Raw genomic sequence first — 112,711 nt, 5'->3', positions numbered from 1 at the left:
CATCAGCCGGCGCGCCTCGCTCATCCGGGTGGACGCCTGGTCCAGATAGATCCGGCCCCGGTCGGCGTCGCCGTCCGCCATCTCCAGCTTGAGGTCTTCCATACCGCGCTTGAACCCGTAGAGGGTGTCGCCCGGCAGCGCGTTCGAGCTGGCCGCGGCGACGCCGCCGAACGCCCCCGCCGCCACGCCGACCGTGAGCCCCCCGGCCGCGAGCCCCTTGGACCAGCGGGAACGGGGGCGGAATCTTGCCACCGGGGGTTTGGCCCGGTGGGCGCCACTGGGGCGGCGGCGCTGCTCGGGCACGCGCGGCGCCCCCTCGGCGAAGGCCGCCTCCATGGCGGCGAGCAGCTGCGCCCGCTGGGTGGCGCGGACCTCCGGGTCCAATGTCGGCGCCGGCAGCTCGCCCAGCCCGCTCGCCAGGGCCAGCAGCCGTCTCCGCTCGGCGCTCTCCGCCGATGGGGAACCTGGCTGTTGCTGCGGCGTCTCGTCCCGGGCGGCCCGGTGGTTGCTCTCCAGGGCCTCCAGGGCCTCCAGGGCCTTGGCGAAGGCGTTCGCCCGCCGGTGTGCCGATACGTTCGCGATCACAGGCGGCACCTCCTCTCGTCGTGACGGTCGACTCCCCAGGACACCCGAGGGTTCCGTGCCATGCGCGCGTCCACCCGATCGAGTGAGTGGATCACGGGCAGGGTACGACCACAAGGCGCCTGCATCCCCCACAACGAGCGGCGCAGCACCCGGGTTACGCCCTCCCCGAGGGCCCTCCCGACGGGCGGACGGACCGTGGCGGGGAGGCTACGGGCGGTCAGCGGGCGTCGTCCGGAAGGAGCCGGGCCAGGGTGCGGACGGCCCGGTACTGAAGCGTTTTGATCGCGCCCTCGTTCTTCCCCATGACCCGGGCGGTCTCGGCGACCGAGAGGCCCTGGAGGAAGCGGAGCGTCACGCACTCCTGCTGCTGCGGGTTGAGTTTTCGCACCGCTTGCAGCAGGGCGGCGTTGGACAGCGATTCGAGGACGGAGTCCTCGGGGCTGCGCTCGACCTCGTTGGCGTCCAGCATCTCGCCGGTGGTGACCTCCAGCCGGAAGCGGCTGGACTTGAAGTGGTCGGCGACGAGGTTGCGGGCGATGGTCACCAGCCAGGCGCCGAAGTCGCGGCCCTGCCAGGTGAAGGTGCCGATGCGGCGCAGGGCGCGCAGGAACGTCTCGCTGGTGAGGTCCTCGGCCGTGGCCCGGCCGCCCACGCGGTAGTAGATGTAGCGGTAGACCGTGTCGGCGTACTGGTCGTAGAGCCTGCCGAACGCCTCGGCCTCCCCGGACTGGGCGCGCTCGACGAGGTCCATCATGCGGCGGCTGTCGCTGTCGGCGCCGGGGCGCCGGGCGGTGGGGGTGGAGCCGCGGGAGCGTCTGCCGACCGCGGCGCCGCCGTCCGCCAGTGCGTAGCACGGGTCGGCCCGGCCGGGGCGGTCGACCGTGCCGACGGCTTGGCTGACGGGCTGGGGGGTGGCGAGGGCGGGGACGGCATACGCGGTGGGGACGAAGCCGCGCAGACAGTCGAGGACCGTTGCGCGCAGCGTAGCCAGGCCCGAGGCGTCAACCCCGACGTGTGGGTACACGGGACTCCCAGAGGCAGAGCTTCCATCACGTGCAGTACGGGACCGTCACCCGCCGTAGGGACGCGTGGGTACCGGTTTGCGTCTAAGGAGAATAACGCTTCGTACAGGCGGCACTACACCCAGTTGCTCAAATCATCGTTTCCGTTCGCTCTGTTATGGATTGATGACGCATCAAGTATCGAACGTGTACCGCCAATTGATCGGAACCGTTCGTGGGTTGTGCGATTGTGTGGCGTGTTGTGACAAAGCGGCGGTAAGGGGACTGGCGGGGGCGCTGTGGGGTAGGAAGCGCGGAATGACCGAAACAGGGCGGGCGCGTTCGGTTGGTCACGCTGTGTATCGATGAGCGCGTCGTCACGGAGCGCGATCGGCGGTCAGCCTTGACCGTCCTCGGTCACGGTCGTGCGCAGGCGGTCAGCGCCGCCCGAACGGGGCACTCCGGAAAGGGCTCAGCGGGAGGTCAGGGAGGGGGTCGGGGGTGACGCCGGGGGCCGGAACGGGCCCCGGCCGCCGGTGGTCAGCGGCGCCGGCGGTGCAGGGCCACGGCGGCCGCCGTGCCGCCCGCCACCGCGCCCACCCCGGCCGCCGCCGGGATGCCGATCTTGGCCGCTTTACGTCCGGTGCGGTAGTCGCGCAGCCGCCAGCCCTGCTCACGGGCGTGCCTGCGCAGCCGGGTGTCCGGATTCACCGCGTACGGATGGCCCACGATCGACAGCATCGGGATGTCGTTCGCGGAGTCGCTGTAGGCCGCGCAGCGGGCCAGGTCCAGCCCCTCGGCCGTCGCCAGCGCCCGTACGGCCTCGGCCTTGGCCGGGCCGTGCAGCGGTTCGCCGACCAGCCGGCCGGTGTAGATGCCGCCCACCGATTCGGCCACCGTGCCCAGCGCCCCGGTCAGCCCCAGCCGCCGGGCGATGATCGTCGCGGTCTCCACCGGCGCGGCGGTCACCAGCCAGACCCGCTGCCCGGCGTCCAGATGGGCCTGGGCGAGGGCGCGGGTGCCGGGCCAGATGCGGTCGGCCATGTACTCGTCGTAGATCTCCTCGCCGATCGACATCAGCTCGGAGACCCGGTGGCCCTTGACGATGGACAGGGCGCTGCTGCGCACGTCCTCCATGTGCGCCGGGTCCTCGACCCCGGCCATCCGGAACCAGGTCTGCTGCCAGGCGAAGCGGGCGAGCTCGCGCTTGCGGAAGAAGTGCCGCTTGTAGAGGCCGCGGCCGAAGTGGAAGAGCGCGGCGCCCTGCATGACCGTGTTGTCCAGGTCGAAGAAGGCGGCGGCCCGCTCGTCCCCGACGACGGGGAACTCCGGTTCGGCGGGGGGCTGCGGTGCGGGGGGTTCGGCCGATGACTTGCGCGCGGCCTCGGCCGATGCCTCTCCGGCGAGGACACTCCGCTCGGTGGCGGGTCGTCGACGTCGGGTGAACCATCCCAGTGCGGCCATGGGGCGAGCATAGCCAGCGCTCCGGCGCATCCCGCTTACGCCCGGGTGTCGGGCCGATTCAGGTTGAGCGAAAGGGAGGCGCGCGAGGGGGAACGGGCCCGGTGCGGGGGCCGGGGTCAGCCGCCGAGCGCGGCGCGCAGCCGCTGGGGGTTCACCCGCCAGAAGTCGTGCTGCTCGCCGTCGATCAGCACCACCGGGATCTGCTCCCAGTAGGCGCGGTACAGCTCCTCGTCCTGGGTGATGTCCTTCTTCTCCCAGGGGGTGCCCAGCTCGCCGCAGACCTCCTCGACCACGGCCTCGGCGGCCTCGCACAGATGGCAGTCGGGCTTGCCGATCAGCGTGACCGTGCGCTCGGTGGGCTTCTTGCGCGGGGCGCGGCGCAGCAACGGACTCATGCCCACAAGTGTGCCCCCCTTTTTCGGGGCTCGGTTCGCCTCCGGGGCGCTCGAGTCGCTGTCGACGGTCGACCGTGCTCGGTCGCCCACGCGGCGGAGCCGCATATCGATCGGAGCCCTCGCTCCCTGTGCGCGCTCTCCCTTTCGGCAGCGACGCGCCCCTTCGGCTCGCCCCCAGCTACCGCTGGGAGGTGCCCCCAGCCGGAAGACCCCGGCGCTCCGATGCGTGATGGCGCCCAAGCTGGTTCCGACGGGTTCGTAAGTGGGCTCTCGGTCGATTACGATCGTGGGCGTTTTGTTGCTGTCCGGGGGTAAAAGGTGAGGAGTGAGGGCCTGTGCTCCCGTCGGCGGCCCAGCGGGGCGAGCGTGCCCGCGGGGAACGGTGCGACGCAGGTAGTGGTTCCGCGGCTGGCTCGATAGGACGCGTGACACCGGTCACTTTGCTCGGACAAAGCGGACACCATCTTTGTGCACGCGTTCACAAAGACATAGCCTGCTGTCGATGGGGCGGTCATGAAACACCCGGCCGCCCGCAGCCTCGCTCTACCCGCAGGAGCACCGTGGCAACTGGCCGAACTCACCGACCGGCGACCCGCAGCCGAGGGATCCCCGAGGCCACCGTCGCCCGGCTACCGCTGTATCTGCGTGCGCTGACCGCTCTCTCCGAGCGCTCGGTGCCCACGGTGTCCTCGGAGGAGCTGGCCACCGCGGCCGGCGTCAATTCGGCCAAGCTGCGCAAGGACTTCTCCTATCTCGGTTCGTACGGCACCCGCGGTGTCGGCTACGACGTGGAGTACCTCGTCTACCAGATCTCGCGGGAGCTCGGGCTCACCCAGGACTGGCCGGTTGTGATCGTCGGCATCGGTAACCTCGGCGCCGCGCTCGCCAACTACGGCGGCTTCGCCTCCCGCGGCTTCCGGGTCGCCGCGCTGATCGACGCCGACCCCGCGATGGCCGGGAAGCCGGTCGCGGGCATCCCGGTGCAGCACACCGACGAGCTCGAGAAGATCATCACGGACAACGGGGTCTCGATCGGCGTCATCGCCACCCCGGCGGGCGCGGCCCAGCAGGTCTGCGACCGGCTCGTCGCCGCCGGGATCACCTCGATCCTCAACTTCGCGCCCACCGTGCTGTCCGTTCCGGACGGGGTGGACGTGCGCAAGGTCGATCTCTCGATCGAGCTCCAGATCCTCGCCTTCCACGAGCAGCGCAAGGCGGGCGAGGAAGTCGGCGCCCCCGAGGAGGCCGCGGGGGCCGCGGGGGCGGTTCCACCGCCGCCCGTGGCGCCGCATCGCGCGCCCCCCGGCGCCCCCGGCGCCCCCGGCGCCGACAGCGGCCGGCAAGGACCTGACGGGGACGTGCCCGCCGTGATGCCCGCATGAGTCTCCTCGTCGTCGGACTGAGTCACCGCAGCGCGCCCGTGAGCGTGCTGGAGCGCGCCGCCCTGGTGGGGGACGAGCAGGCGAAGCTGGTGCAGGACACCCTCGTCGCCGAGCCCGCCACCGAGGCCGCGGCGCTGGCCACCTGCAATCGCATCGAGCTCTACGCCGACGTGGACAAGTTCCACGCCGGGGTCGCCGAGCTGTCCACGCTGCTCGCCCAGCACACCGGCGTCGGACTGGACGAGCTCACCCCGTACCTCTACGTCCACTACGAGGACCGGGCCGTCCACCACCTGTTCTCGGTGGCCTGCGGGCTGGACTCGATGGTCGTGGGCGAGGGCCAGATCCTCGGCCAGATCAAGGACGCGCTGGCGCTCGGGCAGGAGCTGCACACCGCCGGGCGGCTGCTGAACGACCTCTTCCAGCAGGCGCTGCGGGTCGGCAAGCGGGCCCACAGCGAGACCGGGATCGACCGGGCGGGCCAGTCGCTGGTCACCTTCGGCCTGGAGCAGCTGGCCCAGGGCGCGCCGGTGGCGGAGTGGGCCCGGGGCAAGCGCGCCCTGGTGATCGGCGCCGGTTCGATGTCCTCGCTGGCCGCTGCGACGCTCGCGCGCGCCGGTGTATCAGAACTGGTGATCGCCAACAGGACGTTGGAGCGGGCGCTGCGCCTGGCCGAGTCCCTGGCCCAGCAGCACGCCGCCACCCCGGTCGCGATCGCCCCCGCCGATGAGGGCGCCTCCACCGGTGCGGAAACGTTGCGCGAGGGCCTGGTGGCCCGCGCCGTGCCGCGGGACCGGGTCTCCGCCGAGCTGCCGCACGCCGACATCGTCGTGTCCTGTACGGGCGCGACCGGGCTGGTCCTGACCGCCGCCGAGCTGCGCACCGCGCTCGCCCAGCGCGCCGCCTGCCCGCCCGGGGCGCACCCCGCGGGGACGGACGTCTCGCTGCTGGATCTGGCGATGCCGCGCGACATAGACGCGGCGGCGCACCGGATCGAGGGGCTGCACCTGGTCGACATCGAGTCCCTCGCCGAGGCTGCCGCCGAACCGTCCGGCGCGCCGGGCTCGTCCGCCGGGGCGATGGCCGCCGACGTGGACAAGGTGCGGGCCATCGTCTCCGAGGAGGTGGCCGCCTTCGGGGCGGCCCAGCGCGCCGCGCACATCACCCCGACGGTGGTCGCGCTGCGTACCATGGCGGCGGACGTCGTCGCCAGTGAGATCGCCCGCCTCGACGGGCGACTTCCCGATCTGGACGACAAGCAGCGGGCCGAGATCACGCAGACCGTGCGCCGGGTCGTCGACAAGCTGCTGCACGCGCCCACCGTGCGGGTCAAGCAGCTCGCGAGCACTCCGGGAGGCGCCGGTTACGCGGACGCGCTGCGGGAGCTCTTCGACCTCGATCCGCAGGCGGTCGCCGCCGTCAGCCGCGCCGACGGCTCGGCCCGCACCGCAGAACCGAACGACCCGAAGGGAGGCCGGGCATGAACGCCACCCCCTCACCCGCCGCCTCCGGCGGCGCTCCGCCGCTGCGTCTGGGCACCCGCCGCAGCGCGCTCGCCATGGCCCAGTCCGGGCTGGTCGCGGACCTGGTCCGCGAGGTCACCGGGCGCCCCGTCGAGCTGGTCGAGATCACCACGTACGGCGACACCTCGCGGGAGCACCTCGCACAGATCGGCGGCGCCGGCGTCTTCGTCTCGGCGCTGCGCGAGGCGCTGCTCAGGGGCGACATCGACCTGGCCGTGCACTCGCTGAAGGACCTTCCCACCGCGGAGCCGGAGGGGCTGACGCTGGCCGCGGTCCCGCGCCGCGAGGATCCGCGCGACGCGCTGATCGCCCGGGACGGGCTCACCTTCGCCCAGCTTCCGCCGGGGGCCCGGATAGGCACCGGATCCCCGCGCCGCGCGGCCCAGCTGAACGCGTGGGCCCGCTCCTTCGGCCTCGACATCGAGACCGTGCCGATACGCGGCAATGTCGACACCCGCATCGGCTACGTCCGCTCGGGACGGCTGGACGCCGTGGTGCTCGCCGCCGCCGGTCTGATCCGGCTGGGACGGATCGGCGAGGCGACCGAGCTGCTCGATGCCGACCATGTTTTGCCCGCCCCCGGCCAGGGGGCCCTGGCAGTGGAGTGTGCCGCGTCCAGCGTGGCGCTCGCTGCCCGGCTCGCCGAGATCGACGACCCGTCCACACGGGTCGCCGTGACCGCCGAGCGATCCCTGCTCGCCGCCCTGGAGGCCGGCTGCAGCGCACCCGTGGGGGCGTTGGCCGACCTGTTGGGCGACGGTCAGGCTGTCACCGAAATGCGCCTGCGCGGCGTCGTCGGCACGCTCGACGGCACGACGCTGGTGCAGCTGTCCACCACCGGTCCCGTACCCGCGTCGCCCAGTGGGGCCGCGGACCTCGGTCGCGTACTCGCTGCCGAGCTGCTCGCCAAGGGTGCGGCCGGTCTTATGGGGGAGCGAGCACTTTGAACCCCACCGCCCCGAATCACCCCGGCTGCGGACACGTCACCTTCCTCGGTGCGGGCCCCGGAGATCCGGGCCTGCTGACCTTGCGCGCCGTGGAGGCACTCGCCTCCGCGGACGTGTTGATCGCCGACCCTCAAGTGCTCGACGTGGTGCGCAAGCACGTCAGGCCGGGCGTGGCCGCGGAGGCTCAGGGCACGCCGCGGCAGGCGGACGCTGATGGGTCGTCAGGCACCGCCACCGTCCCGGTACTCAGGGACAGTGCCAATCTTGTCATGACGGCCGCGCGCGGCGGCAAGCGGGTCGTGCGCGCGGTCGCGGGCGACCCCGGCCTCGACGGATACGCCGCCGACGAGATGCTCGCCTGCGCCGCCGAGGGCATCGTCTTCGAGGTGGTGCCCGGTGTGGCCGCCGCGGTGGGCGTGCCCGCCTACGCGGGGGTGCCGCTGCGGGACGCCCACAGCGCCGATGTGCGCTTCGTGGACGCCCTGAGCGCCGACGAGCGCTGCTGGAGCGAGATCGGCTCGTCCGACGCGACCGCCGTGGTCTCCGCGACCCTGGAGACGGTGGCCGCCGCCGCGGGTGAGCTGGTGGCCGCGGGCCGCAAGCCGGACACCCCGCTCACCGTCACCGTCGCCGGCACCACCACCCGCCAGCGGACCTGGACCGCGACGCTGGGGACCATCGCCCAGGTGCTGAAGGCGGCCAAGGTGCTGCCGTCGCCGCAGGGCGCGCAGCCGGTGATAGCCGTGGTCGGCGAGCAGAGCGCGGCCGGCCGGCGCGATCAGCTGTCATGGTTCGAATCCAAGCCGCTGTTCGGCTGGAAGGTCCTGGTGCCGCGCACCAAGGAGCAGGCCGTCTCGCTCTCCGATCAGCTGCGCGGCTACGGCGCGGTGCCCAGTGAGGTGCCGACCATCGCCGTGGAGCCGCCGCGTACCCCGCAGCAGATGGAGCGCGCGGTCAAGGGCCTGGTCACCGGCCGCTATGAGTGGATCGCCTTCACCTCGGTCAACGCGGTCAAGGCGGTGCGCGAGAAGTTCGAGGAGTACGGGCTCGACGCCCGCGCGTTCGCCGGGATCAAGGTCGCGGCGGTGGGCGAGCAGACCGCGAAGTCGCTGGTCGACTTCGGGGTGAAGCCGGATCTGGTGCCCAGCGGTGAGCAGTCCGCGGCCGGGCTGCTGGAGGACTGGCCGCCGTACGACCCGGTCTTCGACCCGATCGACCGGGTGTTCCTGCCGCGCGCCGACATCGCCACCGAGACCCTGGTCGCCGGGCTGATCGAGCTGGGCTGGGAGGTCGACGACGTGACCGCGTACCGCACCGTGCGCGCCTCGCCGCCGCCGGCCGAGACCCGTGAGGCCATCAAGGGCGGCGGGTTCGACGCGGTGCTCTTCACCTCGTCGTCCACCGTGCGGAACCTCGTCGGCATCGCGGGCAAGCCGCACAATGTCACTGTCATCGCCTGTATCGGCCCGGCCACCGCGAAGACCGCGGAGGAGCACGGGCTGCGGGTGGATGTGCTGTCGCCCGAGCCCTCGGTGCTCAAGCTGGCCGAGGCGCTCGCGGACTTCGGGGCGGCGCGGCGGCAGGCCGCGATCGAGGCCGGGGAGCCGGTCACCCGCCCGAGCGAGCGACGGCCAGGTTCGCGAAGGAGGGCACGCTCTTGAGCACCACGTACGGCAGCTTCCCCGGTACCCGGCCGCGCCGGCTGCGCACCACGCCCGCGATGCGGCGCATGGTCGCGGAGACCCGGCTGCACCCGGCCGAGCTGATCCTGCCCGCGTTCGTCCGCGAGGGCGTGAGTGAGCCGGTGCCGCTCCAGTCGATGCCGGGCGTGGTCCAGCACACCCGGGACACGCTGCGGAAGGCGGCGGCCGAGGCGGTCGCGGCGGGCATCGGCGGGATCATGCTGTTCGGCGTGCCGGAGGAGTCCAAGAAGGACGCCGTCGGCACCCCCGGTACCGACCCCGACGGAATTCTCCAGGTCGCCATCCGCGATGTGCGCGCCGAGGTCGGCGACGACCTCGTGATCATGTCCGACCTCTGTCTGGACGAGCACACCGACCACGGCCACTGCGGCGTCCTGGACGCCGAGGGCCGGATCGACAACGACGCCACGCTGGAGCGGTACGCGGAGATGGCCCGCGTCCAGGCCGACGCGGGCGTCCACACGGTGGGCCCCAGCGGGATGATGGACGGGCAGGTCCGGGTGATCCGCGAGGCCCTGGACGGCGCCGGGCACCAGGACGTGTCGATCCTCGCCTACACCGTGAAGTACGCCTCCGCCTTCTACGGTCCGTTCCGCGAGGCGGTCGGCTCGTCGCTGAAGGGCGACCGCAAGACCTACCAGCAGGACTCGGCCAACGCCCGCGAATCGCTGCGCGAGCTGGAGCTGGACCTGGCCGAGGGCGCGGACATGGTCATGGTCAAGCCGGCCCTGCCGTACCTGGACATCGTGCGCCAGATCGCCGACGCCGTGGACGTGCCGGTGGCCGCGTACCAGATCTCCGGTGAGTACGCGATGGTCGAGGCGGCCGCGGCCAACGGCTGGATCGACCGCGACCGCGCCATCATGGAGACGCTGACCTCGGTGCGGCGCGCGGGCGCGGGGATGATCCTCACGTACTGGGCGACGGAGGTCGCGCAGCGGCTGAACCGCGGCGAGTAGCTTTTCTGAGGCCGACAGCGGGCCGGACGCGCACCCCGCGCCTCCGGCCCGTCGTGGCGTCGTGGTGCTGCTACGGCGTCTCGCCCAGCGCCGCACGAAGCCAGTCGTCGTACTCGCCGACCCAGCCCCGTACCACGGACGCGAGACCTTCAGGCATACCGTCGGTCTGGTCCGTGGTCACCGCTCGCGGGTCGGCACTGGGTGCGTTGACAGCCGACTTCTCACATCCTGAGCCGGTGTCCATGCGGCTGGGCGTGGTGTGCGCCAAGAATCAGCGCACGACGCGACCACGTTCAGCCCACGTCGGCCGAGTCCTGAGTACCGGTTGAGGCCGGATCGGCGGGTGCCGGGGCGAGGAGGCCGTGGAGAGCGTAGTCCACCAGTTTGCGCGTCTCGTCGGGGGCGAGTGAGCCGTGGCCGGACATCAGGCGGAAGACGAGTGCGCCCAGGAGGATGTCCGTGGCCGCGGCGGCGTCCACGCCCGGGCGGGTCAGGCCCGCTTCGGCGGCGCGGTCCCAGAACGGCTCGAGGGCCGCCCGGCGGGGCATCAGGAAGAACTCGTGGAAGTACGGCGCCGCCTGCGGTTCGGTCGCGCAGGCCGCCAGCAGCTGACCGAAGAGGGCGCCTTCCGGGCTGGTGTAGTGGGTCAGCAGGTCGGTGGCGTACGTGACCAGGTCGTCGATGGGGCGTCCGGTATCGGGGAGCGCCACCACCTCGGCCGTGTCACGGCCGAACGCCTCCGCGATGATCGCGGCCTTGCAGGGCCAGTGCTTGTAGATGGTGGCCGTGCTCACACCGGACCGTGCGGCGATGCGGTCGATGGTGATCGCGGTGATGCCGTCCTCGCGCATGAGGGCGCTGGTGGCCGTGAGTACGGCGTCGTGGGCCCGGGCGCTGCGGGGGCGCCGGGGGCGGTCCAGGGTCACGGGTGGGCCTTTCCTCCGGGCTTGCCGTTCAAAGTGAAGTGATGTTTCACTTTAGTTTGAGGCCGGGCGATGACGCAACGCCGTCGCCGCCGGACGGCCCCGGGAACAGCGAAAGGAACCGCCATGCCGCACTTCGTCGTCACGTACGTCCACCGCGATCCCACCGGCTGGGCGCGCCATCTCGACGCCCACCTGCGGTGGCTGGTCGAGCGCGTGGAGTCGGGGGAGCTGCGCGCTTCGGGACCGACCACCGGGGCGGAAACGCGGGGTGAGGGGTGGGAGCGGACCGCGTTGCTGGTGTTCGCGGCGGCTGATGAGGAGGCGCTGCGCGCGGTTGTCGACACCGACCCGTACATGGCGGAGGGCCAGGTGCAGGAGATGACGGTCACCCGGTGGGACCCGATCTTCGGGGTGCTCGCCGAGGAGTCGAGCCGGGCCGGTACCGGTGACGCGGAGCTGCTCGAGCACCTCGCCGGGCTGGCCCGGTAGGGAGGGATCGACGATGCTCTACGAACTCGCGACCCTGTCGCTCAAGCTGTACTCCGTCCCCAAGGCGCTGTCCGCCCTGGAGACCTACACCACGCGCGATGCCATCGGCGGCCGGCTGCTCGGCTGCTGGGAGCCCGAGCACGGCGAGATCGTCGGGCGGCTGCTCCTGCTGCGCGGCTTCGAGAACGCCGAGGAGCTCACCGAGGAGCGCGGGCGCGTCCTCACCAGCTCGGACCCGTTCGGCATCGGGAAGCACCTGACCGGGTTCGAGGTGGAGAGCTACGCTCCGTTCCCGTTCCTGCCACCGGTCGAGCCGGGGGAGTACGGCTCGGTGTACGAATTCCGCACGTACCGGCTCAAAGTCGGGGGGCTCGTACCCACGATGGCCGGGTGGGAGGCCGCGGTGCCCGAGCGCACCCGGCTCCACCCGCTCACGACGGCCATGTACGGTCTGGACGGCGCGCCGCGGATCACCCACATCTGGCCGTTCCCGGACCTCAACGCCCGGCTGGAGATCCGCCGGGAGTCCTACGAACGCGGGATCTGGCCGCCGGAGAACGGGCCGGAGAACATCGCCCACGCCACCTCGACGATCGCCCTGCCGACCCCGATCTCGCCGTTGCGCTGACCGGCCGAAGGGGCAGCCCCCGGGGCTCTCCCCGGGGGACGAACGGCCGCCGTCTCAGGACTCTTCGCGGTCCTGCGGGGACAGCTTCGCCCAGAGGCCGAACGCGGCGGCGACCACCAGCAGGCCGATGCCTATCCAGAGGTTGATGCGGATGCCGTCGGCCTTGGCCACCTCGGCGGGGCCGTCGGTGATGCCGAGGACGGTCAGGACGGCGCCGTACAGGCCGAGGAGTGCGGCGATGAGCCGGCGGACGTCGAAGGTCTTGCCCGGGGTCATGGGGTCCTCGCCCCGCTTCATGTCGCTCATACGGCTATCACCAGCCAGACGCTCAGAGCCGCTGTCAGGGTCAGGATGACGCTCCCCAGCACCACCGGGGACTTCCACCACGGCTGCCGTACGGAGGCCTCGTGGGCGTCGGGGGAGTCGGGGTCGGGGAGGCTCCAGACCAGGCCCCGCAGTTCGGACTCCGGCTTCGGCTTGGTGACGAGGGTGACCGCGACCGTGACGACCGCGTCCACGACGAAGGCGAAGAGCGCGCCGTAGAAGTTGGCCATCTGGGCGTTGATCGTGTCGTGCGGGCCGACCTCGCCGCCAGGGTAGAACCAGCCGATGTGGTACGCCGAGAGATGGGCCGCGGCCGCCGCGACCGTACCGGACAGCATGCCCCAGAAGCCCGCCCACGGGGTGACCCGCTTCCAGAACATCGCCAGCAGGAAGGTCGCGAACAGCGGCGAGTTGAAGAACGAGAACAGCAGCTGGATGTAGTTCTGGATGTTGTTGTACTCGGAGGCGACGAACGCGGCGGCCACGCTCACCGCGATGCCCGCGACCGTGGCGTAGCGCCCGGCCGTGAGGTAGTAGCGGTCCTCGCGCCCCTTGACCACGTACGGCTTCCAGATGTCGTAGGTGAACACCGTGTTGAAGCCGGAGATGTTGGCCGCCATGCCCGCCATGAAGGCCGCCAGCAGCCCGGTGAGCGCGATGCCGAGCACGCCGTTCGGCAGGAAGCGCTGCATCATCTCGGGGATCACGTCGTTGTACGTGGGCCCGCCGGGCTTCCCCAGCTTGGGGATGATGACCAGCGCGATCATGCCGGGGACCACGGTGAACAGCGGCAGCGCCATCTTGGGGAAGGCCGCGATCAGCGGGGTGCGGCGGGCCGCGTTGAGGTCCTTGGCGGCCAGGGACCGCTGCACCTCGGCGAAGTTGGTGGTCCAGTAGCCGAAGGCGAGGACGAAGCCCTCGCCCATCGCCAGACCGATCCAGTCGCCCAGCGGATTGGTCCAGTGGCCCGGGGTGGTGCCCTGCCAGGTGTGCAGCAGGCTGGGGTCCTGCACGGCCTCCCGCAGCCCGCTGAAGCCGCCCACGGAGTGCAGTCCGATGACGACGATCGGGATCAGCCCGGCGAGGATCACGAAGAACTGGAGCACCTCGCCGTAGATCGCGCCCGCGAGCCCGCCCAGCGTGATGTACGCGAGCACGAAGACCGCCGACAGCAGGATGGACAGCCACAGCGGCCAGCCGATCAGCAGCTTGACGATCAGGGCGAGCGCGAAGAGGTTCACCCCGGCCAGCAGCATCTGCGCCACGGCGAAGACGACGCTGTTGAGGAGATGGGTCTGGTTGTTGAAGCGGCGGCGCAGATACTCCGAGACGCTGTGGACCCGCGTCGAGTAGTAGAACGGCATCATCACGACGCCGAGGAAGACCATCGCGGGGATGGCCCCGAGCCAGTAGAAGTGCACCGCGGCGGCCCCGTACTGGGCGCCGTTGGCCGCGCCGCCGATGATCTCCAGGGCGCCGAGGTTGGCGGATATGAAGGCCAGACCGGTGATCCAGGCGGGCATCGAGCGCCCAGCGAGGAAGAAGTCACCGGTGGTGTGGACGGCCCGCTTGGTGGTGAGGCCGATGGCGATGATCGCGCCGAAGTAGACGGCGAGCAGGAACCAGTCGACGGCTCCGAGGTCGAGGGTGCCGGTCATGTCCGGGTCTCTCCCGCGTCGCCGGGGCGCGGCGCGTGACCGGCGGCGAAGCCGACGACGAGGTCGGCGGCCTCGCGACCGGGGGCGACGAGGCGGGCGTTGGCCTCGTCGGAGGTGAGGACCCAGCGTTCGGCCTCGGCGGGCTCCTTGCCGAACCGCTCATGGCGGTCGATCAGTCGCCGTACCCGCTCCTCGGTGTCCAGCTCGACCCACCAGGTCTCGTCCAGCAGGTCGCGGACCGGGCGCCAGGGCGCGTCGTCCAGCAGCAGGTAATTGCCCTCGGTGATGACGAGCGGGACCTCGGGATCCACCGGGATGGAGCCCGCGATGGGCTGCTCCAGCTCGCGTTCGAAGCCCGGCGCGTACACCGGCTCGCCGGGGCGCGGCTCCTTGAGGCGCCGCAGCAGCGCGGCGTAGCCGTACGGGTCGAACGTCTCCGGGGCACCCTTGCGGCCCAGCAGGCCGAGGCGGCGCAGCTCGACGTCGGCGAGGTGGAAGCCGTCCATCGGGACGAGGACGGCGCGGTCGGGGCCGAGCGCGCCGACCAGGTACTCGGCGAGGGTGGTCTTGCCGGCCCCGGGCGGTCCGGCGATGCCGAGCAGCCGGCGGCGGCCGGAGCCGGAGCCGGGGTCGGAGCCGGAGCCGGAGCCGGAGTCGGCCAGGCGCCGGGCGCGCTCGAGGAGTTGCTGGGGAGTCATGGCAGGTCTTTCGGGGAGTTGGTCTTTCGGGGAGTCCGGGCGGGTGCGGGGTCAGGCCGCCGCGTGGGCGTGCGCGGCCTTGAGCTGGTCGGCGATGTAGGAGCGGGCGTGGGCGGCGAGGTCGGCGCCGTCGGCCCACAGATCGCGCCAGACGGCGAGGTCGTGGGAGAGGCCGGGGGCGACCACGGCGGAGGAGAAGGACTCGAAGGTGATCGGGCCCTGGTAGCCGATGTCCGCGAGGGCGTGGAAGAAGGCGGGGAAGTCCACGGTGCCGGAGCCGAGGTAGCCGCGGTGGGACTCGCCGATGTGGACGTAGCCGAGGCGGTCGCCGCAGGCGCGGACGGGGCGGGCGAAGTCCTGCTCCTCGATGTTCATGTGGTACGTGTCGAGGTGGACCACCACATTGGCCGCGCCGATCTCGTCGATCAGCTCCAGGGCCTGCCGGGCGGTGTTGACCAGGTTGGACTCGTAGCGGTTGACGACCTCCAGGCCGAGCGTCACCCCGAGCCCGTCGGCCTCGGCGGCGAGCCTGCGCAGGGTCTGGACGGCGTGTTCGCGGCCCTTGGGGGTCGGCGGGTGGCCGTACTTGCCGAGCGCGCCGTAGAGCACCCCGCCGAAGTAGTGGCCGCCCAGGTCATGGGTGAGGTGGAGGGCTTGGCGCAGCAGCGCCTCGCCCCGGGCGGCGGTCGCGGGGTCCTCGGAGGAGACGTCGGAGTCGAAGGCGAGGCCGCGGGAGCAGGCGACGCCCAGCTCGTGGGCGGCGAGCACCTCGCGGGTGGCCTTCACATCGACGATCCCGGGGTCGTGGAGGGAGATCTCGACCAGGTCGTAGCCGGCCTCGCGGCTGCGGGCGGCGGCGGTCCGGGCGCCCTCGGGCGTCCAGTCGCCGGTCCACACGAGTGCGTGCACTCCGAGGTCGTTCATGGCGATCCCTTCTCCTGCCTGCCCTTCGGGCGTGCTGTGCGGCGTTGCCCGCCCGATGTTACGCATCTTTTGCGTAAAGGCAATACATAAGTCTTCTTGGGGTCGGTCGTAAAGGGAGGTACGGTGTGGGCGGTACCGAACAGAGCGTGAACAGTGGAGGACAGGGCCCAGTGACGGAGGCGGTCTCGGCAGGTCAGCCAGCGCAGGCGCATCCCACGGGCCCCGGGGCGGTGCTGGCGCTCATCCGCGGCGGCCGGGCCACCACCCGCGCCCAGTTGATGGCGGCCACCGGGCTCTCCCGGTCCACCATGGCCACCCGGCTGGAGGCGCTGACCGAGGCGGGCTATCTGGAGGCGTCCGGCGCGGCCGACTCCACCGGCGGCCGCCCGGCGGGCTCCTTCCGGCTGCGTCCCGACTCCGGAGTGCTGCTGGTGGCCGACATCGGCGGCAGCCATGTGCACACCGCGCTCGCCGACATGGCCTGTGATGTCCTCGGCTCGCACCGCCGGGACCTCGATGTGGCCGAGGGGCCGGAGGCGGTGCTCGGCCAGGTGGCCGCCGACTTCCGGCGGCTGCTGAAGGAGGCGGGCGAGCCCGCCGAGCGGGTGCGCGGCATCGGCGTCGGCGTGCCGGGCCCGGTCGAGTCGGGCACCGGCCGGGTGGTCAGCCCGCCCATCATGACCGGCTGGGACGGCTATACGGTGCCGGACTTCTTCCGCGACACCTACGACTGCCCGGTGCTGGCCGACAAGGACACCAATCTGATGGCGCTGGGCGAGCACCGGGTCAACTGGCCCGACGTCCAGCATCTGCTCTTCGTCAAGGCGGGCACCGGCATCGGCTCCGGTCTGGTCCTCGGCGGGCGGCTCCACCACGGCTCCCAGGGCGCGGCGGGCGACATCGGTCACATTCCCGCCCCCGGGCTCGACGAGACCTCCCCGGACGCGCCCCTGTGCCGCTGCGGCAACTCCGGCTGTCTGGAGGCGGTGGCCGGCGGCTGGGCCCTGGTGCGCGACCTCACCGCCGCCGGGCACGAGGTGGCCACCACCGACGATGTGGTGGCCCTGGTGCGCTCCGGCAACGGCGACGCCGTACGGCTGCTGCGCCACGCCGGGCGTCTGCTCGGCCAGGGTGTCGCCGACGCGGTCAGCCTCCTCAACCCCTCGATCCTGGTGGTCGGCGGCGGCCTCGCGCATGCCCAGGAGCATCTGATCGCCGGTATCCGGGAGGTCACCTACCGTCGCTCGCTGCCCCTGGCCACCCGGGACCTGCGGGTCGTCCTCTCCCCGCTGGCCACCCGCGCGGGCGTCACCGGCGCGGCCCACATGGTCGCCGACGCCCTCTTCGACCCGGCGACGGTCGACTCCCGGCTGCGGTGAGTGCACTACCTGGCCCGACGCCCCGACGCCCCGACGCCCCGACGCCCCGACGTCCCGATGCCCCGACGCCCCGGCGCATCGGCGCACGCGGGGGAATTTCCAGGAAATCTCGGCAGAGGGCACATCCATCGGGCCCTCTCGGACGTCTGACCAGGGAGCGGCCCTGTGATGCGGCCGCAGGCCAGGTGCATTTGGAGATATTCACGTTGAAAACCGGCATGAAGGGTCTACGTCGCGTATCCGCGGTCGCGATCACCGCTGGAGCCGTGCTGACGGCGGGGGCGTTCACCGCCTCCGCGCAGGCCGCGACGACCGCAAGTCCCACGATCGCCGCCAAGGGCGGGTTCGTGATGAACAACGCCACGGGGAAGAGCCTGTTCACCAAGGCCGCGGACACCCGGCTTTCCACCGGCTCCACCACCAAGATCATGACCGCCCGGGTGGTGCTCGCGCAGCCGAACCTCAACCTGGACGCCAAGGTCACGGTCCAGAAGGCGTACAGCGACTACATCGTCGACAACAACTGGGCCTCCTCGGCCAAGCTGATCGTCGGCGACAAGGTCACCGTCCGCCAGCTGCTGTACGGGCTGATGCTGCCGTCCGGCTGTGACGCGGCGTACGCGCTGGCGGACAAGTTCGGCACCGGTTCCACCCGGGCCGCGCGGGTGAAGTCGTTCATCGGCAAGATGAACACCACCGCCAAGTCCCTCGGGCTGACGAACACCCACTTCGACTCGTTCGACGGCATCGGACACGGCGCCAACTACTCCACACCGCGCGACCTGACCAAGCTGGCCAGCAGCGCGATGAAGTACTCCACGTTCCGCTCGGTCGTGAAGACGAAGTCGACCAAGCAGAAGGTGACCACGAAGAACGGCGGCTACCGCTACATGTCGTGGACCAACACCAACAATCTGCTGGGCAGCTACTCGGGCACCATCGGCGTCAAGACCGGCTCGGGTCCGGAGGCCAAGTACTGCCTGGTCTTCGCCGCCACCCGGAGCGGGAAGACGATGATCGGCACCGTCCTCGCCTCCACCTCGGTGGACAACCGCACGGCGGACGCGAAGAAGCTGATGGACTACGGCTTCAGCAGGTAGCCGTCGCCCGCGGCACAGTGAGGAGCCTGCCCCGCGCACCCATCGGGTCGCGGGACAGGCTCTTGTCGTGGCGCCGGCGCCGTGCTCAGCGCACCGCGTTCCAGGAGTGCGCCACGTCCACCACGACGTGCCCGTCGGTCTGGAAGGCCCGGAACGGCAGCCGTGCGCGCACGCCGAGGCCGACCTGGGTCTCACCCTCGAAGCTGGCGCCGAAGCGGGTGTCCCGGAACGTCTGGTAGCCGGAGATGTCCACCCCCGGCAGCGGCTTGCGCGCCCGCCCCGGGTACGACTCCGCGCCGCTGCCCGGGTCGTAGCTCGGCGCGGACACATGGATGTCCAGGATCGCGCCGCCGCGGACCGGGATCTCCTCGCCGGAGCCGTCTTGGTACAGGGTGTTCACATACCCCACGCGGTAGCCGACGCGATCGGCGGCCGTGGCCCCCTTCACGTCGAACACGATGCGGTCGTAGCACGCGTGCCGGCCCGTCCTGATGTTCCCCAGCGGTGCGTGTCCCGCCGGCCGGGCCGTCTTCTCGCCGCTGCCCCAGCCGGTCTCACAGGTCGTCGCCGCCTTGGCCGCGGTCGGCGTGACGGCCCCGGCCGTCCCCGCCGTCGCCACCAGCGCGCCGCCCGCGAGCGCCGTCGCCGCGAGTGCGGTCCCCCACCGTCGCATGGTCAAGCCCCCAATGGTCTGTTGTCGGTTGATGACAGGTGATTCACGGGGTTGGACGGTCCGGGGTGGTGAGAGGTTGTCCCGGTCCGGGAAATGTGTCCCAAATGCTACGTGCGCGGGGTGCGGCGGTACGTGCGTGGGGCGGCGGTACGTGCGCGGAGGTGCGGCGGTACGTGCGTGCGGGCGGCGGTACGCCTGACGGTCCCTCGGGGGTTTTCCCCCGAGCGGGTCGGCCGGTTGCCCGGATGGGACGGGAAGGCCGGTTCGACAAGGCTGGTGCGCATGAGACCGACGACCGGCAGAACCGCCGCACTGGCCCTCGCCACCGCCGCCACCGCATCCCTCCTCGGGGTCGCGTCCGCGAACGCGACCCCGGGAGCTCTGGCCGACCCCGGCACCGCCGCGCTCGACTGGGGCGCCTGTGCGGGGAGCGGGCTCGACCCCCGTCAGGAATGCGCCACGCTCAAGGTGCCGCTGGACTACCGCGATCCCGGCGGCAAGCGGATCTCCCTCGCCGTCTCCCGCATCCCCGGCGAGCGGCCGCGGGCCCGCCGGGGCACCCTGCTGCTGATCCCGGGCGGCCCCGGATCGCCGGGTCTCGACCGGCCCAGCACGCTCGGCAAGCGGCTGCCGAAGTCGGTGCGGGACGCGTACGACATCGTCAGCTTCGACCCGCGCGGCATGGGGAAGTCCACGCACGCCGGATGCGATCTGAACCCCGCCGATCTGTCGCTGCTCGCCTCGCGCCCCTGGCCCGCCCCCGACGGGGACATCACGCGGAACATCACCACCGGCCGCCGCATCGCCGACACCTGCGCCCGCAACGGCGGCGAACTGCTGCGCACCATCAGCACCGTCAACGAGGCGCGGGACATCGACAGCGTCCGCCGGGCGCTCGGCGAGCGGAAGCTGTCCGCGTGGGGCGTCTCGTACGGGACGTATGTGGGCTCCGTCTACGCGCAGATGTTCCCCGAGCACACCGACCGCTGGGTGCTGGACAGCAATGACGACCCGAACCCGGAGCGGGTGGAGCGCGGCTGGCTGGCCAACTACGCCGTGGGCGTCGAGGACACCTTCCCCGACTTCGCGGCCTGGGCCTCCGCGCCCGACAGCCCCGTCCGGCTGGCCGAGACCCCCGACGGGGTGCGGCGGCGGGTCCTGGACCTCGCCGCCCGGCTGGACGCGAAGCCGCTGCCGTGGCCCGGCGCCAACCCGCCCGAGCTGAACGGCAACGCACTGCGCCAGAGCATGCTGAACGCCCTGTACTCCCGGGACCGCTTCGAGGGCCTGGCCCAGCTGATCGTCGACGCGGACGCGGGCAAGGTGCCCGCCGAGGCACCGGCCGACCCGCCGCAGGACGCCGCGGCCGTGTCCCTCGCGACCATCTGCAACGACGTGGAGTGGCCCACCTCCCTGCCCAACTACGCGCGGGATGTCGCCGCCAGCCGCAAGAGTCACCCGCTCACCGCGGGCATGCCGGTGAACGTCACCCCGTGCGCGTTCTGGCATGACGCGCCGCGGGACAAGCCGGTGCGGATCACCGACCAGGGGCCGTCGAACGTCCTGCTGGTGCAGAACAAGCGCGATGTGGCCACCCCGTACGGCGGGGCGCTGGGCCTCCGGCGGGCCTTTGGCGACCGGGCCCGGATGGTCGGCGTGGACGCGATGGGGCATGGCGCGGCGTACGTGGAGAACGGCAGCGCCTGCGCGGACCGGTGGGTCACGGACTTCCTGCTGACCGGTGAGCGGCCGAAGCGCGATGTGCTCTGCCGGTGACGCGGTGACGCGGTGACGCGGTGACGCGGTGACGCGGTGACGCGGTGACGCGGTGACGCGGTGACGCGGTGACGCGGTGACGCGGTGACGCCGTGACGCCGTGACGCGGTGACGCCGTGGCGCTGGTGACGCCGGTGACAAGCCACCGATGAACGCGTCAGAGCCCCTGAACGCGTCAGAGCCCCTGAACGCGTCAGAGCCCCGCCCCGGGAAGCCGGGGCGGGGCTCATGCGGTGGCCTCAGAGGCGCTCGGGGGTGCGGATGCCCAGCAGGGACATGCCCTGCCCCAGCGTGCGCGCCGTGATGTCGCACAGGAAGAGGCGGTTCTCCACCTGGGCCGGGCCGCCCTCCGCCTTCAGGACCGGGCACTGGTCGTAGAAGGTCGTGTAGAGCGAGGCCAGCTGGTAGAGATACCCGGCCAGCTTGTGCGGCTCGTAGCCGGCGGCCACCTCGCGCAGCGTCTCCCCGAACTGGTCGAGGTGCAGGCCCAGCGCCCGCTCGGCCGGGGCCAGCGGAAGCTCCGGGTGGGCCAGCGGCCGCTGCCCCTCCTCGGCGCGGCGCAGGATCGACTGGATCCGGGCGTACGCGTACTGGAGATAGACCGAGGTGTCCCCGTTGAGCGAGACCATCTGGTCGAGGTCGAACTTGTAGTCCCGTGAGGCGGAGGTGGACAGATCCGCGTACTTCACCGCGCCGATGCCGACCTGGGCGCCGCGCTCGAGGATCTCCTCCTCGGTGAGGCCGAGCTTCTCGCTCTTCTCCCGGACCACGGCCGCGGCCCGCTCGGTGGCCTCGTCCAGCAGGTCCTCCAGCCGCACCGTCTCGCCCGCGCGGGTCTTGAACGGCTTGCCGTCCTTGCCCAGGACGGTGCCGAAGGCGAGCTGCACGGCGTGCACCTGGTCATTGAGCCAGCCGATCCGGCGGGCGGTCTCGAAGACCATCTTGAAGTGCAGCGACTGCCGGGCGTCCACCACATACAGCAGGGTGTCGGCCTTCAGGTGCTGCACCCGGTCGCGGATCGCGGAGAGGTCGGTGGCCGCATAGCCGAAGCCGCCGTCGGACTTCTGGACGATCAGCGGCACCGGATTGCCCTCGGGACCCTTGATGTCGTCGAAGAAGACGCACAGCGCACCCTCGGAGCGCACGGCGACGCCGGACTCCTCCAGCAGCCGGCAGGTCTCGGCCAGCATGTCGTTGTAACCCGACTCGCCGACCACATCGGGGTCGTGGATCTCGATGTCCAGCTTGTCGAAGACCGAGTAGAAGTAGATCTTCGACTCGTCCACGAACTTCCGCCACAGGGCGATGGTCTCCTCGTCGCCCGCCTGGAGGTCCACCACCCGCCGCCGGGACCGCTCCTTGAACTCCGCGTCGGAGTCGAAGAGCGCCCGCGCGGCCTTGTAGAGCCGGTTGAGGTTGGACATGGCCTCCTCACCGGAGGAGGCGTCCTTGTGGTCCAGCTCGTGCGGGTGCTCGATCAGATACTGGATGAGCATGCCGAACTGGGTGCCCCAGTCGCCGATGTGGTGGCGGCGGATCACCTTCTCGCCCGCGAACTCCAGGATCCGCACCACCGCGTCGCCGATCACCGCCGAGCGCAGATGGCCGACGTGCATCTCCTTGGCCACATTGGGCTGGGCGTAGTCGATCACGGTGGTGCCGGGCGCCTGCGCGTACGGCACGCCGAGGCGGTCGTCGGCGGCGCGGGCGGCGAGGGTCGCGGTGATCGCGGAGTCGGCGATCGTGATGTTGAGGAAGCCGGGGCCGGAGACCTCGATGTCGGCGATCACCGGATCGGGGTCGGCCGAGGTGGCGGCGACCGGAAGGTGTGCCACGACCTTGGCGGCCAGCTCACGGGGGTTTCCCTTGAGCTGCTTGGCCAGCGCCAGCATTCCGTTGGCCTGGAAATCGGCCCGGTCGCTTCGTCGCAGCAGCGGGTCCGCGGAGCCGGCCTCCGGCAGGGCAGCCGAGAGGGCGTCCGCGACGCGCTGATGGACCGTAGCGGCGAGGGAAGGGACCGAAGCCATGGAGTGCCATTCCGGTAGTGGTGGTATGGGCAACCCAGTATTTCACGGCGGGTCCAACGATTTCCCCGGCCTGTGGATAACCCGGGCCCGCCCGGCGGGCCCTGTGGGCAATTCCGGAGGGGCCTGTTCCGTCTGGGACAATGGGCGGTGCCATGACCGCTAGGAAGGAAGTGCCGACCGTGGCTCAGAGCACCGAGACCGACTGGGTCTCCCGATTCGCCGACGAGGTCATTGCCGAGGCGGAGCGCCGCGCCCCGGGCAAACCTGTCGTCGTCGCCTCGGGTCTCAGCCCGTCCGGCCCGATCCACCTCGGCAATCTGCGCGAGGTCATGACCCCGCACCTGGTCGCCGACGAGATCCGGCGCCGGGGCCACGAGTGCGTTCACATCCTGTCCTGGGACGACTACGACCGGTATCGCAAGGTCCCGGCCGGGATCGACCCCTCCTGGTCCGAGCACATCGGCAAGCCGCTCACCTCGGTCCCGGCCCCGCCCGGGTCCCCGTATCCGAACTGGGCGGAGCACTTCAAGGCGCCGATGGCCGAGGCGCTGCGGGAGATGGGCATCGAGTTCCACCCCATCAGCCAGACCGAGATGTACACCTCGGGGGCGTACCGGGAGCAGATCCTGCACGCGATGCGCCACCGCCGGGAGATCGACGCCGTCCTGGACCGGTACCGCACCAAGGACAAGCCCGGCGCCAAGAAGCCCAAGCAGCAGCAGAAGCCGGTGGACGAGGCCGAGCTGGCCGCCGCCGAGGGCTCGGGCGCGGCCGCCGAGGACGACGGCAGCGCGGGCGCGGCGGGTTACTACCCGTACAAGCCGTACTGCTCGGTCTGCGAGCGCGATGTGACCACGGTGACCTCGTACGACGACGAGACCACCGAGCTGAGTTACGCGTGCGCGTGCGGCCACGGCGAGACCGTCCGCCTGAGCGAGCACAACCGCGGCAAGCTGGTCTGGAAGGTCGACTGGCCGATGCGCTGGGCGTACGAGGGCGTGGTCTTCGAGCCCTCGGGCGTCGACCACTCCTCGCCGGGCTCGTCCTATGTGGTCGGCGGCCAGATCGTCCGCGAAGTCTTCGGCGGCGAGCAGCCCATCGGCCCGATGTACGCGTTCGTGGGCATCAGCGGCATGGCCAAGATGTCCTCCTCCAAGGGCGGTGTGCCCACCCCGGCCGACGCGCTGGAGATCATGGAGGCGCCGCTGCTGCGCTGGCTGTACGCCCGCCGCCGGCCCAACCAGTCCTTCAAGATCGCCTTCGACCAGGAGATCCAGCGGACCTACGACGAGTGGGACGCGCTGGAGCGGAAGATCGCCGAGGGCGTGGCCCAGCCCGCGGACGCGGCCGCGTACAGCCGCGCGACCCGCACCGCCACGGGCGAGCTGCCGAGCACCCCGCGCCCGCTGCCGTACCGCACGCTGGCCTCGGTGGTGGACATCACCACCGGCCATGACGAGCAGACGCTGCGCATCCTCAGCGAGCTCGACCCCGACAATCCGGTGAAGTCCCTGGAGGAGACCCGGCCCCGGCTCGACAAGGCCGAGCGCTGGATCACCACCCAGGTCCCGGCCGACCAGCGCACCCGGGTCCGGGACGAGCCGGACACCGAGCGGCTGGCCGCGCTGGGCGACACCGAGCGGGAGTCGCTGCGGCTGCTGCTGGACGGCCTGGACGACCACTGGTCGCTGGACGGCCTCACCACGCTGGTCTACGGGGTGCCCAAGATCCAGGCGGGGCTGTCGCCGGAGGCCAAGCCGACGCCGGAGCTGAAGGTCGCCCAGCGGTCGTTCTTCGCGCTGCTCTACACCCTGCTGGTCGGCCGGGACACCGGCCCGAGGCTGCCCACGCTGCTGCTGGCGGTGGGGGCGGACCGGGTGCGCAAGCTGCTCGCGGCCTGACCTCTCCGGCTCCCGGGCGCCGGGCGGACGGCCTTACGGCTGCCGCCCGGCGTTCCGGCTGTGCGGGACGGCCAGGGGCGGCTCTCGGGTGGCCACGGGGTGGCTACGGGATGGCCTCGCGCTCCAGGCGGACGCGCTCCTTGAAGTCCTCGACGTATCCGGCCAGCTCGCTGTTGCTGAGGTCGTTCACGCCGTAGGTCTCCCGCAGCCGCTGCCCGAACTGGTAGGCGGAGGGGTACTTGCTGTGGTCGGCGAGGAACTGGCGGAAGGTCGCGTAGTAGACCTCCTCGCGCGGGACGTCGTCCGGCAGCTGGTTCAGCCGCTGCTCCGGCTGCGGCTCCTCGTACGCGTACCGCTCGGGCTCGCGCTGCTCCGGTACGTAGACGCCCTGATGGCTCCCCACGCCCTCACCGCCGAGCGGCCGCACCCGGCCACCGGGCCCGACCGGCACGGTCAGCTGGTGCTGCGGGGGCTGGGGCTGCTGGAGTTGCTGCGGCTGCTGCTCGGGCTGCGGCGCCTGGCCCGGCACCTGCTGGTCCTGCGGCTGGAGCTGTTGCGGCTGCTGTGCCTGCTGTAGCTGCTGTGCCTGTTGCTCGACCGGCGCGGGGTGGGCGGCCGCCGGGTCGAAGGGCACGGCGTTCCGGCCGTCATGGCCCTGCCCGGCGGGCTGCTGGTACACCGGCAGGGGCAGCGAGAGCGGCAGCTCCTGCGTCTGGGGCTGCTGGGGGTGCTGCTGCGGGCCCGTGTCCGCCACGGCCCCCGGCGGGCCGTACGGGCCCTGCTGGGCCTCCAGGGACGCGCTCTTGGGCCCCGTCTCGTCCGCCGCCGCCGAACGGCCCGGGGGGAGCGCGGTCGCCGACACCGTGGACGGGTCCAGACCGGCCGCCGCGAGCCCCGCCGGGGCGGTGTCCGCCAGCGGCACCCCGAACCGCGCCAGCCGCAGCGGCATCAGCGACTCCACGGGCGCCTTACGGCGCCAGGACCGCCCGTAGCGGGCCCGCAGCCGGGCCTGGTAGACCAGCCGGTCCTGCTCCAGCCTGATGACCTCCTCGTAGCTGCGCAGCTCCCACAGCTTCATCCGGCGCCACAGCCGGAAGGTGGGCACCGGCGCGAGCAGCCAGCGGGCGATGCGGACCGACTCCATGTGCCGGTCGGCGGTGATGTCGGCGATCCGGCCGACCGCGTGCCGGGCGGCCTCGACGGAGACGACGAACAGGATCGGGATCACGCCGTGCATGCCGACGCCGACCGGGTCCGGCCAGGCGGCCGCGCCGTTGAAGGCGATGGTGGCCGCGGTCAGCAGCCAGGCGGTCTGGCGCAGCAGCGGGAAGGGGATGCGGATCCAGGTGAGCAGCAGATCCAGCGCGAGCAGGACCACGATCCCCGCGTCGATGCCGATCGGGAAGACATTGGCGAACTTGCCGAAGCCCTTGTCGAGGGCGAGATCGCGCACCGCGGCGTAGGAACCGGCGAAGCCGATCCCGGCGATCACCACCGCCCCGGTGACGACCACTCCGGCCAGTATTCGGTGCGTCCGTGTCAGTTGCATCGCGGCCACCCGCGACCCCTCCCCGTCCTCAACAACAGCCGCATCAGCGTCGCATACACGTCAAGGCTCATGGGCGGGAAGGGGTCGTGTCGGCGAGTCAGGCGCCGCTCTTGGCGCCCTTACCGATGGCGCCGACGGCCTCCTTGGCGGCGGACTTGGCGTCCTTGAGCAGGTCGGCCGGGTCCGGGGTCTTGGCGGTCTCATAGCCCGCGCCGTCGTACTGGAGGGTGATGACGACATTGGCGGTGCGGGCCACGACCGTCTGGTCGCGGAAGTCGTCGCCGTCCTTCTTCTCCTTGGTGCTGACCGTGGTGGCCTCGTCGCCGATGCCCGTGACCTTTTCGGTCTTGGGGTCGGTCACCTTGCCGGCGGTGGCGGCCCTGCTCGCCTGCTGGGCGGCGTACTCCCCGGCGCGCTTGTCGCCGGAGCCGAGCCCCGGGTCGGAGTGGAACAGCTTGAGGGAGACGGTCAGCGAGCGGTAGTCGAAGTCGTCGAGGCCGCTCCACAGGCAGCTGGCCGAGGTGTTGGTGTCGGCCGAGGGAAGGGCCTTGCCCTTCTTGTTCTGCGCCTTGGGAACGAGATCGTCGATCGTCTTCCCGGAGAGCGTGGAGCACACATCGGGCAGCTTGCTGAACTTCGCTGCCGCGACGGTGGGTGAAGCGCTGGGCGAGCCGGGTCTCGCTGAGCCACCGGCGTTCTTGTCGTCCTTCTTGTCCGAGCCGGAGGAGCAGCCGGCGACGAGCACCACCGGTACGGTCGCGCAGGCGAGTATTCGGGCGAGTCGCGGGGCTGAACGGTGCATGGGTCCTTCGCTCATTCTCTGTCGATGGGCGGACGTGCCGCCCGCGTCATTAGTCGGCACGGTACGCGGCCGACGCGCGGGCGTCCCAATTTCCGAGGTCTCCGCGGGGTGGGGACGGGGCGCTCGCGGGGGTGCGGCGAGGGCCCGTTATTCGTTGAGGCGACCGGTCAGTTCATCGGCCAAGTCCTGGGCGTTTTCCTGCAGTTCCTGGCTGCTGGGAATGTGCTTCTTGTCGGTCGTCCACTGGTCGTACTCAATGGTGGCAATCACATTCGAGGACCGGAACACGACGGTGATGTCGCGGTGGATACCCGAGTCCTTGGTGATCAGTTGGTCGTTGAGAAAGGCGTCGTCACCGAGGTCGTCCAGCCGGCGCGGGGCGGTGTCCTCCGAGGCGGTGTCACTTTCGTCACTTCCGCCGCTCGCGTCGGCGCCCGTGGAGGGGCTATCGGTGCTTTTGCCCCCCTCGTCGGTCTTGTCGCCCTTACCGGCTTCGTCGCCCTTGCCGCCCTTGCTGCTCTTACCGGGCTCATCGGAGCTCGAACTGGCGGAAGCGGAGGAGTCGCTGCCGGCGCTCTCCGACCCGCTCTCCGACCCGCTCTCCGAGCTGGAGGGGCTCGAGGGAGGACTCGTGGCGTCCGGGATGTCGGCGGCGGCGGCCTTCTTCTCGTACGTCTCCTGGGCCCGGTCGTCGTCGCTGACCGAGGGGTCGTACGAGACCACCCGCTGGAAGTCGATCGTGAGGTAGCGCGTGCCGCTCGCGGTCTCGACCTTCCAGCGGCAGCCGTCCCGGCGGTCTATGTCATACGTCACGGCTGCCTGGCCGTCGTACACCTTGTCGTCCTGCTCGGCGCCGGGCAGCAGCGCCTGGAGGGTCTTGCGGCTGACCGCGCCGCACGCCTCGGGCAGGGTGCGATAGCGGCCGGGCTCGGCCGAGACGGCCGTCCCGGAGTCGCCGGAGGCGCCGTCGTCCGGGTCGGTCGTCGAATCGGAGCCGGTGCATCCGCCGAGCCCCGCGGCGGCGAGCACGGTGATGAGCACGGCGACGGCCGGGGTGGCCCGCCGTCCGTACGCCCTTCGCTGCGCTGGCTGCACTGTCCGTGTCCCTTCGAGCGACGGAAAACTCCTTGCCGCCCGGAGGCGGTGGCTGGACACAATGTCTACCGCACGCACTGCCGTGCCTGCCGGTCGCCCGCCGTCTATGGGGCATTGGCCCGGTTTTTGCGTTTTCAGTCTTTTACGGGGGAATGAGTACATCATGTCGTATGTCGAGGTGCCCGGCGCGCAGGTGCCGATCCGGATGTGGACCGACCCCTCGACGGTCGAGGGCGTGGCCATGCAGCAGCTGCGCAATGTGGCCACCCTGCCCTGGATCAAGGGCCTCGCCGTGATGCCGGATGTGCATTACGGGAAGGGTGCCACGGTCGGCTCGGTGATCGCGATGCGGGGCGCGGTGTGCCCGGCGGCGGTCGGGGTGGACATCGGCTGCGGGATGTCGGCCGTCAAGACGTCGCTGACCGCCAACGACCTTCCGGGGGATCTCTCGCGGCTGCGCTCCCGGATCGAGCAGGCGATCCCGGTGGGGCGCGGTATGCACGACGACCCGGTGGACCCGGGGCGGCTGCACGCGTTCCCGACGGCGGGGTGGGACGACTTCTGGACCCGGTTCGGGGAAGTGGCCCAGGCGGTCAGGTACCGCCAGGAGCGGGCCGTGAAGCAGATGGGTTCGCTCGGATCCGGTAACCACTTCATCGAGTTCTGTCTCGATGACGAGGGCTCGGTCTGGCTGATGCTGCACTCCGGCTCCCGCAACATCGGCAAGGAGCTGGCCGAGTACCACATCGGCGAGGCCCGGAAGCTGCCCCACAACCAGAATCTGGTCGACCGCGACCTGGCCGTCTTCATCGCGGACACCCCGCAGATGGCGGCGTACCGGCACGATCTCTTCTGGGCGCAGGAGTACGCGAAGTACAACCGCGCGATCATGATGGCGCTCTTCCAGGACGTGGTGCGCAAGGAGTTCAAGAAGGCCCGCCCGGTCTTCGAGCCGGTGATCAGCTGCCACCACAACTACGTGGCCGAGGAGCGCTACGGGGGCATGGACCTTCTCGTGACCCGTAAGGGCGCCATCCGCGCCGGGAGCGGGGACTACGGGATCATCCCGGGCTCGATGGGCACCGGTTCGTACATCGTGCGCGGCCTGGGGAACGAGGCGTCGTTCAACTCGGCCTCGCACGGAGCGGGCCGGAAGATGAGCCGTAACGCGGCGAAGAAGCGCTTCTCGACCCAGGATCTGGCGGAGCAGACGCGGGGCGTCGAGTGCCGTAAGGACTCCGGCGTCGTGGATGAGATCCCGGGGGCGTACAAGCCGATCGAGAAGGTCATCGACCAGCAGCGGGACCTCGTCGAGGTGGTGGCGCGGCTCAAGCAGGTGGTGTGCGTGAAGGGCTGAGACACAGGCCTTGTCGGGTGAGGTCGCTTGAGGCGGCCTGGGGTCGGCTTGGCCGCCTGGGGTCGCTTGGGGCCGCCTGGGGTCCCTGGGGTCGCTTGAGCCGCTCCGGAGATCTCGCCGCACAGGTCGTGGACCCGCCGGGGCGCGTGCCCGCCCGCGTGCCTCCGCGAGGTGTCACCGCGAAGACCCTCCGCGAGGTGATCGCTACGGCAGGGGGCTGTGAGGAGCCGTGGAGGACGAGGGCGGACGAGGGCGGACGGGCTCAGCGCTCGCGGTGGACCTTGTGCTGGGCGGCCTGGGCGCGGGGGCGGATGACCATCATGTCGATGTTCACATGCGAGGGGCGGGTGACCGCCCATTCGACCGTGTCGGCCACGTCGTCGGCGGTCAGCGGCTCGGCCACGCCCTCGTAGACGGCCGCGGCCTGGCTCTCGTCGCCGCGGTAGCGGTTCACCGCGAACTCGTCGGTCCTGACCATGCCCGGGGCGATCTCGATCACCCGCACCGGCTCACCGCACAGCTCCAGGCGCAGGGTGGCCGCGATGGCGTGGGCGCCGTGCTTGGCGGCCACGTAACCGCCGCCGCCCTCGTACGCCACATGGCCCGCCGTGGAGGACAGCACGACGATCGTGCCGTCGCCGGAGGCGGTGAGGGCGGGCAGCAACGCCTGGGTCACCTGGAGCACGCCCACCACATTGACCTCGTACATCGCCCGCCAGTCGGCCGGGTCGGCGGTGGCCACGGTCTCGGCGCCGATCGCGCCGCCCGCGTTGTTCACCAGGACGTCGCAGCGGTCCAGACCGGCGGCGAAGGACTCCACGGCGGCGCGGTCGGTGACGTCCAGGACGTATGCCTCGGCCTCGTGCCCGGCCTCGGTCAGCTCGGCGGCGAGCGCGTCGATGCGCTCCTTACGGCGGGCGGCGAGGACGACGCGGAATCCGGCGGCCGCCAGGCGGCGCGCGGTCGCGGCTCCGATCCCGCTGCTCGCGCCGGTGATGACTGCGGTACGGGTGGTCATCGGTCCTCCAATGGCGACGTGGCGCAAACGGTGGTGCGTGCGCATGATCCATATGCAGGATATGACGGCCCGATTTACCTCCAACCGGGGGACTGAAGATAGGAATCCGCTAGGGGCTCTCGGGCTCGGGGAAGGGTGCACTGCGTCCGGCGCGGCGCCGGTAGTTGGAGCACCCATGCCCAAGGAGTGAATTCAGGTAATGACCCAGCAGAGCAGATTCCTTCAGCGGTCTCGTCGTTCTTTCCGGCGCTGGGGCGTGGCCTCAGCGGGCGCCATCGCGGCGGCGGCCCTGGTTGCCGGTGCTCCGGGAACCGCATGGGCCTCGGGCAGCACCCCCGACCCGCACTCGTCGCAGAGCAACCACTGTGCCCAGGACCGGGCGCACGGCGACAACAAGGGGAACCACGAGAAGGACAACAAGGGGAACCACGAGAACGGCCGTCACGACGACAAGAAGGGCCACCACGAGCACGGCCGCTACGAGGCGAAGGACCCCAACGGCCGTCACGAGGACAACGGCCACGAGCACGGCCGCTACGAGGCGAACAGCTACAAGGACTCCAACGGCGGCCGCCACGATGACCACGCCCGTGACGACCAGGACGGCCGTCACGACGAGAGCGGGCGGTACGAGGAGAAGGAGAACGGCCAGCACGAGGAGTACGGCCAGCGCGAGGAGAGCGACCAGCGCGAGGAGCACGGCCGGTACGACGAGAAGAAGGACAGCGGCCGTAAGGAGGACAGCCGCAAGGAGGACAGCCGTAAGGAAGAGAACGGCAAGGAGGAGAACGGCAAGGAGGAGAACGGCAAGGAGGAGAACCGCAAGGAGCAGAACGGCAAGGAGGACCACGGCCAGCGCAAGGAGTACGGCAAGCGCGAGGACCAGAGCCGTCCGGACCTGACCCGCTACTTCCCCACTGGCAAGTACTGGCCCGGCATCAAGGGCCGCAGCGCGGCGCGCCCCGAGCAGGCCGCGCAGCCCGAGCAGGTGGCTCAGCCGGAGCAGGCGGCTCAGTCCGAGCAGGCGGCCCAGTCCGGTGAGGAGGCCCAGGACCGCGGTGCCGTCCGTCCCGTCACCGTTCCGGTCCACGAGGACGACCAGGCGCGCCACGACCAGGAGCACAAGGAGCAGCAGGAGCAGAAGAAGTACGACACGGTGACGCTCGCCGAGGCGGTCGAGATCGCCGAGTGCGAGGTCGGCGGCCAGGCGGTCAGCGCCGAGCTGGTGGACTGCCCCGAGGACGACCAGCACCACAAGGGCAAGTACGAGGACGGCCGTAAGGACGACCGCAAGAACTCGCGCCACCACGACGACCAGCGCAAGGACAAGCAGCGCAAGGACGAGCACAAGGACTCGCACAAGCAGGAGGTCAAGCAGGTGTGGGTCGTGGAGGTCGAGTGCGACCACACCATCACGACCGTCTTCATCGACCCGGACACCGGCTGCGTCCTCGGCACGGAGCGGGAGCAGGACGACCACCAGGGTGACCACGGCAAGCAGGGCAAGCAGAACAACCACGGTGACCGTGAGGGCAAGGGCGGCCACGGCCGGTCGATGGTTACCTCCTAGGCACGTACATGATCACAGCGACTCCGGCCAGACAGATCAGCGCTCCGATGACATCGAAGCGGTCGGGCCGGTAGCCGTCGGCGACCATGCCCCAGGCGAGCGATCCGGCGACGAACACGCCGCCGTACGCCGCGAGGATGCGGCCGAACTCCGCGTCCGGCTGGAGCGTGGCCACGAACCCGTAGGCGCCAAGAGCGATGATCCCGGCGCCGATCCACGCCCATCCCCTGTGCTCACGCACGCCTTGCCAGACGAGCCACGCGCCGCCGATCTCCAAGAGCGCGGCCACGGCGAACAGAGCAATGGAACGTGCGATGAGCATGGGGGAAGGGTACGGCCCGCCCATGAGAGGCCCCGCAGCGGAGCGAGGCCGTCTGGAGCGTGACCATCGACCACGCGGAGGGACGCGGGCCGAGGGAGCGGACCGACGTCAGCTGGCCCGGCGACGGTAAGGCGGCCATCGAGTGGCTGCGCGGTCTGCGGGCGGAGTGGACGGCCGTACTGGACCGGCTCACCGAGCAGGACCTGGACGCCGTCGCGCCCTTCCCCTGGGACCGGGACCCCGAGCACACCATCGCTCACATGGCCGCCTGGGTGAAGGCCGAGCTGATGAAGAACGCCACCGAGATCGGCCAACTCCGCCTGCTGCGCGCCGCCTCCGCGCCGTAGGGGCCATGACCTCAGGGCCACGGCCCGGGCCCTGAGCTACGGCCCCGGCTCAGGGCCACGGCCCCGGCTCAGGGCCAGACCAGGCAGTACGGCTGGTGGCCCGCCTCGTGCAGCCGGTGGCTGAAGTCCTGCCACTCGTGGAGCAGCTGATAGACCGTGAAGGCGTCCCGAGGGCCGCCGCGGTCGGGCACCGTGGACCAGATGAAGGCCGCGGCGCCCACGGCTTCCTCGCCCACACCGCGCAGCGGATCGACGGCGGTCATAGGGAGTTTGACGACGGCGTAGTCCGGATGGAGAACGACCAGTTCGAGCGGGGGGACCTTGTGCAGCGGGACGCCCTCGATGCCGGTGAGGACCATCGCCGCCACCGTCTCCGGCTTGATCTTCGTGAACATGCCGTGGCCGAGCTCGTCGCCGCCGAGCTCCTCGGGGCGCATGGAGATGGGGACCCTGGCCGCAGTGGCACCGTCCGGCGCACCGAAGTACTTGTAGGTCACCCCCATGCGGCCCCCGCTTCTGCCTGCCCTGCCCGCCTCGTCCCGCCGATGGCGTCCGGGCCGGGCACGCTCGGGGCCTCGGTCGTCAGTCCCTTCACCCAGTTCGCCACCGCGATGCATATCTCCACCCGACCACTCGCGGCCACTACCGCGCAACCCGATCTCTGTTACAGAGACCTCCCCCACCATAGAGCTGTGAAACGCCCGGCCGCGGGAGTACGTCCGCCTCTGACAACATGGCTTGCGTGAGCTATCCGTACGCAGCCCCAGTTTCGCAGACGCTTTTCGATCGCGCGGCCGCCGTGACGCCCGGCGGCGTGAACTCTCCGGTGCGGGCGTTCCGCGCCGTGGGAGGTACGCCCCGGTTCATGGTGTCCGGGGACGGTCCGTACCTCACCGACGCCGACGGACGCGAGTACGTGGACCTCGTGTGCTCGTGGGGACCGATGATCCTCGGCCATTCCCACCCCGAGGTCACCGCGGCCGTGCAGGCCGCCGTCGCCCGCGGTACGTCCTTCGGCACGCCGGGCGAGGGCGAGGTCGAGCTCGCCGAGGAGATCGTGGCGCGGGTCGCCCCGGTCGAGCAGGTGCGCCTGGTCTCGTCCGGCACCGAGGCGACGATGTCGGCGATCCGCCTGGCCCGCGGGTTCACCGGGCGGCCAAAGGTGATCAAGTTCGCCGGTTGCTACCACGGGCATGTGGACGCCCTGCTGGCCGCGGCCGGGTCCGGAGTGGCGACCTTCGGGCTGCCGGACACTCCGGGGGTGACGGGAGCGCAGGCGGGGGAGACCCTGGTGCTGCCGTACAACGACCTGGAGGCGGTCCGGGCGGCCTTTGCCGCGCACCCCGGGGAGATCGCCTGTGTGATCACCGAGGCGTCGCCGGGCAACATGGGCGTGGTGCCGCCGCTGCCCGGGTTCAACGCGGGCCTCAAGCAGCTCTGCGCCGACCATGGCGCGCTCTACATCTCCGACGAGGTCATGACCGGCTTCCGGGTCTCCAGGGCCGGGTGGTTCGGGCTGGACGCCGTGGAGCCGGACCTGATGATCTTCGGCAAGGTCATGGGCGGCGGCTTCCCGGCCGCGGCCTTCGGCGGGCGCGCCGACGTCATGGAGCGCCTGGCCCCGGCCGGCCCGGTCTACCAGGCGGGCACCCTGTCCGGAAACCCGGTCGCCACGGCCGCGGGCGTCGCCCAGCTGCGGCTGCTGGACGACGCGGCGTACGGACGGGTCGACGCGGCCTCCGAGCGGCTGCGGGCGATGGTGACGGAGGCGCTCTCCAAGGAGGGCGTGGCGCACCGGGTCCAGGTCGCGGGCAACATGTTCTCGGTCTTCTTCACCGGCGACGAGGTCACCGACTACGAGAAGGCCAAGGCGCAGGAGGCGTTCCGCTTCACCGCCTTCTTCCATTCGATGCTGTCCCAGGGCGTCTACCTCCCGCCGTCCGTCTTCGAGTCGTGGTTCGTCTCCACGACGCACGACGAGAAGGCGCTGGAGCGGGTGGCGGCGGCTCTGCCGGGGGCGGCGCGGGCCGCCGCCGAGGCCACTGAATGATGGGTGACATGACACAGAGCGAGAACGACATCACCGTCGTCCATGTGATGCGCCACGGCGAGGTCCACAACCCGGAGGGCGTGCTCTACGGCAGGCTGCCCGGCTACCACCTCTCCGATCTGGGGCGGCGGATGGCCGACCGCGTCGCCGAGCACCTCGCCGACCGTGACATCACCTATGTGGTCGCCTCCCCGCTGGAGCGGGCCCAGGAGACGGCGGCGCCGATCGCCAAGGCGCACGGCCTGGACGTGGCCTCGGACGAGCGGCTGATCGAGGCGGCGAACGTCTTCCAGGGCAAGACCTTCGGTGTCGGCGACGGCGCGCTGCGCAAACCGGGCAACTGGCGCCATCTCACCAACCCGTTCCGCCCGTCCTGGGGCGAGCCCTATGTCGACCAGGTGGTGCGGATGATGGCGGCGCTGGGCCGGGCGCGGGACGCCGCGCGCGGGCACGAGGCGGTGTGCGTCAGCCATCAGCTGCCGATCTGGATCGTGCGCAGCTTCGTGGAGCGGCGGCGGCTGTGGCACGACCCGCGCAAGCGGCAGTGCACGCTGGCCAGCCTCACCAGCTTCACCTACCGCGGCGACCGGATCGTCTCGGTGGGCTACAGCGAGCCGGCCCGTGATCTCGTTCCGCCCCATCTGCGCGCGGGCGCCAAGCCGGTGAAGGGGGCCTCCAAGGGCTACGGCGCCTGAGTGGCCTCCCGGAGCGACGGCGCCTGAGCGGTGCGCCCGACCGGGGTCGGGCCGGGGGTGCGGGCCGCCGTGTGCGGCCCGCGATGTGCGTGACGGGCGCATGGCCGTGGGATGACCGACGGGCCGTGCGGCGTGCTACCGAATGGAGACATTGTGTCCACCGTGTAATTGACCGCGTCCTTTCGGAACCTCGCTATTCGCCTCGCCATCTCCAGGGTTGTCCGGACACCCCGGGCAATCAGAACGGCGAGTGCGAATTGAGGGCGTTATGCGTGAGGTCAGCCGAAGGGGGATCCTCGGTCTGGGTATGGGAGCGGCGGCATCACTGGCCGTCGCCGGCTGTTCCTCGGGGTCCGGATCCGGTACGCCGAAGCCCGCGAAGACGACCCAGGCGAAGCCGATCGGTGACGGCTCCACTTCGCACGGTGAGCGGCGCAAGGAGGCCCCGAAGCCGGAGCGGCTGGAACGGGGGCAGAAGCCGCCGCAGTTCGTGGTGTTCTCGTGGGACGGTGCGGGAGAGGTCGGCAACGGTCTCTTCCCGCGGTTCCGCAAGGTGGCCGAGGACCACGGCGCGACCATGACCTTCTTCCTCTCCGGTATCTACTGCCTTCCCGAGTCCAAGAAGTCGCTCTACCGGCCGCCGAACAACCCGGTGGGCGCCTCCGACATCGGCTATCTCACCGATGAGCACATCAAGGCCACGCTGCGGAACGTGCGCGAGGCGTGGCTCGAGGGCCATGAGATCGGCACCCATTTCAATGGCCACTTCTGCTCCGGAAGCGGCTCGGTGGAGAACTGGACGCCCGCGCAGTGGAAGTCCGAGATCGACCAGGCCATGTCCTTCGTCACGGAGTGGCGGACGAATACGCGCTTCACCGATGTGGATCCGCTGCCCTTCGACTACCACAAGGAGCTCATCGGCGGCCGCACTCCGTGTCTGAAGGGCCAGACCAATTTGCTGCCGACCGCCCGGGAACTCGGCTGGCGCTATGACGCCAGTTCGCCGGGCGGACTCCAGGTGTGGCCGTCGAAGAAGCAGGGCCTGTGGGACTTCCCGCTGCAGCAGATTCCCTTTCCGGGGCACACCTTCGAGGTGCTCTCGATGGATTACAACATCCTCGCGAACCAGTCGAAGAATTCCACCAATGCCCCGCCCGCGAACTACCCGGGCTGGCGCAAGCAGGCCACCGAGGCGTACATAGCCGGTTTCAAGCGGGCCTATGAGACCAATCGCGCCCCGTTCTTCATCGGAAACCACTTCGAGCAGTGGAACGGCGGCATCTATATGGACGCCGTCGAGGAAGCGCTCAAGCACATGGCCGACGAGAAGCACAAGGACGTCCGGCTGGTCTCCTTCAAGCAGCTCACCGACTGGCTGGACGCGCAGGACCCCGCGGTCCTGGCCGATCTGCGCGGGCTCGGCGTGGGCCAGGCGTGGAGCGCGAACGGCGGCTGATGGCGCCGGTGGGCGCGGGGCGAGCCAGGAGTGAGCCGGGGGCGAGGCCGCGCGGAGCCCGGCAGGGTGCCCGGAGGGGGGTGGCGAAGATCCCCAAAAGGGCCATGCGAAACTTTTCACATGAGTGCCTGCCGTGCCCCTCGGGGCCTCGCGACCCGTCGTCGCGCAACCGTGCTGGCCATCGCGGCCACGGTTGCCGCGCTGTCCCTGACCGCCTGCGGCGGGGGCGGCACTTCGGGCGGCTCCGCCGACACCAAGTTCGTCCAGGGCAAGGGCGGCGTGGACACCGTCGCCAAGGAGAACCGCAAGGACGCACCCCAGCTCTCGGGCAAGACCCTGGAGGGCAAGCCACTGGACGTGGCGGACTACAAGGGCAAGATCGTGGTCCTGAACGTCTGGGGCTCCTGGTGCGCCCCCTGCCGGGCCGAGGCGTCGAACCTCGCCAAGGTGGCCAAGGACACCAAGGCCAAGGGTGTGCAGTTCATCGGGATCAACACCCGTGACTCCAACCGCGCCCCCGCGCTCAGGTTCGAGAAGGAATACGGCGTCGACTACCCGAGTCTGTACGACCCGATCGGGAAGCTCATGCTGCGCTTCCCCAAGGGCAGCCTCAACCCGCAGGCCATCCCCTCGACGATCGTGCTGGACCGGGAGGGCAGGATCGCGGCCCGCGCTCTGACGCCGCTCAGCGAGGAGCGCCTGCGCTCGATGGTCACCCCGCTGATCGCGGAGAAGTGACCTTTCGTGAACACGCTGGCCGCCGCGACCGATCCCAACCAGACCGTCCTGACCGGGGCGCTGCTGCTGGCGCTTCCGATCGCCCTGCTCGGCGGACTGGTCTCCTTCTTCTCCCCCTGTGTGCTGCCGCTGGTGCCGGGCTATATGTCGTACGTCACAGGGGTCACGGGCACGGATCTGGCCGAGGCCAAGCGCGGCCGGATGGTCGCGGGCGCCTCGCTCTTCGTCCTCGGCTTCACCGCGGTCTTCGTCTCCGGGGGCGCGCTCTTCGGCAACTTCGGCTGGACGCTCCAGGAGCACAAGGAGACCATCTCCAAGATCCTCGGGGTCATCACGATCGTGATGGGTCTCGCCTTCATGGGGGTGCTGGGGGGCTTCGGACAGCGGGAGTTCCGCTTCCACATCAAGCCCACGCTGGGGCTCGCGGGGGCGCCGGTGCTGGGCGCCCTGTTCGGCGTCGGCTGGACGCCGTGCCTGGGGCCGACGCTCACCGCCGTCAACGCCCTGGCGTTCAATGAGGCGAGTGCGGGGCGCGGGGCCCTGCTCACCGCCGCGTACTGCGTGGGGCTCGGGCTGCCGTTCGTGGTGGTCGCCGTGGCCTACCGCCGGGCGCTGGGTGCCTTCGGCTGGGTCAAGCGGCACTACGTCTGGGTGATGCGAGCCGGGGGCGGCATGCTCGTCGCCCTGGGGGTGCTGCTGCTCACAGGTGTCTGGGACACCATGATGGGCTCCATGCAGACCTGGGCTCAGGGCTTCAACGTTGGGATCTGATCGATGTCCACCACCGATACCGACACCGCGCCCGGCAAGGAGGCCGGCACGCCGCCCGAGGGCGGCGCGCATGCCGAGGAGCGCGAGCTCGGCGCCGCGGGGTCGCAGCTGTCCACCGCCCCGGCCGAGGAGATCAACGTCCCCTCGCTGGGGCCGCTCGGCTGGGCCCGGTGGTTCTGGCGGCAGCTGACCTCGATGCGGGTGGCGCTGCTGCTGCTCCTTCTGCTCACCCTCGCCACGATCCCCGGCTCGCTGGTCCCGCAGACCAGCATCGACCAGCTCAAGGTGCAGGACTTCCAGGATCGGCACCCGACGCTCACCCCGATCTACGAGAAGCTGCAGCTGTTCCACGTCTACAGCTCGGTGTGGTTCTCGGCGATCTACCTCCTGCTGTTCATCTCGCTCATCGGCTGCATCGTGCCGCGCACCTGGCAGTTCATCGGCCAGCTGCGCGGCCGCCCGCCGGCCGCGCCGCGCCGGCTGACCCGGCTTCCCGCGTACACCACCTGGCGCAGTGAGGCCGAGCCGGAGCAGGTGCTGGCGGCCGCCCGGAAGATCATGAAGGGGCGCCGCTTCCGCATCGAGGCCTCGGGTGACGCGGTGGCCGCGGAGAAGGGCTATCTGCGCGAGGTGGGCAATCTGCTCTTCCACACCGCGCTGATCGTGCTGCTGGTGTCCTTCGCCGCCGGGCAGCTGTGGAAGACCGAGGGCAGCAGCCTGATCACCGAGGGCGGCGGCTTCTCCAACAGCCTCACCCAGTACGACGACATCAAGACGGGGCAGCTGTTCAACAGCGACGATCTCGCCCCCTTCGGCTTCCAGCTGGACCGCTTCACCGCGACCTATGAACGCAGCGGTCCGCAGATGCGCACCCCGCGCACCTTCCGCGCCGATGTGACCTACTGGGACGGCGCGGACGGCGTCAGCCGCAAGACCTCGATCAAGGTGAACGAGCCGCTGGAGATCGCGGGCTACAAGGTCTTCCTGCTGAACCACGGCTACTCGCCGGTCGTCACCATCCGGGACGGCAAGGGCAATGTGGTGCACAAGGGCCCGGTGGTCGGGCTGCCGATCGACGGGGCCAACCTCACCGAGAGCATGGTCATCAAGGTTCCGGACTACCGGGACAAGAACGGCAAGAAGGATCAAATCGGCTTCCAGGGGCAGTTCCTGCCGACCTGGGTGCGCAGCAAGGGCATGTTCTCCGTCTTCCCGGCGCTGGACAACCCGACGCTGGTCCTGACCGCCTACCACGGCAGCCTCGGCGTGGACGGCGGCACTCCGCAGAGCGTGTACCAGCTGGACAAGTCGCGGATGAAGCAGTTCCTGGAGTCCGACGGCAAGACCAAGTTCGCCCGGGCGCTCAAGGTCGGCGACACCATGAAGCTGCCGAACGGCGGCGGAACGCTGTCGTTCGACGGCGTCAAGGAATGGGCCAGCTTCCAGATCTCGCACAAGCCGGGTGACCAGGGCGCCCTGATCGGTGCCGTGGCCGCGCTGGTGGGCCTGGCCGCCTCCCTGTTCATCCAGCGCCGCCGGGTGTGGGTGCGCGCGGTGACGGGCGACGACGGCACCACCGTGGTCGAGATGGCGGGGCTCGGCCGCAGTGAGTACGCCAAGCTGCCCGAAGAACTCGCCGATCTGGCCGTCCGTCTCCAGGCGGACGCACCCCCGGCCCCGGAAGCGGAACCCGACCCGGAGCCCGACCGGAACTCCACCGAGGACTCCGGTAAGGACTCCGCCAAGGAATCCACCGAGGAGTCCACCGAGGACTCCGCCTCGGAATCCGCATCCGACACCGCAGATCCCGCAGATCCTGCCGAAGGAGCGCGCGCGTGAACCTCGCCGCCGAAGTCAACGAGAACCTGGCTCATTACAGCAACGTGCTGATCTACTCGGCGATGGCGGTCTACACCCTCGCCTTCCTGGCGCATATCGCCGAGTGGGTGTTCGGCAGCCGCAGTGCCGTCGGCCGCACCGCCGCCGCGATCACCGCCGACGCCGAGACCGCCCAGCGCGCCGAGGTGACCGTGCGGGTCGGGGGGCAGGGCGGCGGCACCGCCGTCCTGGACCGGCCGAAGATCGTCACCCGCTCCGCGGTGGGCAGCCGCGACGTCCCGGACGGGCCGGGCGCGGCGGGCGGCACCGAACAGGGCGATGTGTACGGCCGGATCGCGGTGGGCCTGACCGTACTGGCCTTCCTCTTTCATGCCGTGGGTGTCCTCTTCCGCGCGCTGTCGGTGCGGCGGGCGCCGTGGGGCAACATGTACGAGTTCTCCACGACCTTCGCCATGGTCGCGGTGGCCACGTATCTGGTGCTGCTGGCGCTGAAGAAGAATGTGCGCTGGATCGGGCTGCCCCTCGTCACCACGGTCCTCCTCGATCTCGGTCTCGCCGTCTCTGTCTTGTACACCGCGAGCGACCAGTTGGTTCCGGCCCTGCACTCGTACTGGCTGTGGATCCACGTCAGCTGCGCGATCGTCTCCGGCGCCTCGCTCTACATCGGGGCCGTCGCCACGCTGCTCTACCTCTTCCGCGACCGCTACGAGGTCCAGCTGGAGAACCCGGAGGGCAAGCAGTTCGGCCGGTTCGCCAAGTCCGTTCTCCAGCGGGTGCCCTCGGCGGCGTCGCTGGACAAGTTCGCGTACCGGATCAACGCCACGATCTTCCCGCTGTGGACCTTCACGATCATCGCGGGCGCGATCTGGGCCGAGGCCGCCTGGGGCCGCTACTGGGGCTGGGACCCCAAGGAGGTCTGGTCCTTCATCACCTGGGTCGCCTACGCCTGCTACCTGCACGCCCGCGCCACCGCCGGCTGGAAGGGCCGCAAGGCCGCCTACCTGGCGCTGATCGCCTTCGGCTGCTACCTCTTCAATTACTACGGCGTCAACATCTTCATCACCGGCAAGCACTCCTACGCCGGGGTCTGACACCGCACAGCGCGACGGCCGGTTCCCCCGACCCAGGTCACGGGAACCGGCCGTCGCCGCGTTTCTCCGGCCGCCTGACCGCCCTTCAGGACGCGGCGGGCGGGGTGTCCTCCGGACCGGACCCGGAGCCGGAACCCGAACCGGAGCCCGGCCCCTCGCCCTTGCGGCGCAGCTCCTCCTCGCGGCGGCGGAGGTCGGCCTCCCAGTCCCTCAGGCGCTCCTCGTCGCTCCCGCGGTCGCCGGGCGTGTCGGCCGGTCCGCCCCCGTCGTCCATACGGCCCTTGTCATCACGGCCCTTGTCGTTCAGGGACTTGAGGAACTCGGGGTTGTCGTCCGGCGCGACCCAGCCGCCCCCGCCGCGGACGCCGGGCCGGCCTGCGCCTCCGGGGACGGCGCGCTTGCGGCCCGCGATCAGCCAGGAGACGGAGCCCACGACGGGGAACAGCAGGACGAGGATCGCCCAGACGGGCTTGGGGATATAGCGGATGTCCTGTTCGTCGGTGGTGATGCAGTCGATGAACGCGTAGATGCTCAGTGCCAGCGGCACCAGGATCATCAGCACCCGTAGCATGAGGCGATTCCCCCTGCGTGTGGTGTTCGGGGCGGTGGCTCGGGCCCCCAGTTACGGGACCAGGGTAGTGCGTACCGGATACTGGGACGTATGGCTTATGACGATCTTCGTTCCTTTCTGCGGGCGCTCGACAGGGAAGGCGACCTCAAGAGGGTCAAGGCCGAGGTCGATCCCCATCTCGAGGTCGGGGAGATCGTCGACAGGGTCAACAAGGCGGGCGGCCCCGCGCTGCTCTTCGAGAACGTCAAGGGCTCGGCGATGCCGCTGGCCATGAATGTCTTCGGCACCGACCGCCGCCTCCTGAAGGCCCTGGGACTCCGCTCGTACGACGAGATCAGCGAGAAGATCGGCGGGCTGGTCAAACCCGAGCTGCCGCAGGGGTTCGTCGGGTTGCGCGAGGCGTTCGGGAAACTGGGCTCGATGGCCCATGTGCCGCCGAGGAAGGTGAAGGAGGCGCCCGTCCAGGAGGTGGTCCTCACCGGCGAGGACGTCGATCTGGACCAGCTTCCGGCGCTGTTCACCTGGCCCGAGGACGGCGGGTCGTTCTTCAACCTCGGCCTCACTCACACCAAGCACCCCGAGACCGGGGTGCGCAACCTCGGCCTCTACCGCCTCCAGCGCCATGACCGCCGCACCATCGGCATGCACTGGCAGATCCACAAGGACAGCCGCAACCACTACCAAGTGGCCGCCCGGCGCGGGGAGAAGCTCCCGGTGGCGATCGCCTTCGGCGCGCCGCCCGCCGTGACCTACGCCGCGACCGCGCCGCTGCCCGGCGACATCGACGAGTACCTCTTCGCGGGGTTCGTCCAGGGTCGGCGGGTCGAGATGGTCGACTGCAAGACGGTGCCGCTCCAGGTCCCGGCGGCCGCCGAGGTCGTCATCGAGGGCTGGCTGGAGCCCGGGAAGACGCTGCCGGAGGGCCCGTTCGGCGACCACACGGGCTTCTACACGCCCCAGGAGCCGTTCCCGGCCCTGACCATCGACTGTGTGACCATGCGGCGGCGGCCGCTGCTCCAGTCGATCGTGGTGGGCCGTCCGCCGACCGAGGACGGGCCGCTGGGGAGGGCGACCGAGCGGTTCTTCCTCCCGCTGCTCAAGATCATCATCCCGGACATCGTGGACTACCACCTGCCCGAGTCCGGCGGGTTCCACAACTGCGCGATCGTCTCGATCGACAAGAAGTACCCCAAACACGCGCAGAAGGTGATGCACGCCATCTGGGGTGCCCACATGATGTCGCTCACCAAGCTGATCGTCGTGGTCGACGCCGACTGCGATGTCCACGATCTGCACGAGGTTTCCTGGCGCGCGCTGGGGAACACCGACTACGCCCGCGATCTGACCGTGGTCGAAGGCCCCGTCGACCATCTCGACCACGCCTCGTACCAGCAGTTCTGGGGCGGCAAGGCGGGCATCGACGCCACCGCGAAATGGCCCGAGGAGGGCTATACGCGCGACGGCGGATGGCCACGCATGGTCATGTCCGATCCGGAGACCGCCGATCGGGTGACAAAGCGATGGAAGGAGTACGGGCTGTGAGCGCCGATTCCGCGACCCCCGATCTCTTCGGCCCCCAACCGGCGCCGCCCGGCCGGGTGCGCGCCTTTCTGCGGCTGGTGATGATCGAGCACTCGGTCTTCGCGCTGCCCTTCGCCTACATCGCCGCGCTGACCGCGATGCACCTGTGGGACGGCACCGTCCACTGGACGCGGCTGCTGCTGATCACGATCGCCATGGTGGGCATGCGCACCTTCGCCATGGCCTGCAACCGGATCATCGACCGCGAGATCGACGCCCGCAACCCGCGCACCGCCGGCCGTGAGCTGGTCACCGGCGCCGTGTCGGTGCGCACCGCGTGGACCGGCGCGCTGATCGCGCTCGCCGTCTTCCTGGGCTCGGCGGCGCTCCTGAACCCGCTCTGCCTGGCGCTGGCGCCGGTCGCGGTGGTGCCGATGGTGGTCTATCCGTACGGGAAGCGGTTCACCGACTATCCGCACGCCATCCTGGGCGTGGCCCAGGCCATCGGCCCGGTCGGCGCCTGGATCGGGACCACCGGCGAGTGGTCGTGGGACGCGGCGATCCTGGGGCTCGCGATCGGCATCTGGATCGGCGGCTTCGACCTGATCTACGCCTGCCAGGACGTGGCGGCCGACCGGGCGCACGGGGTGCGGTCGGTGCCGGCCCGCTTCGGCATCGCGGGCGCCCTCTACGGCGCGCGCGTCTGCCATGTGGTCACCACGGCCCTGCTGGTCTGGTACGCGCTGGCCACGGACGCGGGGGCGTTCTTCTGGGTCGGGCTGGCGATCGTCGCGGCGGCGTTCGCGTACGAGCACACGATCGTGCGGCCGGGCGATCTGTCCCGGCTGAACCGCGCCTTCTTCACGGTCAACGGCTTCATCGGGATCGCCCTGTTCTGCTGCGCGCTCCTCGACCTCGTGGTGCGGGGCCTCGGCCTGTGAGACCCGCCGGATAGGCTCGGTGACGTGGAGACGCCGCACGAGCCTTACGGGCCGCATGAGCCGTACGGGCCGCACGAAGAAGTGAGCGGGCGCCGTCCCTGGGTGGTCGGTGTGTCCGGCGCGTCCGGGACGCCGTACGCCGCCTCGGTGCTGCGCGCGCTGCTGGCGGCGGGGGAGGCGGTCGACCTGGTGATCAGCCGGGCGTCACGGCTGACGCTGCTGGACGAGACGGGGATCGGGTTCCGGGACGCCCACTGGCGCGACGATCTGCGCCGCTGGCTGGCGCGCGGCGCGGACGGCACGCCCGACGCCTTCGATGTGCCCGCCGAGGTGGCGGACGTGGCCCACTGGTCGCCCGGGGACCTGGCGGCCGGGCCGTCCTCCGGCTCGTATCCGGCCAAGGGGATGCTGATCGTCCCGGCGAGCACCGCGTGTGTGGCCGGGGTCGCGCTCGGGTTGTCGAAGGACCTGCTCCAGCGGGCCGCGAGCGTCACGCTCAAGGAACGGCGCAAGCTCGTGGTGGCGGTGCGCGAGACACCGCTGAGCGGACAGACGCTGAAGGCTCTGGTGGCGCTGGACGAGGCGGGCGCGGTGGTGCTGCCCGCCTCGCCGGCGTTCTACGCGGGGGCGACGCACATCCAGGATCTGGTGGACTTCGTCGCGGGGCGGGCGCTGGACGCGGCAGGGGTGCCGCACAAGCTGTACCGCCGGTGGGAGGGGGAGCTCGGTGGGGACCGGGACCGGGGAACGGCCTAGGGTCTGTCGTCAAAGGGGGCGTCCGGCCGCGAGCGGCGTCTGGTGCGGTCGATCGCAAGGCGGAGCGTCGCCCTCGTACTGGGCGTACTTGGGCGACGCGACAACGCAGCGAGCGGCCGTGCCAGGCGTCGGGAGCAGGATGCCCCCTTTGACGACAGGCCCTAGCGGGTCCAGCGCCGCCTGGTGCGCGCCGCGCGGGCCGCGACGACGGCCGCGCGGCGGGCCGCACGGGAGACGGGCCGGTCGGTGGGGCGGGCTGCACGCGAGCGGTTGGCCAGGTCCCGCAGCTCGAGCATGCGGGCCTCAAGGCCCTCGATCGTGTACACGGTGAGTCTCATCTCCTGAGGGATGGTCGATCGCCTAAAAGATTTACAGGGCTTGTGGCCCTGATGCCTTAGATTCTACATGTAATCCCGCTCAAACTTTGAATAATGGAAGGCGTACGTGCTTATGGACGCGGTGGACAGGCAGCTCATCCAGGCCCTGCGGGAGAACGGCCGGGCCTCCTACGCGGAGCTCGGCAGGCTCGTCGGCCTCTCCGGGCCCAGTGTCACGGACCGGATCAACCGCCTGGAGGCCGCCGGGGTGATCACCGGCTATCGCGCGACCGTGGACGCCGCCTCCCTGGGGCTCGGCGTCACCGCGCTGATCGGCATCCAGCTCTCGGACGCCACCGACCACGAGGAGGTGGCCCACCGGTTGCGCGAGCTCGCCGAGATCGAGGACTGCTGGTTCATCGCGGGCGACGACTCCTACATGCTCAAGGTGCGCGCATCCGACGTGGACGGCCTGGAGCGGACCATCCGCCGGCTCTCCGGCACCAAGGGCGTCTCCCGCACCCGGACCACGATCGTGCTGTCCACGAAGTGGGAGAACCGGGTCGGCGAGCTTCCGGAGGACATCGAGGCGTAGTGTCGGCGAGGGCTGACATCAGCAGACGTATTGGGAGGCGACCGGGGTGACGGGGACCACACACGACGCGGGTTTCAAAAGGGAATTGGAGCAGAAGGTCCGCGCGGGCGAGCGGCTCTCGCGGGAGGACGGCATCGCCCTTTACGAGTCCGACGATCTGGCCTGGCTGGGCGGTCTCGCCCATGAGGTGCGCACCCGTAAGAACGGCGACGTCGTGCACTTCAACGTCAACCGCCACCTCAACATGACCAACGTGTGCACCGCGTCCTGCGCGTACTGCTCCTTCCAGCGCAAGCCCGGCGAGAAGGACGCCTACACGATGCGCATCGAGGAGGCCGTCCGCCTCGCCAAGGCGATGGAGAACGAGAACCTCACCGAGCTCCACATCGTCAACGGCCTGCACCCGACCCTCCCGTGGCGCTACTACCCGCGGTCGCTCAAGGCGCTCAAGGAGGCCCTTCCGCAGGTCTCCCTCAAGGCGTTCACCGCCACCGAGATCCACCACTTCGAGAAGATCTCCGGCATGCCGGCCTCGGAGATCCTCGACGAGCTGATCGACGCCGGGCTGGAGTCGCTGACCGGCGGCGGCGCCGAGATCTTCGACTGGGAGATCCGGCAGCACATCGTCGACCACGAGACCCACTGGGAGGACTGGTCGCGGATCCACCGGCTCGCGCACGAGAAGGGGCTCAAGACGCCCTGCACGATGCTCTACGGGCACATCGAGGAGCCCCGCCACCGGGTGGACCACGTGCTGCGGCTGCGCGAGCTCCAGGACGAGACCGGCGGCTTCCAGGTCTTCATCCCGCTGCGCTACCAGCACGACTTCGTGGACATGAAGGACGGCAAGATCCGCAACCGCCTTCAGGCCCGCACCACCATGGCCACCGGCGCGGAGGCGCTGAAGACCTTCGCGGTCTCGCGGCTGCTCTTCGACAACGTGCCGCACGTCAAGGTCTTCTGGGTGATGCACGGCGTGCAGACCGCACAGCTCGCGCTCAACCACGGCGCGGACGACATGGACGGGTCGGTCGTGGAGTACAAGATCACGCACGACGCCGACGACTACGGGACGCCCAACAAGCTCACCCGTGACGATCTGCTCGACCTGATCCGGGACGCCGGTTTCCGGCCGGTGGAGCGGAACACCCGCTACGAGGTCATCCGCGAGTTCGAGGGCCCGGACCCGGCCCGCCGCGAGACCCCGCAGCCGATGCGGGTGTGATCCGTACGGCGGACGTGACGCGTATCGCGGGCGTACCGCCGGTGTGACCCGTGTCGCGGGCGTACCGCCGGTGTGACCGACCCGTGTCGCCTCCGCCCGGTGGCGCTGTCTAACGGCCGCCGAGCGGGGCACTCGGGGGTCATGGCCGGTACGAAGAGTCCCGAGGACGCGTACACCGCCGCCCCCTTCGTCCCGGAGGGCGCCGACCTGGGCGCGCTCCGGGAGGCGGCGGCCGGATGCCACGGCTGCCCGCTGCACCGCGACACCACGCAGACCGTCTTCGGCGCCGGGGACCCGGACGCCCGGGTCGTGCTCGTCGGCGAGCAGCCGGGCGACCAGGAGGACCGGCAGGGCAAGCCCTTCGTGGGCCCGGCGGGCAGGGTCCTCGACCGGGCCCTGGGCGAGGCCGGGATCGACCCGGACGAGACGTACATCACCAACGCGGTCAAGCACTTCAAGTTCACCCACGTCCCCGAGCGCGGCAAGCGGCGCATCCACAAGCCGCCGAGCCTGCGCGAGCTCTCCGCCTGCGGGCCGTGGCTCGAGGCCGAGCTGGAGCTGATCGAGCCCGAGGTGGTCGTGGCGCTCGGCGCCACGGCGGGGAAGGCGCTGCTGGGTTCGTCGTTCCGGGTGAGCAAGCAGCGCGGGACGCGGCTGGAGGGCGCCCCGTCGGGACCGGCGCGCGGCGCCCTGATCGTCCCCACGATCCACCCCTCCGCGGTGCTGCGGGCCGATGACCGGGAGGCGGTGTACGAGGGGCTGGTGGCCGATCTGAGGGTCGCGGCGGAGGCGCTGGGCTGAGCCCGGCCCATGGTCGGGTACGAGGCCGACAGGAGACCGCGGCCGGGTACGGGATCGGGGCGCGCGGGGCCGCTGACAGACCCCCTGGGTATCGTCGATCGCATGCCCCTGCGCTGTGAACTCGACCCCGAGACCACCCCCGAGCTGCTCGACTCCATCTGCGCCCTCTGGGCCGATGTCTCGAACGCGGGCGGCGCCGTCGGCTTCGTACCGCCCGTGGTCAAGGACGACATACGCCCCGAGCTGCTCAAGCACCTCGCCGCGATGACGGAGGGCCGGACCCGTCTGCTCCTCGGCCGCGACGAGGACGGCGCCGTGGCCGCCACCGCCTTCTTCACCTTCAACACCCACCGGCTGATGCGCCACTGGTGCTGGCTCTACACCGTGATGGTGCACCCCTCCCACCAGGGCAAGGGATACGGCCGCGCCCTTATGGCCGCCGCCGAGGACGCCGCGCGCACTATGGACGGCATCCGGGGGATACGGCTCACCTGTCGCGGCGGCACCGGGGCGGATCTCTTCTACGGGCGGTGCGGCTACAAGGAGGTCGGGCGGGTGCCCGGCGCGATCAAGGTCGCGGACGACGACTTCCGGGACGACGTCACCATGTGGCTGCCGCTGAATTGATCGGAAACCGGCCGTGGTTCACTGGGAGGACAGGTCCTTCCGGTGGAAGCCCCCGGAAGACCCCGCAGCAGAACTCCCCACAGAACTCCCAGGAGAGAGAGGACGAGTCGTGTCCTTCACGCCGAGCGCCGCGTTCCGCTACACCCTCATGCGCCTGGGAATCTTCGTCGGCTCGTTCCTGGCCATCTGGGCCCTGGTCTACTTCCGGGTGCTGCCCTCCGGCCTTGGCAGCTCCAATCTCTTCTGGGTGATGCTGCTCGCGCTGGTCGTCTCCGCGCCGCTCAGCTGGGTCGTGCTGCGCAAGCAGCGGGACGCCTTGGCCGTCGAGGTCGCCGAGAAGGTGGACCGCGCCAAGGAGCGGCTGGCGGCGAACCAGAGCCAGGAGGACGGCGTCTGACCGGCGCTGGACTGTAACTCTCCTCACACCACCCCGCACACTCCACCGACGCCCCTTGGGCCAGCTTCCGCTGGCGCAAGGGGCGTTGATGTCTTTCGGCCCCTCAGATGACCTCAGATGCCCTCAGGCGTCCTGGCAAGTCAAAGATTTCCTTTGGGTTCCCCAAAGCGGCGGTGTTAACGTACTTGTCATGAAGACAGCAGCCGCGCCCCACATCGCAGCGAGCGTTCCGCTCGTGGCGCGCCTGCACATCGATCTTTGCCGCTGCCTGTCCGCGGCCTGTCGTCGCCGCTGATCCACCTCGCGCACAGCGGCCGGAGATCCGGTACGGACTCCTGGCTTTCTCCCGCCCTCTTGACCTCCACCGGAGTGTGTCCGTTGTCGTCCGCCCTCAAGGCGTCCCCCCAGGGGTCGTCCTCCTTCCGCCTGCCCAAGGTGCCCTTCTGGGCGCAGATCCTTCTGGGCCTCGTCCTCGGTGTGGTGCTCGGCTGGATCGCCCGCAGCGGTGATGTCGGCTGGCTGGTCACCACGCTCGACAAGATCGGCAGCATCTTCGTCCAGTTGCTGAAGCTGGCCGTCGCCCCGCTGGTGTTCTTCGCGATCCTGATCTCGATCACCAATCTGCGGAACGTCAACAACGCCGCCAGGCTGGCGACCCGCACCCTGCTGTGGTTCATGGCCACCTCGCTCATCGCCGTCGCCATCGGCCTGGCGATCGGCCTGGTCACCAACCCGGGCGCCGGGACCGACCTGACCCCCAAGGACGGCGCCAAGCCGGACCACGCGGGCTCCTGGCTGGACTTCCTCACCGGCATCGTGCCGACCGATGTCATCACCCCGTTCACCGAGCTGAACGTCCTCCAGATCGTCTTCATCGCCGCCGTCGCGGGCGTCGCCGCCCTCCAGCTCGGCGAGAAGGCCCAGCCGATCCTCACCCTGAGCCAGTCGGTGCTCGAACTGCTCCAGAAGGCCCTGTGGTGGGTCATCCGCCTCGCTCCGCTGGGCACCCTGGGCCTCATCGGCACCGCCATCGCCGACTACGGCTGGAACCTGATCGGCAAGTACGCGACCTTCACCGCCGACATCTACATCGGCTGCGCGCTGGTGATGTTCGGCGTCTACCCGCTGCTGCTGGCGACGGTCGCCAAGGTCAACCCCCTGAACTTCTTCAAGGGCGCCTGGCCCGCCATCCAGCTCGCCTTCGTCTCCCGCTCCTCGGTCGGCACCATGCCGCTGACCCAGAAGGTCACCGAGCGGCTGGGCGTCCCCAAGGAGTACGCCTCCTTCGCGGTGCCCTTCGGCTCGACGACGAAGATGGACGGCTGCGCCTCGATCTACCCCGCGATCGCCGCGATCTTCATCGCCCAGATCTTCGACGTGAACCTCGGCGTCGGCGACTACCTCCTGATCGCCTTCGTCTCGGTGATCGGCTCCGCCGCCACCGCCGGCCTTACGGGCGCCACGGTCATGCTGACCCTGACCCTCTCCACCCTGGGCCTCCCCTTGGAGGGCGTCGGCCTGCTGATGGCCATCGACCCGGTCCTGGACATGATGAGGACCGCCACCAACGTGGCCGGTCAGTCGCTGATACCGGTGATCGTCTCGGCCCGCGAGAAGATCCTCGACCACGAGGCGTACACCCACGCCAGCGCCTCCCCGCTGGACGACCGCGACGAGCCGGAACCCCGGCTGGCCGCCGCGTAACACCTGCCGGGCGACAAACGGTGCCCCCGGACCTCCGCGGTCCGGGGGCACCGTGCTGTTCACCCGCCCGCCGTGGCCTCCAGGCCCACGATGGCCACCACCAGCAGGAGCAGGAAGAAGATCCGGGCCGGGGTGACCGGTTCGTGGAAGAGCAGCATGCCCAGCAGCGCGGTGCCGACCGCGCCGATGCCGACCCAGACGCCGTAGGCCGTGCCGATGGGCAGGCTCTTCACCGCCGCGCCCAGCAGGCCCATGCTCACGATCAGACCGGCGACGGTGACCACACTGGGCCACAGCCGGGTGAAGCCGTCGCTCAGCTTCATGCCGATCGACCAGCAGATCTCGAACAGCCCGGCCGTGAGCAGCAGGACCCATGCCATGACGGCACCTCCGTGGAGTCTCTCGATTACGGGGGTGCGTCGTCTTTGCGGGTCCCGGTACGGCGCGTCTCGTCGGGCTCCTCCCGACCGTAGCAAACCTCCCGCGTCAGCTGATCCGGGCGGTGAGCAGGGGGAGGGCGTGGGTGAGTTCACGCTCCCAGTAGGGCCAGGTGTGGGTGCCGGGGCCGTAGAGGTGGGCGGTGACGGCCAGACCGTGGGCGCGGGCGCGGCGCACGTAGCGCTCGGCCATCTCGCCGAGGCCGCGCTCCAGGGCGTCCTCGGGACGGTCCGGCGGGTCGAGGGGCCCTGGGGTGCCGTTGCCGCAGGCGAGGTAGAGCGGGTAGCCGCGGGGGAGCCGGGGGATGAGGGCGTACGGGTTGTGGGCGTCCCAGAGCGCGGACTGGGCGGTGGGGTCTCCCCAGAGGGCCGTCGGGTCGGCGCCTTGGCCCGTGAGGATGGCCTGGATTCCGGCGGGGTCCAGGGTGGTGTGGATGACGCCGCTGAAGGACGCCGCCGCGCGGAAGAGGCGGGGGTGGCGGGCGGCGTAGGAGAGGGCGCCGAAGCCGCCCATGGACAGACCGGCGATCGCCCGGCGGCCGTTGGCCCGCAGGGCGCGCTCCAGCAGGGGGCGCAGCTCGGCCAGGTGGAAGGTCTCCCAGGCGGGCGGGCCGTAGTGGCCGCCGTTCCACCAGTTGGAGTAGAAGCCGGCGGGACCGCCCTCGGGGGAGACGATCAGCGCCGGGGTGGCGGCGGTGATCGCCTCGACATCGGTGTTGCGGGTCCAGGCCTCCCAGCCGGGGCCCGGGTCGCAGCAGCCGTGGAGCAGGTAGAGGACGGGCCAGCGGTGGTGGGGTCTGCGGTCGTAGCCGGTGGGGAGGAGGACGCGGGCGTGGCCCTCGCGGCCCAGGGCGGGCGAGTCGACCGTCAGGTCCAGGACGCGCTCGCCGACGCGCTCCGCGGCGACCAGGCGCGCACGGGCGGGTGTCCCGCGTCCGGCAGGGGCCTCCGGGGAGCGGGCCTTCGAGGCGCCGGGCTCCGGGGAACGGGCTTGCGCGGGAGCGGGGAGGAGCGGCGTGGCGGCCAGCGCGGTCAGCGCGGCGAGCGTGCGACGGCGGTTCGGCATCGTTCGTTCTCCTTCGCGGCACTGCGTTATGGAGCTGAACGGGGCACGGTGCGTGGTCAGTTGAAACTTTGATGTCGTCGGGCGGCCGTGGCAAGAGCGCTGACAGTGGTCCCCCGTAGGCTTGTCCGCGATATGTGTGCGGGGGCACGATCGAAGGGGGCGGCCTGCGTGGGCGGGGTGACGGGCAGCAAGCGCGTACCGCGGGCGGTGCGGGAGCAGCAGATGCTGGACGCGGGGGTGCGGGCCTTCGCGCGCAGCGGCTATCAGAACGCCTCGATGGACGACATCGCCGAGCTGGCCGGGGTCTCCAAACCGCTGGTCTATCTCTATCTCAACTCCAAGGACGAGCTGTTCACGGCGTGCATACGGCGGGAGGCAGCGGCGCTGGTGACCGCCGTCCGGGCCGCCGTGGAGCGGGACGCGCCCGCCGACCGGCAGTTGTGGAGCGGGCTGAGCGGCTTCTTCGCGCACACGGCGGAACATCCCGACGGCTGGACGCTGCTGCATGTGCAGGCCCGTACGCAGGGGCGGCCCTTCGCCCGTGAAGTGGTCGCGATGCGGGCCGAGATCGTGGAGTTCGTGACGCAGCTGATAGGCGCGGCCGCGCGGGAGCAGGCACGCGGAGAGGCGCGCGCCCGGACCCTCGCGGGCACCGAGGTGTCCGGGCTCGCGCACGCGTTGGTGGGCGCGGCCGAGTCGCTCGCGGACTGGACGGCGGACGGGCGAGCGGGTGGGCCGTCGGCCAAGGAGGCCGCGGCCACCCTGATGAACTTCGCCTGGGCCGGGCTGGGGAACCTGCTCCAGGGGCAGGGATGGTCGCCCGAGCGGGCCGGCTGACGCGGATTGGCCCATGTGCTGGCCGACACCGCGTCAGCCGGGCCTCAGGCGGCGCAGTTGCCCCGTGCCGGCCCGTCCGCCAGCCGTCCGGCCATCCACTCCAGGGCCGTCGGTATCCCGGTCACGGCCGTGGTGACATGGTCCAGCGGATAGTCCTTCCACTCCACCGGCACGCCCCGGGCGCACCAGCGGTCGCGCAGCGCAGCGCCGACCCGGTACGGGATCAGCTCGTCCACCGTGCCCTGGTAGAGGTAGACGGGGTGATCGGGGGAGCGGGTGCCCAGGAAGGAGTCGCGCAGTGCGAGTTGCCAGACCGGGTCGGCCAATGGGTCCCTTACGGTCACCTCGGACCTGTGCCGGAAGAGCCCGCCGATGGTGCTGAGCGACACGCAGTTCCGCTTCATGAACTCCACATGGCCGCGGCCCCGGTCGTTGAGGTACGAGTCGAGCCGCAGCGCGGGGAAGGCCGCGTCCTGTCCGGTGAGCGCCATAAGGGCGAGCCCGGCGCCCGGTCCGCCGTCGTTGTACTCCAGCGTCGTGGGGAGGTCGGCGGGCACGCCCCCGGCGACCGTGCCCTTCAGCCGCAGCTCGGGGGCGTACGAGGCATGCAGTTCGGCGGCCCAGCCGGCCGCCTGGCCGCCCTGGGAGTAGCCCATGACGCCCACGGGCGCCTCCGGTGAGAGCCCGGCCTCCGGAAGGCGCTGGGCGGCGCGCGCCGCGTCCAGGACGGCATGGCCCTCGGACCGGCCGGCCGTATAGGTGTGGTCGTCCGGGGTGCCCAGACCCTCGTAGTCGGTGACGGCCACGGCCCAGCCGCGGCGCAGCGCGAGGTCGATCAGCTGGGCCTCGGTCGAGGTGCCCTGAGGGAACCGGCCGGACACCGCGCAGTCGTCGGCGAGGCCCACGGCGCCGATGCCCCAGGTGAGGAGGGGCCGGGGGCCCTGTTTGCCGTCGTCGGGGACGAGGACCGTACCGGAGACGACGTCGGGGCGGCCGGTGGCGGTGGTCGAGCGGTAGGTGATGTGCCATGCCTTGGTGGCGGTCGGCACACCGGGCTGGGTGCGGAAGGCGGTGGGGGCGGACGTGACGATGTCGCCGGGTCTGCCGGTGTCGGCGGCCGGGGCGCCCGGTGCGGCGGCGGCCGGGGCGGCGGGCAGCGCCGAGGTCAGGGCGAGGGCGGCGAGGCCGGCGAGCACGGTGGTGCGGATGCGCATACGGCTCTCCCAACGGTGCGGGCGGTGCGCCTTGTCGGTGGTGCTGAGTCGCTCTGGGAGGACCGTAGGGACGGGCGGGGCGTCCGTGGCTGACCGCGGCGCTCAGATGTGCTGACTCCGCGTCTCATGTCGGTATGCGCCCGGTGTTGTCCCGGTCCAGCGCCGGAACGCCCGGTGGAACGCCGTGTCCTCGGAGAAGCCCAGCCGTAAGGCCAGATCGGCGATGGGCTCGACCCCCTCGGCCAGGCTGCTGACCGCCTCGTCACGCCGCACGGTGTCCTTGAGCTCCTGGAAGGACGTGCCCTCCTCGCGCAGCCGTCGGCGCAGCGTCGCCGGGCTGACCGCCAGCCGGGCGGCGACCTCGGGCAGCTCCGGGAGCCGCGCGGGGTGCCGGGCGGAGTGCCGGGCGCGTGGGCCGTCGGCCGGGCCGCCGCGCGTCCGCAGCGCGCCGGTGAGCGCGTGCCGCACCTGCTCGGCGACGGTCGTCCCGTAGTCGCGGCGGCTGAGCAGCCCGGCGGGCGCGTGCCGCAGCAGCGTCTGGAGCGTGGACTCGTCCTGGACGATGGGGGCGGTCAGCCAGCGGCGGTCGAAACCGGCCGCGGTGCGCGGCGCCCCGAAGCGGGGCGGGCAGCCGAAGAGCGGCTCGTAGTCCTCGGCGTACGGGGGCGGGGGATACGCGAACTGGGCCCACAGCAGCGGGATCCGGCGGCCGATCAGCCAGCCCGCGACCCGGTGCCAGATGAGCATGAGCCATTCGGCGACGATATGGCTCTCGGCCGCCGTAAGGGCGTCCTCATGCGGGCCGAGTCCGCCGCGCAGGGCGAACACCGCCTCCCGGCCCCGGCCCGCGTCGCTCTCCAGGGCCAGATCGGGGCCGCCGGGGAAGAGCCGGTAGAAGCGGGCGCCGCGCTCCATCGCCGTGCCGAGGTCGGGGCAGCCCAGCGAGGCGTAGCACATCATCGCGAAGGTGCCGGGCCGGCTGCGGATGGTCCCCAGCCCCATGAACTCGTCCGCCGTGGCCCGGTGCAGGGCGCGCACCAGCCGGGCGAACTGCTCGGGGGAGACGCGGGCGCGGTCGTCGGCGAGCAGCAGCGGGGGTATCCGGGCCCGCTGCAGCAGGGGGACGGTGTCGAGGCCGAGCCGCTGCGCTCCGCGCAGCGCGGCCCGCACATGGTGCACCGTCACCGTCCGCCGCCCGTGCCCCATGGTCAAAACCGTAGCCCGGGCGGGCACGCCGCGTCAGCGGTGCGTCGCGGGGCCCCTACACGGCGTGAGCCCCGTAAGGGCGACATGAGCGCTATAGGGCGGCGTGGGCGTTTCAGGGAGGCGGCGTGAGCGCCTTGAGGAGGGCGTGAGGCCCTTACGGGAGGCCCCTACGGGCTATCCTCGACGGGCCCGTACGGACGCGTGAGAGCGGTGAGCGACATGGCCACGACCCGACGACCCGCCACGGCCGAATGGCTCGGTCTCGAGCCCCACCCGGAGGGCGGCTGGTACCGGGAGACCTGGCGCAGCGATGTCACGGTGCGGCCGCCGGGGTACGAGGGCGAGCGCGCGACCGCCACGGCGATCTACTTCCTGCTGACTCCCGGTGAGGAGTCCCGCTGGCATGTGGTGCGCTCGGCCGAGCTGTGGCTGTGGCACAGCGGCGGCCCGCTGCGGCTGCGGCTGGGCGGTACGGGCGACGCCCCGGAGGCGGCCCCCACGGAGGTGCTCCTGGGCCGCGACATCGCCTCCGGCCAGCGCCCCCAGGTCGTCATCCCGCCGGGCGTCTGGCAGGCGGCCCGTCCGGAGGCGGACGAGGAGGTCCTGGTGAGCTGTGTGGTCTCCCCGGGCTTCGACTTCGCCGACTTCCGGCTGCTGGAGGACTGATCACATCCAGGCACGGGCCTCCGAGCCAAGGACCCCGAGCCACGGGCCCCCAAAGGCAGGGCCCCACAGGGGCCCCAAAGCCACGGGACCAAAAGGCAGGAGCCCCGCCTCCCCGCCAGGCGGGGAGCAGGGCTCCTTGGGTGGTGCTGCTGGATCAGACGGCGCTGACGTTCTCCGCCTGGGGGCCCTTCGGACCCTGGGTGACGTCGAAGGTCACGGCCTGGTTCTCCTCGAGAGAACGGAAGCCGGTCGCGTTGATCGCGGAGTAGTGAACGAAGACATCGGGGCCGCCGCCGTCCTGGGCGATGAAGCCGAAGCCCTTCTCGGCGTTGAACCACTTGACGGTTCCGGTAGCCATAAGCCCTCCTTGGGCCAAAGGGTTGCCCTGCTCCAGAACCTGCAAGAAGTCTGAAAACTACAAAAGCCCGCGGTTACATGCTCCGCAGGCTCTGTACTGCAAGGAAACCAAACTGCAACTTGCGGCGAGCCTAGCACGCTCCGTGTGCGCGAGGAAAGAGCCGAAGATCACGAAAACGAGGGGTTTCCCGGGCCTCGGAGGTGGATAAGATCGCAGGTCGAGCGACTACGGGCCAGTCGGCGCAAGGCTACCGGACCACCCCGCCGCCATTACCCGGGGCAAGCGGGGCTAGCCTCCGAGACGTGGACAATTCACCGAGTTCCCCCTCGCGGAGTACACAGGGTGCCTCCGAAAGCCTCGGAACCCCCGGCGATCATCGGCTGAGTCGGCCAAAGGTGGGGCACATCCAGTACCTCAATTGCATGCCGTTGTACTGGGGCCTGGCCAGGACCGGATCCCTCCTGGATTTCGACCTCACCAAGGCGTCTCCCGACGCCCTGAACGACCTGCTGGTCCGTGGCGATCTCGACATCGGCCCGATCAGCCTGGTGGAGTACCTGCGCAATGCGGACGATCTCGTCGCGCTCCCGGACATCGCGGTGGGCTGTGACGGGCCCGTCATGTCCTGTGTGATCGTCTCGCAGCTGCCGCTGGAGCAGCTGGACGGGGCGCGCGTCGCCCTCGGTTCCGCCTCGCGCACCTCCGTACGCCTGGCCCAGCTGCTGCTCGCCGAGCGGTACGGACTCGCCCCCGACTACTACACCTGCCCGCCCGACCTCAGCCTGATGATGCAGGAGGCCGAGGCGGCGGTGCTGATCGGTGACGCCGCGCTGCGGGCCAACCTCCATGACGCGCCCCGGCTGGGCCTGCGGGTCCACGATCTGGGCCAGATGTGGAAGGAGTGGACCGGGCTCCCCTTCGTCTTCGCCGTGTGGGCCGCCCGCCGCGAGTATCTGGAGCGGGAGCCGGAGATCGTCCGGCAGGTCCACGAGGCGTTCCTGTCCTCGCGGAACCTCTCCCTGGAGGAGGTCGGCAAGGTCGCCGAGCAGGCGGCGCGCTGGGAGCAGCTCGAGGCGTCGGTGCTGGAACGCTACTTCACCACCCTCGACTTCAGCCTCGGCCAGGCGCAGTTGGAGGGCATCGCCGAGTTCGCCCGCCGTACGGGGCCGACGACCGGATACCCCGCGGACGTCCGGGTCGCGCTGCTGAGCTGACCTTCCCGGCCGCACGACCTGCGGTGGACGGCCGTAACACCCCCTAAGCTGGACCGGCGCACGGAGGGGGAGGCAACGCGATGGATCCGCTGGGAGCGGACGATCCGCAGGTCATCGGCGCCTATCGGCTGCTCGGTCGGCTCGGTTCGGGCGGTATGGGCCGGGTTTACGTGGGCCGCAGCGCGGGCGGGCGCACGGTCGCGGTGAAGGTCGTGCACGCCCATTTCGCGCTGGACGAGGAGTTCCGCGCCCGTTTCTGGCGCGAGGTCGACGCCGCGCGCCGGGTCGGCGGCGACTTCACCGCACCGGTCCTGGACGCCGACCCGGAAGCACGCATTCCGTGGGTGGCCACCGGCTATGTGGCGGGCCCTCCGCTCAACCAGGCCGTGTCCGACGAGGGGCCGCTGCCCGAGGCGTCGGTGCGGGCGCTGGGCGCGGGACTCGCCGAGGCACTGGCCGCGGTGCACGCCCTCGGCCTGGTCCACCGCGACGTCAAGCCGTCCAATGTGCTGCTCGCGCTCGACGGTCCGCGGCTGATCGACTTCGGCATCGCCCGGGCCACCGAGGGCACGGTGTCGCTGACCTCGACCGGCGCCTCCATCGGCTCGCCCGGCTATATGGCGCCCGAGCAGATCCTGGGCGAGAACGTCGAGGGCGCCGCCGATGTCTTCTCTCTCGGCGCGGTGCTGGCGTACGCGGCGACCGGTGAGCCGCCGTTCCCGGGCGACACCTCGGCCGCGCTGCTGTACAAGGTGGTGCACGACGAGCCCCGGTTCGGCCGCGAGCTGACCGGGGAGCTGCGCGATCTGGTCGCCGCGTGCCTCGCCAAGAACCCGGCCGACCGCCCCACCCCCGAGCAGATCGTGCGGCGCCTCGCCCCGGAGGACGGCGCCTCGGGGCTGGCACGGCCGGGCTGGCTGCCGGGGGCGCTGGTCGAGCGGGTGAGCCGGCAGGTGGTGGAGCTGCTCGACCTGGAGGCGGAGGCCGTGGCCCCGCCGTCCGCGCCCGAGCCGTCCGACGCCGGGCCGTCCCCCGCCGGGCCGTACGTCACGGAGTCGCCCGCCGCCGGGCCCTCCGACGCCGTCCCGTCCGCCGAGGACCGCCCGACCCCGCCGCCCGTCCCGGCCCTGGGCCCGGCCCCGGCCCCTGCCGCGCCCGTGCTGGGCGCCTTCGGCCCGCCCGACCCGTCGTACGCCGACGGGCCGCAGGGGAAGGACCGGCCCGCCGCCCATCCGCTCCCGGCCCCGCCGTCGGCGGAGCCGGGTGGCGGCCGGAGCGTCTCGCTCTCCGCCGCCGTCGGCGGTAAGAAGCGCCCCAAGGCGCTGAGCTGCACGCTGGTGCTGTCCGTCGCGGGCGCGCTGGCCGCCGCGACGACCGCCGCCGTGCTCTTCCAGGTGCTCCCCGGCGGCTCCGACGACAGCGCCGACAAGAGCGCCGGTAAACCCCGTCCGTCCGCCACGGAGCAGCAGCCGGGAGCCGGGGACACCGGCTCCGAAAAGGGCGATGTGCCCAAGGGGTTCATCGGCACCTGGCAGGGCGATCTGACCTCCGACTCGGGCATCCCGGTGGGCACCCTGACCATCACCTTCCGGCAGGGTCCCCTCGGGCAGGACGTCGCCAGCGGCCGGGTCAAGCTGTCGGTGCTGCGCTGCGACAGCACCTGGAAGCTGGTCTCGGCGGCCCCGAAACGACTCCACCTCGACGCGCGCCTCAAGGGCTCCGAGCCCCAGCAGGGGTGCAGCGACGCGTCGACGGACGAGCAGTTCACCCTCACCTCCGACGGAACGATCAGCTACAAGGCGAAGGACAAACAGGCGGGCGATCCCACGGGCACCCTCCGCAAGCTCAAATGAGAGCGGAGCGCGGAGCGACGGATTCGGCGGATACGGCGGGTGCGGCGGCTGCAGAGCGGCCGCAGATGCGCCTGACACGCACTCGTACGGGCTTACAGGCCCTGGCGTAGTCTGGGTCGGTCCACCCGTAAACCTCCGAAAGGTACGCCCCGGTGACCGCAAACGCAGAGGTGCAGGCAGTCCTCGACCGCGCCGCCGACGGGGGGCGGATCACCCCGCAAGAGGCGCTCGACCTTTACCGCTCGGCTCCGCTGCACGCGCTGGGGGCCGCGGCCGACGCGGTCCGGCGCCGTCGCTACGCGGGCACCGAGCACATCGCGACGTACATCATCGAACGGAACATCAACTACACCAACGTCTGCGTAACGGCGTGCAAGTTCTGCGCCTTCTACGCCCCTCCCAAGGACACCGCGAAGGGCTGGACCCGCGACCTCGACGACATCCTGCGGCGCTGCGCGGAGACCGTCGAGCTGGGCGGCACGCAGATCATGTTCCAGGGCGGCCACCACCCGGACTACGGGGTGGAGTACTACGAGAAGCACTTCGCGGCCATCAAGCAGGCGTTCCCGCAGCTGGTGATCCACTCGCTGGGGGCGTCCGAGGTCGAACACATGGCGCGGATCTCGGGCGTCTCGGCCGAGGAGGCCATCCGCCGCATCCACGCGGCCGGTCTCGACTCCTTCGCGGGCGCGGGCGCCGAGCTGCTGCCCGAGCGGCCGCGCAAGGCCATCGCGCCGCTGAAGGAGTCCGGTGAGCGCTGGCTGGAGATCATGGAGATCGCCCACAACCTCGGCGTGGAGTCCACCACCACCATGCTGATGGGCACCGGCGAGACCAACGCCGAGCGGATCGAGCACCTCCGCATGATCCGCGACGTACAGGACCGGACGGGCGGCTTCCGCGCCTTCATCCCGTACACCTACCAGCCCGAGAACAACCACCTGAAGGGCCAGACGCAGGCGACGGTCTTCGAGTACCTGCGGATGATCGCCATCGCCCGGCTCTTCCTCGACAACGTGGCGCACATCCAGGGCTCCTGGCTCACCGTCGGCAAGGAGGCCGGTCAGCTGGCGCTGCACTACGGGGCGGACGACCTCGGCTCGGTGATGCTGGAGGAGAACGTGGTCTCCTCGGCGGGCGCCCGCCACCGGTCCAACCGGATGGAGCTGCTCCACCTCATCCGCTCGGCCGGGCGGGTCCCCGCGCAGCGCGCGACGACGTACGAGCACCTGGTGGTGCACGACGACCCGGCGAACGACCCGGTCGACGACCACGTCGTCTCGCACCTGTCCTCGACGGCGATCGACGGTGGCACGGCCCACCCCGAGCTGACGGTGATCCAGGCCTCCTGATGCTCACGCTCCACGCGGCGCCTGTCGTCCGGGTCACCCCCGGCGACGCGGCGCCGCTGCACGACGCCGCCGTCGCGGTCGACGGCGACCGCATCGCGGCCATCGGCCCCCTGGCCGAGCTGCGCGAGACCTATCCGCGGGCGCGGGTGCGGGAGTGGCCCGGGGAGCTCGGCCCGGCCCTGGTCCACGAGGGCCCGGTGCCGGACGCGCCCAGCCCGCGGGAGCGGATCCACGCCCTGCTGCGGCGGGGCGCGACCGCCGTCCTCGCCCACCACCTCGACGACGCCGAGCTGCGCGCGGCCGCCCACCGGGGCGGCCTCGCCGTCCTGGACCGGCCGCGCCCGCCCGCCCTCGCCCCGGCGGGCCGCGCCGACCTGGCCGTCTTCGACGCCGACGGCGCCTGCCTGGCCACGGTGGTGGCCGGGCGGCTGGTGCACCGGCGCCGCTGAGGCACGCCGGGCCCCGGGCGGGGGCGCGGGGCCCGCGAGGTGAACAATGGGGGCGTGAGCCGAGCATCCCTGGACAAGCAGCCGCACGAAGTCGCCGCCATGTTCGACGACGTGGCGGCCAAATACGACCTCACCAACGATGTGCTGTCGCTCGGGCAGGCCCGGCTGTGGCGCAAGGCCGTCGCCCGGGCCGTGGACGCGCGCGCCGGTGAGCGGGTGCTCGACCTCGCCGCCGGTACGGGGACGTCCTCGCTGCCGTTCCGGGAGGCGGGCGCGTACGTGGTGCCGTGCGACTTCTCGCTCGGGATGCTCCGCGAGGGCAAGAAGCGCCATCCGGGGCTGCCGCTGACGGCGGGCGACGCGACCCGGCTGCCCTTCGCCGACGGGGTCTTCGACGCCGTCACGATCTCCTTCGGGCTGCGGAACGTGCAGGACACGCAGGGGGCGCTGGGCGAGATGCTGCGGGTGACCCGGCCCGGCGGACGGATCGTCATCTGCGAGTTCAGCCACCCCACATGGCAGCCGTTCCGCACGGTCTACACCGAGTACCTGATGCGCGCCCTGCCGCCGATCGCGACGTCGGTCAGCAGCAATCCGGACGCGTACGTCTACCTCGCCGAGTCCATCCGCGCCTGGCCGGACCAGCCCGGTCTCGCCGCCCGGCTGCGGTCGGCGGGCTGGGAGCGCCCGGCCTGGCGCAACCTCACCGGCGGCGTGGTGGCCCTCCACCGGGCGTACAAGCCGTAAGGCGGCCGTACCAGCCGTAAGGCGGTCATGGGCGGTCCGGGGGCGGGAGGGACCGCCCTTCGCGAGTGCCGGAGTACCGCCCCCCATAGACTGCAGCTGTCCAGTGCCCGGCGCGACCGGCACGCCGTTACCGAGGCTTGGGGAGACCCCGCGTGAGCGAGACCGCACCCACCGAGAGCGCGTCCTCCGGGATCTCGGAGCGCACCGCCGATGTGATTGTCGTCGGCGCCGGACCGGCCGGCTCCACCACCGCGTACTACCTCGCCAAGGCGGGGCTGGACGTGCTGCTGCTGGAGAAGACGGCCTTCCCGCGCGAGAAGGTGTGCGGTGACGGCCTGACCCCGCGCGCCACCAAGCAGCTCGTGTCCATGGGCATCGACATCTCCGAGGAGGCGGGCTGGCTGCGCAACCGGGGCCTGCGGATCCTCGCCGGCGGGGTGCGGCTCCAGCTCGACTGGCCGGAGCTGGCCGCGTACCCCGACTACGGCCTGGTCCGTAAGCGCGACGACTTCGACGAGCAGCTGGCGCGGCAGGCCCAGAAGGCCGGGGCCCGGCTGTACGAGCGCTGCAACGTGGGCGCCCCGATCATCGACGGGCGCACCGGCCGGATCACCGGGGTCGAGGCCAAGCTGGGCGAGGAGAAGACGCCCGTCACCTTCCACGCCCCCCTGGTGGTCGCCGCCGACGGCAACTCGACCCGGCTCTCGCTCGCCATGGGGCTGCACCGGCGCGAGGACCGTCCGATGGGCGTGGCCGTGCGGACGTACTTCACCTCGCCCCGCCATGACGACGACTACCTGGAGTCCTGGCTGGAGTTGTGGGACCGGCGCGGTGCGGAGGACCGGCTGCTGCCCGGCTACGGCTGGGTCTTCGGCATGGGCGACGGCACGAGCAACGTGGGCCTGGGCGTCCTCAACACCTCGTCCTCCTTCAAGGAGCTCGACTGGCGCGAGGTCCTCAAGGCGTGGTGCGCCTCGATGCCGGAGGAGTGGGGCTACACCCCGGAGAACATGACCGGCCCGATCCGCGGCGCCGCGCTCCCGATGGCCTTCAACCGGCAGCCGCACTACACCCGCGGGCTGCTGCTCGTCGGGGACGCGGGCGGCATGGTCAACCCGTTCAACGGGGAGGGCATCGCCTATGCGATGGAATCCGGGCAGATCGCCGCGGACGTGATCGTCCAGGCCCATGCCCGCGCCACCGCGCCCCAGCGCGAACTGGCCCTCCAGCGCTACCCGAAGGTCCTCAAGGACACCTACGGCGGCTACTACACGCTGGGCCGGGCGTTTGTGAAGCTGATTGGCAACCCGAAGGTCATGAAGCTGGCGACACAGCGCGGGCTGACGCATCCGATGCTGATGCGGTTCACGCTCAAGCTGCTGGCGAATCTGACCGACCCGACGGGCGGCGACGCGATGGACCGCATCATCAACGGCCTCACCAAGGTGACCCCCCGCGCCTGACGGCCCGGTAAGGGCCTCGGCTCGACCGAAGGGCGGCTGGCGCCCCGAAGGGGCGCGGGGCTGCGTCAATATGCGGCTCCGCCGCGGGGCGCGCCCAGCCACGGCGGCGCCCTGAAGGGGCGCGGGGCTGCGTCAATATGCGGCTCCGCCGCGGGGCGCGCCCAGCCACGGCGGCGCCCTGAAGGGGCGCGGGGCTGCGTCAATATGCGGCTCCGCCGCGGGGCGCGCCCAGCCACGGCGGCGCCCTGAAGGGGCGCGGGGCTGCGTCAATATGCGGCTCCGCCGCGGGGCGCGACCAGCCACAGCGGCGCCGCAGCCGACCGACAACGTAGACGTATCGCGGCACTCCCAGCGGAGCGCTTACGCGCCGGGGCCGCCGCTCGCTATGACGCCGAACGGCGCCCGGCCCGCATCCGTCAGCCAGGCCATCCGGCCGATCCCCTCGGCCGACATGGCCGGCATCAGCACCGAGCCGCCCAGGTCCTGCCCCCTGGCCACCACCGCGTCGCAGTCCGACACCTCGAAGTACGGCAGCCACTGCGGCGGTGTCGAATGCCCCTCCTGGAGCTGGGCGACGCCGCCGAAGGAGCCCTCCCGGCCGGCGCCGGACGTCATCAGCACCGTGTACGCCCCGCCGGGGAAGGACATCTCCTCGGTGTCCCAGCCGAAGATCTTGCGGTAGAAGGCGAGGTCCTTCGCGGGATCGGGGGAGTGCAGCTCGGTCCAGCACAGCGTGCCGGGGTCGGTGACCGCGTCCAGCCCCGCCGTCCTGCCGGGCTGCCAGACGGCGAAGCGGGCGCCGCCGGGGTCGGTGAACTGGGCCATCCGCCCTTCCTCGAAGACGTCGAACGGAGCGAGCCGCACCGTGCCGCCCGCCTGCTCGACGGTCTTGGCGGTCGCTTCGGCGTCGGGGGTGTGGAAGTACGGCGTCCAGGCGGAGCGCGCGCCCTCCTCGGTGAGCGGCCCGACGGCCGCGACGGTCTTCCGGTCCAGGGTGAAGAAGCCGTACCCGCCCGCTTCGGGGCCTGCCGACTCGAAGCGCCAGCCCAGCAGGGAGCCGTAGAAGGCCACGGCCGCTTCGGTGTCGGGGGCGCCCAGATCGAGCCAGTTGGGGGCGCCGGGGACGTAATCGGTGGTGAGCATGGGGCGCTCCTTCGACGGTCGGGCGCGAAGGCGCAGGAGAGTTCCGCGGGAGAGTTCTGCCGAGGTTGTCTCGTTCTGTCGGAGACTGCCTCGTTACTCAGTCTGGCACCGGGCACCGACAGCCGCCGCCGGGCTCGACATGACGTCGCCGTGGGGTGGTGGTGACAATGAAGGCAGGGGGCGCCGTGTGCGCCAGCCGCGGCGACGCCGGATCGATGGGGCCCACGGGGCCGGATCCACCGCCGGTGGGCCTGGCAGGAGGTACGCCATGACGAAGGCAGCGGACATCATGCACCCGGGCGCGCAGTGGGTACCGGAGAACGAGACGGTGCTGCGTGCCGCCCAGCTGATGCGGGAACTGGGCGTGGGGGCCCTGCCGGTCAGCGACGCCAACGAGCGGCTGTGCGGCATCGTCACCGACCGCGACATCGTCATCGGATGCATCGCGGAGAGCGCCGACCCCGCGGGGACGCCCGTCGGGGCGCTCACCAAGGGCACCCCGCGCTGGATTCCCGCGGACGCCGATGTCAGGGACGTCCTGCGGGAGATGGAGGAGCACAAGATCCGCAGGCTTCCGGTGATCGACCAGAACAAGCGGCTGGTCGGAATGATCTCCGAGGCGGATCTGGCCCATCACCTCAGTGACGACCTCCTCGGCGAGTTCGTGGAGAAGGTCTACGCGCAGTAGGGCTCGAAAGGGCTCGAATGGGGAAGGTCTGCGCGCGAAAGGGACGTGAGGCCGCCGTCCACCTGAGGCCGCCGCCCACGGTGGGTACGGCGGCCCCAGGGTCCCAAAAATGACCAGCGGGCGTCTTACAGGACGCGCACGGCCCCGGTGGGCATGTCGTAGTCCAGCGGACGCTCGACGATCCCGGTGCTCGGGTTCTGGGCACCGATGAACTTGCCGCCGCCGACGTAGACGCCGACGTGGTACGCGCTGCCGGCGCTGCCCCAGTAGAGCAGGTCGCCCGGCTGGAGGGAGTCCAGCGAGACCGGGGTGCCGGCGGTGGACTGGTCCTGCGAGACCCGCGGCAGGCTCACGCCGACCTGCTTGAAGGCGGCCTGGGTCAGCCCGGAGCAGTCGTAGGAGGACGGACCGCTGGAGCCGAGCACGTACGCCTTGCCCAGCTGCGCCTTCAGGAAGCTGATCAGCGTCGCGGCGTTGCCGGAGGCGTTGCTGACGCTGGCGGTGGTGGAGAGCGTGGTGCGCTCGGCGGAGCGCGACGCCTTCGCCGCCTGGGCCTTGGCCTCGGCCGTGCGCTTGGCGGCGGCCTTACGAGCCGCCTCCCGGGCTTCCTTCGCCTTGCGGTCGGCCTCCGCCTTGGCCTTCTTGGCGGCGGCCTTCGCGTGGGCGGCCGCCTGGTCCTTCTGCGCCTGGAGCTCGTAGTCCGACGCCGCCTGCTGGGTGGCGTCGGCGGTCTGGGCGGCCGTGCTCGCCAGCGTGGCGCTGACGGTCGGCATCTCCAGGGTGGACTCGGCGGGAGCGGCGTTGTTCTCGGTGGCGGAGGCGGGCACGGCGGCACCGGCCACCGCGAGGGTGAGGAAGCCACCGGTCACCCCTGCGCGGAGCGCACGCGTCGACGCGGCACGGCGGGGCTTCCGGTGGCTGGGTATGTGTGCGACTGGGGACATAGGTCACTGGCTACCAGGGCCCTAAGGCCCAGATCAACAAAAGTGGGGTGCGCCACATTTGGCGTGCACACGCCCAAAAACCGGGCCAAATGATCTCCATGGCCCACTCAGTCGGCTTGCCCGAATTTCGCGATCATGTGTCTACGCACGGCATTTGGCGGTCATGCGGAGGTGGCGCGGGACTACCACCGATGCGGCCCGCGTACAAAGGGTTCCCGTGAAATCTAGATCCACAACCCGTCTGGGCGTGGGATACCTCACGCGCTCCGACCCGCTCGTGAACGCGTGCGCGAAGTGCTGATCGCGAGCGCGCGCGAACCGGTGGATCCATCGACCCGGGGCGAAGGTTACTCATGGGGATGGAAGGCGCATATCAGCTCACGCTGTCCAGGGCAAATTTGCATGTATGTACCATGTCTTGGTAAGGGCGCAACGCGCTCACCTGTGATGACGTCTCCGAATGTCACTTCTCGTGGTCGTTCGGATGCTTCGTGTACAAGATCACCGCTCATCCGACTTCATGATCCTTCGTCAGGTGGTGGAGATCACAAAGACGTTGTCGTACCCCGTGTCGCAGATCACAGACCGACGGGCATAGGATGCAGGCGAAACGGGCTTGTGAACTGCCTCACATGTGCGCGATCTTCGTGGGGTGGCGGCATGTCCGTGCGGTCCGCCAAGCAGTCATCGTCGACTGAAGGGAGCGAGGACGGTGAACGCATACGCGCCCATCCTCGTACTGGGAGCCCTCGGGGCAGGTTTTGCGATCTTCTCGGTTTTCATGGCCGCGATCATCGGCCCCAAGCGCTACAACCGGGCCAAGCTCGAAGCCTATGAGTGCGGCATCGAGCCGACTCCGCATCCGGCCGGCGGTGGGCGCTTCCCCATCAAGTACTACCTGACGGCGATGCTCTTCATCGTCTTCGACATCGAGATCGTCTTCCTCTACCCCTGGGCCGTCACCTTCGACGCGCTCGGCCTGTTCGGGCTCGTGGAGATGCTCCTCTTCGTGCTCACCGTCTTCGTCGCCTACGCCTATGTGTGGCGGCGCGGCGGCCTGGAGTGGGACTAACGGGGCTCTAGAGGAGATAGGGGAAACATCGCATGGGTATCGAAGAGAAGCTCCCGAGTGGGTTCCTGCTCACCACCGTGGAACAGGCCGCCGGGCTGGCCCGTAAGTCCTCCGTCTTCCCGGCCACCTTCGGCCTGGCCTGTTGCGCCATCGAAATGATGACCACCGGCGCGGGGCGCTACGACCTCGCGCGCTTCGGCATGGAGGTCTTCCGGGGCTCGCCCCGCCAGGCCGATCTGATGATCGTCGCCGGGCGCGTCAGCCAGAAGATGGCCCCGGTGCTGCGCCAGGTCTACGACCAGATGCCGAACCCGAAGTGGGTCATCTCCATGGGCGTCTGCGCCTCCTCCGGAGGGATGTTCAACAACTACGCGATCGTGCAGGGCGTCGATCACATCGTCCCGGTCGACATCTATCTGCCCGGCTGCCCGCCGCGGCCCGAGATGCTCATGGACTCGATCCTCAAGCTGCACGAGAAGATCCGCGAGGAGAAGCTCGGCGTCAATCGCGAGCGTGCGGCCCGTGAGGCGGAGGAAGCGGCGCTGAAGGCGCTGCCGATGATCGAGATGAAGGGGCTGCTGCGTTGACTGAGGCTAATGGGGTCAACCCGGGGGCCAACGGGGTCAACCCGGACAAGGACCTCAACGCTGAGAACCTCCCCGGCCGCCGCGGCGACCAGGGCGAGCCCATCCGCGTCCAGCGCGGGATGTTCGGCGCCAACAACGGCGGCGACACCACCGGCTACGGCGGTCTTGTGCGCCCCGTACGGCTGCCCGGCCAGGCCACCCGGCCGTACGGGGGCTGGTTCGACGAGGTCGCCGACGAGCTCGAGGGCGCGCTCGAGGAGCAGTCGCTGCTCCCGGAGAACGCGATCGAGAAGACCGTCGTGGACCGCGGCGAGCTGACCTTCCACATCGCCCGGGAGCACCTGCCGAGGGTCGCCCGGACCCTGCGCGACGACCCGGCGCTCCGCTTCGAGCTGTGCACCGGCGTCAGCGGAGTCCACTTCCCCGGCGACAAGGGCCGTGAGCTGCACGCCGTCTACCACCTGCGGTCGATCACCCACGGCCGGATGATCCGGCTGGAGGTGAGCGCTCCTGACAGCGATCCGCACATCCCGTCGATCGTCGATGTCTATCCGACCAACGACTGGCATGAGCGCGAGACCTACGACTTCTTCGGCCTGATCTTCGACGGTCATCCCGCGCTGACGCGGATCATGATGCCCGACGACTGGCAGGGCTTCCCGCAACGCAAGGACTACCCGCTCGGCGGCATCCCCGTCGAGTACAAGGGCGCCCAGATCCCGGCTCCGGACCAGCGGAGGTCGTACAGCTGATGACTGCCCCCCACGCAACGCCTTCCGCCCACCCGTCTCCCGGCCACCACCCCTCATCGGGGCCCTCCGGGCCGCAGCAGTCGACTGCGCGCGAGACCACCGAAGGCACCGTCTACACCGTCACCGGCGGCGACTGGGACGAGGTCGTGGCCGCCCAGGCGAAGGCCGACGACGAGCGGATCATCGTCAACATGGGTCCGCAGCACCCCTCCACCCATGGGGTGCTCCGGCTGATCCTGGAGATCGACGGTGAGACGGTCACCGAGGCCCGCTGCGGAATCGGTTATCTGCACACCGGAATCGAGAAGAACCTCGAATTCCGGAACTGGACGCAGGGCACCACCTTCGTGACGCGCATGGACTATCTGACGCCCTTCTACAACGAGGCGGCGTACTGCCTGGGCGTCGAGAAGCTGCTCGGCATCGAGGACCAGATCCCGGACCGCGCCTCGGTGATCCGGGTGCTGCTGATGGAGCTCAACCGGCTCTCCTCGCACCTGGTGGCCATCGCCACCGGCGGTATGGAGCTCGGCGCGACCACGATCATGATCTACGGCTTCCGGGACCGCGAGCTGATCCTGGACATCTTCGAGCTGATCACCGGCCTGCGGATGAACCACGCGTACATCCGGCCCGGCGGGCTCGCCCAGGACCTGCCGCCGGGGGCGGTCGACCAGATCCGGGCCCTGCTGAAGACGATGCGGAAGAACCTGCCCGAGTACGACAAGCTCGCCACCGGGAACCCGATCTTCAAGGCCCGGCTCCAGGACGTGGGCTACCTCGACCTCGCCGGCTGCATGGCGCTCGGCGTGACCGGCCCGATACTGCGGGCCACCGGGCTGCCGCACGATCTGCGCAAGTCCGATCCGTACTGCGGCTATGACACCTATGACTTCGAGGTGCCGACCGCCGACACCTGCGATGCCTACGGCCGCTTCCTGATCCGGCTGGAGGAGATGCGCCAGTCGCTGCGGATCGTCGAGCAGTGCCTGGAGCGGCTGGAGCCGGGCCCGGTGATGGTCGCGGACAAGAAGATCGCCTGGCCCGCGCAGCTCGCGCTCGGCCCGGACGGCCTCGGCAACTCGCTGGACCACATCAAGAACATCATGGGCACCTCGATGGAGGCCCTGATCCACCACTTCAAGCTGGTGACCGAGGGATTCCGGGTCCCGCCCGGACAGGCGTACGCGGCGATCGAGTCGCCCAAGGGCGAACTGGGCGCCCACGTGGTCAGCGATGGCGGCACCCGCCCGTATCGCGTCCACTTCCGCGACCCGTCCTTCACCAATCTGCAGGCCGTGGCGGCGATGTGCGAGGGCGGCCAGGTCGCCGATGTGATCGTCGCTGTCGCGTCCATCGACCCCGTGATGGGAGGAGTGGACCGGTGACTGATGTCCAGCTGGGGATGCCGGAGCTGCCGGCCCCCGACTACCCGGCCGAGGTGCGCACCCGGCTCGAGGAGGACGCCCGGGAGGTGATCGCCCGCTACCCGGACAGCCGCAGCGCGCTGCTGCCGCTGCTGCACCTGGTGCAGTCCGAGGAGGGCCATGTCACCCGCACCGGCATGCGGTTCTGCGCCGAGATGCTGGGCCTGACCACCGCCGAGGTCACCGCGGTCGCCACCTTCTACACGATGTACCGGCGCAAGCCCTCCGGCGACTACCAGGTGGGGGTCTGCACCAACACCCTGTGCGCGGTGATGGGCGGCGACGCGATCTTCGAGGAGCTGCAGAGCCATCTGGGGGTGGGCAACGGGGAGACCACCGAGGACGGCAAGGTCACCCTGGAGCACATCGAGTGCAACGCGGCCTGCGACTACGCACCCGTGGTGATGGTCAACTGGGAGTTCTTCGACAACCAGACCGTCGAGTCCGCCAAGGCGCTGGTCGACGAGTTGCGGGCAGGCCGGACCGTCGAGCCGACCCGGGGCGCGCCGCTGTGCACGTACAAGGAGACCGCCCGCATCCTGGCCGGCTTCCCCGACGCCCGTCCGGGCGCCGTCGAGGCCGGTGGCTCCGCGGGGCCCGCCTCGCTGGTCGGGCTGCGGCTGGCCAAGGGGGAGGCCGCCCCCGGCCGGGTCGTCTCGCCGAGGTCCGCGGACGCCCCGCAGGACGAGGCGCCGCCGACGCATCCCAGCTCGCATGACGCGCCGCAGCGGACCTCCGCCTCGGATCCGCACCACCCGGCCGGTCCGGTCGCCGAGGAGGGGGAGTGATGACCGTGACAACCGAGATCAATGGGCACAGCCCCGAGAAGCTGCTGGCACCCGTGCTCTCCGCGTTCTGGGACCAGCCCAACTCCTGGTCCCTGCGCACCTATCTGCGGCACGAGGGCTACGAGGGGAGCGCCAAGGCCCTCGCCATGGACCCCGACGCGGTGATCGCGCTGGTGAAGGACGCGGGTCTGCGCGGCCGCGGCGGCGCCGGCTTCCCCACCGGAATGAAGTGGCAGTTCATTCCGCAGGGCGACGGCAAGCCGCACTATCTCGTCGTCAACGCCGATGAGTCGGAACCGGGCACCTGCAAGGACATCCCCCTTCTCTACGCCAATCCGCACTCCCTGATCGAGGGCATGATCATCGCCTGTCATGCCATCCGCTCCGAACACGCCTTCATCTATCTGCGTGGCGAGGTCGTCCCCGTGCTGCGGCGGCTGCACGAGGCCGTGCGCGAGGCGTACGAGGCGGGCTACCTCGGCACGGCGGAACAGCGGCGGCGGAAGCTCGGGGTGGACGGACTGCCCGGTCTCGACATCACCGTGCACGCGGGCGCCGGCGCGTACATCTGTGGTGAGGAGACCGCGCTGCTGGACTCGTTGGAGGGCCGCCGCGGCCAGCCCCGGCTGCGGCCTCCCTTCCCCGCGGTCGCCGGTCTGTACGCGTGCCCCACTGTTGTCAATAACGTCGAATCCATCGCCTCGGTTCCCGCGATCCTCAACAAGGGCAAGGAATGGTTCCGTTCGATGGGCAGCGAGAAGTCCCCGGGCTTCACGCTCTACTCGCTGTCCGGCCATGTGGCCAATCCCGGACAGTACGAGGGCCCGCTCGGGATCACCCTGCGCCAGCTGCTCGACATGAGCGGCGGGATGCGCCCCGGGCACCGGCTGAAGTTCTGGACCCCGGGCGGCTCGTCCACCCCGCTGCTCACCGACGAGCACCTCGACGTCCCGCTGGACTACGAGGGCGTGGGCGCGGCCGGGTCGATGCTGGGCACCAAGGCGCTCCAGTGCTTCGACGAGACCACCTGCGTGGTGCGGGCCGTGACCCGCTGGACCGAGTTCTACGCGCATGAGTCCTGCGGCAAGTGCACACCCTGCCGCGAGGGCACCTACTGGCTGGTCCAGCTGTTGCGCGACCTCGAGGCAGGCAAGGGCCGCAGGGAGGACCTCGACAAGCTGGCGGACATCGCCGACAACATCAACGGCAAGTCCTTCTGCGCCCTCGGCGACGGCGCTGCCAGCCCCATCTTCTCCTCGCTGAAGTACTTCCGCGAGGAGTACGAGCAGCACATCACCGGCGGAGGCTGTCCGTTCGACCCGGCCAAGTCCACCGCCTGGGCCGACGAGCCGCGCTCCACTCACCTGGGGGTGAACGCATGACCGTGACCACCAACGCACCCTCGTCGGGCGGGGAGGCGGCGGTGCCGCGAGAAGATCTGGTCTCCGTCACCATCGACGGAATCGAGATCTCCGTCCCCAAGGGGACGCTGGTCATCCGCGCCGCCGAACTGCTCGGCATCGAGATCCCGCGGTTCTGCGACCATCCGCTCCTCGACCCGGCCGGCGCCTGCCGCCAGTGCATCGTCGAGGTGGAGGGCCAGCGCAAGCCGATGGCCTCCTGCACCATCACCTGCACCGACGGGATGGTGGTCAAGACGCAGCTCACCTCGCCGGTGGCCGAGAAGGCCCAGCGCGGGGTGATGGAGCTGCTGCTGATCAACCACCCGCTGGACTGCCCGGTCTGCGACAAGGGCGGCGAATGCCCGCTGCAGAACCAGGCGATGAGCGCCGGACAGGCCGACAGCCGGTTCGAGGGCCAGAAGCGGACGTTCGCCAAGCCGGTGCCGATCTCTGCCCAGGTGCTGCTGGACCGCGAGCGCTGTGTGCTGTGCGCGCGCTGCACCCGCTTCTCCAACCAGATCGCGGGCGACCCGATGATCGAGCTGCTGGAGCGGGGCGCGCTGCAGCAGGTGGGCACCGGTGAGGGCGACCCGTTCGAATCGTACTTCTCCGGCAACACCATCCAGATCTGCCCGGTGGGCGCCCTGACCTCGGCGGCGTACCGCTTCCGCTCCCGCCCCTTCGACCTGGTCTCCTCTCGAAGCGTGTGCGAGCACTGCGCGGGCGGCTGCGCGACCCGCACCGACCACCGCCGCGGCAAGGTCATGCGGCGGCTGGCGGCGGACGACCCCGAGGTCAACGAGGAGTGGATCTGCGACAAGGGCCGCTTCGGCTTCCGCTACGCCCAGCTGCCCGAGCGGCTCACCACTCCGCTGGTGCGCGACCGCGAGACGGGGAAGCTGGAGCCGGCGAGCTGGCCCGAGGCGCTGGACGCGGCGGCCGAGGGGCTCAGCATGGCGCGCGGCCGCACCGGCGTGCTCACCGGCGGCCGGCTGACCGTCGAGGACGCCTACGCCTACGCGAAGTTCGCGCGGCTCGCCCTGGACACCAACGACATCGACTTCCGGGCCCGTCTCCACAGCGACGAGGAGGCCGACTTCCTGGCCACTCACATCGCGGGCCGGGGGCGTGACCTGAACGGCGGCGGACTCACCTACACCGCGCTGGAGAAGGCCCCGGCCGTGCTGCTGGTCGGCTTCGAGGCCGAGGAGGAGTCGCCCGGCGTCTTCCTGCGGCTGCGCAAGGCGCACCGCAAGCACGGACAGCGCACCTTCTCGCTGGCCACCCACGCCACCCGGGGCCTCGAGAAGGCGGGCGGCACCCTGCTGCCGGCCGCCCCGGGCACCGAGACCGAGTGGCTGGACGCCATCGCGGGCCGCACCGGTCTGGACGCGGACGGGGAGCGGGCCGCCGAGGCGCTGCGCGAAGAGGGCGCAGTGATCATCGTCGGCGAGCGGCTGGCGTCCGTGGCGGGCGGGCTCACCGCCGCCGTACGGGCCGCCGCCGCCACCGGCGCCACGCTCGCCTGGATCCCGCGCCGGGCGGGGGAGCGGGGCGCGATCGAGGCGGGGGCGCTGCCCGGGCTGCTGCCCGGCGGCCGCCCGGCCCACGATCCGCGGGCCCGCGAGGAGGTCTCCTCCGTCTGGGGCACCAACGACCTGCCGCACCAGGTGGGCCGGGACACCGGCCAGATCATCGAGGCCGCGGCGGTCGGCGGGCTCGGCGCGCTGCTGGTCGCGGGGGTCGAGGTCGCCGATCTGCCCGATCCGGCGCGGGCCCTGGAGGCCCTGGACGCCGTGGACTTCGTGGTCAGCCTGGAGCAGCGGCCCTCGGAGGTCACCGAGCGGGCCGATGTGGTGCTGCCGGTCGCGGCGGTCGTCGAGAAGGCCGGCACCTTCCTCAACTGGGAGGGCCGGGCCCGGCCGTTCGAGGCGGCGCTCAAGCCCGACCAGATGACCCGCCGCCACACCCTCCCGGACGCCCGGGTGCTGCACATGCTGGCCGACGCGCTGGACGCGCCCCTGGGCCTGCCGGACGTCGAGGCCGTACGCGCCGAGATGACCCGGCTGGGCACCTGGCAGGGCCCGCGCGCCACCGCCGCGCTGGAGACGGGCGGTCCGCTGCCGCGGCCGGCCGAGGGCGAGGCGGTGCTCGCCGGACATCGGCTGCTGCTCGACCAGGGCCGGCTCCAGGACGGCGATCCGGCGCTGGCCGGGACCCGCCACGCGGCCGTGGCCCGGCTGTCGGCGGCCACGGCGGGCGAGGCCGGGGTCGAGGACGGCCGGCTCGTCCGGGTCACCGGCCCGGCCGGCTCGGTCCAACTGCCGCTGAGCGTCACCGCGATGCCCGACCGGGTGGTCTGGCTGCCGCTGGCCTCCGTCGGCGGCGGCGTCCAGCGCGATCTGGGCGCCCGCCCCGGCGATGTCGTGACGATCACTGCCCCCGCGACGGAGGTGACCCAGTGAGGTATCTCGCCGCAGAGGACCTGTCGATGTTCGGCCGCGACCCGTGGTGGCTGATCCTGATCAAGGCCGTCTTCTGCTTCGCGTTCCTGATGGTGACGGTGCTCATCTCCATCGTGATGGAGCGCAAGGTGGTCGGCTGGATGCAGCTGCGCATCGGGCCCAACCGCCACGGCCCCTGGGGCATGCTGCAGTCCCTCGCGGACGGCGTGAAGCTGATGCTCAAGGAGGACGTGGTCGTCAAGGGCGCGGACAAGGTGGTCTACGTCCTGGCGCCGGTCGTCGCGGCCATCCCCGCCTTCATGGCGGTCGCGGTGATGCCGTTCGGCCCGGAGGTCTCGGTCTTCGGGCACCGCACCGCGATGCAGCTGACCGATCTGCCGATCGCCGTCCTCTACATCCTCGCCACCGCCTCGGTCGGCATCTACGGCATCGTGCTGGCGGGCTGGTCCTCCGGATCGACGTATCCGCTCCTGGGGGGCCTGCGCTCCTGCGCCCAGATGATCAGCTACGAGATCGCGATGGGGCTCTCCTTCGCGGCCGTCTTCCTCTACTCCGGGTCGATGTCGACCTCGCAGATCGTCGAATCGCAGCAGGACCGCTGGTACGCGGTGCTGCTGCCGGTCTCGTTCCTCATCTACATCGTCTCGATGATCGGTGAGACCAACCGGGCGCCGTTCGACATGCCGGAGTCCGAGGGCGACCTGGTCGGCGGCTTCAACACCGAGTACTCCTCGATCAAGTTCGCGATGTTCATGCTCGCCGAGTACATCAACATGGTCACCGTCTCGATGGTCGCCGTCACCCTCTTCCTCGGCGGCTGGCGGGCGCCCTGGCCGATCAGCACCTTCTGGGAAGGCGCCAACCACGGCTGGTGGCCGCTGCTGTGGTTCGTCGCCAAGGTCGTGACATCGCTGTTCGTCTTCATCTGGGTGCGCGGCACGCTTCCGCGCGTGCGCTACGACCAGTTCATGAAGCTGGGCTGGAAGGTGCTCATCCCGATCTCGATGGTCTGGCTGATGCTGGTCGCCACCGTCCGGGCGCTGCGCAACGAGAACTACGACTACCAGGACATCGTGCTCTACGTGGGCGGCGCGGTGATCGCGCTGCTGCTGCTGTCCTTCGTGGTCGACTTTTTCCGCGACCGCTCGGCGCAGGCCGAGACCGGAGCGGAACAGGGACCGGAGCCCGCCTTCGACCCGATGGCGGGAGGTTTCCCGGTGCCACCGCTGCCCGGCCAGACCTTGCCGCCCGTCCCCCGCCGACGTCCGCGCACCGAGCGTGAGTTGATTGTCAGTGGTGGCCCCGACACTGTCAGTGACGGAAAGGAGGCCGACGGTGTCTGACTTCCAGAATCCGGTGGCCGGCTTCGGCGTGACCTTCAAGGCCATGTTCAAGAAGCGGCTCACCGAACAGTACCCAGAGGTGAAGAAGCCCACCGCGCCCCGCTTCCACGGACGCCACCAGCTCAACCGGCACCCGGACGGGCTGGAGAAGTGCGTCGGCTGCGAGCTGTGCGCCTGGGCCTGCCCCGCCGACGCGATCTATGTGGAGGGCGCGGACAACACCGACGAGGAGCGCTACTCCCCGGGCGAGCGCTACGGCCGCGTCTACCAGATCAACTATCTGCGCTGCATCCTGTGCGGCCTGTGCGTCGAGGCGTGCCCCACCCGGGCGCTCACCATGACCAATGAGTACGAGCTCGCCGACCGCACCCGCGAATCGCTCATCTACACCAAGGAGGAGCTGCTCGCGGGCCTCGAGGACGGGATGGTCGACACCCCGCACGCCATCTACCCCGGCACCGACGAGCAGGACTACTACCGGGGTCTGGTGACCGAGGCCGCGCCCGGCACCACCGTGCAGGCCGCGGTCAGCAAGGGCGAGACCCTGTCCGACCAGGCCGCGGGGAACGAGGAGTCGCAGGACCGGCAGCAGGGGGTGCAGGCATGAGCGGCGGCGCTCTGGCCGCGGCGGCCTCCACCACCTCCACCGGTGAGGCCCTCCAGTTCTGGGTGCTCGGCACCGTCGCCGTGATCGGCGCGCTGTGCACGATCCTGATGCGCAAGGCCGTGCACAGCGCCCTGTGCCTCGCGGGCACCATGATCATCCTGGCGGTCTTCTACCTCGCCAACGGCGCGTACTTCCTGGGCGTCGTCCAGATCGTCGTCTACACCGGCGCGATCATGATGCTCTTCCTCTTCGTGGTGATGCTGGTCGGTGTCACCGCCGCCGACTCCCTCAAGGAGACCCTGAAGGGGCAGCGCTGGCTCGCCGCCCTCTGCGGGCTCGGCTTCGGCATCCTGCTGTGCGCCGGGATCGGGAACGCCTCGCTGAAGACGTGGAACGGCCTGGGCCAGGCCAACTCCGGCGGCAATGTGGAGGGCCTGGCGGCCCTGGTCTTCACCAAGTACGTCTTCGCCTTCGAGATCACCGGCGCGCTGCTGATCACCGCGGCGGTCGGCGCGATGGTGCTGACCCACCGCGAGCGCACCGAGCGGGCCCGCACCCAGCGCGAGCAGTCCGAGGCGCGGGTGCGCACCGGCCGGAACGTGCCGCCGCTGCCGGCGCCCGGTGTGTACGCGCGGCACAACGCGGTGGACATCCCCGGTCTGCTGCCCGACGGCACCCCGTCCGACCTCACCGTCAACGCCACGCTGCGCGGCCGCGGTCAGATCCGGGACGTCTCCCGCGAGGCACTGGCCGAGCTGGCGGCGCTGGAGCAGCGCTCGCAGCGCTGGCTGGGCCGGAAGGGCAACGGGACCGGCAAGCCGTCCGGGGGCGCCGGGGAGCCGGGCACGTCCGAGAACGGCGAAAACGGCGAGAACGGCGAGAACGCGGGCAGTGCGCCGAATCCGAGGGGAGTCGCCAAGTGAATCCGGTCAACTACCTCTACCTGGCCGCCCTGTTGTTCACCATTGGTGCGGCCGGCGTCGTCATCAGGCGGAACGCGATCGTCCTCTTCATGTGCGTCGAGCTGATGCTGAACGCGTGCAACCTGGCGTTCGTCACCTTCTCCCGGCTGCACGGCAATCTCGACGGCCAGATCATCGCCTTCTTCACGATGGTCGTGGCCGCGGCGGAGGTCGTGGTCGGTCTCGCGATCATCGTGACCATCTTCCGCTCCCGCCACTCGGCCTCGGTCGACGACGCCAGCCTGATGAAGCTCTAGAAGGGGTCGCGTTCACGTGGAGAACCTCATCGGATTGCTTGTCGCGGTCCCGCTGCTCGGCGCGGCCCTGCTGCTGTGCGGAGGGCGGCGGCTGGACGGCAAGGGCCACTACATCGGCACGGTGCTCGCCGCCGCCTCCTTCGTCATCGGCGCCGTGCTCTTCGCCGACATGCTCGGCCGCGGCGAGCACGACCGGGCCTTGCACAGCAAGGTCTTCAGCTGGATCCCGGTGGGCGGCTTCCGCGCGGACGTCGCCTTCCAGCTCGACCAGCTGTCCATGACCTTCGTCCTGCTGATCACCGGTGTGGGCACGCTGATCCACATCTACTCGATCGGCTATATGGAGCACGACGAGCGCCGCCGCCGCTTCTTCGGCTATCTCAACCTCTTCCTCGCGGCGATGCTGCTGCTCGTCCTCGCCGACAACTACCTGCTGCTGTACGTCGGCTGGGAGGGCGTCGGCCTCGCCTCGTACCTGCTCATCGGCTTCTGGCAGCACAAGCCCAGCGCGGCCACGGCGGCGAAGAAGGCGTTCATCGTCAACCGCGTCGGCGATGTGGGCCTGTCGATCGCCATCATGCTGATGTTCACGACGTTCGGGACCTTCACCTTCGCCCCGGTGCTGACGAACGCGGACCACGCGAGCGAGGGCAAGCTCACCGCGATCGGGCTGATGCTGCTCCTCGCCGCCTGCGGCAAGTCGGCCCAGGTGCCGCTGCAGTCCTGGCTCGGGGACGCGATGGAGGGCCCGACCCCGGTCTCGGCCCTGATCCACGCGGCGACCATGGTGACCGCGGGCGTGTATCTGATCACCCGCTCCGGCGCGATCTTCAACGCCGCGCCGGACGCCCAGGCCGCGGTGGTCACGGTCGGCGCGGTCACGCTCCTGTTCGGTGCGATCGTCGGTTGCGCCAAGGACGACATCAAGAAGGCCCTGGCCGGGTCCACCATGTCGCAGATCGGGTACATGATCCTGGCCGCCGGGCTCGGCCCGATCGGCTATGTCTTCGCGATCATGCACCTGGTGACCCACGGCTTCTTCAAGGCGGGGCTCTTCCTCGGGGCCGGTTCGGTCATGCACGCCATGAACGACGAGGTCGACATGCGCAAGTACGGCGGCCTGCGGAAGTACATGCCGGTCACCTTCGTCACCTTCGGGCTCGGCTATCTCGCGATCATCGGCTTCCCCGGGCTGTCCGGCTTCTGGTCCAAGGACAAGATCATCGAGGCGGCGTTCGCCAAGGGCGGCACCGAGGGCTGGATCCTCGGCGGCGCGGCCCTGCTGGGCGCGGCCATCACCGCGTACTACATGACGCGGGTGATGCTGCTGACCTTCTTCGGCGAGAAGCGCTGGGGCACCACGCCCTCGCCCGAGGAGCCCAGCGCCGAGCCCGCCGCCGAGTCGGCCGGGGCGCACGCCGAACCGCATCCGCACGAGTCGCCCTCGTCCATGACCATCCCCATGATCGTCCTGGCCGTGGGATCGGTCTTCGCGGGCGGGCTGTTCAGCGTCAACGACGCATTCCTGAAGTGGCTGGAGCCGGTCACCGGCCACAGCCACGGCGACTCCCCGCTCAGCGCCGCGGCGGTCACCGCCGGGACGATGGTGGTGCTGGCGATCGGTGTCGCCCTCGCCTGGGCGCAGTACGGACGCCGGCCGGTGCCGCGCACCGCCCCCCGCGGATCGCTGCTCACCCGGGCCGCCCGGCGCGATCTGCTGCAGGACGACTTCAACCATGTCGCGCTCGTCAAACCCGGCCAGTATCTGACCCGCGGTCTGGTCTATGTCGACCACAAGCTGGTCGACGGGGTGGTCAACGGCACCGCGGCCTCCGTCGGCGGGCTCTCCGGCCGGCTGCGAAAGCTGCAGAACGGCTATGCCCGTACGTACGCGGTCTCGATGTTCGGCGGTACGGCGGTGCTCATCGCCGCGACCCTGCTGATGAGGGCGGTCTGAGTCATGTCATTTCCCCTGCTGACGGCCACGGCCGTGGTGCCCGCGCTCGGCGCGGTGGTCACCGCCGCCGTGCCCGCCGCCCAGCGCGCCGCCGCCAAGTGGGTGGCGCTGGGCTTCTCCCTGGTCACCCTCGCCCTCGCGGCGATCGTGCTGGTCCGCTTCGACCCCGGCGGCGCCCGCTTCCAGCTCACCGAATCCCACGCCTGGATCAAGGACTTCGGCGTCCGCTACGAACTGGGCGTGGACGGGATCGCGGTCGCGCTGATCGCGCTCACCGCCGTGCTCATCCCCTTCATCATCCTGGCGGGCTGGCATGACGCCGATCCGCTGGAAAACGCCCGCCCCAACCGCCGCTGGCGGCCCACCCAGGGCTTCTTCGCGCTGATCCTGATGGTCGAGGCGATGGTGGTGATCTCCTTCGAGGCCACCGACGTCTTCCTCTTCTACATCTTCTTCGAGGCCATGCTGATCCCGATGTACTTCCTCATCGGGGGCTTCGGGGACCGGGCCGGGGGCCGCTCCGAGGAGGAGACGGCCACGCAGCGCTCGTACGCCGCGGTGAAGTTCCTGCTCTACAACCTGGCGGGCGGGCTGATCATGCTCGCCGCGGTCGTCGGTCTGTACGCGGTCACCGCCGATCAGCTCGGCACCGGCACCTTCTCGCTCCAGGAGATCGTCCAGGCGCGGGCGGGCGGCCACCTGGACATGGCGTCCAGCACCGAGCGGCTGCTCTTCCTCGGCTTCTTCTTCGCCTTCGCGGTGAAGGCGCCGCTGTGGCCGCTGCACACCTGGCTGCCCAACGCGATGGGGGAGTCCACCGCCCCGGTCGCCGTGCTGATCACCGCGGTGGTCGACAAGGTCGGCACCTTCGCGATGCTCCGCTTCTGCCTCCAGCTCTTCCCGGAGGCCAGCAAGTGGGCCACCCCGGCGATCTTGATCCTGGCGCTCATCAGCATCATCTACGGGGCGCTGCTGGCGATCGGCCAGCGGGACATCAAGCGGCTGATCGCCTACGCCTCGATCTCCCACTTCGGCTTCATCATCCTGGGCATCTTCGCGATGACCACCCAGGGCCAGGGCGGCGCCACCCTCTACATGGTCAACCACGGTGTCTCCACGGCCGCGCTGATGCTGGTGGCCGGGTTCCTGATCACCCGGCGCGGTTCGCGGCTCATCGCCGACTACGGCGGGGTGCAGAAGGTGGCCCCGGTGCTCGCCGGCACCTTCCTGATCGGCGGCCTCGCCACCCTCTCGCTGCCCGGCCTCGCGCCGTTCATCAGCGAGTTCCTGGTCCTGGTCGGCACGTTCAGCCGCTACCCGGTGTTCGGCGTGATCGCGACCGTCGGAATAGTGCTGGCGGCGCTCTACGTCCTGATCCTCTACCAGCGCACCATGACCGGTCCGGTGAAGGCCGAGGTGCGGTCCATGCCCGATCTGCGGGTGCGTGAGCTGGTCGTCGTGGCCCCGCTCATCGCGCTGCTGATCTTCCTCGGGGTCTATCCGAAGCCGCTGGCCGACATCGTCAACCCGGCGGTCGACCACACGCTGTCCGTGGTGGACAAGAAGGATCCCAAGCCCGATCACCCCGTCACCGACGCGGGCTGGTTCAGCTACAGCCCGAAGTCCGACGGTGCTTCCCACGACGGTGCTTCCGGAGGTGCCAAGTGACCCACGCGGCCACTGTCCACAGCCTGTGGACAACAGCGGCGGCGGCGCCCGACAAGATCCCGTCGCCCGATATCGAGTACGGCCAGCTGTTGCCCACGCTGATCGTGCTCGGCGCCGCGATCGTCGGCGTCCTGATCGAGGCGCTCCTCCCGCGCCGCCAGCGGTACGTGGCGCAGCTGTTCGTCTCCGTGGTCGCCCTGGCCGCGGCCTTCGCCGCCGTGATCGGCCTCGCCGCCAGTGACTACGGCACCAGCAAGGCCCATGTCGCGGCCATGGGAGCGATCGCGGTCGACGGACCGGCGCTCTTCCTCCAGGGGACCATTCTCCTGGTCGCGCTGGTGGCGGTGTTCACCTTCGCCGAGCGGCGGCTGGATCCGGTGGTGCACGGCAACCGCGTCGACTCCTTCGCGGCGCAGGCCGCCGCCGTGCCCGGCGGCGAGGCCGAAAAGGCCGCCGTCAAGGCGGGGTTCACCACCACCGAGGTCTTTCCGCTGGTCCTCTTCGCGGTCGGCGGCATGCTGGTCTTCCCGTCCGCCAACGATCTGCTGACGCTCTTCGTGGCGCTGGAGGTCTTCTCCCTGCCGCTGTACATCCTGTGCGCGCTGGCCCGGCGCCACCGCGCGATGTCGCAGGAGGCCGCGGTCAAGTACTTCCTGCTGGGCGCCTTCTCCTCGGCGTTCCTGCTCTTCGGCATCGCCCTGCTGTACGGCTACGCGGGCACGGTCGCCTACTCCGGGATCGCGGACGTCGTCGACGGCCAGGTCAGGAACGTCACCCCGGCGCTCGCCGGGACCATGGGCAATGACGCGCTGCTGCTGATCGGCGGGGCAATGGTGCTGATGGGGCTGCTGTTCAAGATCGGCGCCGTGCCGTTCCACATGTGGACCCCCGACGTCTACCAGGGCGCCCCGACCCCGGTGACCGGCTTCATGGCGGCGGCCACCAAGGTCGCGGCCTTCGGCGCGCTGCTGCGGCTGCTGTACGTCGTACTGCCCGGGCTGCGCTGGGACTGGCGGCCGGTGATGTGGGGCGTCGCCATCGTCACGATGCTGGGCGGCGCCATCGTGGCCGTCACCCAGACCGATGTGAAGCGGCTGCTGGCGTACTCCTCGATCGCCCACGCCGGGTTCATCCTGGCCGGTGTCATCGCCACCACGCCCGACGGCATCTCCTCCGTCCTCTTCTACCTCGCCGCGTACTCCTTCGTGACCCTCGGCGCCTTCGCGGTGGTCACCCTGGTGCGGGACGCGGGCGGCGAGGCCACCCACCTGTCCAAGTGGGCCGGTCTCGGTCGCCGTTCGCCCCTGGTGGCCGCCGTCTTCGCGGTCTTCCTGCTGGCCTTCGCCGGTATCCCGCTGACCAGCGGCTTCGCCGGGAAGTTCGCGGTCTTCAAGGCGGCGGCCGACGGTGGGGCGGGTGCGCTGGTGGTGATCGGTGTGATCTCCTCGGCGGTCGCCGCGTTCTTCTACATCCGAGTGATCGTGCTGATGTTCTTCAGCGAGCCGCGCACGGACGGCCCGTCCGTGGCCGTGCCGAGCCCGCTGACCTCGTCGGCCATCGCGATCGGCGTGGCGGTCACGCTGGTCCTGGGCGTCGCCCCGCAGTACTTCCTGGACCTCGCGAGCCAGGCGGGCGTCTTCGTCCGCTAGCCATTCCCCCACCCCGCCCCTTCTCCTACCAGGGGGCTCCGCCCCCTGACCCCCGGCCGGGCCCGGACACCGAAACGGTGCCCGCGCCCGGCCGAGGTTGTCCCCGCCCCACCCCTTCCCACTGCACCCGACACGCGGCTCCGCCGCGCGGCAGGGGCTGTGCCCCTTGGCCTCGGCCTGGCGGGGGCGATGTGACGGTGTTTGGGCCGGGCGGAGGCGTCTCCCGCGCCGCTCCTTCCTGCTGCACCCGACACGCGGCTCCGCCGCGCGGCAGGGGGCTGCGCTCCTGGGCCCCGGCCCGGCGGGGATAGCGCGAGGGCGTCCGGGGGCCGGGGCGGAGCCGCGTTGCGGACACCGGCTCTTCCCGAACCCTCGGGCGGAACCCGCGGCCGGTCCTCCGGCCGCTCCAGGGTCCGGCCGTCCAGCCGCAGCGTCCCTTCGGCGAGCGGGGTGAGCCCGACCAGGGCGCGCAATTCCAGCCCCTCCAGGGGGCACCTCCCAGCGGTAGCTGGGGGAGATTGAGGAGCGGGGTCCGGGGCGGAGCCCCGGCGGGGGCAGGGGGCGGAGCCCCCTGAATCGGGAAGGGGCGGGGTGGGGGCCAAGCCCGCCGCAGGCGCCGACCCTAGGCCGTCGCCTTGGCCGCGTAGGCACGGACATCCGCATCCGGGTCGGAGCGCACCGAGGACAGGGCCTCTCGAGCGGCCGGTTCCCGCTCCGCCAAGGGCAACAGCGCCAACACCGCCGCCTTACGGACATCCGCATGCGGATCGCCCAGCGCACGAACCAGCGCCGGCACGCCAAGCCCCGGCGCGGCAGCGGACAGCGCCGTCGCCGCCCCCTTGCGCACCTGCCAGGCGGCATCCCCCAGCGCCGCCACCGCCTCGGCGTCCAGCGGCGCCGGGCACCCCGCCGAGGCCAGGGCCTCCAGGGCGGCGGCCCGGACCAGGACGTCCGGGTCCCGCAGCAGCGGCGCGAGCAGCCGCCGGGCGTCCGCCGCCCGGCCACCGGGCGCCAGAGTCCCCAGCGCCCCCGCCGTCGCCACCCTCACCTCACGCGACGCGTCCACCGCTCCCGGCTCCAGCGCGGTGAGCGCGTCCACCGACACCAGCCCCCGTACGGCCTGGATACGGACCCCGATCGCCGCGTCCGCCAGCGCCCGCGCGAACAGTTCCGCGTCACCGAGACCCAGCGCGCGCAGGACATCCAGCGCCGCGGCCCGCACCACCGGATCGGCCACGGCCAGCCCGTGGACCAGGGGTTCCCGCAGAGCGGGCTCCGGGGGCAGCACCTCGACCAGCTCGCGCAGCGAGGCCGCGGCATCGGCGCGTACGCCGGCGTCGGCGTCGGCCAGGGCCGCGGCGAGGGCCGGGCCGGTGCCCGGCGGCGCGGTCTCGGTCAGCGCGGCGACGGCGGCCCGGCGCACCGCGGGGTCGGGGTCGGCCAGAGAGGGCCGGAGCGCCGCGAGTTCGGGCTGCTCCTCGGCGAGGGCGAGCAGTTCGAGGATGCGCGGGGAGGCGGCGGTAAGGGCCGTACGGGCGGCCGAGACGCCCGTGACCTCCTTACGGCCGTCATCTTCCCTACGGCCTTCATCCGCGTCACGCCCCTCGTCGTCCCTACGCCCGTCATCCGCCTTACGCCCCTCCTCCTCCCTACGCCCCTCATCCGCCCGCCGCGCTCCCGCCCGCCCCGCCCCCGCCCGCGGCGCGCTCTCGCGCGGCCCCGCCGTGGCCACCTGCTCCGGCCACACCTCGCCCAGCGGGCGGGACGCCCCGCCCACAGGCGCGTACTCCGCCACCGGGACGAGATACGGCGCGACGGGACGCGCGGTGAACTCCATCGCCCCCGACGCCGACTTGCGCAAGTCCAGATGGTGCAGCCAGCCCTCGTCATCGCGCAGCGGATGGTCCGTGCGCTCGTGGTAGAGCCCCCACCGGCTCTCCGTCCTGGCCAGCGAGGAACGCGCGGCCATCTCCGCGCAGTCGCGGATGAAGCTCACCTCGGCGCAGCGCATCAGCTCATGGGGCGTGTGGGCGCCCATCCCGGCGATGTCCCCGCGCATCCGCTCGAACGCCTCGATGGCGAGCGACAGCCGGGCGCCGCTCTTGGGCGGCGCCACATAGTCGTTGACCAGGCGCCGGAGCTTGTACTCGACCTGCGGTTGCGGCGGCCCCCCGGGGTTCCGCAGCGGGGCGTAGATCAGCTCATGCGCCTCGGCGAGCTGATCCGGGGGCAGTTCGCCCCGGTACGCCGTCTGGCGGGAGGCGTCCTCGCCCGCCAGGTCGCCGAAGACAAAGGCGCCGATCATGTAGTTGTGCGGTACGCAGGCGAGGTCACCGGCCGCGTACAGCCCGGGGACCGTGGTCCGGGCGTGGGCGTCGACCCGCACCCCCGAGGCCGAGTGGCCGCCGCACAGCCCGATCTCGGAGATGTGCATCTCCACGTCATGGGTGCGGTAGTCATGGCCGCGCCCCGCGTGGAAGGTGGCGCGCGTGGGGCGTTCGGTGGAGTGCAGGATGGACTCCAGCGCGGCCACCGACTCCTCCGGCAGATGGCTGAGCTTGAGGTAGACCGGGCCGCGTTCGCTCGCCACCTCCGCCGCGAACTCCGCCATCATCTGCCCCGACCAGTAGTCGGAGTCGACGAACCGCTCACCGTGCCGGTTGACCTGGTAGCCGCCGAAGGGATTGGCGACATAGGCGCAGGCCGGGCCGTTGTAGTCCTTGATCAGCGGATTGATCTGGAAGCATTCGATCCCGGTCAGCTCGGCGCCCGCGTGATACGCCATGGCGTAACCGTCGCCCGCGTTGGTGGGGTTCTCGTACGTCCCGTAGAGATAGCCGCTCGCGGGCAGGCCGAGCCGCCCGCAGGCGCCGGTGGCCAGGATCACCGCCCCGGCGCGCACGGTGACGAACTGGCCGGTGCGGGTGTGGAATCCGGCGGCGCCGACGGCCCGCCCGCCCGCGGTGAGCACCCGGACCGGCATCACCCGGTTCTCGATGCGGATCCGCTCGCGCATCTCGCGCCGCCGCAACTGCCGGTACAGGACCTTCTTGACGTCCTTGCCCTCGGGCATCGGCAGTACGTACGAGCCGGAGCGGTGCACCTGGCGGACCGCGTACTGGCCGTGCTCGTCCTTCTCGAACTTCACGCCGTACCGCTCCAGCCGCTTGACCATGGCGAAGCCGCGGGTGGCGGTCTGGCGCACGGTGGACTGGTCGACGATGCCGTCGTTGGCGCGGGTGATCTCGGCCACGTAGTCATCGGGTTCGGCCCGGCCGGGGATGACGGCGTTGTTGACGCCGTCCATGCCCATGGCGAGCGCGCCCGAGTGGCGGACGTGCGCCTTTTCGAGGAGGAGGACGGAGGAGCCGTGCTCGGCGGCGGTGAGCGCCGCCATGGTGCCGGCCGTGCCGCCGCCGATGACGAGGACATCGCAGGTCAGCTGCTCGGCCGTGGCGAGGGCGGGGATCTCCATGGGATGGGGCCTTTCACATGCCGAGGGATTCGAGGACCTGACGGCGCAGCGCGACGGTCGCGGCGGCGTCATGGGCGGCGCGCTCGCGCGGATGCGGGATGTCCAGCACCCGGCCGCCGCCCTCCGCGCCGCCCAGCAGCGCCACCTGGTCGCCCAGGAACAGCGCCTCGTCCACGTCGTGGGTGACGAAGACGACGGTGGCGCGGGTGCCCTGGAGCACCTCGACCAGCAGCCGCTGCATCCCGGCCCGGGTCTGTGCGTCGAGCGCGCCGAACGGCTCGTCCATCAGGACGGCGCGCGGCTCGCCGACGAGCGCCCGGGCGAGCTGGGCGCGCTGCCGCTGGCCGCCCGAGACCCGGTGCGGCAGCCGCAGGCTGTGCTCGGCGAGCCCGACGCGCTCCAGCCACGCCTCGGCCCGGCCGCGGCGCTCGGCGCGCGGTACGCCCCGTATGGCGAGCGGGAGTTCGACGTTGGCGCGGAGGGTGCGCCAGGGCAGCAGCGCGTCCTCCTGGAAGATCAGCGCCCGGTCGGCGTGCGGCCGGGTGATCGGGGTGCCGTCCTGGGTGACCCGCCCGCCGAGGGCCGGGAGCAGTCCGGCGAGCGTGCGCAGCAGGGTGGATTTGCCGCATCCGGACGGGCCGACGACCGTAAGGATGTCACCGGGCGCGACCTCCAGGTCGAGACCGTGGAGGACGGGTGCGCCGGGGCGGCCGAGGGCGGCGTCCTCCAGGCGCAGCCGCACGCCCGGCGGGGCGGCTTCGGTGGCCGGGGTGGCGGGGGTGGCCGGAGTGGTGGTGATGTCGGATGTGCTCACGGGGTGGCTGCCTCCTTGCGCGCGGGCGCCGGCCGGCCCGTGGTCTCCGTACGGGGCAGCCATCGGGTCAGCCGCCGCCCGGCCAGCTCGACCGCCGTGGAGGTGAGCCAGCCGAGCACGCCGATCGTGGTCATGCCGACGAAGACGCCCGGGTAGTCGACGATCGTGTAGTCCTGCCAGGTGCGGTAGCCGACCCCGTAGGCGCCGGAGATCATCTCGGCGGAGATCACACAGATCCATGAGACGCCGATGCCGACGGAGAGCCCGCCGAGGATCCCGGGCAGCGCCCCGGGCAGGACGACGGACACCAGGACGCGTCCGCGCCCGCCGCCCATGGTCAGCACCGCCTCCTCCCAGACGGGGGCCAGCGCGCGGACCGCGTGCCGGGTGCTGACCATGACCGGGAAGAAGGCGGCGGTGAAGGTGATGAAGACGATCCCCTGCTCATTGCTGGGGAACATCAGGATCGCCACCGGCACCAGCGCGATGGCCGGGATCGGGCGGCACACCTCGAGGACGGGGCCGAGCAGATCGGATACGAGGGGGGAGCGGGCGACGGCGGTGCCGACCGCCACGCCCAAGGCGGCGGCGAGCGCGAATCCGGTGAGGATGCGGCTGAGGGAGTCGGTCAGGTCCTGCCAGTAGGCGCCGGTGCCGAGGCGGTCGGCGAACTCCCGGACCACATCGGTGACGGAGGGGAACTGCGCGAAACGCAGCCATAGGTTGACGTCGAGGGCGGTGAGCAGCTGCCACAGGCCGAGCGCGGCCGGCAGCGAACCGGCGCGCAGGGTGTACCGGACCCAGGGGCGGCGCCGTAGCGGCCGGGGCGCGGCACCCGCGGCCCGGGGGGCCTCCGGGGCCGGCCGGGGCCGTACGGACGAGGTGGGCGCGCTCATCGGGCCGCCGCCAGGGCCGCGGGGTAGCTGAGGGTACGGGCGCCGGGGTGACCGGCGATCCAGCCGCGGGCGTTGTCCGGGGTGACGAAGGCCCGCAGGTCGTGGCCGTCGCGGACCCAGACCGCCCGGTCCGCGAACCACCGGGTGCCGGTGGCCGCGTCGGGCACATAGGCGGCCCGGACGCGGTCGCGGTGGCTTCCGGCGAAGCGCAGCAGCTCGGTGGGGGTGGCGAAGGCGCGGAGCCGGTCCTCGCCCTTGAGCCAGAGCTGGTTCGGGGAGGCGGGCGGCGTGGCGCGCAGCGCCTTGGCGTACGCATCCGTGCTTCCGTACGCCCGTTTGAGATAGCGGTCGTCGACGAAGGACGACACGTCGACCGGGCCGACCAGTTTGGCGTCACGGAGCACCGGGACGTCCTTCTTGAGCGCGGCGATCAGCCGCGGCTTGAGGGTGGGGTCGAAGGTCGCGATGCCCCCGGTGCCGTTGTAGAGGTAGAGCACTTCGGGCGGCAGCCCGGTCGCGGTGGCGACCTTACGGGCGGCGTCGAGCGGATGGGCGCGCAGATAGCGGGTGGCGTCGATCTGGGCGGCGAGGAACGCCTGGACGACGGCCGGGCGCTCGTCGGCGAACGCCTTGCGCGTGGTGACCCCGTGGAAGGTGGGGAGGTTCAGCCGGGCGCCGTCGTACAGCGCCTTGGCCTTGCCCTGGAAGGCGAGCAGCCCCGGCCAGGCCACGAACTGCGAGAGGGCGTCCGCGCTGCCCGCCTCCAGGGCCGAGGCGCCCACGGCGGGCTGCTGGTTGAGCTTATGGATGCCGCCCTCGGGGTCGATGCCCGCCTGCCGCAGGGCGCGCACGAGCGTGCCGTCCGCGGCGGAGCCGACGCTGGTGGAGACGTTCTTGCCGCGCAGCCCGGACAGGGCGCGCAGCGTGGAACCGGGTGCGGTGAGGACCGTATTGAGGCCGCCGCGCAGGTTGTAGCCGGTGACGGAGACGAGGCGGGTCGGCGCGTTCAGCTGGGTGCCGCGCCCGGAGTTGATCAGGAGCGGGAAGTCGCCCATCGATCCGATGTCGACCTTACCGGCGACCATCTGGGCGGTGATGGGCGCTCCGGTGGCGTAGTCCTCCCACTTCACCTTGTACGTATGGCCGTCGCGGCGGCCGAGGGCGCGCAGCTCGCGTTCGAAGGCGCCGAGCGAGCGCAGCAGGGTGCCCGCGGTCACGGTGTTGATGGTCTTGGACTGGTAGCCGACGGTGACGGTCACGGTCTTGCCGTCCGCGTCCGCGTTGCCGCCGCAGCCGGTGAGGGACAGCAGCAGGGCGCCGGCGGCGAGGGCCGACGGGAGGGTCGTGCGCTGCATCGAGGGGCCTTTCACCTCAGGAGATAGGGCATGTTGACCGTGACCGCGCCGGTGGGACAGCGGGCGGCGCACGGGCCGCAGTACCAGCACTCGTCGACGTGCATGTACGCCTTGCCGCTGTCGGGGTGGATCGCGAGGGAGTCGAGGGGGCACATGTCCACGCACAGGGTGCAGCCGTCGATGCACTTGGACTCGTCGATCGTCACCGGCACATCGGCACGCTGGGGCGCCAGAGGCATGGCTGTCTCCAGGGAAGGGCGTGAAGGGGCGGAAGGTGTGGGGGCGAGTCTCAGGCGGTGCGGCGCAACTGGCCGCTCATGGTGATCCGGTCGCCGCGGAACCGGATGAACTCCAGGTCCACCGGGCGTCCGTCGCACAGATGGGTGAGCCGCTCCAGCATCAGGACCGCCGCACCGCGCGGGGCCTGCAGAACGGCGGCCGAGTGGGCGTCGGCGTTGACGGCCTCGAGGGTGATCTCGGCGGTGCCCAGGGGCTGTCCGGTGATCTTCTCGATCAGCCGGAAGACATCGGTGTTCTCCAGATCGGCGCCGATGAGGTCGGCGCCGATGTCCATCGGGAGGTAGGTGAGGTCGAGGGAGAGCGGGAGTCCGCCGAGCCGGCGCAGCCGCTCGATGTAGAGGACATCGGAACGGGCGGGGACGCCCAGCCGGTCCGCGACGCAGGCGGGCGCGGGGACGGGGCCGACGGTGCGCACCTCATTGGTGACCCGGCCGTGCTCGTGAAGGGTTTCGGCCAGGCCCATCAGCCGGTCCAGGCCGTGCGGGTACTTCTCCGCGACGACCACCGTGCCCACCCCGGGCTGCCGCTCCACCAGGCGCTCGGAGCGCAGCAGGTCGAGCGCCTGGCGCACGGTGTTGCGGGAGGCGCCGTAGTCCTGGCCGAGCGCGTCCTCCAGGGGGAGCACCCCTCCGGGGAAGCCGCCGGTGAGGACCTGGTGGCGGAGGAGATCGGCGAGTTGCCGTGCCCGGTCGGCACGGAGCCGCCGGCGGCGCGCGGCGGCGACCGGCGGGGCGTGCTCGCGGGGGCGTTCGGCTGGCATCGGCCGGCTCCGTGGGTGTGCTGGTCGGCGGGGTCGTATCGGGACCATACCGACGGGGCCGGGACGATGGTGTTGCCGAAGTATTGCGCCACCTGACGGTGGCTTTCCCACCCCTTCTGCCTGCGGGTTCGTCTCCGCGGCGGCAAGATCTGCCACTGTGCGCGGCGGGCCCCCGGCGCGCCAGGGGCCCGGGGCGCCGGAGGGGGTCCGGCGCCGTGGTTCAGCCGGTCGGTAGATCGGTCGGGAGGCCGGAGGGCAGCGACGTCGGAAGGCCCGAGGGGAGGTCGCTGGGCGAGGTCGTCTTGATGAAGGTGTCGTTCTTGGCGAGCGCGTCCCAGTCGACCGTGAGGGTCTTGCCGTCCGCGCTCGCGGTGACCTTGCCCGCGCTGCGGTCGGTGTTGCCGTCGGCGCACTTGAGCATGAGCATCTTTCCGCCCATGTCGGCGTACTCGCCGTTGCAGATGTGCTTGTCGGCCATCAGTACGGCCTTCTTGCCGCTGATGGACAGGATGACGGCCCCGTCACCGGCCTTCGCCACATAGGTGCCGGAGACCTTCGTGTCCGCGCCCCCCTCCGCCGGGGCGCTCGACGCGGAGGAGGGGTCCTTGGAGGTGTCCTTCTTGTCGTCGCCACCGTCACTGCCGCATGCGGTCAGCAGCAGGGCTGCCGCCGCCACCGTGCCGGCGATGCTCACTGCCTTCTTCACGTGCTTCTCCTCGGTCGTCCGGGATCGTCAGGGCAGGAGCACGACAAATTAGCAGCCGCGTCAGGGCGTGGCCGGGACGACCTGGCCGGTCACCTCGCCCAGGCCGATACGGGTCCCCTGCGGGCCCGGCGCCCAGGCCGTGACGGTCACCTCGTCCCCGTCCTCCAGGTAGGCGCGGGTGCCGTCGGGGAGCCGCAGGGGGTCGCGGCCGCCCCAGGTGAGTTCGAGGAGACAGCCGAGCTCGTCCGGGCGCGGACCGCTGACCGTGCCGGAGGCGAAGAGGTCGCCGGTGCGCAGCGAGGCGCCGTTCACCGTCAGGTGGGCGAGTTGCTGGGCCGCGGTCCAGTACATGGCGGAGAAGGGCGGGCGGGAGATCGTGTGGCCGTTGAGGGCGACCTCCAGACGCAGATCGAGCCCGCCGGGCTCGGCGGCGCTGTCGTCCAGGTAGGGGAGGGGCGGGACGTCGCGGGCGGGAGGGCTGGTACGGGCCGCGGTGAGGGCGTCCAGCGGGGTGACCCACGCGGCGAGGGAGGTGGCGAAGGACTTGCCGAGGAAGGGGCCGAGCGGGCGGTACTCCCAGGCCTGGATGTCGCGCGCGGACCAGTCGTTGAGCAGACAGACGCCGAAGACGTGGTCGTGGAACCCGGAGAGCGGCACCGGTGTATTCACAGTGGAAGGGGCGCCGACGACGAAGGCCACCTCCGCTTCGAAGTCGAGGCGCAGGGAGGGGCCGAAGACCGGAGTGGGGGAGGAAGCGTGTGGTGCGGAGGTATCGGCCGGGGGCAGATGCTGGCCCTGCGGGCGGACGATGGGCGTGCCCGAGACGAGGATGGTGCCGGCCCGGCCGTGGTAGCCGATCGGCATGTGCTTCCAGTTGGGAGTGAGCGCCTCGCCGTCGGGGCGGAAGATCCTGCCCGTGTTGGTGGCGTGGTGCTCGCTCGCGTAGAAGTCGGCGTAGTCGGCCACCTCGAAGGGGAGGTGGAGCGCCACGGTGGGGAGGGGGTGCATCAGCGGCTCGATGGTCGAGCGGTGCGCCGGGTCGGTGAGCCAGTCGAGCACCTCGGCCCGCACGGCCTGCCAGACCGGGCGGCCCGCGGCCATCAGTGGGTTGAGGATGTCGGCGCCCAGCGGCTCGGCGTGCGGCGAGGCGGTGGCGGCCGCGGCGGCGCCCACGTCGAGCACATGGTTTCCGTAGCGCACCCCGATTTTCCGCAGATGAGGAGCGTGCGGCGCGGTGAAGACGCCATAGGGGAGGTTGTGCGGGCCGAAGGGGTCGCCTTCGGGCAGGTCCAGCGGGGATCGCTGCGGCATCGGGGCTGCCTCGCCTTCTCCTCGTCACTGTGGGACGCAGCACACCTTAAGGCGCGGCGCGTGCGGGGAAGGCCCAGGGCAAGGCCGGTACCGGCCCCGCTCGACGGCCGGTTCGGTGGACCGTCCGGCGATCCGGTCGAGCGGCCGGGTGGGGGCCGGGGCATGAATGATCTGCTGCGATCGCGGTACTGCGATGTGAAGCGGTCGGTTCGGGAGAGAACGGTGAGAGGCGCACAAGGCGGGAAGGCGCCCACTGTGATCGATACCCGACCGGATACGCTGCCTGTTGGTGGAGGCAGCGACACATCGACATTCGCGTCATTCGTAGGCAGACAGGAGTACCCCGTGAGCTTCGTCGGGCCCTTGGGGCTGAGCGTGCGGGACCGGACTCTGGAAGCCGACACCCTGGCCGGGCTGACGGCGGTCGAAGAGGGCCTGCTGGAGGCCACCAAAAGCGATGTCCCCTTCATCACGGAGGCCGCCCAGCATCTGGTGCGGGCCGGGGGGAAGCGGTTCCGCCCCCTGCTGGTGCTGCTGGGCGCGCAGTTCGGTGACCCCCACGCACCCGGAGTGGTGCCCTCGGCGGTGGTCGTCGAGCTCACCCATCTGGCGACGCTGTACCACGACGATGTGATGGACGAGGCGGAGGTGCGGCGCGGCGTCTCCAGCGCCAACGCCCGCTGGGGCAACTCGGTGGCGGTCCTCACCGGCGACTTCCTCTTCGCCCGGGCCTCGCACATCCTGGCCGACCTCGGCCCCGAGGCGGTGCGGGTCCAGGCGGAGGCGTTCGAGCGGCTGGTCACCGGCCAGATCCTGGAGACGGCGGGCCCCCGCGACGGCCGTGACCCGGTCGAGCACTACCTGGATGTGCTGGCCGGCAAGACGGGCTCGCTGATCGCCGTCTCCGGCCGGTTCGGGGCGATGATGTCGGGAGCCGACGAGAGCATCGTCAGCATCCTCACCCAGTACGGCGAGCGGCTCGGCATGGCCTTCCAGCTCGCCGACGACCTCCTGGACATCGCCAGCGACAGCCATGAGTCCGGCAAGACCCCCGGCACCGATCTGCGCGAGGGCGTGGCCACCCTGCCCGTGCTCTATGTGCGGGAGCAGGCCGAGGCGACCGGTTCGGCCGAGGACCGCGAGCTGTGCGAGCTGCTCGCGGGCGATCTCACCGATGACGCGCGCCATGCCGAGGTGCTGCGGCGGCTGCGCGCCCATCCGGCGCTGGAGCGGGCCCGCCGGGTCACGATCCGCTACGCGGCGGAGGCCCGTTCGATGCTGGCGCCGCTGCCCGAGGGCCCGGCGAAGGCGGCCCTCGAGGGGCTGTGCGACGCGGTGGTCCACCGGGCCGGGTGACCCCCGCCCGGCGCCCGTTCCACCCGGACCGGCCCCCGGCGCCGGGGAGCCTGTCCCTGACTTCCGGCGGAGCGGCGTCATACCCGAGCACTACGCCGAGGTGATGCTGCGGGCTGACGCGCCACGTCGAACGATTTGGTGGGATGAGAAGACCACCACATGGCGGGATCGGGTGACAATGGCCCGAGAGGTGGACGAGTGCAAGCTGACGAACCGCCGCCGACGACGGAGGTAGAGCACACATGGCACGGATCCGACCGACACAGGTCGCCGACGACGGCTTCTGGGATGAAGAGCGGCCATCACGAGGGAAGAAGGCCGCCCGGTACGCCGCTCCGGTCGCCGTCGCGGGCATCGCGGCGGCGACCATAGGATTGGTCCCGGCGCTCGCCAGCACCGGTGACCCCCATCTGCCGAAGATCTCGACACAAGAGCTCATCAGCAAGATGGCGGCATCGGACGCCCAGCAGCTGTCCGGTTCGGTGAAGATCACCACCGATCTGGGCATCCCCTCGCTCCCCGGCGGCGGCTCCCTCGCCGACCTCGGCGGGGCACAGGGCGGCGACGCGTCCGCCGCGCCCGAGTCCAAGCTGATGGAGCTGATCTCCGGCTCCCACACCCTGCGGGTGGCCACCGACGGCCCCGACAAGCAGCGGGTGTCGATCGTCGAGAACGCCGCCGAGTACAGCATGATCCACAACGGCGACGAGGTCTGGGCGTACGACAGCGGGAGCAACTCCGCCTACCACGCCACCGCCCCGAAGGACGCGAAGGCCAAGGGCGACCACCGGCAGGACGTGCCGAAGGACCTCCGGGACGCCACGCCCCAGAAGATCGCCAAGACGGTGCTCTCCTCCGTGGACGACACCACCGACGTGACCGTCGACGGCACCTCCCGGGTCGCCGGGCGGGACGCGTACGACCTGCTGATCAAGCCCAAGCAGAACAGCGACTCCACGATCGGATCCGTCCGTATCGCGGTGGACGCGGACAACGGTGTCCCGCTGAAGTTCACGCTCTCCCCGAAGAGCGGCGGCAAGGCGATCATCGACGTGGGCTTCACCACGGTGGACTTCGGCAAGCCCAAGGCCGGCACCTTCAACTTCACGCCGCCCAAGGGCGCCAAGGTCACTGAGGAGCCCAAGGCCGACCGGAAGGACGCCCCGAAGGGCTTCGGCACCAAGGACTTCAAGGACGCTCAGGGCGCCCTGTCCGGTCTGAAGGTCATCGGCGACGGCTGGGACTCGGTCGCCCGGCTCGACACCCCCGGCGGCGCGGCGGCGCCCACCGCACCCGGCGGCGACAGCGGCCCGGGCGCGGCCTCCGGCCTCCTCGGCGGCTTCGGCAAGGAGGTCAAGGGGAAGTTCGGCTCCGGCACCGTGGTCAGCACCCGGCTGGTGAACGCGCTGCTCACCGACGACGGCAAGGTGTTCGTCGGCGCGGTCGACAAGGACGCCCTGGTCAAGGCCGCCAACGCCGCCAAGTGAGCCCACTGGCCGCATAAGGCGCGGTGACGGACGACGTAGGGCGCGGATACGACGCAGAACGAAGGGGAGCCCGTGGAGCAGCGGTCCACCGAGGGGGACGACGCCGCGGTGGAGACCCGCGGGCTCACCAAGCGGTACCGGGGCGGGCAGCTCGCGGTCGACGCCCTCGACCTGTCCGTGCCGCGGGGCAGCGTCTTCGGCTTCCTCGGGCCCAATGGCTCGGGGAAGACGACGACCATCCGCATGCTCATGGGCCTGATCGAGCCCACCTCGGGCAGGGCCAGGCTGCTCGGCGAGCCGATGCCGCGCGCCGCCCGGAGCGTGCTGCCCAGGGTGGGCGCCCTCATCGAGGGCCCCGCCCTGTACCCCTTTCTGACCGGCCGCGACAATCTGTTGCGTTACGACGCCGCCGACCCCACCGCCGACCCCCGCACCCGCGCCGCCCGCGTGGCGGCCGCCCTGGACCGGGTCGGGCTGGCCGCCGCGGCCGGGAAGAAGGCCCGCGCGTACTCGCTCGGGATGAAGCAGCGCCTGGGCCTGGCCGCCGCGCTGCTCCAGCCGCGTGAGCTGCTGGTGCTGGACGAGCCGACCAACGGCCTCGATCCGCAGGGCATGCGCGAGATCCGCGCCCTGGTGCGCGAGCTGGCCGAGGAGGGCACCACCGTCTTCCTCTCCTCCCATCTCCTCGACGAGATCGAACAGGTGTGCACGCACGCCGCCGTGATGGCCCAGGGCCGTCTGATCGCCCAGGGCACGGTGGCCGAGCTGGCGGCGGGCAGCCGCGGCCGGCTGGCCGTCACCACCCCGGACCCGGTGGACGCGGTCCGGGTGCTCAAGGAGCACGGGGTGACGGATCTGGTGGTCCTGGACGAGCGCGTCTCCGGCGAGCTGCCGGTGCCCGGCCCCGGCGCGGACGGCGCACCGCTGGAGCTGGCCGATCTCAACGCCGCCCTCGTACGCGCCGGGGTGCGGGTCCGGGCCTTCGGGGCCGAACGGGCCTCGCTCGAGGACGCCTTTGTCGCGCTGACCGGGGAGGGCTTCGATGTCGCGGGTTGACGAACCGAGGGCGGCCGGCACCGGCGCACGGGCCGAGCGGGCCGCGAACCCGCCCCGCCCGAGCCCGCTGTGGGCCCTGGCGCTCTTCCGTTCCGAGCTGACCACCACCCTCCGCCGCTGGCGGACCCTGGCCCTGCTCGGGGTGCTCGCGCTGATCCCGATCCTCATCGGCGTCGCGGTGAAGATCGAGACCAGCGATGGCGGCAGCTTCGGCGGCGGCCGTGGGGGAGACGAGCAGGGCCCCGCCTTCTTCGCCCAGATCACCAACAACGGGATCTTCCTGGTCTTCGCGTCACTGGCGGCGACGCTGCCGGTCTTCCTGCCGATGGTGATCGCCGTGATCGCCGGTGACACCATCGCCGGTGAGGCGGGCTCCGGGACGCTGCGCTATCTGCTGGTCGCCCCGGCCGGGCGGACCCGTCTGCTGCTGGCCAAATTCACCACCACCATGGCCTTCTGCCTGATCGCGACCCTGGTGGTGGCCCTCTCGGGCCTGGTGACGGGGGCGCTGCTGTTCCCGCTCGGCGATGTCACGCTGATCTCGGGCATCACCGTCTCGTTCGACGAAGCGCTGCTCCGCGCGCTCGGCGTGGCCGCCCTGGTGGCCCTGTCGCTGGTGGGGATCGCCACGGTGGGGCTGTTCATCTCCACCCTCACCAGCAGCGGGATCGCGGCCATGGCCACGACGGTGGGGCTGGTGATCACCGCGCAGATCCTCGACACCATCCCGCAGCTGCACGCGATCCACCCGTATCTCTTCCCGCACTACTGGCTCAGCTTCGCCGATCTCCTCCGCGAGCCGGTCTACTGGGACGAGCTGGTCAAGAACCTGGGGCTGCAGGGGCTGTACGTGGCCGTGTTCGGCTCGGCGGCCTGGGCCCGGTTCACCGCGAAGGACATCACGGCCTGAGCGGGCCTGGGTGGCCTGGGTGGACTGGGCGACCTGAGCGGGCCTGAGCCGGCGGAGCCGAACACGGCACATCATCCGGGGTCAGGCGCCGCCGAGCGTCCAGACCGCGTAGGCGATGGCGTCGCTGTTGCGGTCCAGGGCGGTGTCGTCGATGTTGCTCGAGGTGTCGCAGGAGCGGTGGTAGCAGCGGTCGAACGCCTGACCGGAGGTGCCGCCCCACTTCTGCGCCTGGGCGGCGGTCTTGATGTAGTCGGCGCCGCTGAAGAGACCGCCCACCGGGATGCCCTTGTTCTTGAACGGCGCGTGGTCGGAGCGGCCGTCGCCCTCGGTCTCGATCTCGGTGGACACGCCCTTGGTGGAGAAGAACGCCTTGAAGACCGACTCGATCCCGGGGTCGTCGTCATAGACGAAGTAGCCGGGGTTGGGCGAGCCGATCATGTCGAAGTTGAGATAGCCGTCGATCTTCGCCCGTTCGGCCGACGGCAGGTTGTTGATGTAGTAGCTGGAGCCGACCATTCCCCGCTCCTCGGCGCCCCACCAGGCGAACCGCAGATGCTTGGTGGGCTTCGCGCCCTGGCGGGCGACGGTGAGCGCGGTCTCCAGGATTCCGGCGGAGCCCGAGCCGTTGTCGTTGATCCCCGGGCCCGCGGTGACGGAGTCGAGGTGGGCGCCGGAGAACACCACGTTGTTGGTGTCGCCGCCGGGCCAGTCGGCGATGAGGTTGTAGCCGGTGGCACCGCCGGAGGTGAACTGCTGCACGGTGGTGGTGTATCCGGCGGCGTCCAGCTTGCCCTTGATGTAGTCGAGCGACGCCTTGTAGCCGGGGCGGCCATGGGCCCGGTTGCCGCCGTTGGCGGTGGCGATGGACTGCAGCTGGGTCAGATGGGCCTTCACATTGGCCACGGAGATGTCCGGCGCCGCGAGGGTGGAAGGGGCTGCCGCGGTGTGCCGGGCCGATGCGGCGGCGGAGGTGGCGGGGGCGGCCGAGACCAGGGCGGCGACCGCCGTACCGGCGGCGGCCATGGCGGCCGTACGCCGTATCAGGGATCTTCGGGGGCGGGCTTGCGCGCATGAGGACATGGGGGGCTCCGGTTCCGAACGGATACAGGACGGAATGACGTGACGCTGTGTGGTGCACGTGCCCGTGGGGGCGATGGAGCGATGAACCTGCGGTGCGGTGACACTGCGGTGCGATGAGCCTGCGGTGCGATGAGCCTGCGGTGCGGCGAATCCGGGTGCGGTGAAGCGGTGAAGCGGTGATGGCGTGAGGCTGATGGTCCGGGTGTGGCTGACTCCGCGTCAAGGGCGGGAACCGGACATCACCCGCCGGATATCGGTCCCGGCCGGGCATCGGGCACGGCGGCGTCCGAGGCGGCGACCTCCGGCACGACGTCGGCCTCCACTGTCGCCGACAGCGCCGCCGCCCGCGCGGCGGCGTCGGCCAGCGCCCGCCGCGCCCGCCGGGCGGTGTGCAGCGCGTCCCAGGTCAGCAGCGCGAGCGCGAGCCAGACGAGGGCGAAGCCCGCCCACCGTTCGGGTGGCATCGACTCGTGGAAGACGGCGAGCCCGAGGACGAACTGGAAGGTCGGCGCCACGTACTGGAGCATCCCGATCGTCGACAGCGGCAGCCGCACCGCCGACGCCCCGAAGCAGATCAGCGGCAGTGCCGTGACGAAGCCGCAGCTCGCCAGCAGTGCGGCGTGCCCGGCGCCCTCGCTCGCGAACGTGGCTCCGCCGTGCGCCCCGAGCCAGATCAGGAAGCCGAGGGCGGGCAGGAACTGCACGGCGGTCTCGGCGGCCAGCGACTCCAGCCCGTCGAGCCCGACCCGCTTCTTGGCCAGGCCGTACGTCGCGAAGCTGAAGGCGAGGGTGAGCGCGATCCACGGCAGCTTGCCGTAGCCCACCGTCAGCACGGCCACGGCCACCACCCCGACGCCGACCGCCGCCCACTGCGCGGGCCGCAGCCGCTCACGCAGCAGCAGCACCCCGAAGGCGATGCTGACCAGCGGGTTGATGAAGTATCCGAGCGCGGTCTCCACCACGTGCCCGCTGTTGACGCCCCAGATGTACAGACCCCAGTTGACCGAGATCACGGTCGCGGCGACCGCGATCATGCCCAGCCGCCGGGGCTGCCGCAGCAGCGGCCGTATCCAGCTCCAGCGGCGCAGCACCAGCAGCACCAGAACGACGGCCGCCAGCGACCACACCATCCGGTGGGCCAGGATCTCCACCGCCCCGGCGGGCTCCAGCAGCGGCCAGAAGAGCGGCACCAGTCCCCACATGCCGTACGCCGCGAAGCCGTAGAGGAGACCGGTGCGATCGACGCGGTCCTGCTGGTCCTGCGGCGTCACGGCACCCTCCCCGACGGCATGACGAGCCCCCGGCGGGCCCGTTCCGAGGGTCCGAAGGTAGCGCCGGTGAGGCCCGCCTGTCATTCCCGTATCGGAATACGGTGATGACAGGCGGGCCGTGGTGCCTACGGGGCGGGTCAGCCCTTCAGCGCGGCCGCCACCGAGTCCGCGATGGGCGTGGTCGGGCGGCCGATGAGACGGGACAGCTCGCCCGGGGTGGCCTCCAGCCGGCCGCGCTCGATGGCCGCCTCGACATCGGAGAGGATCGCGGCGAACGGCTCGGGGACGCCCGCGCCGGTGAGGATGGACTGGTACTCGGCGGGGGAGACGGCGCCGTAGACGATCTCCTTGCCGGACTGCCGGGCGACCACCTCGGCGTACTCGGCGAAGCCCCAGGCGGTGTCGCCGGACAGCTCGTACACCTTGCCCTCGTGGCCCTCACCGGTCAGGACGGCGACGGCGGCCGCCGCGTAGTCGGCGCGCGCGGCGGAGGCGACCCGGCCCTCGCCCGCGGCGCCCACGACGGCGCCGTGCTCCAGGACGGTGGAGAGGTTCTCGGTGTAGTTCTCGTTGTACCAGCCGTTGCGCAGCAGCACGTACGGCAGACCGGAGTCGGTGATCGCCTGCTCGGTGACCTTGTGCTCATCGGCCAGGGAGAAGTCGGCGGCGGGGCCGCCCAGGATGCTGGTGTAGGCGAGCAGCGCGACACCGGCCTCCTTGGCGGCGTCGATCACGGCCTGGTGCTGCGGCACTCGCTGCCCGACCTCGCTGCCGGAGATCAGCAGCACCTTGTCGCCGGCGGCGAAGGCGCCGGCGAGCGTCTCGGGCCGGTTGTAGTCGGCCACATGCAGCCGCACCCCGCGGTCGGCGAGGTCGGCGGCCTTCGCGGTGTCGCGCACGACCGCGGTGATCTGGTCGGCGGGAACCTTCTCCAGCAGCCCCTCGACGACGAGGCGGCCGAGGTGGCCGGTGGCTCCGGTGACGACGATGCTCATATGCGTAACTCTCCTGGTTCGGTATCGGTACACCCACCTTACGGGAAGCGCTAACCAAGAGAAAGGTACTTCCGGTTAAGTAAGTGTGTTTATTCGGGGCCGGGCCGCTCCCGGGGCCCTCGCTCCCCGGGCCCTCGTTCCCCCGGCCCCCGCTCCCGTGCCGCGAGGCTGACGGCGAAGGGCAGGATCGTCACCGCGACGCCCGGCAGCCGTTCCAGCGCCTTGGCCAGCGACTCCGCCGTGCCCCGGTGCAGCAGCTTGCCCAGCGGGGAGACGTAGGTGCGGCGCGGCACCAGCAGGGTCAGCGCGGTCCGCCCGTCCTCGGTGGTACGGGCCGCCAGCTCCATCACCGCGTGGCGCAGCCGCCGGTCCGGGCACTCCACGACCTCCAGCGGCACCGTCACGCCCGCCGTGGCCTCCCATCGCGCCATCAGCCGCCGGGCATGGGTCTCGTCCACCATGAAGTGCACCGCGCGGACCTCGTCGGGCCGCAGCTCGTGCGCGTACCGCAGCGCCTTGACCGTCGCGAGGTCGATGCTGTCCGCCAGGACGAAGACCACATGGCGCCGCCAGCGCGGGATGTCGTCGCCAGGGCGTGGCACCGCCTCCAGGGCGGCCGCCTCCGCGCGGTACTCGCGGTTGATCCGGATCAGCGCCCAGACGCCCAGCGGGAAGACCACCACGACCAGCCAGGCGCCCTCGGTGAACTTGGTGATCCCGAAGATCAGCACCACGGCGGCGGAGACCACCGCGGTGATGAGGTTCACCGCGACCTTCCAGGTCCGCCCCGGCTCCCGGCGCCGCAGGTGATAGGCCGTCATCCCGGCCCCGGCCATGGTGAAGGCGGTGAACACCCCGATCGCGTACAGCGCCACCAGCCGGTCCACATTGGCCTCGGTGACCACCAGCAGCGCCAGCGCCACCACGGCCAGCGACACGATCCCGTTGGAGAAGGCCAGCCGGTGGCCGCGCCGGGTCAGCTGCCGGGGCAGAAAGCGGTCCTCGGCCACGAAGCTGGCCAGGAACGGGAAGCCGGTGAAGGGCGTGTTGGCGCCCGTGTAGAGGATGAGCGCGGTCGCCAGCTGGACGAGCGCCAGCCCCAGGGCGCCCAGCACCTCGCCGCCGAAGACCAGATGGGCCTCCTGCGCGAGGACGGTCGGGGTGCCGTCCCGGTACGGGATGGCGTGGGTGAAGTGGGCCAGGGCGGAGACCCCGAGGACCAGCGTGCCCAGGACGCAGCTCATCGTGATCAGCGTGCGGCGGGCGTTGCGGCCCTTGGGGTCGCGGAAGACCGAGACGCTGTTGGAGATCGCCTCCAGACCGGTCAGCGAGGAGCCGCCGTTGGCGAACGAGCGCAGCACGATGAAGAGCGAGGCGCCGTAGAGCCAGCCGCTGCCCGGACTGCCGAGCTCCACGGCGCCCGCGGCGTGCACATCGGCGTGCGGCAGCGTCCCGGTGAGCCCGCGGATCACGCCGACCACCAGCATCAGGCCGACGGCGAAGATGAACAGGTAGGCGGGCGCCATGAAGACCCGCCCGGCCTCCCGCAGTCCGCGCAGATTGCCGTAGGCGAGGATCAGGATCACCACGGCGCTGAGGGGCAGTTGGAGATGGTCGATACCGGTCCAGGAGCCGCCGACGAGATGGGCGAACGAGATGATCGCGTTGGTGCCCGCCGAGACCTGGACCGCGACGGTGACGATGTAGTCCACCAGCAGTGCCACGGACGCGATCTGGGCGATGTCCGGGCCGAAGTTCTCCCGCGCCACCACATACGAGCCGCCGGCCCGGGTGTAGATCATCACCACATCGCTGTAGCAGAGCGTGACCACCAGCAGCACCAGCAGGATCGCCCCGGTCACCGGGAGGATCATGGTGAACGCCGCGACCCCGATGACCGGCACCAGCACCCGCAGCATCTCCTCGCTGCCGTACGCCGTCGAGGAGATGCAGTCGGAGGCCAGCACGCCCAGCGCGGCCGGGTTGCCCAGCTTCTCGCGCCGGATCCGCTCGGTGACCAGGGGCGGGCCGAGCAGCAGTCGCTTGAGGCGGTAGCCGGGGCGGTCGGGCGGCTGGAGCGGTGCGGCGGTATCGGCCATGCGCATAGCAGAGCGGGTGCCCGGCCGGGGCGCGGTCAGACGCTCCGGCCGGGCACCCGCCTGTGCCCGTATGTACGAATACGCCCGCTGGGCGCGCTTCGTGGGGTCAGCCCACGACGGTCCAGGTGTCGCCGCCCGCGAGCAGCGCGCCGAGGTCGCCCTTGCCCTTGAGCTCCACGGCGTTGTCGAGCTGGTCGGACATCTGGGTGTCGTAGACCGGGCGCTCCACATCGCGCAGCACCCCGATGGGGGTGTGGTGGAGGGTGTCGGCGTCGGCGAGCCGGGTCAGTGCGAACGCCGTGGTGGGCGAGGCCGCGTGGGCGTCGTGCACCAGCACCTGGTGCTCGTTCTCGGCGGTCACGGTGACCACTTCGAGGTCGCCGGTGCTCTGGTTGCGCACGACGCCCTTGGACCGGTCGACGCCGAAGCGGATCGGCTGCCCGTGCTCCAGCCGGATCACGGCCTCCTCGGCCTGCTGCTTGTCCTTCAGGGCCTCGAAGGCGCCGTCGTTGAAGATGTTGCAGTTCTGGTAGATCTCCACCAGCGCGGTGCCCGGGTGGGCCGCCGCCTGCCGCAGCACCTCGGTCAGGTGCTTGCGGTCGGAGTCCACGGTGCGGGCCACGAAGCTCGCCTCGGCGCCGAGCGCGAGCGACAGCGGGTTGAACGGCGCGTCCAGGGAGCCCATCGGGGTCGACTTGGTGATCTTGCCGACCTCGGAGGTGGGGCTGTACTGACCCTTGGTCAGGCCGTAGATGCGGTTGTTGAAGAGCAGGATCTTCAGGTTCACATTGCGGCGCAGCGCGTGGATCAGGTGGTTGCCGCCGATCGACAGCGCGTCGCCGTCACCGGTGACCACCCACACCGACAGATCGCGGCGGGAGGCGGCCAGGCCGGTGGCGATGGCCGGGGCGCGGCCGTGGATGGAGTGCATCCCGTAGGTGTTCATGTAGTACGGGAAGCGCGAGGAGCAGCCGATGCCGGAGACGAAGACGATGTTCTCCTTCGCCAGGCCCAGTTCGGGCATGAAGCCCTGGACGGCGGCGAGGATCGCGTAGTCACCGCAGCCGGGGCACCAGCGGACCTCCTGGTCGGACTTGAAGTCCTTCATCGTCTGCTTGGTGTCGCTCTTGGGCACCAGGGAGAGCGCGTGCCGAGCCGATGCCGCGCCCTCGGCGATGGTGTCAGTCATCGATGGCCTCCTTGAGGGCGGTGGCGAGCTGTTCGGCCTTAAAGGGCAGTCCGCGGACCTGGGTGAAGGAGCGGGTGTCGACCAGATAGCGGGCGCGCAGCAGCGTGGCCAGCTGCCCCAGGTTCATCTCCGGCACCACGACCTTCTCGTAACCCTCCAGCACCTTGCCGAGGTTGGCCGGGAAGGGGTTGAGATGGCGCAGATGGGCCTGGGCGATCCGGTCGCCCGCGGTGCGGACGCGGCGCACCGCCGCGGTGATCGGGCCGTAGGTGGACCCCCACCCCAGGACCAGGGTGCGGGCGTCGCCGGTCGGGTCGTCCACCTCGATGTCCGGCACCGCGATGCCGTCCACCTTGGCCTGGCGGACGCGGACCATGTGGTCGTGGTTGGCCGGGTCGTAGGAGATGTTCCCCGTGCCGTCCTGCTTCTCGATGCCGCCGATCCGGTGCTCCAGACCGGGGGTGCCGGGCACGGCCCAGGGGCGGGCCAGGGTCTCCGGGTCGCGCTTGTACGGCCAGAAGACCTCGGTGCCATCGGCCAGTACGTGGTTGGGGCCGGCCGCGAACTGGACGCGCAGATCGGGCAGCTCGTCGACGTCCGGCACCCGCCAGGGCTCCGAGCCGTTGGCCAGATAGCCGTCCGACAGCAGGAACACCGGGGTGCGGTAGGTCAGCGCGATCCGGGCGGCGTCGAGCGCGGCGTCGAAGCAGTCGGCCGGGGTCTTCGGGGCCACGATCGGCACCGGGGCCTCGCCGTTGCGCCCGTACATGGCCTGGAGCAGATCCGCCTGCTCGGTCTTGGTGGGCAGCCCGGTGGAGGGGCCGCCGCGCTGGATGTCGATCACCAGCAGCGGCAGCTCCAGCGACACCGCGAGCCCGATGGTCTCCGACTTCAGCGCCACACCGGGGCCGGAGGTGGTGGTCACGGCGAGGGAGCCACCGAAGGCCGCGCCCAGCGCGGCGCCGATACCGGCGATCTCGTCCTCGGCCTGGAAGCTGCGCACGCCGAAGTTCTTGTGCTTGGACAGCTCGTGCAGGATGTCCGAGGCCGGGGTGATCGGGTACGACCCCAGGAACAGCGGCAGGTCCGCCTGGCGGGAGGCCGCGATCAGCCCGTACGACAGCGCCAGGTTTCCGGAGATGTTCCGGTAGGTGCCGGTGGGGAACGCGGTGGTGGCCGGGGCGACCTCGTAGGAGACGGCGAAGTCCTCGGTGGTCTCGCCGAAGTTCCAGCCCGCCCGGAAGGCGGCCACGTTCGCCTCGGCGATCTGCGGCTTCTTGGCGAACTTCTGGCGCAGGAACTTCTCGGTGTTCTCGGTCGGCCGGTGGTACATCCACGACAGCAGCCCGAGCGCGAACATGTTCTTGCTGCGCTCGGCCTCCTTGCGGGACAGCCCGAATTCCTTCAGCGCCTCGATGGTCAGCGTGGTGAGCGGCACCGGGTGGACGCGGTAGCCGTCCAGCGAGCCGTCCTCCAGGGGGCTTTGGTCATAGCCGACCTTGGCCATAGGGCGCTTGGTGAACTCGTCGGTGTTGACGATGATTTCCGCCCCGCGCGGCACATCGGGGAGGTTGGCCTTCAGCGCGGCCGGGTTCATCGCCACCAGTACGTTCGGCGCGTCACCCGGTGTGAGGATGTCGTGATCGGCGAAGTGGAGCTGGAAGCTCGACACTCCGGGCAGCGTGCCGGCGGGGGCGCGGATCTCCGCCGGGAAGTTCGGCAGGGTCGACAGGTCGTTTCCGAACGACGCCGTCTCCGAGGTGAACCGGTCACCCGTGAGCTGCATACCGTCACCGGAGTCCCCCGCGAACCGGATGATCACCCGGTCCAGGCGGCGGACCTCCTTGCCGCCATCTGCTGCTCGCTGCCCCCCGGCGGGCGTCTGCCCGCCCTGCTGATCGGCTGGTTCGGCCTGCTCGGCCGGGCTACTGACCTGGCTGGTCACTGCTTCGGACCTCCCTTGAGGCGGCGCTCCTGGACAGTCGGTGCCGACCGGTTGTCCCATGACCATCGTACGTCGGTAAGGGTGGCCTTCCTTGGCCGGATCACATGGTGGACTCCGAGAGAAGAACCATATATGTCCTTGTTTGGCACTAACTGCCCCTCCCCCCGTACTGTCATTTCCGCTGATCCCCCGTTCAGCCTTTGGCCCCGCTTTGGTGGGCGGGAGTCTGCTTTCAGGAATTGAGAGTTTCAGGAATTGAGATAGGTGAGAACGGCGAGCACCCGACGGTGATCTCCGTCACTCGGCGACAGGCCGAGCTTCAGGAAGATGTTGCTCACATGCTTCTCGACCGCGCCGTCGCTCACCACGAGCTGCCGGGCGATGGCCGAATTGGTACGGCCCTCGGCCATCAACCCCAGGACCTCCCGCTCCCTCGGAGTGAGCCCGGCCAGCACATCCTGCTTGCGGCTGCGGCCCAGCAGCTGGGCGACCACCTCCGGGTCGAGCGCGGTGCCGCCCTGGGCGACCCGCACCACCGCGTCCACGAACTCGCGCACCTCGGCCACCCGGTCCTTGAGCAGATAGCCCACGCCCCGGCTGTTCCCGGCCAGCAGCTCCGTGGCGTACTGCTCCTCCACGTACTGCGACAGGACCAGCACCGCCAGGCCGGGGTGGTCACGACGCAGCCGGACGGCCGCCCGTACCCCCTCGTCGGTGTGCGTGGGCGGCATCCGGACGTCGGCCACCACCACATCCGGTGGCGCGCCCTCGTCGGCCAGCTCCCGCACCGACTTGATCAGCGCTTCCGCGTCCCCGACGCCCGCGACCACGTCATGGCCCCGGTCGGTCAGCAGCCGGGTCAGCCCCTCCCGCAGCAGCACCGAATCCTCGGCGATGACCACCCGTACTCTGTCCGCCACGATGCTCGGCCCCCGTTTCACTCGGTTCGTCGGGACCAGCATCCCAGGGTTCGGCCGCTCGCGTCGCGCAGAACCGGCCGCGTACGAGCCGCTGACGAACGGAGGGGTGTGCGCCGTCGGCGCGTTTCCGGGGCGCCCCAGGGCCGGGCGCGGTCGGCGCCGGGTTCGCGTGCGGTCGGCGCTGGGTTCGTGTGCGGTCGGCGCTGGGTTCGTGTGCGGTCAGTGCTGGGCTCGTGTGCGGTCGGCGCTGGGCTCGTGTGCGGTCAGTGCTGGGCTCGTGTGCGGTCGGCGCTGGGCTCGTGTGCGGTCGGTGCCGGGCTCGCGTGCCGTCAGCGCCAGGGGAGCTCGGCGGTCACCGTGGTCGGGCCGCCCGCCGGGGAGTGGACGACGAGGATCCCGTCCACCGCGTCGATCCGCTCGGCAAGACCGGCGAGACCCGAACCGGTGGCGGTGTCGGCCCCGCCCCGCCCGTCGTCCGTGATCTGCAGCATCACCCGGTCGTCGGTGCGCCAGACGTCGACCTCGGCGGTGCGGGCGCCGCTGTGCTTGCTGATGTTCTGCAGCAGCTCGGAGACGGTGAAGTAGACGATGCCCTCGATCGCGGGCGCGGGCCGCTGCGGAAGGTCCACGGTCGCCTTCACGGGGACGGTGCAGCGGGCGGCGAGGGCGGAGAGGGCGGGGCCGAGGCCGCGGTCGGTGAGGATGGCGGGGTGGATGCCGCGGGCGAGGTCGCGCAGTTCCTGGAGGGCGAGCTTCACCTCGCCGTGGGCCTCGTCGACCATCTTGGCGGCGGCCTCCGGGTCCTCCTCCAGCTTCTCCTTCGCCAGGCCCAGATCCATGGCGAGGGCGACCAGCCGGGCCTGGGCGCCGTCGTGGAGGTCGCGCTCGATCCGGCGCAGGTCGGCGGCGGCGGTGTCCACCACCGTGCCCCGGTCCGACTCCAGCTCCCAGACCCGGCTCGCCAGCCGGGACGGGCCGAGCAGCCCGGTCACCATGATCCGGTCGACCGAGGTCAGCGCCCGCATCAGCCACGGGGTCAGGAACAGGATCAGCACTCCGGAGACGCAGGTCACGGCGATCTCGAACGGGGTGTCCAGATAGAAGTCGTGCCCGTGGTCGTCCCCGAAGACCTGTATGCCCGGCTCGTCCAGATAGCGGGGGAAGACCCAGCGCCACAGCGGATAGGTCGCGAAGCCCCAGCCGTAGAAGGTGAGCGCCATCGCGAAGCCGAAGGAGAACACCGCCCACGGCAGATGGATCAGCGCGTAGATCACATGCCGCCAGGACGTGCCGCTCCTGAGCAGCGCGCCCACCCAGGCGACCGGCCCGCGCCTGCCCCCGCGGCCGCCCCTCCGGCCGAGCACGGGCTCGGGCTCGGCCACCTCCAGCCCCAGCAGCGCCCGGGCGCGGGCCCGCTCGACGACGCCGAACGCCCGGCAGCCCGCGAGGGCGGCGCCGAGCACCGGGACGCCGAGGAAGGTGATCAGCAGCCCGGCGCCGAGCGCGATCATCGTGACCGTGTAGACGAAGGTGAGGATGGACATCGGCAGGCTGATCAGGACATAGAGGAACTCGCGCCACACGCGGCCCTGGAACGGCGCCTTCAGCACTGCGGGCACCAGTTGGCCGCGGGGCTCGGTCCCCGGCTCGTAGGGGCGGTATGCGGTGGCCATCGTCTCGTCCGTCCTCCGGGGGCCTGATCGGTCGCGTCTCCGCGTTCTCCCCAAGAGTCCCGGAGCGGGGCCGACCCGGCCATCGGGCGGGTCGGCCTCTTCACCGGGGGGTTAGCCCTACCTCGGGGGGCCATTCCAGGTGCCAGGTCGGGGTCAGGGCAGGCGCCAGGTCGGGGTCAGGGCAGGCGCCAGGTCGGGGCCATGTCAGGCGCCAGGTCGGGGTCAGGGCAGGTGCCAGCTCTCAGGCCCTACGCCGGGACCGTTCTCAGGCTCTACGCCGGGACCGTGCCGCCGCCGCGCCCGCCGCCGACCCGGTCCGGTGGTGCCAGGGCAGCTCGGCGGTCACGACGGTCGGCCCGCCGGACGGCGAGTCCACCACGAACAGCCCGTCCACCGAGCCCAGCCGCTCCGCCAGGCCCGCGAGCCCCGAGCCCCGGTCGGTGGACGCCCCGCCGCGCCCGTCGTCCCGCACCTGGATCAGCAGCCGGTCGTCGGCGCGCCACAGCTCGACCTCGGCGGTGCGGGCGCCGCTGTGCTTGCTGATGTTCTGCAGCAGCTCGGAGACGGTGAAGTAGGCGATGCCCTCGATCGCCGGTGCCGGGCGTTCGGGCAGCTCGACCGCCACCCTCACGGGGACGGTGCAGCGGGCGGCGAGGGCGGAGAGGGCGGGGCCGAGGCCGCGGTCGGTGAGGATGGCGGGGTGGATGCCGCGGGCGAGGTCGCGCAGTTCCTGGAGGGCGAGCTTCACCTCGCCGTGGGCCTCGTCGACCATCTTGGCGGCGGCTTCCGGGTCCTCCTCCAGCTTCTCCTTCGCCAGACCGAGCCCCATGGCGAGGGCGACCAGCCGGGCCTGGGCGCCGTCGTGGAGGTCGCGCTCGATCCGGCGCAGGTCGGCGGCGGCGGTGTCCACCACCGTGCCCCGGTCCGACTCCAGCTCGGCGATCCGCCGCTCCAGCTCGTCGGAGGGGAACAGCAGCCCGCGCACCATCGCCCGGTCCACATGCGTCAGCCCTCGGGCGATCCAGGGCAGCACCGGCCAGGCCGCGAACAGCGAGGCCAGGGTGATCGCGAAGGTGACCACCGACCAGGGCAGCCGGATCAGGGCGTAGAGCGTGGCCCGCCAGCCGACCGGGTCCCGCAGACTCGTCCACAACTTGCCGAGGAAGCTACTGCCCGGCTGGTACGGCAGCGGGCTGGGCTCGTCGATGTGCACCGAGAGCAGCGCCCGGGCGCGGTTCCGCTCCAACCGGCCGAGCAGCCGGCTGAACCGCAGCCCCACGGCCAGCAGGGGCAGGCCCACCACCGTGACGGACAGCCCCAGGCCCACGGCCAGCCAGACCAGGGTGAAGACGAAGCACACGATGCCCACCAGCAGATTGGCCAGGAGATGCGCGATCTCCTTCCAGGTCTGCGAGGGAAAGGCGAACGCGGGCGGGCGCGGCAGCCGCTCGTCGGCGCGGCCACGGCCGCCGCCGTGGCCGCCGCCGTCGGGGCCGTCGGGGCCGTCGGGGCCGTCGACGGGCCCGTCGACGGGGGAACTGGAGGTCATGACAGCAAGACTGCCCGGCCCCGCGGGGGCTCCGCCATGGGGCTACCCCCACCGCATGGCGGACGGGCCGCCCGGCCGGGTGGCGGCAGGGCCTAGACTTCCCGTCCGTACGGATCGTCGAACACGCGAGGTCGACGAGGAGCGGACAAGGACCACGAGACCAGGGAGCGAGGGGCGGACGTGCCGGAGGCGACGACCGTACGCACCACCAGCGTCACCAGCGTCACCGACGTCCAGCTCGCGGCCGACTACTTCCACGGCTATGCGGTGGTCGGACTGCTGGCGGCGATCGGCGTGATCTTCGTCGCCGTGGCCTTCGGGGCCGGGCGGCTGCTGCGGCCTGTCGTGCCCACGCCCGAGAAGCTGCTGACCTACGAGTGCGGAGTGGACCCCGTGGGCGAGGGCTGGGCCCACACCCAGGTCCGCTACTACGTCTACGCTTTTCTGTATGTGATTTTCGCCGTGGACTCGATCTTCTTGTTCCCGTGGGCGACGGTCTTCGCGGCGCCCGGCTTCGGGGCCGCCACGCTGGTGGAGATGTTCATCTTCCTCGGGTTCCTCGCCGTAGGTCTGCTGTACGCATGGAAGAAGGGCGTCCTGGAGTGGACGTGACACCGAACCCGACGCCGACGACGGCCTCCGGGCCGCCGGTCCCCGCGCCCGCCCCGGTGGACCTGCCGGAGCCGCGCCGCCTCGGCCCGCTGGCCCGGCTGGCCCCCGAGCCGATGAAGGTGGTCCTGAACTGGGGCCGCCGCTACAGCCTGTGGGTCTTCAACTTCGGGCTCGCCTGCTGCGCGATCGAATTCATCGCGGCGTCGATGGCCCGCCACGACTTCATCCGGCTCGGCGTGATCCCCTTCGCGCCGGGACCGCGCCAGGCCGACCTGATGGTCGTCTCCGGCACGGTCACGGACAAGATGGCGCCCGCGGTGAAGCGGCTGTACGAGCAGATGCCGGAGCCGAAGTACGTGATCTCCTTCGGGGCCTGCTCGAACTGCGGCGGCCCCTACTGGGACTCGTACGCCGTCACCAAGGGCGTCGACCAGATCATCCCCGTCGATGTTTACGTCCCCGGCTGCCCGCCCCGGCCCGAGGCGCTGCTCCAGGGCATCCTCAAGCTCCAGGAGAAGATCGCGCGCGAGTCGCTGGGCGAGCGCTACGGGAATTCTGGCGGCGCCGCCGCTACGGCCGCGGGCCGCCCGTCGGTGGCCGCACTGCGCAGCGGACTGGTCACGCCTCCGGAGCGGGAAGACACGCGATGACCGAGCGGAACGAGGCCAACGGGGCGGCGGAGCCGCGCGAGCCGACCAGAGCGGCGGAGCCGCGCGAGCCGACCAGAGCGGCGGAGCCGCGCGAGCCGACGAACGGGCCGACGACTGGGGCGGCGGGGCCGAACGAGACGGCGCAGCCGAGCGGGGCGGCCGGGCCGAGGGCGGCCGCTGAGCCGAGCGGGGCGGCCACGCCGACGGCGGCCGTGAGGTCGAGCGGGGCGGAGCCGACTGGGGCCGTGGAGCCGAGCGAGGCGGAACCGACCGCAGCCGTGGAACCGACCGCGGCCGTGGAGCCGAGTCAGGCCGAGCCGAGCGGGGCTGCGAAGGCTGCGGGGGCCGCGGAGCCGACCGGGGCCACGGAGCCGACCGGAGAGGCGGGAGCCGCGGGGGGCTCGGGGGCTGAGGTCCCCGAAGCGGAGCCCGCGGCAGGGGTGGTGGCGCCGCCCGTGGGCTGGCTGCCGCGTTCCGCCGCCGAGCTGTTCGGCGAGGGCACCACGGCGGAGGAGGCCTACGGTCTGCTGACCGTCGATGTCCCCGCCGACTCCTGGATCGCGGCGCTGGAGACGGCCCGCGACACCCTCGGCTGCACCTACTTCGACTGGCTGAGCGCGGTCGACGAGCCGGGCACCGGCTTCCGGGTGGCCGCGCGCGTCGTCGCCCTGGGAGCCCCCGGGGCCCCGCCCGCGGCTGGGCCCGGGGCCGGGCCCGCGGTGCGCGGTCTGCTGCTGCGTACCACCGTGCCGCACGAGGCGGCCGCGCTGCCGACTGCGACCGGCGTCTACGCCGGGGCGGCCTGGCACGAGCGCGAGACCCACGAGATGTTCGGCATCGGCTTCCCCGGCCACCCCGGCCTCGCGCCGCTGCTGCTCCCCGACGGCTTCGAGGGACATCCGCTGCGCAAGGACTTCGTACTGGCGGCCCGGGTCGTCAAGGCGTGGCCGGGCGCGAAGGAGCCGGGGGAGTCCGAACACGGCGGCCCCAAGCGGCGGCAGATGCTGCCGCCGGGCGTCCCCGACCCCAACGAGTGGGGCCCGCTCAAGGGCCAGCTGCCCCCTGCCCCGGCGCGCCCGGCGCGGGGCGCCCGCGCGGCGGGCGCCGCCGC

The 112,711-nt window shown here is 71.2% G+C and carries 102 protein-coding genes, 1 pseudogene and 1 riboswitch (1 of these 104 cut by a window edge); of the genes and pseudogenes, 60 read left to right on the top strand and 43 right to left on the bottom strand.

Annotated elements, in window-relative coordinates:
* The 4 genes from IEJ02_RS29500 to IEJ02_RS29485 form a co-directional block, all read right to left on the bottom strand.
* Positions 1-585 carry the 5' portion of a DUF5667 domain-containing protein gene (locus tag IEJ02_RS29500; protein ID WP_191067604.1) on the bottom strand. The gene continues 660 nt to the left of window position 1, outside the view, so 585 of the gene's 1,245 nt are visible here — the first part of the coding sequence; the start codon lies at positions 583-585; its stop codon lies off the left edge, out of view.
* Positions 586-802: 217 nt separating this feature from the next.
* Complete coding sequence (locus tag IEJ02_RS29495; protein WP_191067603.1) at positions 803-1,609, bottom strand: ECF subfamily RNA polymerase sigma factor, BldN family; 807 nt, start codon at positions 1,607-1,609, stop codon at positions 803-805.
* A 517-nt stretch (positions 1,610-2,126) separates the two neighbouring features.
* Positions 2,127-3,050 carry an HAD family hydrolase gene (locus tag IEJ02_RS29490; protein WP_137978964.1) on the bottom strand — a complete coding sequence of 308 codons (924 nt, stop codon included), beginning with the start codon at positions 3,048-3,050 and terminating at the stop codon, positions 2,127-2,129.
* 116 nt (positions 3,051-3,166) lie between these two features.
* The gene (locus IEJ02_RS29485; RefSeq protein ID WP_137978965.1) at positions 3,167-3,445 is read right to left on the bottom strand and encodes a glutaredoxin family protein; all 279 of its coding nucleotides are present in this window, start codon (positions 3,443-3,445) and stop codon (positions 3,167-3,169) included.
* 560 nt (positions 3,446-4,005) lie between these two features.
* Between IEJ02_RS29485 and IEJ02_RS29480 the strand changes: the two genes are divergently transcribed.
* From IEJ02_RS29480 to hemB, 5 genes are read left to right on the top strand one after another with little or no spacing between them, the layout of a single operon-like run.
* Positions 4,006-4,827 (top strand): redox-sensing transcriptional repressor Rex, encoded by an 822-nt coding sequence (locus tag IEJ02_RS29480; protein WP_191067602.1) that lies wholly within the window; start codon positions 4,006-4,008, stop codon positions 4,825-4,827.
* Positions 4,824-6,311, top strand: a complete 1,488-nt coding sequence (locus IEJ02_RS29475) for a glutamyl-tRNA reductase (RefSeq protein ID WP_191067601.1) — start codon at positions 4,824-4,826, stop codon at positions 6,309-6,311. Before IEJ02_RS29480 ends, IEJ02_RS29475 begins: the two co-directional genes overlap by 4 nt.
* Positions 6,308-7,297: a hydroxymethylbilane synthase gene (gene hemC, locus IEJ02_RS29470; RefSeq protein WP_191067600.1), complete on the top strand. Its 990-nt coding sequence runs from the start codon at positions 6,308-6,310 to the stop codon at positions 7,295-7,297. The genes IEJ02_RS29475 and hemC overlap by 4 nt, the downstream gene beginning before the upstream one ends.
* Entirely contained in the window at positions 7,294-8,958 is a 1,665-nt protein-coding gene (locus tag IEJ02_RS29465) for a bifunctional uroporphyrinogen-III C-methyltransferase/uroporphyrinogen-III synthase (protein ID WP_137978967.1), read from the top strand. The genes hemC and IEJ02_RS29465 overlap by 4 nt, the downstream gene beginning before the upstream one ends.
* Positions 8,955-9,959 carry a porphobilinogen synthase gene (hemB, locus tag IEJ02_RS29460; RefSeq protein ID WP_137978968.1) on the top strand — a complete coding sequence of 335 codons (1,005 nt, stop codon included), beginning with the start codon at positions 8,955-8,957 and terminating at the stop codon, positions 9,957-9,959. Before IEJ02_RS29465 ends, hemB begins: the two co-directional genes overlap by 4 nt.
* 293 nt (positions 9,960-10,252) lie before the next feature.
* On the opposite strand, the gene IEJ02_RS29455 is transcribed toward hemB, so the two are convergent.
* Entirely contained in the window at positions 10,253-10,885 is a 633-nt protein-coding gene (locus IEJ02_RS29455) for a TetR/AcrR family transcriptional regulator (RefSeq protein WP_191067599.1), read from the bottom strand.
* Between the two features lie 123 nt (positions 10,886-11,008).
* On the opposite strand from IEJ02_RS29455, the gene IEJ02_RS29450 reads away from it, so the two are divergent.
* Entirely contained in the window at positions 11,009-11,374 is a 366-nt protein-coding gene (locus IEJ02_RS29450; RefSeq protein WP_191067598.1) for a YciI family protein, read from the top strand.
* 13 nt (positions 11,375-11,387) lie between these two features.
* A complete protein-coding gene (locus IEJ02_RS29445) occupies positions 11,388-12,002 on the top strand; it encodes an NIPSNAP family protein (RefSeq protein WP_191067597.1) in 615 nt (204 codons plus the stop codon).
* Positions 12,003-12,056: 54 nt separating this feature from the next.
* Here IEJ02_RS29445 and IEJ02_RS29440 read toward each other — a convergent pair whose 3' ends face one another.
* The 4 genes from IEJ02_RS29440 to IEJ02_RS29425 are packed head-to-tail and all read right to left on the bottom strand — an operon-like array spanning position 12,057 to position 15,606.
* Positions 12,057-12,308 carry a hypothetical protein gene (locus tag IEJ02_RS29440; protein ID WP_223864597.1) on the bottom strand — a complete coding sequence of 84 codons (252 nt, stop codon included), beginning with the start codon at positions 12,306-12,308 and terminating at the stop codon, positions 12,057-12,059.
* On the bottom strand, positions 12,305-13,984 hold the full coding sequence (locus tag IEJ02_RS29435) for a sodium:solute symporter family protein (protein WP_191067596.1): 1,680 nt from the start codon (positions 13,982-13,984) through the stop codon (positions 12,305-12,307). The genes IEJ02_RS29440 and IEJ02_RS29435 overlap by 4 nt, the downstream gene beginning before the upstream one ends.
* Positions 13,981-14,682: a nucleoside/nucleotide kinase family protein gene (locus IEJ02_RS29430; protein WP_191067595.1), complete on the bottom strand. Its 702-nt coding sequence runs from the start codon at positions 14,680-14,682 to the stop codon at positions 13,981-13,983. Before IEJ02_RS29430 ends, IEJ02_RS29435 begins: the two co-directional genes overlap by 4 nt.
* 51 nt (positions 14,683-14,733) lie before the next feature.
* Positions 14,734-15,606: a sugar phosphate isomerase/epimerase family protein gene (locus IEJ02_RS29425; protein WP_191067594.1), complete on the bottom strand. Its 873-nt coding sequence runs from the start codon at positions 15,604-15,606 to the stop codon at positions 14,734-14,736.
* A gap of 170 nt (positions 15,607-15,776) precedes the next feature.
* Here IEJ02_RS29425 and IEJ02_RS29420 point away from each other — a divergent pair, with 170 nt between their 5' ends.
* Both IEJ02_RS29420 and IEJ02_RS29415 read left to right on the top strand, forming a co-directional pair.
* Positions 15,777-16,985, top strand: coding sequence for an ROK family transcriptional regulator (locus tag IEJ02_RS29420; protein ID WP_317985945.1), 1,209 nt, complete (start codon positions 15,777-15,779; stop codon positions 16,983-16,985).
* A gap of 218 nt (positions 16,986-17,203) precedes the next feature.
* The gene (locus IEJ02_RS29415; protein WP_137978977.1) at positions 17,204-18,085 is read left to right on the top strand and encodes a D-alanyl-D-alanine carboxypeptidase family protein; all 882 of its coding nucleotides are present in this window, start codon (positions 17,204-17,206) and stop codon (positions 18,083-18,085) included.
* An 85-nt stretch (positions 18,086-18,170) separates the two neighbouring features.
* Here IEJ02_RS29415 and IEJ02_RS29410 read toward each other — a convergent pair whose 3' ends face one another.
* Positions 18,171-18,758: an AMIN-like domain-containing (lipo)protein gene (locus IEJ02_RS29410; RefSeq protein WP_191067619.1), complete on the bottom strand. Its 588-nt coding sequence runs from the start codon at positions 18,756-18,758 to the stop codon at positions 18,171-18,173.
* Between the two features lie 282 nt (positions 18,759-19,040).
* On the opposite strand from IEJ02_RS29410, the gene IEJ02_RS29405 reads away from it, so the two are divergent.
* On the top strand, positions 19,041-20,534 hold the full coding sequence (locus IEJ02_RS29405; RefSeq protein WP_191067593.1) for an alpha/beta hydrolase: 1,494 nt from the start codon (positions 19,041-19,043) through the stop codon (positions 20,532-20,534).
* Positions 20,535-20,773: 239 nt separating this feature from the next.
* On the opposite strand, the gene argS is transcribed toward IEJ02_RS29405, so the two are convergent.
* Entirely contained in the window at positions 20,774-22,561 is a 1,788-nt protein-coding gene (gene argS, locus IEJ02_RS29400) for an arginine--tRNA ligase (protein ID WP_191067592.1), read from the bottom strand.
* Positions 22,562-22,713: 152 nt separating this feature from the next.
* Here argS and lysS point away from each other — a divergent pair, with 152 nt between their 5' ends.
* Positions 22,714-24,462 carry a lysine--tRNA ligase gene (gene lysS, locus IEJ02_RS29395; RefSeq protein WP_191067591.1) on the top strand — a complete coding sequence of 583 codons (1,749 nt, stop codon included), beginning with the start codon at positions 22,714-22,716 and terminating at the stop codon, positions 24,460-24,462.
* Positions 24,463-24,565: 103 nt separating this feature from the next.
* On the opposite strand, the gene IEJ02_RS29390 is transcribed toward lysS, so the two are convergent.
* From IEJ02_RS29390 to IEJ02_RS29380, 3 genes are all read right to left on the bottom strand, one after another.
* Positions 24,566-26,011 carry a DUF2637 domain-containing protein gene (locus tag IEJ02_RS29390; RefSeq protein ID WP_191067590.1) on the bottom strand — a complete coding sequence of 482 codons (1,446 nt, stop codon included), beginning with the start codon at positions 26,009-26,011 and terminating at the stop codon, positions 24,566-24,568.
* A gap of 97 nt (positions 26,012-26,108) precedes the next feature.
* The gene (locus tag IEJ02_RS29385) at positions 26,109-26,813 is read right to left on the bottom strand and encodes a hypothetical protein (RefSeq protein ID WP_191067589.1); all 705 of its coding nucleotides are present in this window, start codon (positions 26,811-26,813) and stop codon (positions 26,109-26,111) included.
* Positions 26,814-26,960: 147 nt separating this feature from the next.
* Positions 26,961-27,908 carry a DUF3558 domain-containing protein gene (locus IEJ02_RS29380; protein ID WP_317985944.1) on the bottom strand — a complete coding sequence of 316 codons (948 nt, stop codon included), beginning with the start codon at positions 27,906-27,908 and terminating at the stop codon, positions 26,961-26,963.
* A 163-nt stretch (positions 27,909-28,071) separates the two neighbouring features.
* On the opposite strand from IEJ02_RS29380, the gene IEJ02_RS29375 reads away from it, so the two are divergent.
* Positions 28,072-29,265: an RtcB family protein gene (locus tag IEJ02_RS29375; protein WP_191067588.1), complete on the top strand. Its 1,194-nt coding sequence runs from the start codon at positions 28,072-28,074 to the stop codon at positions 29,263-29,265.
* 262 nt (positions 29,266-29,527) lie between these two features.
* On the opposite strand, the gene IEJ02_RS29370 is transcribed toward IEJ02_RS29375, so the two are convergent.
* Positions 29,528-30,283, bottom strand: a complete 756-nt coding sequence (locus IEJ02_RS29370; protein ID WP_191067587.1) for an SDR family NAD(P)-dependent oxidoreductase — start codon at positions 30,281-30,283, stop codon at positions 29,528-29,530.
* Between the two features lie 199 nt (positions 30,284-30,482).
* Between IEJ02_RS29370 and IEJ02_RS29365 the strand changes: the two genes are divergently transcribed.
* The gene (locus IEJ02_RS29365) at positions 30,483-31,853 is read left to right on the top strand and encodes a putative sodium/potassium/calcium exchanger (protein WP_191067586.1); all 1,371 of its coding nucleotides are present in this window, start codon (positions 30,483-30,485) and stop codon (positions 31,851-31,853) included.
* On the opposite strand, the gene IEJ02_RS29360 is transcribed toward IEJ02_RS29365, so the two are convergent.
* Positions 31,843-32,175, bottom strand: coding sequence for a YnfA family protein (locus IEJ02_RS29360; RefSeq protein ID WP_191067585.1), 333 nt, complete (start codon positions 32,173-32,175; stop codon positions 31,843-31,845). The two genes, IEJ02_RS29365 and IEJ02_RS29360, sit on opposite strands and share 11 nt — an antisense overlap.
* 53 nt (positions 32,176-32,228) lie before the next feature.
* On the opposite strand from IEJ02_RS29360, the pseudogene IEJ02_RS29355 reads away from it, so the two are divergent.
* A pseudogene (locus IEJ02_RS29355) lies at positions 32,229-32,522 on the top strand (DinB family protein); the annotation flags it as partial.
* A 68-nt stretch (positions 32,523-32,590) separates the two neighbouring features.
* Here the strand turns inward: IEJ02_RS29355 and IEJ02_RS29350 are convergent.
* Positions 32,591-33,139: a hypothetical protein gene (locus tag IEJ02_RS29350; protein WP_223864596.1), complete on the bottom strand. Its 549-nt coding sequence runs from the start codon at positions 33,137-33,139 to the stop codon at positions 32,591-32,593.
* 116 nt (positions 33,140-33,255) lie between these two features.
* Between IEJ02_RS29350 and hemL the strand changes: the two genes are divergently transcribed.
* From hemL to ccsB, 7 genes are all read left to right on the top strand, one after another.
* Positions 33,256-34,572, top strand: coding sequence for a glutamate-1-semialdehyde 2,1-aminomutase (gene hemL / locus IEJ02_RS29345; RefSeq protein WP_191067584.1), 1,317 nt, complete (start codon positions 33,256-33,258; stop codon positions 34,570-34,572).
* Between the two features lie 8 nt (positions 34,573-34,580).
* A complete protein-coding gene (locus IEJ02_RS29340; RefSeq protein ID WP_191067583.1) occupies positions 34,581-35,267 on the top strand; it encodes a histidine phosphatase family protein in 687 nt (228 codons plus the stop codon).
* 268 nt (positions 35,268-35,535) lie between these two features.
* Complete coding sequence (locus tag IEJ02_RS29335) at positions 35,536-36,723, top strand: polysaccharide deacetylase family protein (RefSeq protein ID WP_191067582.1); 1,188 nt, start codon at positions 35,536-35,538, stop codon at positions 36,721-36,723.
* Between the two features lie 120 nt (positions 36,724-36,843).
* Positions 36,844-37,461: a TlpA family protein disulfide reductase gene (locus IEJ02_RS29330; RefSeq protein WP_191067581.1), complete on the top strand. Its 618-nt coding sequence runs from the start codon at positions 36,844-36,846 to the stop codon at positions 37,459-37,461.
* 6 nt (positions 37,462-37,467) lie between these two features.
* Entirely contained in the window at positions 37,468-38,232 is a 765-nt protein-coding gene (locus tag IEJ02_RS29325; protein WP_191067580.1) for a cytochrome c biogenesis CcdA family protein, read from the top strand.
* 3 nt (positions 38,233-38,235) lie between these two features.
* Positions 38,236-40,071 (top strand): cytochrome c biogenesis protein ResB, encoded by a 1,836-nt coding sequence (resB, locus tag IEJ02_RS29320; protein ID WP_191067579.1) that lies wholly within the window; start codon positions 38,236-38,238, stop codon positions 40,069-40,071.
* A complete protein-coding gene (gene ccsB / locus IEJ02_RS29315) occupies positions 40,068-41,162 on the top strand; it encodes a c-type cytochrome biogenesis protein CcsB (protein ID WP_191067578.1) in 1,095 nt (364 codons plus the stop codon). Before resB ends, ccsB begins: the two co-directional genes overlap by 4 nt.
* Before the next feature lie 85 nt (positions 41,163-41,247).
* Here the strand turns inward: ccsB and IEJ02_RS29310 are convergent, their stop codons facing one another.
* On the bottom strand, positions 41,248-41,733 hold the full coding sequence (locus IEJ02_RS29310; protein WP_191067577.1) for a PLD nuclease N-terminal domain-containing protein: 486 nt from the start codon (positions 41,731-41,733) through the stop codon (positions 41,248-41,250).
* A 90-nt stretch (positions 41,734-41,823) separates the two neighbouring features.
* On the opposite strand from IEJ02_RS29310, the gene IEJ02_RS29305 reads away from it, so the two are divergent.
* From IEJ02_RS29305 to IEJ02_RS29295, 3 genes are all read left to right on the top strand, one after another.
* Complete coding sequence (locus IEJ02_RS29305) at positions 41,824-43,275, top strand: menaquinone biosynthesis decarboxylase (protein ID WP_137978993.1); 1,452 nt, start codon at positions 41,824-41,826, stop codon at positions 43,273-43,275.
* A complete protein-coding gene (gene mqnP, locus IEJ02_RS29300; protein WP_191067576.1) occupies positions 43,272-44,195 on the top strand; it encodes a menaquinone biosynthesis prenyltransferase MqnP in 924 nt (307 codons plus the stop codon). Before IEJ02_RS29305 ends, mqnP begins: the two co-directional genes overlap by 4 nt.
* A gap of 81 nt (positions 44,196-44,276) precedes the next feature.
* Complete coding sequence (locus tag IEJ02_RS29295; protein ID WP_191067617.1) at positions 44,277-44,951, top strand: UbiX family flavin prenyltransferase; 675 nt, start codon at positions 44,277-44,279, stop codon at positions 44,949-44,951.
* A 161-nt stretch (positions 44,952-45,112) separates the two neighbouring features.
* Here IEJ02_RS29295 and IEJ02_RS29290 read toward each other — a convergent pair whose 3' ends face one another.
* The gene (locus IEJ02_RS29290; RefSeq protein ID WP_165556262.1) at positions 45,113-45,289 is read right to left on the bottom strand and encodes a hypothetical protein; all 177 of its coding nucleotides are present in this window, start codon (positions 45,287-45,289) and stop codon (positions 45,113-45,115) included.
* A 112-nt stretch (positions 45,290-45,401) separates the two neighbouring features.
* Between IEJ02_RS29290 and IEJ02_RS29285 the strand changes: the two genes are divergently transcribed.
* The 6 genes from IEJ02_RS29285 to IEJ02_RS29260 all read left to right on the top strand — a co-directional run bounded on the left by IEJ02_RS29285 (position 45,402) and on the right by IEJ02_RS29260 (position 50,617).
* Entirely contained in the window at positions 45,402-45,863 is a 462-nt protein-coding gene (locus IEJ02_RS29285) for an Lrp/AsnC family transcriptional regulator (protein ID WP_020869409.1), read from the top strand.
* A gap of 46 nt (positions 45,864-45,909) precedes the next feature.
* Complete coding sequence (gene mqnE, locus IEJ02_RS29280; protein ID WP_137978996.1) at positions 45,910-47,088, top strand: aminofutalosine synthase MqnE; 1,179 nt, start codon at positions 45,910-45,912, stop codon at positions 47,086-47,088.
* Positions 47,089-47,229: 141 nt separating this feature from the next.
* On the top strand, positions 47,230-47,889 hold the full coding sequence (locus tag IEJ02_RS29275; RefSeq protein WP_191067575.1) for a UdgX family uracil-DNA binding protein: 660 nt from the start codon (positions 47,230-47,232) through the stop codon (positions 47,887-47,889).
* A gap of 102 nt (positions 47,890-47,991) precedes the next feature.
* On the top strand, positions 47,992-48,516 hold the full coding sequence (locus tag IEJ02_RS29270) for a GNAT family N-acetyltransferase (RefSeq protein WP_191067574.1): 525 nt from the start codon (positions 47,992-47,994) through the stop codon (positions 48,514-48,516).
* A 109-nt stretch (positions 48,517-48,625) separates the two neighbouring features.
* Entirely contained in the window at positions 48,626-48,913 is a 288-nt protein-coding gene (locus tag IEJ02_RS29265; protein ID WP_174890181.1) for a DUF4229 domain-containing protein, read from the top strand.
* Between the two features lie 378 nt (positions 48,914-49,291).
* The gene (locus IEJ02_RS29260; RefSeq protein ID WP_191067573.1) at positions 49,292-50,617 is read left to right on the top strand and encodes a dicarboxylate/amino acid:cation symporter; all 1,326 of its coding nucleotides are present in this window, start codon (positions 49,292-49,294) and stop codon (positions 50,615-50,617) included.
* A 59-nt stretch (positions 50,618-50,676) separates the two neighbouring features.
* Here IEJ02_RS29260 and IEJ02_RS29255 read toward each other — a convergent pair whose 3' ends face one another.
* Both IEJ02_RS29255 and IEJ02_RS29250 read right to left on the bottom strand, forming a co-directional pair.
* On the bottom strand, positions 50,677-50,997 hold the full coding sequence (locus IEJ02_RS29255; protein ID WP_191067572.1) for a DMT family transporter: 321 nt from the start codon (positions 50,995-50,997) through the stop codon (positions 50,677-50,679).
* Between the two features lie 33 nt (positions 50,998-51,030).
* Positions 51,031-51,096, bottom strand: a riboswitch (guanidine-III (ykkC-III) riboswitch).
* 7 nt (positions 51,097-51,103) lie between these two features.
* Positions 51,104-52,120: an alpha/beta hydrolase gene (locus IEJ02_RS29250; RefSeq protein ID WP_191067571.1), complete on the bottom strand. Its 1,017-nt coding sequence runs from the start codon at positions 52,118-52,120 to the stop codon at positions 51,104-51,106.
* Between the two features lie 222 nt (positions 52,121-52,342).
* On the opposite strand from IEJ02_RS29250, the gene IEJ02_RS29245 reads away from it, so the two are divergent.
* Entirely contained in the window at positions 52,343-52,957 is a 615-nt protein-coding gene (locus IEJ02_RS29245) for a TetR/AcrR family transcriptional regulator (RefSeq protein ID WP_223864607.1), read from the top strand.
* A gap of 44 nt (positions 52,958-53,001) precedes the next feature.
* On the opposite strand, the gene IEJ02_RS29240 is transcribed toward IEJ02_RS29245, so the two are convergent.
* Both IEJ02_RS29240 and IEJ02_RS29235 read right to left on the bottom strand, forming a co-directional pair.
* On the bottom strand, positions 53,002-54,171 hold the full coding sequence (locus IEJ02_RS29240) for a lipase family protein (protein ID WP_191067569.1): 1,170 nt from the start codon (positions 54,169-54,171) through the stop codon (positions 53,002-53,004).
* A 102-nt stretch (positions 54,172-54,273) separates the two neighbouring features.
* Positions 54,274-55,377: an AraC family transcriptional regulator gene (locus IEJ02_RS29235; protein WP_191067568.1), complete on the bottom strand. Its 1,104-nt coding sequence runs from the start codon at positions 55,375-55,377 to the stop codon at positions 54,274-54,276.
* A gap of 219 nt (positions 55,378-55,596) precedes the next feature.
* Between IEJ02_RS29235 and IEJ02_RS29230 the strand changes: the two genes are divergently transcribed.
* Positions 55,597-56,043: a cupin domain-containing protein gene (locus tag IEJ02_RS29230; RefSeq protein ID WP_137979012.1), complete on the top strand. Its 447-nt coding sequence runs from the start codon at positions 55,597-55,599 to the stop codon at positions 56,041-56,043.
* A 154-nt stretch (positions 56,044-56,197) separates the two neighbouring features.
* Here IEJ02_RS29230 and IEJ02_RS29225 read toward each other — a convergent pair whose 3' ends face one another.
* The gene (locus IEJ02_RS29225; RefSeq protein ID WP_030834854.1) at positions 56,198-56,401 is read right to left on the bottom strand and encodes a cold-shock protein; all 204 of its coding nucleotides are present in this window, start codon (positions 56,399-56,401) and stop codon (positions 56,198-56,200) included.
* 302 nt (positions 56,402-56,703) lie between these two features.
* Here IEJ02_RS29225 and IEJ02_RS29220 point away from each other — a divergent pair, with 302 nt between their 5' ends.
* The 6 genes from IEJ02_RS29220 to IEJ02_RS29195 all read left to right on the top strand — a co-directional run bounded on the left by IEJ02_RS29220 (position 56,704) and on the right by IEJ02_RS29195 (position 63,479).
* On the top strand, positions 56,704-57,615 hold the full coding sequence (locus tag IEJ02_RS29220) for a menaquinone biosynthetic enzyme MqnA/MqnD family protein (RefSeq protein WP_370467151.1): 912 nt from the start codon (positions 56,704-56,706) through the stop codon (positions 57,613-57,615).
* Positions 57,616-57,695: 80 nt separating this feature from the next.
* Positions 57,696-59,468: a serine/threonine-protein kinase gene (locus tag IEJ02_RS29215; protein WP_191067567.1), complete on the top strand. Its 1,773-nt coding sequence runs from the start codon at positions 57,696-57,698 to the stop codon at positions 59,466-59,468.
* Between the two features lie 152 nt (positions 59,469-59,620).
* Positions 59,621-60,820 carry a cyclic dehypoxanthinyl futalosine synthase gene (gene mqnC / locus IEJ02_RS29210; RefSeq protein WP_191067566.1) on the top strand — a complete coding sequence of 400 codons (1,200 nt, stop codon included), beginning with the start codon at positions 59,621-59,623 and terminating at the stop codon, positions 60,818-60,820.
* Positions 60,820-61,269, top strand: a complete 450-nt coding sequence (locus IEJ02_RS29205) for an imidazolonepropionase-like domain-containing protein (RefSeq protein WP_191067565.1) — start codon at positions 60,820-60,822, stop codon at positions 61,267-61,269. The genes mqnC and IEJ02_RS29205 overlap by 1 nt, the downstream gene beginning before the upstream one ends.
* 54 nt (positions 61,270-61,323) lie before the next feature.
* Positions 61,324-62,016, top strand: a complete 693-nt coding sequence (locus tag IEJ02_RS29200; RefSeq protein ID WP_191067564.1) for a demethylmenaquinone methyltransferase — start codon at positions 61,324-61,326, stop codon at positions 62,014-62,016.
* 152 nt (positions 62,017-62,168) lie between these two features.
* The gene (locus IEJ02_RS29195; RefSeq protein WP_275559700.1) at positions 62,169-63,479 is read left to right on the top strand and encodes a geranylgeranyl reductase family protein; all 1,311 of its coding nucleotides are present in this window, start codon (positions 62,169-62,171) and stop codon (positions 63,477-63,479) included.
* 360 nt (positions 63,480-63,839) lie between these two features.
* Here IEJ02_RS29195 and IEJ02_RS29190 read toward each other — a convergent pair whose 3' ends face one another.
* Complete coding sequence (locus IEJ02_RS29190) at positions 63,840-64,622, bottom strand: VOC family protein (protein ID WP_191067563.1); 783 nt, start codon at positions 64,620-64,622, stop codon at positions 63,840-63,842.
* A 268-nt stretch (positions 64,623-64,890) separates the two neighbouring features.
* Here IEJ02_RS29190 and IEJ02_RS29185 point away from each other — a divergent pair, with 268 nt between their 5' ends.
* On the top strand, positions 64,891-65,310 hold the full coding sequence (locus IEJ02_RS29185) for a CBS domain-containing protein (protein WP_191067562.1): 420 nt from the start codon (positions 64,891-64,893) through the stop codon (positions 65,308-65,310).
* A gap of 125 nt (positions 65,311-65,435) precedes the next feature.
* On the opposite strand, the gene IEJ02_RS29180 is transcribed toward IEJ02_RS29185, so the two are convergent.
* A complete protein-coding gene (locus tag IEJ02_RS29180) occupies positions 65,436-66,254 on the bottom strand; it encodes a C40 family peptidase (protein ID WP_191067561.1) in 819 nt (272 codons plus the stop codon).
* A gap of 712 nt (positions 66,255-66,966) precedes the next feature.
* Here IEJ02_RS29180 and IEJ02_RS29175 point away from each other — a divergent pair.
* From IEJ02_RS29175 to nuoN, 14 genes are read left to right on the top strand one after another with little or no spacing between them, the layout of a single operon-like run.
* Positions 66,967-67,326, top strand: coding sequence for an NADH-quinone oxidoreductase subunit A (locus IEJ02_RS29175; protein WP_020869381.1), 360 nt, complete (start codon positions 66,967-66,969; stop codon positions 67,324-67,326).
* Between the two features lie 32 nt (positions 67,327-67,358).
* Positions 67,359-67,913, top strand: coding sequence for a NuoB/complex I 20 kDa subunit family protein (locus IEJ02_RS29170; RefSeq protein WP_020869380.1), 555 nt, complete (start codon positions 67,359-67,361; stop codon positions 67,911-67,913).
* Entirely contained in the window at positions 67,910-68,665 is a 756-nt protein-coding gene (locus tag IEJ02_RS29165) for an NADH-quinone oxidoreductase subunit C (RefSeq protein ID WP_191067560.1), read from the top strand. The genes IEJ02_RS29170 and IEJ02_RS29165 overlap by 4 nt, the downstream gene beginning before the upstream one ends.
* Complete coding sequence (locus IEJ02_RS29160) at positions 68,665-70,053, top strand: NADH-quinone oxidoreductase subunit D (RefSeq protein ID WP_191067559.1); 1,389 nt, start codon at positions 68,665-68,667, stop codon at positions 70,051-70,053. Before IEJ02_RS29165 ends, IEJ02_RS29160 begins: the two co-directional genes overlap by 1 nt.
* 17 nt (positions 70,054-70,070) lie before the next feature.
* Positions 70,071-70,880, top strand: a complete 810-nt coding sequence (gene nuoE / locus IEJ02_RS29155; protein WP_191067614.1) for an NADH-quinone oxidoreductase subunit NuoE — start codon at positions 70,071-70,073, stop codon at positions 70,878-70,880.
* Entirely contained in the window at positions 70,880-72,262 is a 1,383-nt protein-coding gene (gene nuoF, locus IEJ02_RS29150; RefSeq protein WP_191067558.1) for an NADH-quinone oxidoreductase subunit NuoF, read from the top strand. Before nuoE ends, nuoF begins: the two co-directional genes overlap by 1 nt.
* Positions 72,259-74,748 carry an NADH-quinone oxidoreductase subunit G gene (locus IEJ02_RS29145; RefSeq protein WP_191067557.1) on the top strand — a complete coding sequence of 830 codons (2,490 nt, stop codon included), beginning with the start codon at positions 72,259-72,261 and terminating at the stop codon, positions 74,746-74,748. Before nuoF ends, IEJ02_RS29145 begins: the two co-directional genes overlap by 4 nt.
* Positions 74,749-74,774: 26 nt before the next feature.
* A complete protein-coding gene (gene nuoH, locus IEJ02_RS29140; protein WP_223864605.1) occupies positions 74,775-76,091 on the top strand; it encodes an NADH-quinone oxidoreductase subunit NuoH in 1,317 nt (438 codons plus the stop codon).
* Positions 76,084-76,698: an NADH-quinone oxidoreductase subunit NuoI gene (gene nuoI / locus IEJ02_RS29135; protein WP_275559704.1), complete on the top strand. Its 615-nt coding sequence runs from the start codon at positions 76,084-76,086 to the stop codon at positions 76,696-76,698. The genes nuoH and nuoI overlap by 8 nt, the downstream gene beginning before the upstream one ends.
* On the top strand, positions 76,695-77,621 hold the full coding sequence (locus IEJ02_RS29130; RefSeq protein WP_137979023.1) for an NADH-quinone oxidoreductase subunit J: 927 nt from the start codon (positions 76,695-76,697) through the stop codon (positions 77,619-77,621). The genes nuoI and IEJ02_RS29130 overlap by 4 nt, the downstream gene beginning before the upstream one ends.
* Entirely contained in the window at positions 77,618-77,917 is a 300-nt protein-coding gene (gene nuoK / locus IEJ02_RS29125) for an NADH-quinone oxidoreductase subunit NuoK (protein ID WP_046084223.1), read from the top strand. Before IEJ02_RS29130 ends, nuoK begins: the two co-directional genes overlap by 4 nt.
* Before the next feature lie 16 nt (positions 77,918-77,933).
* Positions 77,934-79,874, top strand: coding sequence for an NADH-quinone oxidoreductase subunit L (gene nuoL / locus IEJ02_RS29120; RefSeq protein ID WP_191067554.1), 1,941 nt, complete (start codon positions 77,934-77,936; stop codon positions 79,872-79,874).
* A gap of 3 nt (positions 79,875-79,877) precedes the next feature.
* Positions 79,878-81,542: an NADH-quinone oxidoreductase subunit M gene (locus IEJ02_RS29115; RefSeq protein WP_191067553.1), complete on the top strand. Its 1,665-nt coding sequence runs from the start codon at positions 79,878-79,880 to the stop codon at positions 81,540-81,542.
* Positions 81,539-83,191: an NADH-quinone oxidoreductase subunit NuoN gene (gene nuoN / locus IEJ02_RS29110; protein ID WP_191067552.1), complete on the top strand. Its 1,653-nt coding sequence runs from the start codon at positions 81,539-81,541 to the stop codon at positions 83,189-83,191. Before IEJ02_RS29115 ends, nuoN begins: the two co-directional genes overlap by 4 nt.
* A gap of 622 nt (positions 83,192-83,813) precedes the next feature.
* Here nuoN and IEJ02_RS29105 read toward each other — a convergent pair.
* The 8 genes from IEJ02_RS29105 to fahA form a co-directional block, all read right to left on the bottom strand.
* Positions 83,814-86,666 (bottom strand): fumarate reductase/succinate dehydrogenase flavoprotein subunit, encoded by a 2,853-nt coding sequence (locus IEJ02_RS29105; protein ID WP_191067551.1) that lies wholly within the window; start codon positions 86,664-86,666, stop codon positions 83,814-83,816.
* 13 nt (positions 86,667-86,679) lie between these two features.
* On the bottom strand, positions 86,680-87,480 hold the full coding sequence (locus tag IEJ02_RS29100; protein ID WP_370467150.1) for an ABC transporter ATP-binding protein: 801 nt from the start codon (positions 87,478-87,480) through the stop codon (positions 86,680-86,682).
* A complete protein-coding gene (locus IEJ02_RS29095; protein WP_223864594.1) occupies positions 87,477-88,376 on the bottom strand; it encodes an ABC transporter permease in 900 nt (299 codons plus the stop codon). Before IEJ02_RS29095 ends, IEJ02_RS29100 begins: the two co-directional genes overlap by 4 nt.
* A complete protein-coding gene (locus tag IEJ02_RS29090; RefSeq protein ID WP_191067550.1) occupies positions 88,373-89,731 on the bottom strand; it encodes an ABC transporter substrate-binding protein in 1,359 nt (452 codons plus the stop codon). The genes IEJ02_RS29095 and IEJ02_RS29090 overlap by 4 nt, the downstream gene beginning before the upstream one ends.
* Before the next feature lie 11 nt (positions 89,732-89,742).
* Positions 89,743-89,970, bottom strand: a complete 228-nt coding sequence (locus tag IEJ02_RS29085; protein WP_014054080.1) for a 4Fe-4S dicluster domain-containing protein — start codon at positions 89,968-89,970, stop codon at positions 89,743-89,745.
* A 50-nt stretch (positions 89,971-90,020) separates the two neighbouring features.
* Positions 90,021-90,791 carry a GntR family transcriptional regulator gene (locus IEJ02_RS29080; protein ID WP_191067549.1) on the bottom strand — a complete coding sequence of 257 codons (771 nt, stop codon included), beginning with the start codon at positions 90,789-90,791 and terminating at the stop codon, positions 90,021-90,023.
* 220 nt (positions 90,792-91,011) lie between these two features.
* Positions 91,012-91,497: a hypothetical protein gene (locus IEJ02_RS29075; RefSeq protein ID WP_191067548.1), complete on the bottom strand. Its 486-nt coding sequence runs from the start codon at positions 91,495-91,497 to the stop codon at positions 91,012-91,014.
* Positions 91,498-91,557: 60 nt separating this feature from the next.
* Positions 91,558-92,808: a fumarylacetoacetase gene (fahA, locus tag IEJ02_RS29070; RefSeq protein ID WP_191067547.1), complete on the bottom strand. Its 1,251-nt coding sequence runs from the start codon at positions 92,806-92,808 to the stop codon at positions 91,558-91,560.
* Positions 92,809-93,153: 345 nt separating this feature from the next.
* Here fahA and IEJ02_RS29065 point away from each other — a divergent pair, with 345 nt between their 5' ends.
* From IEJ02_RS29065 to IEJ02_RS29050, 4 genes are all read left to right on the top strand, one after another.
* The gene (locus IEJ02_RS29065; RefSeq protein WP_191067546.1) at positions 93,154-94,164 is read left to right on the top strand and encodes a polyprenyl synthetase family protein; all 1,011 of its coding nucleotides are present in this window, start codon (positions 93,154-93,156) and stop codon (positions 94,162-94,164) included.
* A 242-nt stretch (positions 94,165-94,406) separates the two neighbouring features.
* Positions 94,407-95,651, top strand: coding sequence for a LolA family protein (locus tag IEJ02_RS29060; RefSeq protein ID WP_191067545.1), 1,245 nt, complete (start codon positions 94,407-94,409; stop codon positions 95,649-95,651).
* 72 nt (positions 95,652-95,723) lie between these two features.
* On the top strand, positions 95,724-96,707 hold the full coding sequence (locus IEJ02_RS29055) for an ABC transporter ATP-binding protein (RefSeq protein WP_191067544.1): 984 nt from the start codon (positions 95,724-95,726) through the stop codon (positions 96,705-96,707).
* Positions 96,694-97,617 carry an ABC transporter permease gene (locus IEJ02_RS29050; protein ID WP_191067543.1) on the top strand — a complete coding sequence of 308 codons (924 nt, stop codon included), beginning with the start codon at positions 96,694-96,696 and terminating at the stop codon, positions 97,615-97,617. The genes IEJ02_RS29055 and IEJ02_RS29050 overlap by 14 nt, the downstream gene beginning before the upstream one ends.
* An 81-nt stretch (positions 97,618-97,698) precedes the next feature.
* Here the strand turns inward: IEJ02_RS29050 and IEJ02_RS29045 are convergent, their stop codons facing one another.
* From IEJ02_RS29045 to IEJ02_RS29005, 9 genes are all read right to left on the bottom strand, one after another.
* Positions 97,699-98,640, bottom strand: a complete 942-nt coding sequence (locus IEJ02_RS29045) for a M28 family metallopeptidase (RefSeq protein WP_223864593.1) — start codon at positions 98,638-98,640, stop codon at positions 97,699-97,701.
* A gap of 296 nt (positions 98,641-98,936) precedes the next feature.
* Positions 98,937-99,899 carry an EamA family transporter RarD gene (gene rarD / locus IEJ02_RS29040; RefSeq protein ID WP_370467152.1) on the bottom strand — a complete coding sequence of 321 codons (963 nt, stop codon included), beginning with the start codon at positions 99,897-99,899 and terminating at the stop codon, positions 98,937-98,939.
* A gap of 206 nt (positions 99,900-100,105) precedes the next feature.
* On the bottom strand, positions 100,106-100,963 hold the full coding sequence (locus IEJ02_RS29035; protein WP_191067540.1) for an SDR family oxidoreductase: 858 nt from the start codon (positions 100,961-100,963) through the stop codon (positions 100,106-100,108).
* An 89-nt stretch (positions 100,964-101,052) separates the two neighbouring features.
* Positions 101,053-103,062 carry an APC family permease gene (locus IEJ02_RS29030; protein WP_223864591.1) on the bottom strand — a complete coding sequence of 670 codons (2,010 nt, stop codon included), beginning with the start codon at positions 103,060-103,062 and terminating at the stop codon, positions 101,053-101,055.
* 106 nt (positions 103,063-103,168) lie between these two features.
* Entirely contained in the window at positions 103,169-104,251 is a 1,083-nt protein-coding gene (locus IEJ02_RS29025; RefSeq protein ID WP_191067539.1) for a 2-oxoacid:ferredoxin oxidoreductase subunit beta, read from the bottom strand.
* A complete protein-coding gene (locus IEJ02_RS29020; RefSeq protein WP_191067538.1) occupies positions 104,244-106,196 on the bottom strand; it encodes a 2-oxoacid:acceptor oxidoreductase subunit alpha in 1,953 nt (650 codons plus the stop codon). Before IEJ02_RS29020 ends, IEJ02_RS29025 begins: the two co-directional genes overlap by 8 nt.
* 248 nt (positions 106,197-106,444) lie before the next feature.
* Entirely contained in the window at positions 106,445-107,158 is a 714-nt protein-coding gene (locus IEJ02_RS29015; RefSeq protein WP_162001890.1) for a response regulator transcription factor, read from the bottom strand.
* A gap of 287 nt (positions 107,159-107,445) precedes the next feature.
* Positions 107,446-108,789, bottom strand: a complete 1,344-nt coding sequence (locus tag IEJ02_RS29010; protein ID WP_191067537.1) for a sensor histidine kinase — start codon at positions 108,787-108,789, stop codon at positions 107,446-107,448.
* A gap of 265 nt (positions 108,790-109,054) precedes the next feature.
* Positions 109,055-110,338, bottom strand: coding sequence for a sensor histidine kinase (locus IEJ02_RS29005; protein ID WP_191067536.1), 1,284 nt, complete (start codon positions 110,336-110,338; stop codon positions 109,055-109,057).
* Between the two features lie 180 nt (positions 110,339-110,518).
* Here IEJ02_RS29005 and IEJ02_RS29000 point away from each other — a divergent pair, with 180 nt between their 5' ends.
* The 3 genes from IEJ02_RS29000 to IEJ02_RS48990 form a co-directional block, all read left to right on the top strand.
* On the top strand, positions 110,519-110,950 hold the full coding sequence (locus tag IEJ02_RS29000; protein WP_191067535.1) for an NADH-quinone oxidoreductase subunit A: 432 nt from the start codon (positions 110,519-110,521) through the stop codon (positions 110,948-110,950).
* Positions 110,941-111,600, top strand: a complete 660-nt coding sequence (locus IEJ02_RS28995) for an NADH-quinone oxidoreductase subunit B (protein ID WP_137979040.1) — start codon at positions 110,941-110,943, stop codon at positions 111,598-111,600. The genes IEJ02_RS29000 and IEJ02_RS28995 overlap by 10 nt, the downstream gene beginning before the upstream one ends.
* Positions 111,597-112,711: NADH-quinone oxidoreductase subunit C (locus IEJ02_RS48990; RefSeq protein ID WP_223864588.1), on the top strand; the 1,115-nt coding region annotated here is incomplete at its 3' end. The genes IEJ02_RS28995 and IEJ02_RS48990, both read left to right, overlap by 4 nt.

The organism is Streptomyces sp. 5-10, from assembly GCF_014712245.1.
In the GTDB taxonomy this organism is placed as follows: Bacteria; Actinomycetota; Actinomycetes; order Streptomycetales; family Streptomycetaceae; genus Streptomyces; species Streptomyces violaceusniger.
This window is presented reverse-complemented; position numbering and strand designations above follow the sequence as displayed.

Bases quoted from the DNA above. Each gene is read 5' to 3' on its own strand.
- IEJ02_RS29490 (WP_137978964.1), bottom strand. From the start codon at position 3,050: ATGGCCGCACTGGGATGGTTCACCCGACGTCGACGACCCGCCACCGAG.
- IEJ02_RS29485 (WP_137978965.1), bottom strand. From the start codon at position 3,445: ATGAGTCCGTTGCTGCGCCGCGCCCCGCGCAAGAAGCCCACCGAGCGC.
- IEJ02_RS29475 (WP_191067601.1), top strand. From the start codon at position 4,824: ATGAGTCTCCTCGTCGTCGGACTGAGTCACCGCAGCGCGCCCGTGAGC.
- hemC (WP_191067600.1), top strand. From the start codon at position 6,308: ATGAACGCCACCCCCTCACCCGCCGCCTCCGGCGGCGCTCCGCCGCTG.
- IEJ02_RS29450 (WP_191067598.1), top strand. From the start codon at position 11,009: ATGCCGCACTTCGTCGTCACGTACGTCCACCGCGATCCCACCGGCTGG.
- IEJ02_RS29445 (WP_191067597.1), top strand. From the start codon at position 11,388: ATGCTCTACGAACTCGCGACCCTGTCGCTCAAGCTGTACTCCGTCCCC.
- IEJ02_RS29440 (WP_223864597.1), bottom strand. From the start codon at position 12,308: ATGAGCGACATGAAGCGGGGCGAGGACCCCATGACCCCGGGCAAGACC.
- IEJ02_RS29435 (WP_191067596.1), bottom strand. From the start codon at position 13,984: ATGACCGGCACCCTCGACCTCGGAGCCGTCGACTGGTTCCTGCTCGCC.
- IEJ02_RS29430 (WP_191067595.1), bottom strand. From the start codon at position 14,682: ATGACTCCCCAGCAACTCCTCGAGCGCGCCCGGCGCCTGGCCGACTCC.
- IEJ02_RS29425 (WP_191067594.1), bottom strand. From the start codon at position 15,606: ATGAACGACCTCGGAGTGCACGCACTCGTGTGGACCGGCGACTGGACG.
- IEJ02_RS29415 (WP_137978977.1), top strand. From the start codon at position 17,204: ATGAAGGGTCTACGTCGCGTATCCGCGGTCGCGATCACCGCTGGAGCC.
- IEJ02_RS29410 (WP_191067619.1), bottom strand. From the start codon at position 18,758: ATGCGACGGTGGGGGACCGCACTCGCGGCGACGGCGCTCGCGGGCGGC.
- IEJ02_RS29405 (WP_191067593.1), top strand. From the start codon at position 19,041: ATGAGACCGACGACCGGCAGAACCGCCGCACTGGCCCTCGCCACCGCC.
- argS (WP_191067592.1), bottom strand. From the start codon at position 22,561: ATGGCTTCGGTCCCTTCCCTCGCCGCTACGGTCCATCAGCGCGTCGCG.
- lysS (WP_191067591.1), top strand. From the start codon at position 22,714: ATGACCGCTAGGAAGGAAGTGCCGACCGTGGCTCAGAGCACCGAGACC.
- IEJ02_RS29390 (WP_191067590.1), bottom strand. From the start codon at position 26,011: ATGCAACTGACACGGACGCACCGAATACTGGCCGGAGTGGTCGTCACC.
- IEJ02_RS29385 (WP_191067589.1), bottom strand. From the start codon at position 26,813: ATGCACCGTTCAGCCCCGCGACTCGCCCGAATACTCGCCTGCGCGACC.
- IEJ02_RS29375 (WP_191067588.1), top strand. From the start codon at position 28,072: ATGTCGTATGTCGAGGTGCCCGGCGCGCAGGTGCCGATCCGGATGTGG.
- IEJ02_RS29370 (WP_191067587.1), bottom strand. From the start codon at position 30,283: ATGACCACCCGTACCGCAGTCATCACCGGCGCGAGCAGCGGGATCGGA.
- IEJ02_RS29365 (WP_191067586.1), top strand. From the start codon at position 30,483: ATGACCCAGCAGAGCAGATTCCTTCAGCGGTCTCGTCGTTCTTTCCGG.
- IEJ02_RS29360 (WP_191067585.1), bottom strand. From the start codon at position 32,175: ATGCTCATCGCACGTTCCATTGCTCTGTTCGCCGTGGCCGCGCTCTTG.
- IEJ02_RS29350 (WP_223864596.1), bottom strand. From the start codon at position 33,139: ATGCATCGCGGTGGCGAACTGGGTGAAGGGACTGACGACCGAGGCCCC.
- hemL (WP_191067584.1), top strand. From the start codon at position 33,256: ATGGCTTGCGTGAGCTATCCGTACGCAGCCCCAGTTTCGCAGACGCTT.
- IEJ02_RS29340 (WP_191067583.1), top strand. From the start codon at position 34,581: ATGACACAGAGCGAGAACGACATCACCGTCGTCCATGTGATGCGCCAC.
- IEJ02_RS29335 (WP_191067582.1), top strand. From the start codon at position 35,536: ATGCGTGAGGTCAGCCGAAGGGGGATCCTCGGTCTGGGTATGGGAGCG.
- IEJ02_RS29330 (WP_191067581.1), top strand. From the start codon at position 36,844: ATGAGTGCCTGCCGTGCCCCTCGGGGCCTCGCGACCCGTCGTCGCGCA.
- resB (WP_191067579.1), top strand. From the start codon at position 38,236: ATGTCCACCACCGATACCGACACCGCGCCCGGCAAGGAGGCCGGCACG.
- IEJ02_RS29310 (WP_191067577.1), bottom strand. From the start codon at position 41,733: ATGCTACGGGTGCTGATGATCCTGGTGCCGCTGGCACTGAGCATCTAC.
- IEJ02_RS29305 (WP_137978993.1), top strand. From the start codon at position 41,824: ATGGCTTATGACGATCTTCGTTCCTTTCTGCGGGCGCTCGACAGGGAA.
- IEJ02_RS29290 (WP_165556262.1), bottom strand. From the start codon at position 45,289: ATGAGACTCACCGTGTACACGATCGAGGGCCTTGAGGCCCGCATGCTC.
- IEJ02_RS29285 (WP_020869409.1), top strand. From the start codon at position 45,402: ATGGACGCGGTGGACAGGCAGCTCATCCAGGCCCTGCGGGAGAACGGC.
- IEJ02_RS29275 (WP_191067575.1), top strand. From the start codon at position 47,230: ATGGCCGGTACGAAGAGTCCCGAGGACGCGTACACCGCCGCCCCCTTC.
- IEJ02_RS29270 (WP_191067574.1), top strand. From the start codon at position 47,992: ATGCCCCTGCGCTGTGAACTCGACCCCGAGACCACCCCCGAGCTGCTC.
- IEJ02_RS29255 (WP_191067572.1), bottom strand. From the start codon at position 50,997: ATGGCATGGGTCCTGCTGCTCACGGCCGGGCTGTTCGAGATCTGCTGG.
- IEJ02_RS29250 (WP_191067571.1), bottom strand. From the start codon at position 52,120: ATGCCGAACCGCCGTCGCACGCTCGCCGCGCTGACCGCGCTGGCCGCC.
- IEJ02_RS29245 (WP_223864607.1), top strand. From the start codon at position 52,343: ATGCTGGACGCGGGGGTGCGGGCCTTCGCGCGCAGCGGCTATCAGAAC.
- IEJ02_RS29240 (WP_191067569.1), bottom strand. From the start codon at position 54,171: ATGCGCATCCGCACCACCGTGCTCGCCGGCCTCGCCGCCCTCGCCCTG.
- IEJ02_RS29235 (WP_191067568.1), bottom strand. From the start codon at position 55,377: ATGGGGCACGGGCGGCGGACGGTGACGGTGCACCATGTGCGGGCCGCG.
- IEJ02_RS29230 (WP_137979012.1), top strand. From the start codon at position 55,597: ATGGCCACGACCCGACGACCCGCCACGGCCGAATGGCTCGGTCTCGAG.
- IEJ02_RS29225 (WP_030834854.1), bottom strand. From the start codon at position 56,401: ATGGCTACCGGAACCGTCAAGTGGTTCAACGCCGAGAAGGGCTTCGGC.
- IEJ02_RS29215 (WP_191067567.1), top strand. From the start codon at position 57,696: ATGGATCCGCTGGGAGCGGACGATCCGCAGGTCATCGGCGCCTATCGG.
- IEJ02_RS29205 (WP_191067565.1), top strand. From the start codon at position 60,820: ATGCTCACGCTCCACGCGGCGCCTGTCGTCCGGGTCACCCCCGGCGAC.
- IEJ02_RS29190 (WP_191067563.1), bottom strand. From the start codon at position 64,622: ATGCTCACCACCGATTACGTCCCCGGCGCCCCCAACTGGCTCGATCTG.
- IEJ02_RS29185 (WP_191067562.1), top strand. From the start codon at position 64,891: ATGACGAAGGCAGCGGACATCATGCACCCGGGCGCGCAGTGGGTACCG.
- IEJ02_RS29180 (WP_191067561.1), bottom strand. From the start codon at position 66,254: ATGTCCCCAGTCGCACACATACCCAGCCACCGGAAGCCCCGCCGTGCC.
- IEJ02_RS29170 (WP_020869380.1), top strand. From the start codon at position 67,359: ATGGGTATCGAAGAGAAGCTCCCGAGTGGGTTCCTGCTCACCACCGTG.
- IEJ02_RS29160 (WP_191067559.1), top strand. From the start codon at position 68,665: ATGACTGCCCCCCACGCAACGCCTTCCGCCCACCCGTCTCCCGGCCAC.
- nuoE (WP_191067614.1), top strand. From the start codon at position 70,071: ATGCCGGAGCTGCCGGCCCCCGACTACCCGGCCGAGGTGCGCACCCGG.
- nuoF (WP_191067558.1), top strand. From the start codon at position 70,880: ATGACCGTGACAACCGAGATCAATGGGCACAGCCCCGAGAAGCTGCTG.
- IEJ02_RS29145 (WP_191067557.1), top strand. From the start codon at position 72,259: ATGACCGTGACCACCAACGCACCCTCGTCGGGCGGGGAGGCGGCGGTG.
- nuoH (WP_223864605.1), top strand. From the start codon at position 74,775: ATGTTCGGCCGCGACCCGTGGTGGCTGATCCTGATCAAGGCCGTCTTC.
- IEJ02_RS29130 (WP_137979023.1), top strand. From the start codon at position 76,695: ATGAGCGGCGGCGCTCTGGCCGCGGCGGCCTCCACCACCTCCACCGGT.
- IEJ02_RS29115 (WP_191067553.1), top strand. From the start codon at position 79,878: ATGTCATTTCCCCTGCTGACGGCCACGGCCGTGGTGCCCGCGCTCGGC.
- IEJ02_RS29105 (WP_191067551.1), bottom strand. From the start codon at position 86,666: ATGGAGATCCCCGCCCTCGCCACGGCCGAGCAGCTGACCTGCGATGTC.
- IEJ02_RS29095 (WP_223864594.1), bottom strand. From the start codon at position 88,376: ATGAGCGCGCCCACCTCGTCCGTACGGCCCCGGCCGGCCCCGGAGGCC.
- IEJ02_RS29090 (WP_191067550.1), bottom strand. From the start codon at position 89,731: ATGCAGCGCACGACCCTCCCGTCGGCCCTCGCCGCCGGCGCCCTGCTG.
- IEJ02_RS29085 (WP_014054080.1), bottom strand. From the start codon at position 89,970: ATGCCTCTGGCGCCCCAGCGTGCCGATGTGCCGGTGACGATCGACGAG.
- IEJ02_RS29080 (WP_191067549.1), bottom strand. From the start codon at position 90,791: ATGCCAGCCGAACGCCCCCGCGAGCACGCCCCGCCGGTCGCCGCCGCG.
- fahA (WP_191067547.1), bottom strand. From the start codon at position 92,808: ATGCCGCAGCGATCCCCGCTGGACCTGCCCGAAGGCGACCCCTTCGGC.
- IEJ02_RS29060 (WP_191067545.1), top strand. From the start codon at position 94,407: ATGGCACGGATCCGACCGACACAGGTCGCCGACGACGGCTTCTGGGAT.
- IEJ02_RS29050 (WP_191067543.1), top strand. From the start codon at position 96,694: ATGTCGCGGGTTGACGAACCGAGGGCGGCCGGCACCGGCGCACGGGCC.
- IEJ02_RS29045 (WP_223864593.1), bottom strand. From the start codon at position 98,640: ATGGCCGCCGCCGGTACGGCGGTCGCCGCCCTGGTCTCGGCCGCCCCC.
- rarD (WP_370467152.1), bottom strand. From the start codon at position 99,899: ATGTGGGGACTGGTGCCGCTCTTCTGGCCGCTGCTGGAGCCCGCCGGG.
- IEJ02_RS29035 (WP_191067540.1), bottom strand. From the start codon at position 100,963: ATGAGCATCGTCGTCACCGGAGCCACCGGCCACCTCGGCCGCCTCGTC.
- IEJ02_RS29030 (WP_223864591.1), bottom strand. From the start codon at position 103,062: ATGGCCGATACCGCCGCACCGCTCCAGCCGCCCGACCGCCCCGGCTAC.
- IEJ02_RS29025 (WP_191067539.1), bottom strand. From the start codon at position 104,251: ATGACTGACACCATCGCCGAGGGCGCGGCATCGGCTCGGCACGCGCTC.
- IEJ02_RS29015 (WP_162001890.1), bottom strand. From the start codon at position 107,158: ATGCTGGTCCCGACGAACCGAGTGAAACGGGGGCCGAGCATCGTGGCG.
- IEJ02_RS29010 (WP_191067537.1), bottom strand. From the start codon at position 108,789: ATGGCCACCGCATACCGCCCCTACGAGCCGGGGACCGAGCCCCGCGGC.
- IEJ02_RS29005 (WP_191067536.1), bottom strand. From the start codon at position 110,338: ATGACCTCCAGTTCCCCCGTCGACGGGCCCGTCGACGGCCCCGACGGC.